This is a genomic window from Persicobacter psychrovividus (genome assembly GCF_036492425.1).
GTDB classification, from domain to species: domain Bacteria; phylum Bacteroidota; class Bacteroidia; order Cytophagales; family Cyclobacteriaceae; genus Persicobacter; species Persicobacter psychrovividus.
Genome location: NZ_AP025296.1, coordinates 115,343 through 230,685 on the forward strand (window position 1 = coordinate 115,343; position 115,343 = coordinate 230,685).

Sequence of the window (115,343 nt, forward strand, 5' to 3'; positions counted from 1 at the left end):
CCCATATTAGCCAGTATGTTGCGCGGCAAAAAATTGATGCATTTGCAGGACCGTTCCTGTTTTGATTTTATTCCGGGAGAGTCCTTAATTTTACCTGCCGACGAACCCATGTACATCGATTTTCTGGAAGCCAATCCCACAAACCCCACACAGTGTTTGGCGATGGCGATTGCCGAGCAAAAAATTAATGTCGCCGTTAATTATTTAAATGAACACAAAATGAAAGCGGATGGCGAGTGGGAATTCGCCGATGTTGGTTTTCATTTTACAAATGATAGCGCTATTCAGCAGATTATCCAGCGCATCATGTTTTTAGCCACTGAACAACATGCCTGCAAAGATACCTTCGTGGACATGATGATTCAGGAGTTGATTATAAGGATTTTACAGACGCAGACGAAAAAGGCATATATCGATTCCCCCGCCCATTTTTCCGGTCATCGGCTTTCTTATGTTATCAGCTTTATCCGTGAAAATATTGACAAACCTTTAAATGTTAAAATGCTGGCCAACGAGGTGTGCATGAGCGAGTCAAATTTTCACCGGGTTTTCAGGAATGAAATGGCGATGTCGCCAACTGCTTTTATTATGGAAGAAAGAGTCCAAAAAGCGAAGTTGCTCCTAAAAAATCCGGAAGTAAATATGAAGGATGTTTGCTTTGATTGCGGCTTCAACAGTTTGTCCTATTTCAATCGGGTATTCAAAAGAAATACGGGCTGCTCTCCCAAAAAATTTCAGCAGCAACTTCGCATCGTGCCAATGTCTTCATGAAAAAAATCTTCTACCTCCAAAATATTACAAAAGTACCCTATTGAGCCATTTTGAGCATTTTTTATCCTGATGTTTCATTTTTTCTCCAATCAATATCAGTGCTCAGTCGAGTGATGCCTTTCAGTTGTCCATTAATTTTTTCGTAAGAATTGACATACTTTATGGTATATAATGTAGGCTAAACAACTATTAATTTTGAATAATTATAGATAGTGTTGTGTACGGTATTGATCATCTTATTTTATTGGAAATTTATTGATTAATCGCGCTTTCAAAAAAAGCAGGGTAATTCATAAAATTTAACTTTTCATTGATTTTATTCTAAGGGATCATGCAAATTTCACCTACAATGAGGAGTGTATAATGTAATGAATGCCACGGTCAATATGCTGGATATTCCCTTTTGGGATATTTTTACTGCGTATTTTGATTCCTGTTGACCGAATAATCTGTGCTTTTTTGGTGTAAGGTTGTGGATTAAATTTGATATTAGAATAAACTTAGCTTTAGATTGGCAAAGTTGCTAAAAGTGTGTATTATAGATCGACTTTTATAGTAAGAATTGATTTCAAAATTTACTTTTTCGTAGATTGTCAGGTCAGTAGCGTAAGGGTTTATGGCCTTTACAAAACCGCTGGATAGAAATGTTCTTGCTCTAAGGTGTCGTTAATATCTATATCAATCAGCAAGTAATATATTAGTCAATGAGGCAACATCTACCTAAGCATTTTTTTTCACCTGTTCTGTTTTTTTTATTTACATTACTGTTCTTTACCGCAGAATTTGCCGTAGCACAGGAGAGTAATGTACATTATCTACCGCCATTTTATTATGATTTGTATAAGAATGGTACTTCAGGTGGAACATATCAGCATGATGTTAATGAGCATTTTGCGATTCTCTCAACCAATGAATCTTCGGAGGTTACGGTGGAGCTCTGCTATTTCTCCAATGGCAGTGAGGTACCTTTCAAAACCTATCAGGTCAGTAAATCAAAGCCCGTGCGGATTAAGCTGGCCGATTACAAGTCAGGAACCGATACGGATGGGGCGGGGAAAGAAATTTTCAATACCGACAATACCGATGAAACCAACTCATTGCGTGATTACATCCTGAGAAGGGCGGATGGCACAGAGATTACGGTGAATAAAAGGATCAATGAATTTTTGTTGCTTACGGAACGTAACCTGTCGGGAACGGTCTTACCTGCTGGTGGCCTGACCTTCAAGTCCTCAAATCCGGAGCAGAAATTCTTTGTCAATATCACGCACTTGGCAAGTCCGCAGGCAGGAATCTTGACCTCCAAGGGGGAATTTGCCAAAGGGACTAAATTTTTCACCGGTCATATGGTCTCCAACGGCGACAACAGGGACTCCCGTCGAAATCACTTTCTGTCGTTTATGGCCCTTGAAAATGGTACGCAGGTAGATGTCAAAAATCAGCATGGCTTTCAGTTCTTTAATCCGGCCACAAAAAGTTATGACTTGCTGGTAGACGGCAAAGAGACATATATCCTGAACAAGGGAGAATCGGTGATTTTGAGTTATCATTTTGCTGATGGCCAGAGAACGGGCATGGCGGTTAATGATGTCAATGGTACTTTGCTGGAAACGAACGGAAAGCCGATTGTTGTCAATTCCGGATCATGGAATGGCGGTGGTGGCAGTGGTTACGGGCACGACATCGGTATTGATCAATTAGTACCGATAGAATATGTTGGGCAGGAATACATTGTAGCTCGCGGACCCGGAGAATCGACCCGTAAAGAGATCGAACAGTTGATTGTTGTCGCTACTGAGGCCAATACTTCTTTGAAGGTCAATGGGTCGGATTACGTTTTGGGCGGTGGGCTGAATGCTGCCGGCGATTATGTGATTGTCACTAATGACCAATATAAGGTTGTGGATGGGCAAGGGTATATGTACCTTGAAGCCAACCACCCTGTTTATGTATTTCAAACGGTGGCTGGTGCCCGCGATGGCAGTGGGCAAAACACGCCGGGCATGTTTTTGGTGCCGAGGCTTAACTGTAATGGCGCCCGCGAGGTTTCTGTTTCTTATGCCAAAACGCTCGGAACGCCAAAGATGCAGGTTATTGCCCGTACCAATGAACTGGAATTGGTTGGCGACGGTGGTGCTGTGCAAAGCCTGACCGGTGGGGTAGAAGTGCAGGAAAAACCCGGTTGGTATTTACACGCCATCAATGCGCAGCATGATTCCTATACGGTGCGTTCTGCGGATAATATTTCTCCGGTGAACGTGGTACTGACCATCGTTAACAATGACATCGGCGCTGGCGGTTACTACTCAGGATTCGGAGAAGTTCCTGTTATTGGAATGACTCCTGAACTGGAACAATATGGCCTTTGTGCTGGCGATGCCGAATTGCAGGTGAGTGCACCGCAGGATGGCTGGATTTTCAACTGGTACAAAGACGGAAATTTATTAGCCGACGCTTCTGGAGTGGACAAAAGTAGTTACGCCGTTCAGGATGTCGGTTCCTATCGGGTAACGGCTGAAACAGGCTGCGGAGACGAAACATTCCCATCCGATCCGATCATGATTTACCCTTGTCTCGAATTGAGCACCGCTTCAATAGAGGTGGATGAAGGGGTAGGAGAAATCGCCGTCAAGGTAAAAAAATTACAGGATTTTGATGAGCCCGTTTTCTTCTCCCTGCGTCAGGAGGATATTACCACCAACCAGCGTGATGGTTTTCAGGATTATAAGATCCAGGATCCTCCAAACAGGATCGATCCCGGAGAGCGAGAGGTCAGCGTTATTATTCAGGTTACGGATGATGTTTTCGATGAATATGATGAAGTTTTTAAGCTGATTCTCTATGAGCCTTATAATGCGACCATGATCGCCGATGAGCTTGAGACCAAAGTAACGATCAAGGACAACGATGAACCGCCATTTCTGAAAATCAATGCGACCAGTATTTTACTGAAAGAGGGGCAGGATTCTGATTATACGTTTACCGTGAGCCTCTCCGATGGAACATCGAGTTTTTACGGTTCTGAAAAGGAAATTACTTTTGACTATCAGTTTGCTGATGGCTCTGCCGTGGCAGGGGAGGACTATGTCGCTTCGCCAAATTCAGGCACAATTGCATTTGCCGCGGGCGAGATCAACAAACAGATTACCGTGAGCATTATTAATGATGCCATTGATGAGCATCAGGAAAATTTCACCCTCACACTTTCCAATGCCGTGAATGCCAAAGGTTTTGAAGGTGCGGGCATCGAGGATGAAATTACCGCCACCATTACCATTGAAGACGAAGACCCTATGCCGGTGGTCAAAATTACCGCCGATCCTGTTGTGGAAGGAAAACCTGTCGTGCTTACGGCGCAGCTTCAGCAGGGGGAAGTGAATACCGTCAGTGGGAAAGACATTACTTTTGATTACAGGACAGAGGATTTGACCGCTGAAGCAGGTTTGGATTATACGAAGGTTGATGGCCTGACGGTATCTATCCCATCGGGTAAATCTTCCGTAACATTTGAAATTGAAACCCTCGAAGACGAGCTCTTTGAATCGGAAGAATTTTTTAAAGTACAGTTTTATAATTTTAAAGATGTAGCGGACGGCAATGCGGGCAGCACCACTGCGCTTGAAGCCTCGATTATTGATGCCAGTGGCGACCCTGTGATTGCGATTGCTGATCAGCAGGTAACAGAAGGGGACTTGGTCACTTTTACGGCAAACGTAACGATTCCAAGTGCTGACGATTATATCTTTTACGTTTCAACGGAAAATCTACTTGAACATACGGGCTATTACGATCCGCTGATCAAGGCCAAAATAACCATTCCTGCAGGGGAAGAGACCGTTTCGTTCACGGTACAGACCTACCAAAACTACAAGGTGGACGGTGCCCGAAAAATAAAGGTGACTGCATCATCAGATGGTCGACAGCCTGCCAACCTGAAATTTGCAAATGATGATTTCTATTTCACCATTTTGGATGATGACGTTACACCGTTGGCAAAAAATGACCAGTTTGAGTTCTCGGAATCTGATGTGGGAACGGTCTATTCAGGCAATGTGTCGCTCAATGACGAAGGGGTAAGTAATGAGCCTCAGTTTATTTTGGAGGAAACAGATATTACAGCAAATGAAGGTGTTTTCTCCTTTAATGATGATGGTACCTTTACTTTTAAACCTGAAAAAGACTACTATGGCGAATTGTACTTTTATTATACCCTGAAAACCAAAGTGGGGGAATCAAAAGCGCGCGCCAATATAAAAATCACAAATGTAAATGATTTTCCCGTGGCCAGTGGAGAAGATCTTCAACTGGATGAAGGGACATCGGTAACACGTGCATTTATCGTGTCGGGAATTGGTGATGGGGGTATTGCCTACAGGGTTGTGAGCGCACCCACCAAGGGTATGGTAACGATCGATCAAGCCAATGGCACCTATACTTATCAATCCACTCAGCCACATTATGGGCAAGACAGTTTTACTTTTGAGGTCAGTGATGTTGATGGCGATAAGGCGGAAGCTAAAATAAATATTGAAATTGATTATATTAATCACTCGGCACCGCAGGCTAAAGATGATCACTTTACAACGGATGATCTGAGTGTGATTGCGCTTGATGTGCTGGGCAATGATACCGATGCCGATGGTGATCACCTGAAGGTACCTGCTTCAAAAGTTATTTTTGTCTTTTCTGATTATCAGGGCAAGGGGAGCGTGGTGTTCGATCAAACGAAGCAACAGGTGGTGTTCACGCCTGAATTGTATCAGCACGAAACGGTTTCTTTCAAATATAAATTTTATGATCAACCCGATTATAAAGGCCAGAATTTTGTCTCTAATGAAGGGACGGTTACCATTGAAGTGAAAGCGGATAACCGTCCGCCTGTGGCCAATTGTGTTGGCGCATTGACGGTCAAACTTGATGCCTCAGGCAACGCCACATTAACCGCTGGCGAGGTGAATAATGCCAGTACTGATGTCGATGGCGATGACCTGAGCTTCGCATTAAGTCAGTCCTCTTTTTCATGTGCTGACATTGGACCCAATGAGGTTACACTGACCGTAACGGATGCCAAAGGCGCCACCGATCAGTGTATGGTATTGGTTGAGGTGAAAGATGAGCAATTGCCTTCGATCGATAATTTACCTGCAGATATGACGGTTGCTGCCGATGCGGGCAACTGTAATGCGGTGGTCAATTGGACGAAAATTATCGCCAGTGATAATTGTGGAATTTCGAACCTTGAAGTCGTACCTAACAGCGGGAGTGCTTTTGAGTTGGGCACAACCGAAGTAACCGTAACCGCAACAGACCTGTCGGGCAACACGATCAGCGAAAGCTTCACGGTAACGGTTGAAGACAAAGAAAAACCGACGATTATTAATTTACCTACGGACATTGTTTTGTCCGCCTCTTCGACTTGCGATGCGCAGGCTACATGGACATTGCCAACGGCATCGGACAATTGTTCTTCGGGTGCAGAATTGACATTAACTTCGACGCATAATTCAGGCGATGTATTTGGTTTGGGCGTAACGGAGGTTGTTTATACGGCGACGGATAAATCAGGTAACACGATCAGTGACAGCTTTACGGTAACGGTTGAAGACAACGAAAAACCTGTGATTGTTGATTTGCCTTCGGACATTGTATTGTCCGCTTCCTCGACTTGCGATGCGCAGGCTACATGGACATTGCCAACGGCGACAGACAATTGTTCTTCGGGTGCAGAATTGACTTTGACTTCGACGCACGATTCAGGCGATGTATTTGACTTGGGCGTAACGGAGGTTGTTTACACCGCGACGGACAAATCGGGTAACACGATCAGCGAAAGCTTCACGGTAACGGTAGAGGACAATGAAAAACCTGTGATTATTAATTTACCTTCGGACATTGTATTGTCCGCTTCATCGACTTGTGATGCGACAGCAACTTGGACTTTGCCAACGGCGACAGACAATTGTTCTTCAGGTGCTGAATTGACTTTGACTTCGACGCACGATTCAGGTGATGTATTTGACTTGGGCGTAACGGAGGTTGTTTACACGGCGACGGACAACTCGGGTAACACGATCAGCGAAAGCTTCACAGTAACGGTTGAAGACAAAGAGAATCCAGTCATTATTAATTTGCCTTCGGACATCGTTTTGTCCGCTTCCTCGACTTGCGATGCGCAGGCTACATGGACTTTGCCAACGGCGACAGACAACTGTTCCTCGGGTGATGATTTGACTTTGACTTCGACGCACGATTCAGGCGATGTATTTGGTTTGGGCGTAACGGAGGTTGTTTACACGGCGACGGATAAATCGGGTAACACGATCAGTGAAAGCTTTACGGTAACGGTTGAAGACAACGAAAAACCTGTGATTGTTGATTTGCCTTCGGACATTGTATTGTCCGCTTCATCGACTTGCGATGCGCAGGCTACATGGACTTTGCCGACGGCATCGGATAACTGTTCTTCGGGTGCTGATTTGACCTTAACCTCGACGCACAATTCAGGTGATGTATTTGGTTTGGGTGTAACGGAAGTTGTTTACACGGCGACGGACAAATCGGGTAATACGATCAGCGAAAGCTTCACGGTAACGGTTGAGGACACAGAAAAACCGACGATTATTAATTTACCTACGGACATTGTTTTGTCCGCTTCATCGACTTGCGATGCGACAGCAACTTGGACATTGCCAACGGCATCGGACAATTGTTCTTCAGGTGCTGAATTGACCTTAACTTCGACGCACGATTCAGGCGATGTATTTGACTTGGGTGTAACGGAGGTGATTTACACGGCGACGGACAAATCGGGTAATACGATCAGCGAAAGCTTCACGGTAACGGTTGAAGACAATGAAAATCCAGTGATTACTGACTTACCTTCGGATATTGTTTTGTCCGCTTCATCGACTTGCGATGCATCGGCAACTTGGACTTTGCCAACGGCATCGGACAACTGTTCTTCAGGTGATGATTTGACATTAACTTCGACGCATAATTCAGGTGATGTATTTGATTTGGGCGTAACGGAGGTTGTTTATACGGCGACGGATAAGTCGGGTAACACGATCAGTGAAAGCTTCACGGTAACAGTTGAAGACAAAGAAAATCCAGTCATTACTAACTTACCTTCTGACATTGTATTGTCCGCTTCATCGACTTGCGATGCGACAGCAACTTGGACATTGCCAACGGCATCGGACAACTGTTCTTCAGGCGCAGAATTGACCTTAACCTCGACGCACAATTCAGGTGATGTATTTGGTTTGGGCGTAACGGAAGTTGTTTACACTGCGACGGACAAATCGGGAAACACCATCAGCGAAAGCTTTACGGTAACGGTTGAAGACAAAGAAAATCCAGTCATTATTAATTTACCTTCGGACATTGTATTGTCCACTTCATCGACTTGTGATGCGCAGGCTACATGGACTTTGCCAACGGCATCGGACAACTGTTCTTCAGGTGCTGATTTGACCTTGACCTCGACGCATAATTCAGGCGATGTATTTGATTTGGGCGTAACGGAAGTTGTTTACACGGCGACGGACAAATCGGGTAACACGATCAGCGACAGCTTTACGGTAACGGTTGAAGACAACGAAAAACCTGTGATTGTTGATTTGCCTTCGGACATTGTTTTGTCTGCCTCTTCATCATGTGATGCGACAGCAACTTGGACATTGCCAACGGCGACAGACAATTGTTCTTCGGGCGCAGAATTGACTTTGAGTTCGACGCACAATTCAGGAGATGTATTTGGCTTGGGCGTAACGGAGGTTGTTTACACTGCGACGGATAAATCGGGTAACACCATCAGCGAAAGCTTCACGGTAACGGTTGAAGACAAAGAAAAACCTGTGATTGTTGATTTGCCTTCTGACATTGTTTTGTCAGCTTCATCGACTTGTGATGCGCAGGCTACATGGACTTTGCCAACGGCATCGGACAACTGTTCTTCAGGCGCCGATTTGACTTTGACTTCGTCGCATAATTCAGGAGATGTATTTGGTTTGGGCGTAACGGAAGTTGTTTACACCGCGACGGATAAATCGGGTAACACGATCAGCGAAAGCTTCACGGTAACGGTTGAGGACAAAGAGAATCCAGTCATTACTAACTTACCTTCGGATATTGTTTTGTCAGCTTCATCGACTTGCGATGCATCGGCAACTTGGACATTGCCATCGGCATCGGACAACTGTTCCTCGGGTGCTGATTTGACCGTCACTTCGACGCACGATTCAGGCGATGTATTTGGTTTGGGCGTAACGGAAGTTGTTTACACGGCGACGGACAACTCGGGTAACACGATCAGCGAAAGCTTCACGGTAACGGTTGAGGACAATGAAAAACCTGTGATTGTTAATTTGCCTTCAGACATTGTATTGTCCGCTTCCTCGACTTGCGATGCGCAGGCTACATGGACATTGCCAACGGCATCGGACAATTGTTCCTCGGGCGCAGAATTGACCTTGACCTCGACGCACGATTCAGGTGATGTATTTGGTTTGGGCGTAACGGAAGTTGTTTACACTGCGACGGACAACTCGGGTAACACGATCAGCGAAAGCTTTACAGTAACGGTAGAGGATAAAGAAAATCCAGTCATTATTAATTTACCTACGGACATCGTTTTGTCCGCTTCATCAACTTGCGATGCGGCAGCAACTTGGACATTGCCAACGGCATCGGACAACTGTTCCTCGGGCGCAGAATTGACATTAACTTCGACGCACAATTCAGGCGATGTATTTGGTTTAGGCGTAACGGAAGTTGTTTACACTGCGACGGATAAATCGGGTAACACGATCAGCGACAGCTTTACGGTAACGGTTGAAGACAACGAGAATCCAGTCATTATTAATTTACCTTCGGACATTGTTTTGTCCGCTTCTTCATCTTGCGATGCGCAGGCTACATGGACATTGCCAACGGCATCGGACAACTGTTCTTCAGGCGCAGAATTGACTTTGACTTCGACGCACAATTCAGGTGATGTATTTGGCTTGGGCGTAACGGAGGTTGTTTATACGGCGACGGACAAATCGGGAAACACCATCAGCGAAAGCTTTACGGTAACGGTTGAGGACAATGAAAAACCTGTGATTGTTAATTTACCTTCGGATATTGTATTGTCCGCTTCATCGACTTGCGATGCGACAGCAACTTGGACATTGCCAACGGCATCGGACAACTGTTCTTCAGGTGCTGAATTGACCTTAACTTCGACGCACAATTCAGGTGATGTATTTGGTTTGGGCGTAACGGAAGTTGTTTACACGGCGACGGACAACTCGGGTAACACGATCAGCGACAGCTTCACGGTAACGGTAGAGGACAAAGAAAACCCAACGATTGTTAATTTACCCTCGGATATTGTTGTAGCGACAACGGCAGGAAGTTGTGTGGCTGAAGTTACTTGGACACCAATTACAGGTACCGACAATTGTACATTTGACCGTATTGAATTGAGCCATCCTTCGGGCAGCCAATTTGATGTCGGCGTGCATACGGTAACCGTTACGGCCTACGATATTGCAGGAAATACAGCGGAAGCCTCCTTTATGGTGACGGTAAACCCCGGCGACGAATTGGAGATTGTTTGTGCAGATGATATAAGTCTGATGCCTGATGCAGGAGCAGATTTTGCCACTTTACCTGTATTGGAAGCACCTGAAGTACAGGCGCCATGTGGCAAAACATTTACCCTCAGTTCGGATGCCCCGGCAACCTTACCTATTGGTCAGCATCATGTTATTTGGACAGCCACAGGTGAGGATGGAAAATCAGTAACCTGTCGTCAGGGAATTACCGTGCAAAATCCTGCCGATCGGGGAATCATCAAATCATGCCCTGCAGAGGTAACGGCCTTTGCGGACGATGGCGAATGTGATGCTGCGCTGGAATTGAATACTCCTGTGGTGAACGATTGGGTGCTGGCACCAGAAATTACCAACGATGCGCCGCAGTTTTTCCCGAAAGGGGAAACCATCGTTACCTGGAGCGTCAAAGATCAGTGGGGGAATGTGGAAATCTGTCAGCAGCTGGTAAATGTTGTGATCGATCCTGATAAGGTGTTGGCATTTGAGCTGTCGGAGGAATTGATCGCCAATCCAAACTGTGTCCTTAAAATGCCTGACCTTCGGGATGATGTTGAGGTGTTGTTGCCTTGTTTGCCAAACACAACTTTGCAGCAGCAGCCGATTGCAGCCGAACTCGTGCAGCCAGAGCGTGGAAAAGTTCAGGTAACCTTCACCTTGCTGGATGAAAATAACCAGCAGGTGGGGCAATTGCTGACATCAGTGCCTGTGAATTGTATAGAGAAATTCGAAGTTCCGAATATGATTACCCCAAATGGAGATGGGGCAAACGATTACCTGGAGATTCCGACGATTGAAAGTTACAACAACACAGAGCTGCAAATTTTCAACAGGCTCGGGCAACAGGTTTATCAGCAGGTCAATTACAGTAACGATTGGGATGGCCGAAGTCAGACGGGGCAACCACTGCAAGCGGGAACTTACTTTTACATCATCAAGCTGCAGGGTGAAAAGCACCAAACAGGTTACCTCCATATCGTCCTTTAAATTCTATTGAGCATGAAATCATATATTAAATATAGCCTTCTGTTTTTTGTACTTGCAGGTAGCAATGCGTTTGGGCAAAGTGCCATGCAAATGTCTCAGTATATGGTCAACTATATTGTGATCAACCCTGCGGTGGTGGGGCTCGATGAGCACACCGCCTTCCGGCTTGCTTACCGTAACCAGTGGGCAGGGATTGATGGCGCTCCATCAACCTACTTCGGGAGTGTAAATTCGAGTATTGGGCACCAGGGTGCGAAGGGGAGCAGCAGTGCCCGCCGACGGGGTTACCGAAGGGCGCACAATTCCCAGACCGCACCGCATCATGGGGTGGGGGGCTATGTCCTCAACGACCAGATTGGTGCGATTAATCAGGTTCGGATGTATGGAAATTATGCCTATCACCTTTCCCTGAACTCTTCGATCAGGCTGGCAGCAGGTGGGGCAATTGGGCTGATCAGCAACCAGATCGACAAAGAAAAAATTCATGTGGGCGATCAGAATGACCCCATTTTAGCCAACGCACAAAACAGCCTGCACCCCGATTTACAATTGGGCTTTTGGCTGCACAGCAGTAATTGGTTTGCGGGTATTTCTGCAACGGAGTTCAATTTGAGTAATGGCTTTGGGACTGAACTGGGATCACTTCGACCAAACTATTTACTGACAGGGGGCTACCGTATTCAATTATCCCGAGAGTTGGATTTCGTTCCTTCGGTATTGATGAAAACAGTTTCCTTCGATGAATTTCAGTATGACATCAACCTGAAAATGAGGTATAAATCTGTTCTGTGGGGTGGGCTTTCCCTGCGTGGACTTGAGGATGTTTCCATGATTTTTGGCATGGACTTACTCAACGGGTTAATGTTCGCCTATTCTTACGATTATCAAATTAATGGCATCCAAACCGTCAGTTCGGGTTCTCATGAAATAACTGCAGGGTTTAACCTCAGAGGAAAAAGACAAAGGAGAGGGCTTAACCGTCGATCTTTCTGGTAACAGATTTACCGGGGCATGTTGCTGTAAAGTTGAATTTATGGCAAGGCGCCTTGTTTTTTTTAATCATTTGCAAGACCGTGAAAAGTGAAAGTTCTTCTGATATCGAAGGGGCTTTCACTTTTTTTATGGTGGCCTGATAGTCACCCCAGTTTACTTTTTCAGCAGGAAAAGAAATCTCAATTTCTCCCAATTCGGCAAATAAAAGACTTCTGATTTGCAATAGCATAGTGGTAAATACGCCTTTAAAACCCTGTATTGGGGATAAAAACAAAGTTTGTTTCATTTGGGCAAAGCAAAGGAGGGCGGAAAAAATAGTGGTTATCATCAAGTGTTAACCACAATATTTTTTAACCAAAACTCAGAGTAATGCTAAAAGACTTACTAAGATTTGCCATGGTGTTTTTTGTATTTATTGCCACCGTGGGTAATGCAAAAGCACAGGAGGCAGTTGATTACACCCTTACCCTTGAAGACCTTGTGCTTACAGGGGGTAATAATAACCAGGTTGATGGAGTTACTTATGATTTTTCTCAGAACCCAGGGGGTACTAATTTGACAATCCCAACCATTGTCAACGATGCGGGAAAAAAAGTAACGCAACTTAATGAAGGCGTTTTGGCCAATAAAAACATTCGTAAAGTAACCTTCGGAGAAGGCTGGATTAATATTGGTAAAGCGGTATTCAGTGATAATAATATTACAGAAGTTACTTTTTCTTCGACCATCACAAGGGTTCAAAATGAAGCCTTTAAGAACAATCTCATAGAGGCCGTTGAATTTCCTGACAAGGTAATGGTGATTGCGAATTATGCTTTCCAGAACAATAATATCCAAACGGTAATACTTCCAAATAATGATGCCTATACAGAATTAACGCATACGGTATTTGCAGAGAATCAATTAACCACCATCGAAATTCCTGCAACGGTTACTAAAATTAACCAGAAAGCTTTGGCGGGAAATCAAATTACGTCTTTGACGTTCCCTGATGGTTTGAGTGATGTCAATCAAAATTTCTTGGATGAGCAATTAACAGCAGAAGGGGCTGCGGTAGAAAATTGGTATTATACAGCAGATTTTTCAGGCGATCCTATTACGGAATTTACCCCTGCAACCTTGGCTGGAAAATCCATTTATGCAAAATATGCTCCTGCGGTTTTCACCATTCAATATCGCAGAGATGGCGGTTCACTTCCTGCTGAAAATCCTGAGCAATATACCGCAGGCGACCAATTCTCAATTCTTGATGGGGTAAAAAAAGGCTATGACTTTTTAGGCTGGTTCAAAAATGACCAATTCGAAGGGGATCCAATATCGGAAATTACGCCAGAAACAAGAGGGAACTTGGTGCTGCATGCAAAATACGAACTTACCAATTACAAAATCACTTACCATTTGGATAATGGCATGAACGGTGAGGGCAACCCGGAAACGTTCACTATGGAGGACGCGGACATCACGCTTGCGCCAGCAACAAAAGCAGGTTTTGAGTTCATGGGCTGGTACGGAAATGAGGAATTTACTGGAGATGAGATCACCCAAATCATGACCAACAGCCATACGGATCATGACCTGTTTGCCAAATTTGACATCATTAATTATGATATCACTTACACGCTTAATGGGGGTGAAAATGCTCAGGACAATCCTGAAAACTATACGGTGCTTTCAAATTTTACCTTTGATCCCGCAACGAAATTGGGCTACTCTTTTATGGGTTGGTATGATAATGAAGATTTTACAGGTGACATGATTACTGGCGTAACGGAGGGGAGCATGGGTAACCTGAACCTGTTTGCCAAATTTGAAAAGGACATTTATCAAATTGATTATGTATTGAATGGTGGGGAGCATGTCGCTGCAAACCCTGATTCGTATGATGTTTACAGTGCTTTTTCTTTTGAAGCAGCATCAAAAAATGGTTATACTTTTGAAGGATGGTTTGAAACGGCAGATTTTATTGGTGAGCAGGTTACTGAAATTACGGTGGGATCCACGGGCGATTTAATGTTATATGCTAAGTTTGAATTGACACGTTATGCGATCACTTATCATCTGGATGGTGGTGAAAATGCAACGACAAACCCTGCGGATTATAATATGGAAGAAGAGGTTGTTTTTGCTGATGCAAGCAAAGCGGGCTACTCTTTTATGGGTTGGTTCAAGGATGCTGAATTTACAGAATCAATCACTGGTATTGCATTGGGAAGCAGTGAGGCTGTGGACGTCTATGCTAAATTTGAAGTCATTGATTACAATATCACTTATGAATTGAATGGCGGAACAGCAGATAATCCATCGACCTACACGGTAGAAGATGCGATCACTTTGAATGACGCATCGAAGGAGAATTACACTTTCTACGGGTGGTTTGACAATGAAAATTTTGAAGGGTCAGTAATCACTGAAATCGCTCAGGGGACTACGGGAGAATTGATGCTGTATGCTAAATTTGAAATGACACAATATCAGATCACTTACCACCTCGATGGCGGTGAAAATTCAATCAACAACCCAGCGACCTTTACTGTTGCCTCAACGGTTACTTTTGAAGGCGCAAGCAAGGAAGGATACACTTTTGAAGGTTGGTATGCCAATGCCGATTTCTCTGGTGATGAGCTTACAGGTATTGAGGAAGGCTCGGCTGGAGATCGCGACCTTTATGCTAAATTTATGACGATAGCGTATGCCATTAGTTATGAGCTGGATGGGGGAACAACTGATAGCCCATTGACTTACACCATCGAAGAGGAGGTAGCACTTTTACCTGCCACCAAAGCGGGTTACGAGTTCAAAGGTTGGTATACCAATGCCGAATTTACAGGTGACGCCGTAACGGTGATTGAAAAAGGAAGCATGGGAGATCAAATGTTCTATGCCATGTTTGAAGAGGAAGTGATTGCTTCAAATGACCCTAAAAATACCCTCAAGGTTTACCCTAACCCAGCGACGGATATCATTAAAGTACAAGCGGAAGCGGGTGCAGCCATCCGTATTTTTAACTTGAATGGTCAGCAGGTATTGAAACAAGCGGCAACAGAAAATCAGCAAGTGATTAACGTTTCAGCATTGCCAACAGGCGTTTATGTTATCCACGTAAATCAACAAGTGACTAAATTTGTCAAAAAATAAAATAGGCGAAAATTAAACGCCCTTTAAAGGTGGCTTGCAAATAGCGGCATAAGAAGCGGAGGGAATACCTTCCAATTCATGCTGTATTTGTTAAGCCACTTTTTTTTGTCTACATCTTGGCGATTCACATCAATTATGTGCGATATCGTAATCAGGGGGCATATTATGATTGTGTTCAGGAAGGAAATCCTACAGGTCAGCCCACAGCCAAACCAATTTGGCCGAATTCAGTGAAAATTGAATTGGTGCAATCTTCAGATAATGCAAGTCAGATGGTATTTGTGTATCGTCGCAGGTTCGGTCAGGGCAAAAAAATAGCGTAAGCACCAGATGACAGTGCCCACGCTTCAACTTACCTATTTTTGGGATGGATTATTTTTCTCTTCTTTCTTTTCGTCCTCGCTGAGGTCGGTTTTCCTTTTTATATTTTTCGTACAACGCTTGTTGTTCCTCGGAAAGTACTGCATTTACCTGCTGATCAAGCTCATCCTTCAGCTGCTTCATTTCTGATCGTTCAGGTCGACCATTGGCCATCTTTTCCTCAACCGCTTTAAAATGCTGATCGAAAAGCTGTTGCACCTGCTGTTGCTGATCGCTACTTAGTGAAAGCTCCTGACTCATTTTGGTCATCATCGCTTCAATCTGTGCGGCATCAGGCATTGGAGGACCCTGTCGGTCGGCGGGTGGCTGCGCAATGGCCAATCCTACACTGAAAATCGCCAGCATGGCAAAAGCAAAGGTGGATTTTAATATACTCATAGTCTTGATGTGGGTTTGTAGATGAATACTGTTCTTATGTTGATTCAAATGTAAGGGGATAAAAGCAGGACCAAAAATATCTTCAATCAACAGCATAAAAAGGTCTACCAACAAGTTTTTATTGCGAATCAACGATATGGACGATCCCCAAAATTCGGCCCACTATTAACAGGTAGGCTGATGAAAATTACTGACGGCTGTTGTACAATCCATCAAATGATCTTTAAAAAACCGGCTGAATATCAAGGGGGTATTTCAAACGGCAGACACTTATTTGGACATCCTTAAAGAATAGTATATATTCAGCAAACCAAAAAATGACAGATTCTTCAGCATGCACCCGTGAGAACGGTTTGTATGAGGAATCCAATAGCCTTTACCCATGCCAACCACCTTTATTGCCCTTTCCTGTATTTTTGCAATGATGAGTTTTTTGCCCAGCCTGAGGGTCAGTCATTGGACCTTCCGTTTCTTTGATTTCGTCAGGTTGCAGGTAGTTGTTATTCAGCTTTTGCTGTTTGTGGTCAATTTTTATTTTATGAAAGATTGGGGCGCCTATGGTTTATATGCACAGCTGTTTCTTGGCGTGGCCATGTTGTTTCAGGCATACATTATTGCACCTTATTTTCCACTGAATTTATTGATCGCCAGAAAAAAACAGGGCGCACATCCTGTAACGATGATCAGTACAAATGTCCTGCAAAAAAACAAAGATTACCACCTGCTGATAGCGATGGTTAAAAAGCACCAGCCAGATATTTTGCTGACCATGGAAAGCAACCAAAGGTGGGAGGATGCCCTCTCCGTTTTGGAGCAGGAATATAGCTACTGTTATAAAATCCCCAAGGAAAATCGCTACGGGATGCACTTTTATACCAAGCTGCCAGTAAAGCATCTGAAGGAACATTATTTTATTTCCGAAGACCGTCCTGCCATTCACGTTCAGTTACAGGATCAGGGCGGACGGGACTTTTCTTTCTGGGGAATACATCCACCACCACCCAGCCCAACAGAAAAACCAACTTCGGCGCAGAAAGATGCCGAACTGATGATGATCGCCAAACAGATTCGTGAGCTCGAAACCCCTTGCCTGGTTGCAGGAGATTTCAATAATGTCTGTTGGTCCAGGAGTTCACGGCTATTTTCAGAAATATCCACACTGAATGATGCCCGCATCAAAAATGGTTTTCACAATACCTTTCCCGCAACGGTGCCGATCTTTCGTTTTCCGCTTGATCTGCTTTTCAATTCCAAAGAAATAGCAATTGAAGCGATGAAAGTAATGCCCAGCATTGGGTCTGATCATTTTCCGCTGTTTGCAAAGTTCAGCATTCAGCAACAGCAAACCGAGGAGGCAGCCCCATTGGAAAAAGAACTGGAGCATACCGCCGACGAAATTATCAAGAAAGGGGAACAAGCCCTGGACGAAGAAGGAGGCGAAGAAGATGGGGATTGATGGCCAGGGTAAAGTGCAGCCTGCTGTGTGGAGTTTGAACTGATGCAGCTCCTTTAATGACTGTTTGATATTTCATTGTCCACGGTTTAATCTGCGCACAAGTCATTGTTCAGTACTTAATGGTTCAGCAATAATAACTTTACAGGGTACAAATCAACCGTATTTTAGGATGCTGAATTACCTATTGAATAGTAACCCAATTTGAAATAATAGTAGACCTTCATGGGTTAGAAAAAGACGATTTTGTGCATAGTATTTTTCTTCTAACCTATGATTGTTCATTATGCGGATTCTTCTACTTTTTTTGTTGGGCTTGTTTAGTGCCTGCCAAACCGTAAAATTTACGGATGATACCTTCACCTTTAAACAAGAGGGCAAGGATTTTTTTATCAATGGGCCTTCAGACAGTCTGCAGGTTAATTTTTTAGCCAACGGCAACATCCGGCTTGCTTTCCTGAACCAGCCGGAAAATGATTTCAGCTTTATCGATGATAAACAATTCATCCTTCCTAAAGTAATAGAACACCAGGATCAACTTTTGCTTCAGGGAGCAACATCAGCCTTGAAAATCTCCAAAAGCCCCTGGCAAATTAGCTTGCTCGATCAGCAGGGCAAAACCCTATCCGTAATCAATGCCTATGAAAAATCGGCCAAAAAGAGCAAGGTGATTTTTTCTGCTGAAAAGGTTGAGGCCTTTTATGGAATGGGGCAAAAGACCATTCCGGTGAATCGAAAAGGCTATGCTTTTTCGACGGTCAATAACCATGTTGGCGGATACAGCAAACCTTATGAAAACCTGCAGGTAAATATCCCTTACCTTTATACTGACCGAAAATTTGGGGTATTTTTCGATAACAGCTATACCGGCAATTTTGACCTTTGCAAAACCAGCCCCAACCAGTGGTCCTATCAAACTGATGGCGGCCAAATGGTGATTTATTTTACCGTAGGGGAGCAGTTGCAGGACCTTCAAAATCAATATTTTGCCCTAACAGGGTATCCGTCCTTGCCACCAAAATGGGTCTTTGGCCTGATGCAAAGCAAATGTTCCTATCAGGACGATAAGGAAGTTTATAAGGTCGTGGAAGAATTTCAGGCCAATCAGTTGCCGCTTGATGCCATTATTCTTGATGCCAACTGGTTTGGTGGCTACAATGACAACAGCCATAATATGGGGAACTTTACCTGGGAGAAAAACCACTTCCCAAACCCTAAAGGTTTTATGCAGAAGCTCAAAGATCGCCATATTAAAACACTGATTATCAATGAGCCTCAGATTAATCAGTCATCGGAGAATTTTGAATTTCTGAAACAACAAGGCTGGCTGATGAAGGTGCAAGACAGTGCTTATGTTTTGCCTTCCTTTTGGGCGGGATCTGCCGCTTTACTTGATCTGACCAACCCTTCGGCGCAGGATTGGCTCTGGAAAAAACAAAAAGCGAATCTGGATTTGGGACTTGATGCCTTTTGGGTGGACCTGACCGAGCCGGATGTATCGACCACCGCAGGGCAGTTTTTTATGGGGGAAGAACCTAAGGTTCACAATATTTACAGTTACCTGTTTGCACAGGTGCTCGATCGGGGAATGAAGCAGGATTTCCCTGACCGCAGACTTTACAATATTACCCGCGCGGGAACGGCAGGAATGCACAAATTTGGCGCCTTTAACTGGTCGGGGGATGCTGCCAAAAACTTTGATGCCCTGGCGTTGCAGGTGCCAATGTTGATAGGCTGTTCGATGAGTGGCATGCCGCATTTTGCTTCGGATATTGGTGGGTTCACCAACGCTTGGGATCAGATAGGTGACTGGCAGGCTTATGATGGCCCCAAGGCATGCACCAGCCCGGAGCTCTATACAAGGTGGTTTCAGTTTGGCGTTTTTTCGCCTATCCTCAGGCCACATTCTGGCGAGGACCAAAGCTGCGAACCCTATGCCTTTGATCAGCAGACCCTGGAAATTTCCAGAAAGTACCTCAATCTTCGGTATCGACTGATCCCCTATATTTATTCTTATGCAGCAAAAACAACCTTTGAGGGAGAGCAGCTCATCAAACCAATGATGATGAAGTTTGATGACCCTGCGGTCAAGCAGCGCGACGATCAATACCTGTTCGGCGATTTACTGGTGGCGCCTGTAGTAAAAGAAGGTGCCGACAGCCAGCTGGTTTATCTTCCGAAGCTTGGGGATGGGCAGAAGTGGTTCGATTTTTTTGACGATCAAATCTACGAGCCCGGAGAGCAGCAGGTCGCGGCCGGAATAGATAAAATACCAGTTTTTGTCTCTTCAGGAACAATATATCCTTTGGCTGACCTGGCAATGAATACAGCATCCCAAACAGAGGACCACCTTACCGTGGTGGCCTATCGGGGAACGGGAGCATTTAACCTGTATGAAGACGATGGCACTTCTCGCGCCTACGAAACGGGGCAGTACTCCATGACGGATTTTGTGATGACGGCTGAAGAAAATACGATTCAGTTTGAAGTAAATCAGCATGGAAAATTACAAAATGAAACGCGTTCTTACACTTTCGATTTTCGTGATATTCCACAAAAGCCATTACTTAAAGTTAATGGTCAGGCCATAGCCGAGGACCGTTTTGATTATGATGAAAACACCAAAAGGCTCACTTTTAATCATCCGCAGGAAGGGCCCCAGAAATTAGTCATCAGCATGCAGATTTAATCCTGAAGCCTCCTGCAACAAAGCAAGTGGCGCTCGAATCTTCGGACTTTTGCCCATAAGCGCCATTCAATTTATTTGATCAAACCTTACCTAAGCCCTGCCAAAAAATACGGCAGGGCTTTTTTATGGGCCAATGTCGCATATGCTATATTTAGATGCTCCTTATGATGAAATGCAGAGCGTAAATCTTTGTTTTACCCGCCAATTTATATAGGATAATTTATTCACATTTGGAGGTCAATTCGTCGCTGTGCGCAAGGCTAAATTGAAAGTCCACCATCAAAAAGTGGGGGAGACTTACCTTGGGGTAAACTAATTTTTTAAGCCGATGAAAAGGACAACTTTTACATTTTTATGGTTGGTTACGCTATGTTTCTATGGACACGCACAAACCAAAGTTGAAGTCTTACCACTGACAGATCAGTTAATATCAATTTTTATTGTCGATGGGGAGGTGGAATATGATGGCACTGCAGCCAATGCTGGAAAGGTGCATAAAACGGAACTTGATTTTTCCTTATTGGATGCGGTGGAAAGTTATGGCGTTTCTTCCACTGATGATCCCGATTTTTCGGAGGTACGCAACCCCTTGGCTGTCGGGCGTAAATCTATTGGATCAGCCTTTTGCTATCAGGGTTTGGAGTGGACCGGTGGGCAGTATGCTCCTGTTGAGGAAAGTTGGGTGAGTGACCATTGGATTTACCTTGAGTTGCCTTCAGCGCTTAAGGAAGGGAAAAATTATTCTTTCGACCTTTCCGCGCTTGGTTTGGAGGGGGTGAGTGATATCAGCTGGACTTTTGATCCCCACCAATTGAGATCCGAAGCCATTCATGTCAATACGCTAGGCTATGCGCCGGCGGCCCCTAAATATGCATATATATATCATTGGGCAGGAACAATGGGCAGTGTGGACTTGTCTGATTTTGACAATAAAACTTTTTTGGTAATCGATGAAAATGGCCAAACGGCTTTCGAAGGTAAAATCGCCTTTCGCAAAGCAAAAAACAATCAGGAAACGGGGCAGCCTGATGAAACGCCAGAAAATAATTTCCTTGGTGCAGATGTTTATGAGGCAGACTTCTCCGGCTTAAGTGCGCCAGGAAATTATCGGGTAGCCATCCCTGAAATGGGCTGCTCTTTTCCTTTCAGAATTAATGAAAACCCCGTGTGGGAAGCCTATTACGCTACCGCAAGGGCCATATACCATCAGCGGAGTGGGATTCGTATTGAAGCCAATTATGAGGGCAAACCCTATATTCGACCCATCACTCAAAATCCTATGGTCCATGATCAGGAAGGTCATTCTTATGCCGATAAAGTGGTGTATTCAGATTTCCCATATATGAACTGGGACAATGCGGATAATGGTGGTAACAACACCGATCAGATTATTGGTGCGGCAGAGGGCAACGTGCTGAATGTGGCGGGTTGGTATCAGGATGCCGGCGACTGGGACAGCTATGCACATCACCAGCGCGTCCCGATGACTTTGATGATAATGTATGAATTTTTTCCCGAGCTTTTTGCGGATCAGGAATATGATATTCCGGAAAGTGGGAATGGGATTCCGGATATTGTAGATGAAGCCTCCTGGTTAATCAAGTTTAACTTCCGGCTGCGAAAAGCCTTGCAGGAAGCAGGGTACTCCAATGGTGGGGTAGGTGGTGCACGTGTATGCGCAGATCCCTACAACAATACCCTTGGGAACCCCGAGCATGAGGGCACCCCTTCGTGGCAGGATCATCGACCGACTTTGGTAACGCAGGCGGACGCCTTCATGACTTATATGTATGCCGGCGAGGCCGCGCAGTTTGCCATGATCATCAAAAAGCTGGGAAGGGATCCTGAGCAATGGCCCGTGGAGATGCTTGATGCTAAAACTTTCGATGACATGACGTACCTCAAAGCCAATTTTATCGAAGAGGCTGAGGCCGCTTTTGATTGGGCCGCGGCGCCGGAAAATCAGCCTGAATCTGGGAATAATTACCCTGAACCCCTGACGGTCTATGAAACTTATGCCGCCGTGAATTTATTCCGTCTTACGGGTAAATCCAAGTATCATGAAATTGCCATACAAGGGTTGAACAGTTTTAAAAATGCCGGAAATTTTACGACCCATCAGGCATATGCAGCATACGCTTATTTACTGATCGATCATATTGATGTAGATACAGAATTACAGCAGAGCTTGCGCGCTGCCGCGGAACGTACCGCGACGAACAGCGCCTTGAATGCCGCTGAAAAAAGAGCAGCACGTTGGGGTGGGGTGTTTGATATGCCGATGCTCGTTGGGCAAGCCACAACGCCATGGATGTTTGAAACCATGGTCGCCTATGCGCTTACAGGGAATGAGCAGTATAAAGATGTGGTGCATACCACTGCCGATTATTTTCTGGGCACCAACCCGCGGCATAGTACAAATATGACAGGAATTGGGCCAAGGCCTGTGAAAAGGGCTTTTAATCTGGATGGTCGGACAATCACAGAAAACTGGGGGGTATTTCCAGGATGGATCCCTTATGGTCCTTGGGCTTTTACCGCCAAACAGCAGGAAATGGCCTACAAGAGAACGATGGCCGATGGGATTGAACGACTTGGAGGACAGGGACCCTGGAATGAACACTGGCATAACTTTTCCATGACGCCCACAGTTCTGAACTGGCCGGGGCATGAGCGTTTTTCGCATAATGCCATCGCTCCAATGCTTACCGAAAACACCATTCACCAGAATTCTTTACATGCGGCCACCGCCTACGGTTTTGTAAATGGCCGCCAACACCGCAATGCCCAAAGTCCGCAGAAAATTGGGGAAATAACTGTTTCATCGCAAGAGATCAACGATTTTCAGTTCCTTAAAGAATCGAAGGTGGTAACGGTAAACCTCGATAATCTTGAAGCCAGCCAGTCCGCCTTAAAGTGGTCAAGTTCTGAAACCGCTGTCGCTCATGTAGATCAGTTCGGACGGATTACCGCTACCGGGGATGGGGAGGCAACAATCACCGTGGAAACCCTTGACGGCTCTGTAAAACAGGTCATAAAAGTACGCAACACCAATTTACAGGATATGCCTGTGGAAGAAGTAAAAATTAACTTTGAGGGGGGAGTGTTGGAGCTAATAGATGGCAGCACAAAAAAGCTCGTAGTGGAAGTACTCCCTGAGCAGGCTTCCAACAAAAATTTGATTTGGACTTCTTCTGATGAAGCGGTGGTTACGGTGCTCGATGGGGCATTGACCGCCGTTGGCCCTGGTGATGCTACCGTTCGGGCCACAGCAGAATCCGATGAACAAAAATTTGATGAGCTTTCAGTGCGTGTCCTTGCTGCTTCTTACACTGTTTTGGCAGATTTTGATGATCACATCCCTGTTTATGGGGAAGGTAAACAACCGGAAGCGGTGGAGATTTTCAGTAGTCACGAGGCCATCGATTTACAAGCCGACAACCCACAGAAAGCAGGCATCAATACCTCTGAAAAAGTGCTGAAAGTAAGCCGAGGTCCCGGGCAGTGGAAATTACTGGGCTTCAGTTCACCAACCTTGGCCCCCATATCTATGTGCAGCCATGTAGACTTTTCCTTTCAGTATTTATCCGAAGACCTGACCGAAATATATTATGCGATCACGACCATCTCAGGAGAAAAACTGGATGACCGCATACCGATTACCCCTTCAGCAGAATGGCAAACGGTTGTTCTTTCCATTCCCGCCAGTGGGAAGATGGAAAGCTTAACGATCTTCTCCAATCCGGAAGATGCCGCGGCAGATTATGATTTGTATTTTGATAATTTCCGGTTCAAGGAAAATCCCGATGCCGAGGATTGTGAAGAGCAGGAGCTTGAGTGGGTAATGATTGATTTTGAAACCTCTGACTTCAATTGGTTGGACGGTAATGGTTCCTTTGGGTGGAATGGTAACGGCGAATCGTTTCGCAGCGAAGTTGTTGATAATCCAACAGGGGATCAAATCAACCCTTCGGAAAGGGTTTTCTATTTTGAAAAAACAGGCAGCACCTTCGGAGCAGGTTTCGGTTTACAGCCTGCAACCGGTTTTCCTTTAGGAAATAATACCTACCTGTCCCTTTTGACTTATTCGGATGTTTTTACCAACAGCCTTTTGGTGAAGTTGATTCAGTTTGATGAGGACGGAAAAGAGGCCTGTGCGCTGGAATTACATCAGGAAAGCATCGATTTGAGCCCTTTTGCATGGAAAAAAATAAAGTTCAGTATTCAGGATATGACCTTTAGCACAAAGGACGATGCGCTGGAACGGGCAGATTTTCTGCAAATTGATCAGATCATCATTCAGCCGGATGTAGCGGTGGCAGTTCCCAATAATTTTTATGTTGATGATATTGCCCTTGGTGGTTTACAGGTGGAAAAAATCACCATCGAAGGGGAGTCCGAGCGGCAAATGCGTGTAGGGGAGCAATTGCAGCTGACAGTTAAAATACTGCCTGAAGGAGCAGAAGATCAAGAAGTAGTGTGGCAAAGTACGGACGAATCAATTGCTTCGGTGGATGAAAATGGGCAGGTAACCGCCTTATCGGAAGGACAGACGGAAATTTTGGCAATGTCGGTTAGCCGTCCTGAGGTGACCGCATCGGTGGGCATCACAATAAAGGCCGACGATCCACTAACAACGACCACTTTAGGGATGAAAATTTATCCCAATCCTGCTGAAGATCAGCTGATCATTGAACTGCAGGAAGTTGCCACTGCCGTTGATGTTTTCAATACAACGGGCCAAAAGTTTAATCCCAAAATTCAGAAATCGGGGCAGCAGCTGGTGCTGATGTTAAATGGTTTGCCTCAGGGTATTTATCATTTGAAGGTGCTTTGCAGCAACGGAAAGTTTCACCTGCAACAATTCATTAAAAAATAATTAAAATTGGAGTATAAATATCCACTCAAAAGCTAATATTGTTTATTTTTAAAAGTATTTATTGATTGGGATACAATTTTTTTTGGCGGTTTGATTGTCCAACCCTATGGATAATTCATACCCCCCATATCAATAGCTTTGTTAATATATTTAGCTATGAATCAAAACATTACATTTTTTCCTAAACCTTAACGAGGTACTATGAATCTTAATATTTTTTACAAATGGGAGTCCAGGGGACTATTGTTATTATTATTAATGGTCGTCAGCCATTGGTCCCTCGCCCAACGACAGATAAGCGGGGTGGTACAAATGGAAGATGGGTTTACAATACCCGGAGTCAATATCACGCTTAAAAGTCAACCTACCATTGGAACAGTCACGGACCTCCAGGGGACTTTCTCCATTCAGGCCGGCAAAGAGGACTATTTAGTATTTTCCTTCATTGGTTATCAAAGTCAGGAAGTCAAAGTGGGCAACCAGTCCAAAATTCAGGTAACGATGTTCCCGGATGTTAAAGAGCTGGATGCCGTGGTGGTTATAGGCTACGGAGAGCAAAAAGAAAGGGATATTACCGGTTCTATCGGTATGGTAAAACCCGAAGCACTCACCAAGATACCAACGGCCAATGCGGCTCAGGCCATGCAAGGAAGAATGGCAGGGGTGCAAGTGTCAAATTCCACCGAACCGGGTGGCGGAACAAAAGTCCGAATTCGTGGGGTAGGAACAGTCTCCGGGCAGTCCGACCCGTTGTATGTGATTGACGGGGTGCTGTCGACATCCATGATCAGCGTGGACCCTAACGATATTGAATCTCTAACGGTACTGAAAGATGCTGCCTCGGCGGCTATATATGGTAATCGTGGAGCAAATGGCGTGGTGATTATCAAGACAAAAAGTGGGGTAAAGGGGGATGCCAAATTTAGCTTCAGTGGGGAGTATGGTGTCCAGACACCCATGAACCTGTATGAGATGATGGATACAGAACAGTATAAAGCCTATGCTGATGAACTCTTTGTCGCCAACGGAACGGTGCGTCAGAACCGATGGGTGCGCAATGATGACCTGACCCATACCACCAACTGGTCTGAGGAAATGTTCAATCCCGCAGCGATACAACGCTACAATTTTTCCGCTGCCGGCGGAGGCGAGTCCGGGAACTACCGGGTATCTATGGGATATACTGATCAGCAGGGGATGTTGCTCGAAACAGGTTATCAGCGATATAATCTATCGGTGAAATCAAGCATGAAAAAGGGGCGTTTCCGCCTGGGAGAAACGGTACTCTTCAATTTCAGCAATACCAAGCGGAGACCGGAACAATCCAATCCTGGGGCGGCTATTGAAACGGCTCCTCAGATTCCAGTGTATGACCCATTAAACACTAAATCCCATGGTTATGGCGTTCCTAATGAAGACATTACCGGTACTGTAAATACAGCTAACCCTGTATATATTCATGAAAAGAAAGTGCGTGAAGCACAAACTTTTGGTACCAATGTGAGCTTATGGGCCGAGGTGGACATTGTAAATGGGCTAACGTTCAAATCCAACCTCAATGGAAGTTTCAGCTCCAATTTTCAGGAAACAAAAAACCCGGCAATGGATCAGGGGACGGCACTTTATGCAACGCTCCTTTCGAGATATAATGAAAACCATTCTTGGTACAGGGGGATTTTCTGGGACAACTACCTGACCTATAAAAAAACTTTTGCAGAGAAACACGACCTTGTTCTGACGGCCGGTGGGGTGATTCAGAATGAAAATACTGCTTATACTTTTCATACCGCCGATGGTAATCGAGATGGTCTGGAAACTATTATTGGTGGGGTGAAACAGACCTATGGAGCCGACAAATTCACCAAGAGGATGCTGTCCAGTTTTGGACGTTTTATCTATACCTATGATGGCAAATATACCATTAATGGATCCTTGAGGGCAGATGCCTCATCGCAATTCACCAAAGAAAACAGGCTGGGTTATTTCCCTTCGATTTCTGCGGGCTGGACCATCAGTGAAGAAGCGTTTATGGCCAGCAATGATAAGATTGACAACCTGAAGGTGCGTGTGGGTTATGGGGAAGTTGGCCGTGATTTGTCGCTTTCAGACCGTTATGTTGCCGCTATGTACCCGAATGTAAATTATCCGTGGGAAGGCGGTGCTGCCAATCCTAATACGAGTGGACATATTACAGCATCGCTGCCGGCACAAGACCTCCGATGGGAAACCTCAGAGCAGTTAAATTTGGGGATAGACGTGGGGATGTTTAAAAACAGGCTACGGTTGAGTGGGGAAGTTTTTCAAAAAACCTCCAGAGATATGATCCTTAGTGTGCAACAGATGGGTGATTTGGGAACGGGAATAGATGCTGATAAGGACTTTTTAGGTGTAGGGCTGAAGAACATCGGTTCTATACAAAACCAGGGCGTGGAGCTGAGTCTGAATTATGATAATTTTGAAGGAGAGCTCACTTATTCTATCGGAGGAAACTTCACCTATATTTCCAATCAGGCTACAGAGCTTGTGAAGGTAGGAGGAAAGGATACCCCGATCATGGAAGGGAATCAGCGCCTTGAAGTTGGGGAGTCGATGTGGTATTTCTTCGGATACAAGACTGACGGTTTGTATCAGCAGGATCAGGGGAGTGAGGATTTGGAGCCTTTAGCCAAAGCAGGAGATGTTCGATATGTGGATACTGATAACAGCGGCAATATTACTGATGCTGACCGGGTAAATCTTGGAAATTCGCTGCCAAAATATTTTTATGGAATGAATTTCAATATGGGCTATAAGGGTTTTGATCTTTCCGTCCTTTTGGAAGGTAAAGCAGGTTTTAAGGTTTTTAACCAAAACGCTTACCAATTGACGAACACGACACTGAAGAATAATCGCCTGGCAGAATTGGTGGGCAATACTTGGAGTGAGGAAAATACCAATGCTGAATATCCCGCTATTTTTGCAAGTACAGCATCCCAGAATTTTTCCGATCGTCACCTGCAAAATGGGGCTTACCTAAATATTCAGAATGTTCAATTAGGCTATAACCTGAAATCACTGATTAGGACGTCGCTGATCACGAAAATGCGGGTTTACGTGTCTGTAAATAACGCCTACATTTTTACTGCTTATGACGGTTACAACCCTGATGTTTGGGATACGGGGTCGTCTGCAGGAGCATCCGTAGAATACCGTAACAACGCTCTGCCTACCCCAAGGATTTTTATGGCGGGCGTACAAATGAATTTTTAAGACTTATAAATTTTTTCAAGGATGAAAAAAATCAGAATAATATTGTTCAGTTGTCTGTTCGTTTGTGCTACATTTTCGGCCTGCGACAGTTTTTTGGAGGTGCCCAACAAAACCCTGATTGCTCAGGATGATTATTTCCAAACCGATGGCGACCTTTTAAAAATGCTTTCCACCTCTTATTCCAATTTGCAGGATGTGCGCATTTATGCCAATTATTATTGGAAGCAAAGAGGGCTATTGACCAACGATGTGTTTACCATTGAAACGGATGCAGACCTTGCCGGGAATTACCGGTTTGATTTTTTGCTTTCAAGTGGTGAGTTGCAGGGGCTGTGGTCTTCGCACTATAAGGGAATCCGCCGGGCGAATATGGTGATTCGTGAGGTACCGGAAGTGGTGGAAGATGCCGAATTGGTGGCGCGCGTAAAAGCGGAAGCAAAAGCTTTGCGTGCCCTGTTTTATTTTCAGCTGATTCAACAGTGGGATTTTATTCCATTGCGAACAACAGAGAATATGGATGAGTTTGCAGTGCCTCAGGTAGATATTGATGCTATTTATGATTTCGTGATCACAGATCTACAAGAGATTATTGATGCTAACGCATTACCTGCGGCCTATGATGGCAGTGTGAATAATGAACGTGGCCGGTTAAGCATCTGGTTTGCAAAGGGATTGCTTGGCAAGATTTATCTTTTCAAAAATGAAATGGACAAAGCAGCACCCTTATTCAAAGATATTATTGATAATGGAGGCTTTCAACTTACTCCAAGCACTGAGGATATCTGGAATGTAAACAACCGATTCAGTAACGAGAATATTTTTGAAGTACTCTATGACCGAGACGTGGGTGGTGGAAATTTCTGGTTTGATGATGGCGTAGAATCCTCTGAAGGAACCCAACGAAATATCTGGCTGGAAGCAATGGGCGATATTGGTGGTTATCAAAACCTTAGGCCAACCGACGAATTTATCAGCACTTTTGAAGAAAATGACTTCCGACTAAAGGCATTTATCCGCCAAAAAGGGGATACCATCTATTACCGCAACCCAAGGGTTGTGGGCGGTGAACCTGAGGAAATGCTTTCTGACAGGGAGGATCCTGTGATTGCCAAGGGGCATACCTCGGAGCCGTTAAATGCGATTGGTAACAATGAAAGTTTCCCTATTATGCGTTTGGCAGATATCTACCTGATGTATGCAGAAACGCAAGTAGGCAAAAATGAGGTGGATGCAAAAAAATACATAGACATGGTTCGCGACCGGGCTTTTTATAACCCTTGGAGAGATGAGATCCTTCCGCATCCATCAACACAAAACCTTATGGATGGAGGCAAAACGCTGCTGCAAATTATCCAATCAGAAAGACGTAAGGAGTTGTGCTTTGAGGGCCACCGTTATAATGACCTCAGAAGATGGGGGATGCTCAATACTTTAGTGGATTATAACACGGGAAAACCTCGATTTATTGACGGCAGAGATTATTACCCTGTGCCACAGAAAGAAATAGATAAATCGGGTGGTGTGATCATGCAATCACCAAATTATACTTTATAAGATCATCAACAGGTTCATTTTTAGGTCCTCCTTTTGGAGGACTTTTTTTGTGTCCCATGCGCTGACCTACGTGCCTGCCTGAATCATGATAAATTTTGTTTAGAGACACACATAGGTGCATCCGAAATATCATGAAGTTTAGAACGTTAGCCTGTAGAGACATTATTTTTTACGTCTAACACAACGCTGATTTTATAGGTATTCCCTTAATTATATTCAAATGGTTACGTCAGGCATAATGAATGATGCCTTTACAGGCATTTCAAATTTATACCTGAGTCACCCCCAAAATCCTTAACCTAATGACATTGGGGGAATCCGTACAGCCCACGAAATAATTTTTTGCATTAAATTCATCGGACTAAGTTGCGCAACAGGCCCTGACAAATAGATCAAAATAAAGTAGCTGGTCAAAAGCGGCTGTTTTGAAATTAAGAAGGAAATGGCGGACAAAAAAAGAGGTGTTGTTTGACCGAAATTCCTGGTCAAACAACACCTCATACTTCAAGCAACAAAATTAGATGGTCAATCCTCAGTAAGGAATTAGAAAGCATCATACCTGCTTTTTTGCGCAACGGACATCAGCTATTAGATTGACCAAGGTACGATGCTACAATTGTGGTGATGGCCGTGGGTTCTTCAGGCGGAATGACCTCCGCTTTTTCCACCCACGATTTCTCCCATTGGTAGAAATTGGGGGCAGGCAGGTCGGGCTGTTTTTCTTTTTCCCAAAGCCATGCAAAATACAATTCCCATCGTTTTTTATAAAAACCATCCAGCATGCCCGACCATTCTCTGTAGGCATAGTCGTGCAGGTATTCAGCTCCCTGCTCGTTGGACCACAAGGTAATGAGCTGTTGTGCATTTCGCAGGAATATTTTGGCTTCACTACGATTGGTCGATGCTTGAATTGCCTTGTTTTGCCATTCGTAAAGGGAGTGGTGTGGGATGTGTCTGACGGTTTGATCGAGCAGGTCGAAAAGCGCCAAAAACTCAAGGCTTTTTTCCTGTGCAGATGCTATTTTTCCCTGTTCATATAGTGCACTGATTTCACGGAGTAATCGATAGCCTTCACCACTGATGTATTGCCTGAAAGTCATGGCAAGGTCAATGTGATAGGTTAAAGGTAAATCGGCTTGGCCTTGTTCAGATAACATATTTTTTAATGCAGCCTTAAGCAAGTCCTGAGAATACTTGGGTGCCCCTTCCGGTCCCCACGCGGTGGCGCGGGAGGCACTTAGATCCGGACGTGCACACATGATGTTTTCAAATCGTTCCGCACTGGAGTACACCGATTCATACAATTGCTGCCATGCTGAGGATAGTGCCACAGCGTTCCTGCCATATCTGGAAAAAGCGTATTGAGCTAACCAATCGGAGGGCTTCAACGGTTCTTCGCTCCATGCATTTTCATAAAAAAATTCATAGGGCATCGGGTCATTATAGCTGCCTTCCATCGCCAGGCCAATTCCTTGAAAATTAGGGAAATTACGATTGTTTTGTAACTGATGTGGAACAAGGCTCATGCTGTCCATTTGTGCAAACTGATAGGTATTGTTTCCGAAGTTATTGACATTACACCAAAGAAAAGGAAAGGATTGAAAAACTGCTCTCTGGCAATAGGCAGGTTCTTTTTCCCCAAAAAGATCCAACAGCAAGCTCCGCGACGGGTCGATTCCCTGCAGCAGTTCGTCAGTTGGGCTTTCCTGCCAGCATTGTAAAACCCAGGTGGCGTCGGTTTGGTGTTTTTGCATTGCAGCGGAAATGGCCGCTGCCGCTGCTGCCATATCATCAATTTTTTTTCCGCCTTCATGGAAGGGGTCACCACTATAAAAATGGGCTTTACCGAATCGTTTTTCCTGCTCCTGATAAAAAATATCAGCCACCTTCCCGAACAGGGAATCGGTGGGCATAAGGAATGCTGGCCGATTCAGGCCGCCCCACATCCCATCACGATGGAAGGCATGCGTGGGAAATTTATCGATCATGCTGTTGGGAACCATCCCGTAAAAGGCAGGTAAAATAGGTTCCATCTGAAAGGCATCTAACTGTTGGATAATCTTCTCCTGAAGCAAGGCCTGCTGATCAATATATTCCTGACTCAAGGGCCCCTGCCAACCTTCGATATTGTCCATCAGCCACCATGCGGTATAGGCTGGGCCAGGAATAAATGCATTGATTTCCTCCTCGGTAAAATTCAATTGGCGCAGGGTACTTTGCCAAACGGCTTCCGTGCCATTAATTGCCAATACCAGATTAATTCCCTGCATGGCCATCCAGTCGAGTTCCTGTTGCCAGTCTTCCCATTTCCAAAATGCCATGCTATAATTAAATGTGCAATAATTAAGATAGTAACGATGACGCATCTTACTTGCATGGAAGATGGGGGCTGCGAGCGAGGGTAACTTTTCCACGGCAGGAATTTGGCGTCCCATCCTTCCTATGTGGCCGTGCATAACATATTTTACATAATGATAAAACCCCTTTGAGGCCGCTACGGGATCCGTTGCGGAAATTAAAACCTTATTTTCAGCGGTTGTTGAGATGGTAAATTCGCCGAAGGTATCGGGATTTTCAGGCTTTACTTTTTTTAAAATAAACGCTTGTTGCCATTCCGGCAGTTGTCGCTGAATGAGTGCTTTTACCTGTGGGAAATCGGTGCTTGTATTTTCTCGTGGGCTACAGCTCAAAAGTAGCGTGCAAATCAATATAAAACTTAAATATCTCATGGAATTCTTTGGCATGGTATAAATGTTGGTCGGAAAGCATTACGGATGGTGGTTCAATGGTTGGTTACTTTTGTAGCTACAGCCCATCGACGAATATTTTGCCTTTCGATAACAGCATCAGTACTGGCTCGAAGGCGGTTGAGCCAAGGGTTGGTCTCAGCTGGGCATTTCAATTTTCCCAATAAACCCACCATAGGCATCTAATTCAATCATATTGTGCCGGGCAATTTTTACAGGTTGGGTTAGCAGTCCTTTTTTCGAGGGGTGGTCGGTACACAGATGGATGGTGCCACCCGCTGATAAAGTATTCAAATTTAGCTTCACAGCTTTGGGGAAGTTCTCTCCGTTAATGCCCGCAATATACCATACCCGACCTTTGCGTCTGGCCATCACCAAATCTTTACCGATGGACCCTTCGAGGAGTCTGCTTTCATCCCAAGCCGAAGGCATCCCCTTGAGTAATTCTTTTACCGATGGCGGAAGTTGTTCATAAACCTGTGGTTGATCTCCCATGTGCTGAATGCCTGATTCAAAAATGACCGAAAGGGCGAGTTCATGCGCTTGGGTTGTGAGGTGCGGGTGGTCGAAATTTGTGAACACGGAAGGCGTATAGTCCATGGATCCCACGATATTTCGGGTAAAGGGCAAAATACAATTGGCCACCGGTGCATTTTCCGGAAATTGTTGCCCAAAATAATACACTTCCTCGCCACGTACCGCCTCCATACTCATCAGGTTGGGGTAGGTTCGTGCCCAACCCCGTGGTATGGTGCAGCCATGAAAGTTGACCAGCAACTGATGATCCATGGCATCTTTTAAAATGGCCAGGTGTAAGGCCATAATTTCCTGTTTGTCAGACTGAAAAAAGTCTACCTTAATTCCTTTAACACCCCATTCCTGCAGCTTTTTAAATTCTTTTCTGCGGATTGCCGCATCGTTGAGTAAATTTCTTGGTGCTTCCGATACAATATTGTGCCCTCCGGCGCTGTTGTACCACAGCCAAACACCGACATTTTTTTTGTTGGCATAGGTTATAACCTCACCGACACTGCCATCTTTCATCTCTCCCCAGTTAGCGTCAATCAATGTATATGGCCATTGCATCTTTGCGCTTAAATCAATGAATGGTTTAAGCTCCTGAAAACTTTTTGGGCTGTTGTGGGCGGTAAGCCAACTCCACGATGCCAGCCCTGGTTTGATCCAGTCCGTAGCCATTTCCTTTGGAGCGGGAGCCAATAAATTCACCATGTCCGACTGAATCAACTCATCGAGATTTTTGGTGATGGTAACGCTTCTCCATGGGGTGCTGAAAGGCAACCTGCTTATCGGCTGGGAAGCATAGAGCCCATTGGCATCAAGGGAATCCGGCCATGCCATAGCGTATCGGCCATTTGTGGCGGTAGGAGAAAGGTGCATGGCGGCATACGGCTCAAATGGGCCACTTTCACTGATCAATATATAGCGATTTCCCGAATCGAAAAGAGCGGGAAAGCACCAGCCGTTGCGCGTGGGCGAGTTTTCCCCAATATTGTATTCTTTATAGATGTTTTCATATGCAGGAGCCCATTGGCTCGCCTCGTCATAGGGTTGCAGCCAGGCCATTCCACCCTGTGGGAAGAAAAACTCTGAATACTCCTGCTGCACATTGAGCTGTTTCAGCCCTTGCTCAGGAAAAGTATATCGGAAAGCAAAACCATTATTGAACATCCGAAATTCCAATTGCATTTTTTGTGATTTTTCATTGGCAAAGAGAAAGTGATACTCATTGTATTCCGCCGTAAGGTTTTGATGTTTACCGGCAATCAGGTTCATCGATTCCAGTATTGATTCCTGTTGATTATAACTGACCAGTTTCAGTTGCTTTGCAAAATTGGCTTTCTTCGCGTCTATGCCAAGCTTTCCCGGACCAATAATGATTTCCCCACGGTCGGTCATTACTTCATAAAACAGTTGCCCATATTTAATATTGAGATTGATTTGCAACTGTTTGTCGGGGCTGCTCAAATTGGTGTTGAAATCTTTATTGCTATTGACCGGCTGACAGGCAAAGTTCACCAGGCCGAACATCAGTAACAATGGATATAAAAAGTACGAATGGATTTTCAAAAGTTTATTCATGATATCTGATCGGTTTCAGTGGGTCTCTTCTTTTTTCATTTTGGTCGCAGGATATGGACCGCCAGCCTATGGTATTATTTCAATAATAATGGTTTACCGTGCCTCCGATTTTCAGTAAATTCAGGGGCAGTATTTATGGTATAGGTTACAGTGGGTTAAAAATTGACCGCTTCACTGTCTGATATGGTGAGGTCTTTTTCAGGCTTTAGCAGTTGGTGGTTAACGGTGGTCTGCTGGCTCGAGAAATTAATCACATCTTCAAGGTGCATACAGGGCCGGGGATCATCGGGTGCTGGCATAAAATTGACGTGATCAAGCCAAACATGCTTAACGTGACGGAGATACATTCCGGAAGCAGGCAAGTTGGTTTGGTACATGCCTGGATAAGGGTACCAGTTGGAATTTTCAGCAACGGGTGTCTGGAGATCTTTTTTGCTTCCCGCCACGGCATATTCAAATTTGGCGTGACTGATAGAGAGCCCTTCAACATAATGGCCCGGGTAGCCTGTAATATTGACGGGTATCGGACCCACATTGCTCGCTGTGATATTGTGGTAATGGATGTTTCGGATTGTTCCTGGGCTGATCGGTGACTTGCTGTACTCCTGATGTGTGACTTTATGCCGGTTACCGATGCGGACAAAAATAGGGGTAAGCATACCCTCCATAATAATGTTATTGAAACTGATGTTTTCAATAGCTGCACCATCCACCGACATCAGCGACAAGCCCGTAATCCCCTGGGCGTGTCCGAGAACATGAATGATTTCCTTGGCGCGGGTAGGGCGAAGCACACAATTACTGACCGCTATGCGTTTGAATGACCCAAAGGAGCCTGTTCCGAGTTTAATATATCCGGCCGTAGAACTGACAATACAATCACTGATGACCACATCATGGGTTCCCCTTGGGGCTTCACTTTTCAGGCAAATGGCATCGTCGGAGCTGTCAACGGTACAGCCGGTTATCTTTACCCGATGGCAATCTACAATATCAATGCCGTCGTTATTGGTATTGGCATGATTGAACAGGTTGATATTCTGTATGGTAACATCGTCGCATAAATAGGCTCTTAACATCCAGAAGGCGGAACTTTTCAACTCAAGATCCTTAATGGTAATGTTTTTCGAGTTTCGAAAGTATAAACCGTAGGGGCGCATGGCACCATTTTTTTCATCCATGGGAAAGGCTTCATGATGGTCGCCGGAAGGGTAAATGAGGCCTTGCCCGCAAAGGGTAACATTGCTTACTTCGTCTGCAAAAATGAAAGCTCTTCGCGACATGGTGTAGCCGCCCTCCTGTGATAAATCCGCCCCCGATCGAATTTCAGGAAACAGTTCAAGGTCGGGCGTGGCTTGCCAAATGGCCCCCTGCTCAAGTTGAATACATAGATTACTTTTCAGATGGATCATCCCGGAAAGGAAATGCCCGGTAGGAAATACAAGTGTCGTATTTTTTGCCGCCGCTTCATTAATGGCCTGTTGAATGGCCAAAGTGTTGTCTGTCTTGCCATCGCCAACGGCTCCAAAGGAGGTCACATTCAGAGGCTGTCCCTGAACCATGAATATGTTGAGCGTAAAAAATAGAAGGATCAAAAAATGTTTCATTATCAGTAGTTTCAAATTATCGGTGATTCAATATCTGTGTTTATGGCCATATCATCAGGCGTAGCATGTTTTAAAGTGGTGGATTAATATTGGTGCTTCTGTTGGCGTTGGAATAAAGGGTGCTTTGGCTAAATCAGGCATTCTATGAATGTGAGGCATGATTTTATTTGCTGAAGCTGGACTTTTAGTTATTGACTTGGATTAAAGGTGCTCCAATTATGATCCTAAATACTCCTTGTTGCTTTAAGGTAAAATGGGGGGCGGTTTGCAGCCTAATGAAGACCCATAGGCATAAAAGGTTGATCTTTAATCCGTATCTCAGCGGCAGTGGGGTAATTTGTTTCGGGCTTAATATCTTGAGTTTTAAAGCAATTTATTTAAGCGGCTACGCGCCCAAAATTTTTTGATTATGATTCGCCATATCTTCCTTTTACTGATGGGTTTCCTGTCTTTTTATCTGCCTGCTAACGCACAGATCCATAAGCAAATTGTGCCTTATCAGGGCATCACTGACCCCCATATTCGAATATTTGAAAATCGAGCCTATTTGTTTGCCGGCCATGACATGAGTTATAATGCCGAGGATTACCAGATGCCCAATTGGTGGGTGTGGAGCTCTGAGGACCTGGTGAACTGGACGAAAGAATTTGAACTTTACCCTGAGGATACTTATATGGGGCCGATGAAAAGCTGCTGGGCTACTGATGCCGCAGAGCGCAATGGAAAGTATTACTGGTACCTGAGCAAGAAAAATGAAGAGGTGGCCGTGGTGGTGGCCGACCAGCCGCAAGGCCCCTATGTGGATGTGCTCAAGCAACCGCTTTTACCCAAAGGAATGACTGATTGCCACCAGTATGACCCTGGGGTTTTTATTGACGATGATCCGGGAAAAAGCCCTTATTTACTTTTCGGTGAAACTTACCATGGGCAATACCATATCGCTAAGCTGAATGATGATATGGTTTCTCTGGCGGAAGCGCCAAGAAAAATTGAACTTATAGGGCAGTACCGGATCGAGGACAAGGGATTTATCTTTAAGCGCTTGGGGCGTTATTACCTGATCTTTGGGGAGACCTATGCGGTGGCAGAGGATATCTACGGGCCATATTTTATTGGCGGGAAGTTTTACGGAAATCATAACTCAGTATTCCGTTGGCATCAGCAGGATTATGTTGTAACGGCCAACAATAAATGCCACGGGTGTATTCATCCATTTATGCGTGGTTCTTCAATTTATTATTTACACTTTCGCGGAGATGGTGCGGTATATATTGATGAAAATGGCGGTTATGGTGTGGGGGCTTACGATGCCAACAGACCAAGGCTTGAAGCGGAAAATTATTTTATGGCTGATGGGGTTCGGAAGGTCAATGGGATTGAGAATGATTTTTACCTGAGTCCGCTTAAAGATGGAGGCTATGCCATTTTCCCAAATATGGCTCATCTGGAGCATAAATCAATGCTGAGGATGTTTGTTGCCAGCAATAGCCGAGCCGGAAATAACCAGATTGAAATTCGTGCGGACTCCCCCTCAGGGAAGCTACTGAACACCGTATCGGTTCCGTTCAGCTGGAATAAAATGACCGAAATTGAATGCAGTTTGCCGCCATTGAAAGGGGTGAACGGGCTCTGTTTTGTGTTTAGGGGAGCTTCTTATCCTGCGATCACTTTTGATGCTTTCAGCTTTTCGCCTGAAGGGCATGACATTAAAACCCCCCAGGCACATTGGGATTTCACCAATGGCCTTCAGGGGTGGCAGCATGATCGTAAGCCTTTAGTCTGGAAATCTGGGGCAATTCTGTTTAGCAAGGCTTCGGGCAGCGAGATGGTGTCTCCCTTGAATATCCGTACCGATTTAAATCAGGCCAACTTACTGACCCTCCGAATAAAAAATAACGGCGGTAGGGCACGTGCCAAAGTAGCATTCAGTACGGTGGTGGATACCCTTGGCAAGAAACAACTTCAGCATTGGGATGCAGGAGCCCATCAATACATAGATTTATCGCCTAATAGTGATTGGACCGATTATGTCATCGACTTTTCAGCGCACCCTTTATGGAAGGGGAAACTCAATCAATTGAAAATCAGTTTTGAGCCTGTTAAAAAGGGGGGCATCGCGCTGTCGGATGTGATGCTTTGGAAGAAAGAAGATTACCAGCTTGCACCCTTGTATGCCGATTTTCAGTATTGAAGCTCCTGATCTTTTTCGTTTTTGATACACACGCTAAGCGATGCGGGAAACTGTGTTGCAATTTTTAATCATTTTCAATTTTTATTGTCATGCGTTTATTCGTCACTTTATTCATCTCACTTCTATTTATTTTGCCGCCAAGTTATGCGCAAAAGCGCCCCTATCCCGACTGGCTTTCCCATGCGGTATTTTATCAGATTTATCCACAAACGTTCAAGGACAGCAATGCGGATGGTGTTGGGGACCTTCAGGGCATTATTTCTTCTTTGGATTATTTGCAGGGGCTTGGCATCAATGCAATATGGCTGTGCCCTATTTATGAATCACCCTTCTGCGATGCCGGTTACGATGTGGCCGATTATTACAAAGTGGCGCCAAGGTATGGCACTAACGAGGAGGCGGAGCAACTTTTCAGCGAAGCCCATAAGCGGGGAATCAAAGTGATTATGGATTTTGTGGTGGGGCACACTTCCGAGGAGCACCCCTGGTTTAAAGCTTCTGCGCGAAAAGAGGGGAAGTATAAAAATTGGTATATATGGACGGATGACAACTGGCGGATTCCCGCGGAATATAAAGGGCAGTTTATTGTAGGTTACGGCCCGAGAAATGGGGCCTTTATGACAAACTATTTTTTTTGTCAGCCCAAACTGAATTTTGGTTTTCCTGCCGAGGAGCTGAAATATGACTGGCAATTACCGGTGGATCACCCTGATGTGGTGGCCCTGAAAAGTGAAATGAAAAACATCCTAAAATTCTGGCTCGATAAAGGTGCTGATGGATTTCGGGTGGACATGGCCAGCAGTGCGGGGAAAGATTTCTGGACCGATGTTCGTCAGTGGTTTGATCAAAGCCATCCGCAGGCATTACTTATTTCTGAATGGGGAGAGCCGCAGGAAGCAATAGCCTCGGGATTTCATGCAGATTTTATGCATTGGTTTCGTGGCTATGAAGACCTTTACCATAAGCCGTGGTTTCACCAGAATGATACCTCACAGCATAGCTTTTTTGAAGCCTCCGGCAAAGGAAATATCACGACCTTCCTGCAGGCCTTTGAGGAGCAGTACAATGCGATTGATGGTCAGGGGTTTATTTCTATTCCGGTAGATAACCATGATATGGTTCGGGTGCGGAATTATGGCAGAAGCGAGCAGGATTTAGCCGTGATTTATGCCTTTCAGTTTACGTTCCCTAATATTCCTTTCGTTTATTATGGTGATGAAATTGGGATGTTCCAGCAACCTTTCGATGATTTACTTGCTGTGGAAGGCGCTTTCAAGACCAGGTCAGGAAACCGGACACCCATGCAGTGGAATGCGTCGGCCAACTGGGGTTTTTCCTCCGCCGAAAAATCCTCGCTTTACCTTCCCGTCCCTGATGATCCGGCTTCCCCAACCGTTGAAGAGGCCATGAAAAGGAAAGGCAGTTTGTATGAGGTGGTCAAGCGCCTGACCGAACTGAAAAAAACAGAACAGGCTTTGGGCCTTGAGGCGGATTATGAGATATTATATGCGAAAACGGATGCCTATCCCTTGATTTATACACGCACCATGGGGCAGGAGCAAATTTTGGTAGTGCTTAATCCAAGTGCGGAGGAGGTAGAAGTAACGGTTCCTGTTAATGGAAAACGGAAATGGAAAGCTTTGATGGGCTCAGGGGTAAAAATGAATTTTGATCGGGGTGCTACTGCAATAAATTGTAAGGGGCAGTCTTTTCAGATTTTCAAAAGTAGACTGCGGCCTGGGTTTATTTTGTAGTGCTATAACCTTAAATTATCGTCTTGTATTTTATCCGTAGATGATGTTATTCACTGAATACGCCCAAATTGGTTGATGACCTGCTAACTATGCGTATAGCAAATTTAAGGATGCTACCCTGAAAATACGTAGTGTATCGGTTTAATCTGTGGCCAAGAAAATCATGTGGCATGCTGGGTGCTTAAATCTATTCGCTCAGAATACTACTTGATCGTTTTTACCAGCGGTCGAATTTTTAGTATTCAACATGCTTTTCAGACCTGGAGCAAGGCAGATTCCTCTGCTGTGCAGCGCCCGTCCTTTGGTCGATATAATAAAAAAAGGTGTGCTTTGTGCCGACGGTTTCGTCAGTCCATAGCACACCTTTTTTATGTAAAGAGGGCTTGCTTTTTGGCGGTCAGCCTGCAGGCCATGCCCTCTTTTTTTCTGGCATTAATAGATGATCACTTTCTTGATACTGACCGCTTGATCGGTGGTTACTTCGAGGGTGTAGATCCCTGAGGGTAACTGCAGTTCTGTTTTCAGCTGATTCACGGTGACCGTTTTCACTACCCTCCCTGAAAGGTCCAAAATCTTGATTTGCCGTATGGCCTGTTCACTGCTGATGGTCAGCTGACCATGGCTGGGATTTGGACTTACCTGAAGCTCGTTGGTGTCGGAGGTGAATTCCCGAAGATTTTCAGGTCCGTAACCTTCAGGCTTGTAGGTTGATGAGGTGGTCAGCACAATTTTGTCGATCGGCGTTCCATCTTCGCGCATATATACGCCAAATTCTTGTACCCCCGTTTGCTCTACGTTAAAGGTCGCACTTGATTTAGTCCAGATCCAATCCGATGCATTGTCAGGCAGGTGCCAGTCAGCGATCCGCTGGCCGTTTAATGCCGTGATGATGGAATTGTCTGCGCCGTTATTCGACCGGTGACGTACCCAGAAATAATGCTTGCCAGTTTTCACAAAATCAATGTCAAACAATAAATGAGGCCCGTTTAGGGAATTACTGCTATTGGCGTTGCCATTGTCATTAACCATGACATAGGTCGATTCACTCGCGCCGGCATCATTAAAGCTGCTCCAGTACATGCCCGCATAGTTGCCATTTCCGGTGCCCTCCCGCATAAATCCTTCGGCTTCAAAAAACACCAAACCGTCATCCTGCTGTCTATAAGCCAGGTTTGAGGGTTCAACGGTAATATTGACAAAGTAATAAGGGGTGGCATTATCATTAAAGTCTTTTGCAGAAATGACCAGTTGATGTTCTCCGGCGGGAAAGTCAGCGGCGTCCCAGCTGAAAGGGCTGCTCATATCATTGCCCAAAAATATCCACTCGCCATCCGTTACCCGAAAGAAGGAAATCAAATGGATATCTCCGGTGGTAGTGGTCTGAATATTGATGTTTTCACCTTCCTCAAATACAGTATTTTCAGCTGGGGCACTGATTATGGCACTGATTGGTGATGGAGCCGATCCGGGTTGGTAATTTGGGTTTTTAGTCACCACCACCTGATCGATTTTAGTGCCGTCCTCCCGCATATAAATTCCGAGCTTTTGCGTACCTGCAGTGGCTGAAATGGTCAATTCAGACTTTCGCCAAACCCAGTTGGGGTGGTCGCCAAGGCTCCAGTCTCCGAGGTTTTGATCATTGAAAGCCAGCACCACGGAATTATCAGCCGCATTATCCGGTTGGCATTTTACCCATACATAATGCGTACCACTATGAACAAAATTGATGAGGTATTCCAGCTTTGGCCCATTGAGCGTGCCTGCGCTGTTTTTATTATTGTCATCATTAACCATCATATAAACCCCATTGCTTGCCGCGGGGTCTTCATGTTCAAGCCAGAATTTGCCATCGAAATTGCCATTCCCCTCTGCGCGATAAGAATAATGTTCCGCTTCCATTTGTGCCAGCCCGTCGGCATCTGCACTTTGCTGAAAAATGGTGCCGTCGCCCAAATGGACTGATGGGGTGTTGACGGTGAGTTCATCACTTGCCGCAGACTTATTGGCAGTTCGGTCAACAGCTACAATTTTTATTTTGTAGGTGCTCGAGGGGTCTGCATTTTCTACCTTATAGCTGGTTTGTGGTGTGGTAGCCGCAAGTGCGCCATTAATATGTATTTCATAATGCTTCAGTTTGTCGTTTTCTGATACAGGCTGCCATGCCAGCTGATAAGATAAGGCTTCAACATCGAAGGCATACAAACCTGCAGGTTTGGAAGGGGCCTGTGTGTCACCATCACTATTGATCATCACTTCGGCCTCTCCGGAAGTGGAATATTTACTCCATTGGCCGCGGTCACTGATGGCCACCGCAGTAATTTTTACGGCGGTGTTGGCCGGTAGAAACGGAGACCATTCCACCCTGTAATTATTGGATTTTTGATCACTTTCCCCAATCATTTTCCAGTCGGCATAATACCTCACATAACGGGTGTTTTCTGAAGCTGAAGCCGTAAGTACGGTCTTGTTTCCGGAAATATATTGTTGATCATTAAGTTGTAAATCCACTGTGGGCAGGGCAGGTACACGGAAACCATTCCCGACCACATTGGCAAGGGCTTTTCGGTATCCGGTATTGAAAATCATATAGCTGTTCTGTTGGTGAATGGTGAATTCCCCGCCTTGAATACTATATTGATTAAAGAATTTTTGCTCCGTTCCCGGCCATGCAGTTGGGTTTTCTATGGCACTTGGGTAGGATGCTGACCGCGACCAGTATTCCGAAGAAATTGAAATGTACCACCAGTAGTTTGTCGCCCCAAAATAGGTGGTATAACCGATGTCGGGTCTGGCAGGGTAAACCATACTGTTAATATCGGTCGTGAGCCAGCCATTGGGGTTAAAGACCCATTGGTCAGAAAATTCCCCCAATCCCGACAGGTATACCATATTCATTTGGTTGCCCCCAAGGGCATAATTCATGCTATTGTGAATTACATCGGCATATTTCTGCTCTCCAGTAAGGTGGTGGGCAATTGTTACCAGTGTGAGGCGCGGGGTACTGACCCCACCAATCTGAATAAATTGATCCCTTTCAATTCCCTGTCGGAACGCATTGGTCTGATTATGGGTTACCTTGAAATCATCAGCCTTTCTCAATACTTCAGCGGTACAGCTGGTTTTCAGACTTTGGTCTAAATTGGGGTGCCCGTCGGGAATCATGGCCATAAATGCCTGACAAACATCAATGGTGTTCTGATTCGACCACTCGCCATCATTCTTTTTGGTCTCCCAGTTGAAGTAGGCTTTAAGGTCGGTCTGATATTCGGCGATGCCGGTGAGTCGATAAATCGATGCAGCGGCGAAACCTTTGGCCCGAAGCTCCTCATTTTTGGTGTCGCTCAGGTCTGTATTCTGCGGATGTGCCTTGGCCCACGAGTAGGCGTTGATGGCCTCATTTTTCCAGCTTTCAAACTCAGGATGATTTCCGCTGCCTGTAAGCTGGTGGAATTTATTTAGACACAGGGCGTAATAAGCAGAAAGGCCCGCATAATAATAGGTCTGCCAGGCCGACTCTCCGGAAAGGTACCAGTCCCGGGTATCCTGCCAGGCGGTAATATTAATCCCCGGGACACCATCTCGGCCAACATACCCAGGTACACCACCCGTACCTCCATAATTGTTCTTAAGAATATCCTTGGAACGTTTATAATAGTTGATCAGCCAGACGGCCTCATCCAGCAAATCCGGAATGCCATTGTTACCTTCATCAATCCATTGGTCACTTTCCGATAATTTGTATCGGTTGCCCACATCGCCATCTTTAAAGGTCTCTGGGCTTAATTCATAGAGCATCAGTAAGGCCATGGGTACTTTGGCGTGATGCACATAGCCATCCCAGTCTCCGGCGTCCATATAATAGCCATATATGCCATTTACCTGCTGCGCTGTGGCGGTGTTAAACCCCTCTCCGGAATGGTCGTCGCCCGGGAGGTAATCTTTATCCCATAGCCATGTGATATCATTATAGTGATGGTCACGGGGCATTATTGTACCATCGGTTTTTTCTTTCACGATACCCTGGCGTTGCCAGAAGAGCCCTTTCATGGCATAGACGAAAGGTTCATTGATGGCATCTTGCCCAATTTCAAAAGGATAAGAGCAGCCCAAACCATCCACCACAACCACATATTCGCCGGCGGTGTTGAAGTTGGAAAAGTCACATTCCCAAACATCGGCTTTAGTATAGTTATAATCAGGGGCAAAATCGTAGTTGGAGGTTTCGGCCACATCCTTACGCATTCGTAATTGAATATTGCCAGTATAGACGGTTTGTTTGGTATTGTAATTCACCAAGCGGAAGGTCTGGCCATTGTACTGATCGAGATGAAGCCCACCATTGGTATGTGGTTCGGAATTGAAATCCCCCATCCACTGGGAAAGGTAGGCATACTTTGGGCCCGTTGCCGGAAACCCCACCATATTGACGTGGATGGTTTCTGAACGAAGCTGCTGCGGATCAAAGTAAAAAGATTTGCGGCCTTCACCACCGACTATATGGTCGAGCTGAAGCTGATAATTTTTATAGGCCTGCAAAGCGTGAGGCAATCGGATGTAGACCCAATGCCCCATCACATAGGGGACAGCAGACCATTCGTCGTTGTAATGAATGGCTTTTGATTTCCTGCCGACGTGAATAGGGCTTTTGCCATTGCTGTAATTATTGTCGTCGGGGCTCGTTATCGTATAATTTTCTAATACATATAGTTGTTGAGGGTCCGTAGGTTCATGATAGGTTTTATGGTCGGGAACATTTTCGCCAATGCCATAGGTATCAATAAATCCATCTTCAATATAGAGGAGTAGGATTTGGTCGCTGATGGGGGAAACCCGAATGATTTCTGAGGCCGTGGCGGCTAAGGCATTCAATAAAAATATGCCTAACAGGAGTAATAGTTTTGTAGGAGGTAGTTTTTGGGTATGTCTCATATTAAAAAAAGATTTAATAGTATAAATAAGGCTTCGCGAAAACCATTATCAAAGTCCATTAAATTTTTTTTATAACGGTGGATCTATATATTTAAATGGCTTAAAATTAAGTGGATAGGTAATTTTTTGTTAAATGTTGAATAGTGCAATAATTGTGATTTTTTCGACGAGAAAAATGGCCGTTTTATCCTCCTGTGAATATTTGTAGGTGGTGAAATATTGGTTATTTCTCTGGGGAAAATATTAGCCCGAATTGGGGGAATAGGGCGGCAAGCTGATTAGAGGCAAGCCTAAGGTGCCCAACAACGGAGGACAGAATTCAACATTGAGTGGATTATTCTGCTGCCCAACATTTTATCCTCATATTCAATTTAATCATGATCGTAACTTCGCTGTTCTCTCACCGATATTGGGTTTGAATTTATTGCATATCTTTTATTTAACTGGCGGAGAGATGAACAAATTGAAATATTTTTTTTATGGCTTTTTATTACTTTTTCATTTTAAGTCCATAGCGCAGCAAGGGCCAAAGCCTGCCCTGGAGGAGCACTATAGCATTGAGGCACGATCGAAAAGTGGTATTGCACTCGGCGGTTTGGGAACGGGATCGGTAGAGCTGCGGAAGGATGGGAAATTTTATAATTGGACCATTTTCAATAATTATCCGATGGGTGCCGGCCCGCTATTGGACCTGCCCACCAAACCCAATGCTGGAGACGAAAACGCCCATTTGTTTTTTGTGGTCAAATATCAACTGAAGGGTAAGCAGCCGGTCATTAAACTTCTGCAGATCAATAATGACAACAGCTATGGAGGCTTACTCAATGAAGCTCCGGAATATTACTTCCCCTGGTTGAGCTCTGTAGAACAGATTTCCTACAGCGGGCGCTTTCCTTTTGTTAACATGAAATTTTCCGATAAAAATATGCCTTTCGATGTCTTTCTCGAGGCCTATTCCCCTTTTGTACCCCATGATCCTGACGCCTCAGCTATTCCGGGCGCTTACTTTGACTTTAAAATTGTATCGAAAGTGGCTGAGCCTGTAGAAGTCTGTATCATCGGGACATTGCGGAATTTAGTGGGCTATGATATTCCCAATAAAACCCTGAACTCAACCATTAAGACGACGGATGATTATAAGTATTTTGTACACAGCGCGGGTAACTTGCCCGAAAATCACGATACGCAAGGTAACATGGCCCTTGGGGCAATTGGCGGCGACGAGGTCTCTTATTATTTAGGGTGGGCACACCGTCATCCTTATTATGAACGGTTGCTTGAAAATAACCAACTTGGTAATATTGATGATTCCAAAAACCGCCTGTTTACCAATAAAAAAGGAAAACAGATTGCGTGGGCAAATCAGTACGATAATAATCAGCTATTTAAAAGTGCCATCGGTATCACCAAAACCATCAAAAGTGACGCCCCTGCCAATGCAAGTTTTTTCCTGAACTGGTATTTCCCCAATGCCTATGGCTGGGTGCATGAGAAAAAACCAAAGGGTGATAATGGCTTGCTTAACGCTCCGAAAGGATATGTTTTGCCGGTGAAAAAGACGAAAATCGTGGGGAACTATTATGCCAATAATTTCAGTGGAATTGATGAATTAGCTGCTTATATGGTCAAGGAAAAGGCAATCCTACATAAAAAATCAGATGATTTTATTGCCCATTTGTACAGCAGTAGCATGGAACAATATATGCTCGATCAGGTGAATGCTCAGCTGAACACTTTCGTGACTTCCTCCATCTTCGATCAGAAAGGCCGGTTTGCCATTCGCGAAGGATTGACCAACAATCAATCATGGGGACCTTTTGCAACGAGTGATGTTTCTCTATATGGCGCCGTGCCCATTTTAAATTTGTTCCCAGATTTACACCACAATATGGTGAAAGCACACCGAGATAATCAGACCCCTGAAGGCGAGATTAACCATGGACTGGGAGCGGACTTGGACTTTAATCAGAATGGAACTTTCGGGGTATTTGAACGGGTGGATCTTGCCCCTAATTTTATTCAATTGACCATGCGTGATTATTTGTTCACCAAGGATGAAGCATTTTTGAAGGAAATGTGGCCTGCATTGGTGAAAGCTGCCGAGTATGTATTGCGGGAAAAAGACCTTACGGGGGATCAGGTACCGGACATGCACGGGATTATGTGTTCTTATGATAATTTCCCCATGCATGGGTTGTCTGCCTATATTGCCACCCAGTGGGTTACTGCCATGGAAATGATGACCATTGGGGCAAAAGATATGGGGGATAAAAAGCGGCAGCGGAAATATGGCCGAATTGCTGAAAATACCATTGAACTTATAGAAGAGCACCTGTGGAATGGCAGCTACTATCGGTTGTCGAATGATTATTTGGGAAAGAAGGGGAAAGATGAGGGTTGCCTGACAGATCAGCTTTTTGGGCAATGGGTGGCCTTGGAGGCCGGATTGGAGCGGCAATATCCGAAAGCTCATGTGGCGTCAGCATTAAAAACCATCCTTGATTACTCCTACATAGAAAATAACTACCTTCGAAATTGTACCTGGCCTGAGCACCTTGATTTTTTCCCGATGGCCAATACAAATTTGTGGGTAGACCAAGCCAATACACCTTGGACGGGTGTGGAATTGGCCTTTGCTTCCTTTTTAATTCGTGAAGGAATGGTGGAAGAGGGCAAGGCAGTGGTGAAATCTGTCGATGATCGCTATCGCACTTCAGGTTTGTATTGGGACCACCAGGAATTTGGAGGGCATTACTATAGACCGATGTCGGCCTGGGCAATTATCAATGCCATGAGTGGTTATCAGCTGGTGAAAAACCGATATACTTTCCGGCCAGTACTCGAAGAGGAGAATTTCTGTTACTTCTTCAGTGCGAATAGTGGCACAGGGCATTTCCTCAAGCAGGGGACTGCTATAAAATTAAGTTGCCTGACCCGACAGTTGTACTTGGAGCAATTGAAATTTCCGGTAAGCCTGACCCAAGGAGAGGGGCTGTTGAATATTTCCCTTGATGGCCTGCCGGTTGACGACTATAAGGTTCGGTCAAAAAACGATATGTGGCAGATTACTTTTACAGCTCCACTCAATTTAAAAGAAGGGCAGGAGCTGCAAATCAACTATGGCACTCTTAGCGCTAATCAATAATTTCGCGACTGTTGATGACTTTCGGATTGTGTAAATTTTGGATGATTCCGAGTATTCAATTGTTGATCTCAGCCGCTTTTCGTAATCGATAACCTCCGTGCTTACGATCAATAGATAATAAAATAAAGGCGCCTGTCAGGCGCTTTTTTTTCTGCGAATAGTGACAAAATTATTCAGGAAAGCGCGCAAACGACCCTGGGAAAACAGTAAACAGTGGAAATATATTCCGAATAAAACCGTGCTATTCAATTTTGAACAGAACGGCAAAATAATTCGAGGGAAGCAAAGCGAACAACTCAGGTGGATGATTATTCCGTGGGGGTGAAAAATCAGTCATATATTCAAAAAATCAGGATAAAACATTGATCAGTATCGGGATAGGTGGATTTTTATTTATAAATTTTGTGGAGAATAATGACCTATTTTTGTAAAGTTATCATTGCCCTTAGCAGGCAATTCAACTATTTTTTGTCAATATGAAGTACTACTACCTTATTTTTTTATGGATTTTTGGTGCTTATCAAGCCAAAGCAGATCGCACCAAATTTGAAACGATCTCCCGTGAAGATGGCCTTTCGCACTCTACCGTTAATGCCATTGTACAGGACCATTCCGGCTATATGTGGTTTGGCACTCAGGATGGTCTCGTGCGCTATGACGGGTATCAGTTTAAAATTTTTCGACCCGTAAAAGGGGATCGTCAATCTTTGCATGATTCCTGGATTAATTCAATATATGTAGATTCAAAAAATCGTTTGTGGGTTCGCTTCGATGGCGGGGGGGTAAGTGTGTATGACCCGGACGTCTCTTTCTTTAAAAATTTAGTAGCAAGTCCCGATACCCCAGGCGGTCTTTCCAATGATATGGGGCCGACCAATCGTGTGGTAGAAAATGAATATGCTACTTGTGAAACAGGCGATGGCAGTGTTTGGCTGGCCACCCGCTATGGTTTAAATCGGGTAGATGCAGATTTTCAGGCTACTCAGTATATGAAAGGGGAGGCCAGCACGGGAGGCCTGACCTCCAATTACATCAGTACCTTGTTTTATGATCAATCACTGAACCACTTGCATATTGGAACAGATCAGGGATTGAATATTATAGATTTGAACACTAATAAAATTTATCAGTATCGTGATGAGTTTTTAGGAGCCCATATTCGCATTATCAAAAAAGATCAGTTCAATACTTATTGGATTGGCTCCAAAGAAAGCGGTTTATTCAGGTTTCAGTTATCGTCAAAAATGGAGGTGATTGAGAATAAACGTATTTTGGCCCGCGACCATTTGGCATTGACGGATCGGGATTTGAACGTTTATGATATTTTGATTGCCCATAACAGTGATGTTTGGCTGGCGATGGACGATGGCCTTTACCAGTTAGATTATCGGGGTAATTTGATAAAAAACCATATGAAAGGTTATAGTGTGCCCACGGCCACGAAAGTTTTACAGGATGGGCAGGGAGATATCTGGGCTTCGAGTACTTCCCTTCAAACGGGCTTAATTCATATTGATTCGGAGTCGGGAAAATTTACCGAGTATAATCAAAAAGACTCCAAGCACCATGGCTATACGACCAACTATATTCAGTCGATGTTTTTCGATTCCTCGGGGATTTTATGGATTGGAACGACCAAGGGCGGGGTCATAAAAAACAATGTGCACCTGCCGCCTTTTGAGGCATTCAATGAAAATTATTTTGAATACAAAGGCAAAACGGATTCGGAGGTGTACAGTATTTATAAGCATGACGATAAAATTTTAGTAGGTACCAAACACCGCCTCTATCAGTTTAAGGAGGATTTTAAGATTGATAAGGTGATAGACCTCAAGCAGGAAGGAAGCCGCTTTGCGTCCAATATTGTGGGGGTGCTGACTCCTGACGAGGATAAAATTTGGGTCGGCTATTTTAGAGGGAAAATCAGCACCCTCGACCTTAAATCGAGAAAATTCACGCACTATGATCATCACGACCCGAATGACCCTGAGTGTTTTCCCGCCTGGTCACTAAGGGACATTTGCGTAGCGAAAGATGGAACGGTATATTTTGCACCGATCAGTGGTGGACTGATTTATCAGAAAAAAGGAAGCAAAATTTTCCAAAATCTGGAGGATGAATTTAGCGATATAGATTTACATTTTGGGGGTGTCCTAACAGTTGTTGAGGACCATTTAGGACAGATCCTTGTGGGGACTACCAACGACGGTTTATTTATTTATCGGCCAAATAATCATTCAATAAAACAGGTTACCAAAGAAAACAGCGGTATTTCGCATAATGAAATCCGATCTATTCACCAGGATTTTATGGGAACCACCTGGCTGGGTACTCGCTTTGGAATTACCGAATTGAATACCAATTACGAGGTGGTCAATACCTATTTTTATAAAGATGGCCTACCTTCCAATATTGTCCATGGGATACTCGAAGATCAGTTCGGTAATTTATGGATGAGCACAAATAATGGGATCAGCAGGTTTGATATCAAGGGGAAAAAATTCAGTAATTTTACCGAAAGCGATGGGCTAACCGCCAATGAGTTTAATGAATGTGCCTTTTATAAAGATGAGGATGGAATGATGTATTTTGGCGGCTTCAAGGGGGTTACCCGTTTCGATCCCAAGGCCATTCAGGTGGATATCACCGAGCCCGAAGTACATTTCACTGATCTCGTGGTTGGGCAACAGCATTTGCTCCCAAAGCAAAAGGTCGGCAGCCATCAAATTATTGAGCGATGTATTGATAAAACAGCGGAGTTACAATTGCCCAATCAGCAAAATAATTTTAAGCTTTATTTGAGTACCCTGAGTTATAATTTTCCTTCAAAAATTCAGTATCGTTACAGATTGAAGGGGTATGAAGAAAAGTGGAATTTATTGCGAAATGGGATCAATCATATTGATTATTCCTCTTTGGCTCCGGGGAGCTATTTGCTCGAGGCTCAGGCCTCCAATTCAGATGGGGTTTGGTCGCCTAAAGTGCGTCGACTCCCGATAGCCATTTTGCCGCCGTGGTATGAGACTTTTTGGTTCCGTAGCCTCAGTATTGGCATATTATTTTTAGTGGTATTCGGAGGAATATTAATCTATATCCGAAACCTAAAGCAGCGCAAGCAATTTCTGACCGCGACTGTGGCAAGCAAAACAAAAGACCTTAAAGAAGTTAATGAAGAATTGCAGGCCCAGCAAAGTATGGTGATGGAACAAAATCGGGTGCTGCAGGAGCAATCCAATGAACTTGAGCTACAAAAGAAAAATGTGGAACTTCTGGGGCAAATGGGGCGTGCCATAACGGCTGATGTCGAGTTTTCACATATTTTCAAAAATATCTTTGCTGCGATCAGTAAACTGATGCCCGTTGATGAACTCATGCTGGGGGAACGTAACAAAAAAACAGGTAGATTGGACCTCTGGGGGATAAAAACCCAAGAGCAGGATTTTTCAAGAGACGAAATTGATCCGGAGGAAAATGCGCGACTTTCCGCCTGGGTTTTGGCGCATGAAAAAAACTTGCTGAGTAATGATTTGCAGGCAACAGCGACCGAGCTGCTCAAAAATCCATCGGGAAAATATAAATTGGACGATGGCCCTAAATCAGGCATATATGTACCTATAAAGGGGGTGAAAGGGAAAATTCGAGGGGTATTGGTGGCCATAAGCAACAAAAATGGTGCTTATACAAATACCCATCTACAAATGATGGAAAACATCGCCTCTTATGTTTCTATTGCACTGAGCAATGCGCGCGCTTATGAAAAAATACGAATTCAGTCTGAACAATTGCTACAGGTAGATCAGGTAAAATCGGACTTTTTTACCAATGTTTCCCATGAATTCAGGACGCCAATTTCTTTGATTGTCGGGCCACTGGAAGAGGTGAAAAAATCCAAGAACCTGACCATGATGGAAATGCAGCATTTGGGAATCATTGAACGAAACGCACAAATGTTGTTGTCTTTGGTAGAGCAAATTATGGAGCTCTCAAGAATTGATGGTGGCGTGATGAAACTTAACTTGCAACAGCTGAATCCTGGGGAACATTTTGAAAATATCCGTCATTCTTTCAGTCACCTGGCCCTCCAAAAAAATATTCAGCTGATCGGAAGAAACCACGTACAGGGTTTATCCTGCGAATGCGATGTCAATGTGTTGAATAAAATTATTTATAATTTACTCAATAATGCGATCAAATATACACCACAGGGTGGAGAGGTTATTTTTGAGGCTAAAGTATGGGATCAGGGAATAGAATTTAAAATTTCCGATAGTGGTTTTGGTATTGAAGATCAAGAGCTTGAGCGTGTTTTTGATCGGTTCTATCGTATGTCGGGGCATGGGAACACACCAGGATTCGGTATTGGCCTGGCATTGGTGAAAGAACTGGTAGATTTATTGGACGGCAACATAAATGTGGAGAGTAAACTTATTCAGGATCATCCCGATGAGCACGGAACTACCTTTACCGTTTATATTCCATTGAAACTTGAAAAGGCTCCTCAAAAGGAATCTAAAAAAGTACAGCTACCACCTTATGAGGCGAAATTAAAGCCTTCAAAATCAGAACGTGCAGACCTGATGCTTAAAACTAAAATACTTGTTGTGGAAGACAACCCTGATTTACGCCATTTTTTGGTGTCACAGCTGCAGGAGGAATATCATACGCTATATGCTGAAAATGGACTTGAGGCCTTGTCGATCATTCAAAAGGAACATCCGCAACTGGTACTTTCAGATATCATGATGCCCAAAATGGGAGGAATTGAACTTTGTAAAAAACTTAGAGAGGACATCAATACGTCCCACATTCCGATTATTCTGATTACGGCTAAAGATGCAGACGAAGATAAAATTACCGGCCTTAAAGCGGGTGCTTCAGATTATTTGGTCAAGCCATTTAAAATTGATGAGCTCTTCCTGAAAGTGGGGAACATCCTTTCCAAACGGGTAAAATTGATTGAACAGTTCAAAAGCGATGTTTGGGTGGGTATTCAGGAAGTTGGTGATGGGTTAAGCCCTCAGGATCAGGAGTTTTTAGCAAATGTGAAGGCGATTATTGAAGAAGAGATAGAAAATCCAGATTTGGATATTGATCATTTTTGTCATCAGCTTGGAGTAAGCCGAACCTGGCTTTACAATAAAATGAAATCCTTGCTCGACATGTCAATGAATGAATTTATCCGGAGCTGCCGGATGAAACAAGGGGCAAAACTGCTCATATTTGAGCAAATGACGGTCTCCCAGGCGGCTTTTGCCGTAGGTTTCAACGACCCTAAATATTTCACAAGGTGCTTTAAGAAGGAGTTTGGCATGAGCCCGAAGGCATATATTCAGCAATCGGCGAATGCATAGGTGATCTTAAAATACCAAAAAGGACCGTAAGTAAGGTTATCATAGTGCCCCTGTTATTTAAAAATGGGGCACGATTGGCTTTTTGATCGCCTATTTTGAAAGAACCTCAAGACAATAAGTTGGTTGTGGGTTTTTCAAGCGATAATTGCTTTTTGCAATCATAATAATTGGCAGGAGTATTTTGTTAGGTATCGGGTGAGTTCCATATCAAACAAAGTGCTCCTGCTTTTTTTGAACTTCTGATAGCTGAAAGGGCCTTATTAACTTTGATCGTCGACCTGACTTCCAGGCATCAAAACCCAGCCAACACACCAAATGGGATCAGTGTTTTCTTTTGATCAGGAATATCAATGCCCATAAGCGCCTTTCTGTTTGTGACGACAATTCGGATAAAACATTGGTGTTAAGCCCTACAAACAGGTTGCTCATTAATTTCTTTTATGCAGTGGCTGTGCCCTATTTGGAGGGGATTAATCTGTGGATAAAAATAGCAGTTAAAAGTTGAGGGTTGAAGCAGTAAAGAGGTGGACCTCCTTGAAGCGTATGGCAAGAGATATTGAATAATAAATCACACACCATTCCAGTGATCTGATTTCGCCGATAGGAGGGCGTTTTTTTGTGCAACACCATTATAATTCCGTCAATTTAGATGCTTTGCCAAAGCAGCAGATCCATCATTAAGCTACTTCTGACCCAATGCCATTCAAACGATTAACAATCCTTGAGATATGGGGAGTGATGTCCTGTATTGCTGCTCGTTAACCGATTATCAACTTTCATTTTTTGCATTTTAAGCTGTTGGTTGGAAGGATATTAGCACTTGTTGGACAATTAATCACGTGCCCCTATTCAAACTCATAGTCCACCGCTAAGGTAATTTTTTAGCTCAATTTGCGATTGTAATAATCAATAACGAAGACTAAAAAATTATCAAAACCTATTTTTTTAATTCAACTACTATGAACGTTTTTAACTTGAAACTTTGGCAGTATTTAGCCATTTTAACTGCCGCTTTAACTTTTGCTGCATGTAGCGAAACCACGGATCCTATTGATGACAAGCCGGATCCAGAACCAGAGTGTGAGGTGGCCTCGCCAGAAGAATTGATGCTTTCATTCAATGGCAAAGAAGTTCCGATGAACCCAGGCAATGACCTGAGTGAATTTGATAAACGTGTGGTACTCGGTGATGAGGATGCCACTTTCTTCTTTAAAGACATGCAGGGGAATACTTGGGCTGCAGCCGATGGGAAAGAAGAGGAGTTGAAAGGTGAACTGATGCTTAAATCAGAAGATTGTGGAGAGAACACAAGCATCAAGGTAACGGATGCTGGAGAAGCGAAAGTAGCCGTGGTGAATGCGCATATTGATAAGGCAACTTATGACATTGCGATTGAGGATCAGAATTTCTGCTTTGACTTCGACTGGGATTATACGAATGTGGCAGGAGATGTGAAAAAGATTTGGTTGATTGGTGTGGTGAATACCAAAAAAGGAGAAAAGCCTGAGGAGCCTTGGAGTAAAGGTGTGGCATTGACTCAAAATGAAGATAATCCTGCACTTTGGGAAGCGGATATCTGGACTTATAACCCATGGAATGGTGATGATACCGACAAGAATACGCCTCGTGATGATAACTACCAATTTATGCTGGTGTATAATGGTGACGGACGCTGGGGAGACCAAGATGGTACGGTGAGCTTGGATTGGGGTGTTGAGAAAGGAGCGGAGCAGGACAGATCGCAGACGGCTGGTGACCTTAGAGTGAAGGCTTTTGTGAAAAATGAGGCAGGAGATGAGACAGTGAATGACTGTACCACTGCGGAGGAATTTGAAGAGGATGGTGTGATGAAGGTGGGTAGTGATGCGCTGGCTCGTGATTTCCCAGGTTCTGCGGATAAAGGCGTTCATTTTACCTTTAATGTGGAAACATTGAAATACACTTTCAAAGTGAATGAATAACGAAGCAATACGATAAATATAGTTTAAATGAAGTAAGCGCCCTGCCAAAAAATACGGCAGGGCTTTTTTATGGGCCAATGTCGCTTATGCTAATCTTTGGGGGCAATTAACGATATTATTTTTTGCCGAATTTTTTTAAAGGTACCATTACTATCGAAAAGCAGGAATGAACTTTTCATTCTCAACAGTCCATTTTTTTCTATAATTATTGATGGGTAGTTTAAGGAATATTCAAACTCAAACAATTTGAGGTTTTGGATCTTTTTTAGGTGTTGCCAGCAGTGCAACAGTTGATTAACTTACTTTGACGATGAAGAAAAAAATACTCCCTTTCGCATTAGGGGCATGTATGCTTGGGCAAGTGGCATTCGCCTAGATACAGCACCCTGCTAAAAACATTGTTGTTTCGCAAACTTTGGCGGAACAGACCGCACATAACAAAAACCTCAAAGCATGGGGGAATGATCAGGACATGAAGAAATTCGTCGATGACCTGATGGGCAAAATGACCTTGGAGGAAAAAATCGGTCAGACTGTTCTGGTGGCGAGTTATTGGAACGTTACTGGTCCTGTTTCAGGAATTGATTATGTGCAGGATGCACGAGATGGGAAAATCGGGGCCTTTCTAAATGCCCAGACTTATGATTTTATCTACCGCTTACAAAAAGCAGTGGTGGAACATTCCCGCCTGGGAATTCCGATGATGTTTGGTTTCGATGCAATTCATGGCTATAAAACAACTTTCCCGACCCCTTTGGCCATGTCCACTTCATGGGATTTGGAGGCGGTGAAAAGTGCCGCACGCATCACTGCCAAAGAGGCTGCCGCCGATGGACTGAACTGGACCTACGCGCCAATGGTGGACATTGCCCGCGACCCACGCTGGGGTAGAGTGGTTGAAGGTGCAGGAGAAGACCCTTATCTTGGCGCCAAGATTGCCAAAGCGCAAGTGGAAGGATTTCAGGGAGACGAGCTTTCTGACGTTGGAACAGTGGCTGCCTGTGTGAAACACTTTGCGGCCTATGGTGCAGTGCAGGCCGGTCGAGATTATAATACGACCGAAGTTCCTGAACGTGCTTTGCGGGACACTTATCTGCCACCTTTCAAAGCTGCCGTTGATGCCGGTGTGGCGACCATCATGACGGCCTTCAACGATCTCAACGGGGTTCCTTGTACAGGGAATAAATTTTTACTTTCCGATGTGCTGAAGAAGGAATGGGGCTTTAAGGGTTTTGTAGTAACGGATTATACGTCCATCTATGAGATGACCAAACATGGGAATGTCAAAGATAAAAAAGAAGCTGGCGAAGTGGCCATGAATGCTGGTGTGGACATGGATATGCAATCGGATATTTATAAAAACAGCCTGCTGAAATCGGTGAAAGAAGGCAAGGTGCCGGAGTCGGAAATTGATGATGCCTGCCGCCGAATTTTGAACATGAAATATCGCTTGGGCTTGTTTCAGGATCCATATCGTTATTGCTCAAAAAAACGCGCCAAGAAAGTATTGCAGAATCCTGAGCATTTCAAAACAGCAAGAAGCGTAGCAGACAAGTCGATCGTTTTGCTTAAAAATGATCAGCATATTTTGCCACTGAAAAAGGAGGTGCAGTCGGTGGCATTGATTGGCCCACTGGCAGACGATCAGCTTGACCAGTTAGGATCGTGGTACACTGCGGGACGAAAAGAAACGGTTACAACGATTTACAAAGGCCTACAAAATAAACACCTGAAGGCAACCATCAATATGGCCAAAGGTTGTGATTTTGAGAAGAATGATGAGCAGGGTTTTGCGGAAGCCATTGCGGCAGCAAAAAAATCGGACGTGGTACTGTTGGCGATGGGCGAGCGTCAGGATATGGGTGGCGAAGCAGCCAGCCGATTGAATATAGAGATTCCGGCCATTCAGCGTAAACTTATTAAAGAAGTTCTCAAACTGAATAAGCCAACGGTCTTGCTTTTACACAATTGCCGTCCGTTGGTTATCACCTGGGAGGCGGAAAATATTCCTGCCATTTTGGACGTATGGCATTTGGGAAGTGAAGCGGGAAATGCAATTGCAGATGTACTTTTTGGTGACTACAATCCTTCAGGGAAATTAACCACCACATTCCCACGCTATGCAGGGCAGGTGCCATTGTTTTATAACCATAAAAACACTGGCCGACCTTACAATCCTGAAGATCATTTCACCACCCGATATCAGGATGGAACCAATGCGCCATTATTTCCATTTGGCTATGGTTTGAGTTATACCACTTTCAAGTACAGCCATCTTAAAATTGATAAAAATACCCTGGCCGATGGGCAAACCCTCAACGTCAGTGTCGATGTTACCAATACCGGGAATTATGACGGTCATGAGGTCGTTCAGCTCTACGTTCGGGATTTGGTAGGAAGTGTTACCCGACCGGTGAAAGAACTGAAAGGTTTTCAGAAAATCTTCCTGAAAAAAGGAGAAACCAAAACGGTACACCTGAGCATTAAACCACAAGATTTGGCTTTCTGCAGACTGGATTACTCGTGGGGTTACGAAGCAGGTGATTTTAAATTATTTGTAGGGACGAATTCGCAGGATGTATTGGAAACTTCCTTCAAACTGACGGATACCAAAGCAGCTCCTTATAATTTTTAAATAAGTGTCAATAGCGGTTTCCAGAACATGGGAGCCGCTTTTTATATTCCCCAATGAAAAAATACAGAAGAAAAATCACCGCCCTGCTGCTTTGTTTTCTGTCGGCTACCGCACTCAAAGCGCAAAGTATTCAAAGCCCTGACCATCATCTGAAAATGGATTTCAGCCTCACCAAGGGGCTGCCTGCTTATGCTTTACAACTTGACGGCCACGCGATTGTTAAGCCGAGCCACATGGGTTTGGCCGTTAAAGGAATGCCCGCTTTAGCCCAGGATTTTACCGTTCAAAAAGTGGTGCTCGACAGTGCTGATAATTCCTGGAAACCAGTCTGGGGGCAGACGGCAAATATCAGAAATCACTATCAGGAAATGTTGGTTTGCCTGAAGCAAAAACAAACTGGCCGACTGCTCAATATTCGGTTCAGGCTTTTTAACGATGGACTCGGTTTTCGTTATGAGTTACCTATTCAATCCAATTTGCGGTCGTTCACAGTGAAAAAGGAGCTGACCGAGTTTGTGATGAATGGCGACCATAAAACTTTTTGGATACCCGGTGATACGGATTCTCAGGAGTACAATTATAATACGTCCAAATTGAGTGAGATTCGGGGGCTGATGCAAAACAAGGTGATCCCTACGATGGAGCGTCCGCCAAAAGACCCTGCCACGGTGCAAACGGCCCTGATGATGAAAAGTGCCGCAGGAGAATACATCAACATCCACGAAGCGGCCCTGGTGGACTATCCCGCAATGCAACTGCGATTAGACGCCTCCAACAGGGATTTTCATGTGGTCCTTGCCGACAATGCCGAGGGCTACAAGGCCAACTTACAGGCGCCTTGTGTAATTCCTTGGCGGACGATCATTGTCAGTAAGAAAGCTGGTGATATCCTGACCTCCAATATTACGCTCAACCTCAATGAGCCCTGCAAAATTAAGGATACCTCCTGGATTAAGCCGATGAAATATGTTGGTGTATGGTGGGAAATGATCACCGGGAAAAGCTCCTGGGCCTATTCAGATTCCTCCAATGTGAAAATCGGTTATACCGACTATCGCTATGTGAAACCCAATGGGAAGCACGGTGCCAACACCGCCAACGTTTGTAAATACATCGATTTTGCCGCTAAAAATGGTTTCGATGCCGTTTTGGTGGAAGGCTGGAATATCGGCTGGGAAAACTGGTATGGTGGCACTACGGATCATCCTTTCGATTTCCTGACGCCATATCCTGACTTCGACCTCCCAAAAATTGAGGCCTACGCTAAAGCACAGGGCGTGAAATTGATTATGCACCATGAAACGGCGGGCTCAATTCTGAATTATGAGTATCATATGGATCAAGCCTATCAGCTTATGAAAGCACATGGCTACGATGCCGTAAAAAGCGGATACGTTGGTAAAATCACCATTCCCGGCGAAACACACTATGGGCAGCGAATGATCAACCATTATCTATATGCGGTCAAAAAAGCGGCGGATTATAAGATTATGGTAAATGCACATGAGGCGGTTCGGCCTACAGGTCTGTGCCGAACGTATCCCAACCTTATCGGTAATGAGTCGGCCAGAGGTACCGAATTTGAAGCATTTGGAGGTTTGAGTGTCGATCATACTACCATCCTTCCTTTTACCCGTTTGATTGGTGGGCCGATGGATTTCACGCCCGGCATATTTGAAAACTATTTGTCGGCCTACAATAAAAATAACCCCGGCCGCATTCACAGCACACTCGCGCGCCAACTGGCTTTGTATGTAACCATGTACAGCCCGCTGCAAATGGCCGCTGATCTGCCGGAAACCTATCAGAAATATGCTGATGCTTTTCAGTTTATCAAGGAGGTAGCAGTAGACTGGCAGGATACCAAGGTACTGGAAGCGGAACCAGGAGATTTTATTACCATTGCAAGAGCTGCCAAAGGGCGTGCCGACTGGTTTATCGGTTCTACAAATGATGAAAATCCACGAACTTCAAAAATTAATTTTGATTTTCTGCCTAAAGGAAAGAAATATGTGGCGGAGATTTATGCTGATACGCGGAAATCTGACTTTGAATCAAACCCGATGGCCTATCAAATTTATAAGAAGATCATCACAGCGAAATCAAGCCTGAAAATACATTGTGGTGCTGGTGGCGGTTATGCCATACATGTTAAACCATTGAAATAAAGTAGAAAAGGTGATCCAATACAGGGTCACCTTTTTTTGTCTGTGCAGCAGAAAATATAGAAAAAAATTTTAATCTCATTAATATATATAGTTTCACATCTGTAAACTTAATGTTGCGAAATCAGTTTCCTTTTTTTTGTGTTATTATTTAATGACGAGTTCATTTTTTATATAATATTTAAACAAGAAAAATACTGTTCAATATCAAACAGTATCTTTTTCGGTTAAAAAAATTTACAGATTTGGGGACATCAGTAGAACTGGGGGTGATTTACTATCATATTGATGATAAATAAATTATAGGACTATTTTTGTGTGTTTATAGCTGAAATAGATGTTTTTTGTTTTTTTACCCACAGATTACCTGAGTGTTTAGTGTATTTTATGCTAAAGGATAGCGTGATATTTTAGTGTGTATTTTTATAAATATGATTGAGAAAATTAAATTTTTTACTTAAACTTAAAGGCACTTATATGTTAACTACTTTTTATGCCACAGAACTTCCCCTTTATCGGTATTCACTATAATCTTTTAGACCACCTTGCCGAAGGTTATCAGATTATTGATTTTGATTATAAATTCTTGTTTGTGAATAAATCAGCTTTAATTCAAAGCCAATTTGAAAGTAAAGAGCAGCTTTTGGGCTATTCATTGTTTGAAAAATACCCAGGTATTGAAAATCTGCCATTATTTGAAAAGATAGAACAGGCTATGGCTAATCGAACATTTGAACAGATTACCACGGAATTTAAATTTAATAACGGGACAACTTCCTGGTTTGAGCTGTTCATCAGTCCAGTACCTTCGGGGGTGGCGATCATGTCAGTAAATCTGGAAGACCAGAAACGGCTTGATTTGGAGCAACTAAAAGATCTGGAGAGCCTCGATGAAATATTATTTGTTATTTCCCATAAATTGCGGCAACCTGTTTGTAATATTGATGGATTGCTAACAATCCTTGATGGCGATATTATTGACCGAGAGGATTTTTTGCCGATCATCAAATATGTAAAGGTTGAATTAGAGCGACTTAAAGAGTACACCGAAGAGATGACTGAAATTGTCAGTTCAAAAAGGTTTATCAATGCTCAGGAACGTAGTGCTACAAGCCGCAAATAAAGCACACTTTTCTCAGCGCCTTCATCAAAAAGAATAGTAAATGGTCTTTGGATTTTCGACATCCGACTTTAGGAAATAAAAAATCTGTGGTGGCATTGGTTTTATGTAAAGGTCCTTCCTGAACTGAAGGTGCATAATATCACTTATTCGACAGCATATTACAATTACCCCTTTGGCTCTTTGGGGAAACAGGAGCCTTTTCAAACCTTATTCCTTTTCAATGGAAGCATCAATATATTGGCTCTCGTAAGGGATGTAAATAATGAAAGAGGCGCCCTGATTAAGGGTACTTTGAACTTCAATGGTGCCCTGGTGAAGCTCGACGAATTTTTTCACAAACGACAGCCCAATTCCTGTCCCTTTAATATTCTCCGATTGTTTGGAGCGGTAAAAAGGTTCAAAAAGTTTATTGATCTCCTCCTGCGCAATTCCCATACCATGGTCTTTTACCTTAATAAGGAATTCCTGATCTAAAAATGAGAGGCTAAGCTCAATCTTCGCCTCGGAATATTTTATGGCATTGCTGATCAAGTTCATCAGAATGTGTTCGATAAAATACGGATCCACCTTTACGGGGCGCGCTTCCCCTTTTATCTTTATCTGAAATTCCCGATCCGGATTCAGCGCCTGATACCTCTCAATTTGTTTTTCAATCAGCTCAACTAAAGAGGTCGGTTTGAAAAAAGGATATAATTCATCGGCTTCCATCTTTCCATAATCCAGCAAGCGTTCCATCATGCCCGTGATCGACTCTATGGATTCATAAATTTGCCCAAATTTTTTCTCCAGAATTGGCCCTTGCTCACTTTCTTTCAGCACTGAAATATATTGCTCAATAATTTGGTTGGCACTGTGAATGGTCGTCAGCGGTGTTCTGAATTGATGCGACACCATGGAGATAAACTCACTTTTGGATTTATTTAATTCCAGCTCCTTATTCAGTGCCGTGGTAAGCTGTTTTTCATGTGCCTTCTGATGGGTGATGTCCTGAACAATAATCTGATAAAATTCCCCGTCAAGGGTATTGTAATTTTTATGCTGATTAATGCGAAGATAGACCTGTTGCTGATTAATAAAAATACGCTTCTCAAAAGAGTGATTTTCTTTGTTGCGGGCAGGAAGTTCATACAGAATTGCCTCTTGCTCTTCCTTGGGCAGCATATTGAGGATCGTCTTGATGGAATCACTCTTATAGTTAATCTTGAATCGCTCGTTGTATTTGACCAGGAAAAAATCCTTTTCTATCGCCTTGATCAGCTGTTGCTGACTCTTATTAATGGCACTAATCTTTTCTTTCTGTTCATGTTCTTGCTTTTTAAATAGCAGCATACAAACCGAGGCCATCAGATTGACAGAAATAAATGGCACTGAGCGTACCGCAAGGTCGAGGGGCAATGTGGCAGAAATTTCCGGATTGATAAAATTGTACACAATGGCCAGAAACACGATAATATTGGAAATGATGAAATATTTGGTGTAGTGCTTCCGGTCGAGGATATTATAATTGAAGATATGGCAGAGGATTAACAATACGGGGGCTGCACCGGTAATTCCGCCCAGCGCCAAATAATCCGCCAGTACAATGGTAAACTCATTAATGAAAAATACCATCAGGGCTTGTTCATATTTTTTATACCGAAGGTCAAGCAGTAAAGTGAGTGCGCAGAGGAAGATCATATTGGGGAGCGCGATCTTATACACGATAGGTAATTTTTGGCCGATCAGAATAATGCCACTCAAACCACTGCATATCATCCCTGTGGCTGCAAGGTGTAAAATTCGATGTTTGAGTTCAACGTCAGCGCCTAAGCCCAGTATTTTTTTGATTTTTATCCACAATTTCATGTATCAATCATTCGGTCTGTAATATTATATTCATTTTTACACATTTTGTTGTGTGTTAAACGAAAAATGAAGGGTGCTTTTTCCTGAATTGAAGCGCAAAAAGGGAAAGTAGCAGATCAATCGGTAAAGTTTAAAGGGTATTTTTTGATCAGTAATTCAAATTTCCGACTTGGGGCAGGAATTCTTTTTAAGGATCGCTCAATATTTCTGTTACCCCATTGAAAATATAGCATGTAAGCCGATTGTGTCAATTAACCCGTTGTCGGAATTGAATTACATTTTCGTCCTAAAGTGGGTTACATTTATAAATATCGTAAAAATGACACCCTAATTTGTGCGATAATTGAATAAAATGTAGGTTTGAATCATCAAAACTACAATTATCACTTCTGTCAACAGAATTCTTTTTGTTTGCATTTTTCCTTCCACCAACCCATTTGGGTATAGCATATTTTTCAAACATAAATCATAGTTATTGATGAAGAATTTTAAACGGTTATTTTTATTGTTCACCATGACGTGCTGTTTTACGAATGCCTTTGCGCAAAGCACGATCACAGGGGTGATTCTTGATGCCGAAGATGGCAGCGAATTACCAGGCGTGAATGTGGTGATCAAAGGGACTGACGCAGGTACGGTATCTGATTTTACCGGAAGTTTTCAGCTGAATGCTGAAGCAGGACAAACACTGATTTTTTCCTTTATAGGGTATAAGCCCAAAGAGGTTTTGGTCGGTAATCAAAGTCATATTGAGGTGAAACTTGGCGCTGACCTTGTGCAGCTCGACGATGTTGTTGTTACGGCCTTCGGACTGAAGAAAGAGAAAAAAGCACTGGCCTATGCGGTTTCTGAGGTGAAGGGATCCGACCTGACCAACCAGCGAAGCGGTTCCGCAGCCACAGCCCTTTCTGGTCGAGTGGCCGGGCTTGAAGTTTCGGGTAACGCTCCCGGGCAGGCTACAAGGGTAACGATTCGGGGTAACACCTCGATTTCCGGAAACAACCAACCATTGTATGTGATTGATGGTGTACCGATGGACAACTCTATTCAGGGAGGCGCTGACCGATGGGGTGGTGTTGATATGGGGGATGGAATCTCCGGTTTGAACCAGGATGATATCGAGTCGATGAACGTATTGAAAGGACCAGCCGCTACGGCGCTTTATGGTTCTCGTGGCCAAAACGGTGTGATTTTGATCACCACAAAAGGTGGATCATCACAAAAAGGAATTGGGGTAGAGTTCAACGCCAACAATACGGTGAACCAGGCTTATGGCAGCTACGATTCCCGCCAGTCGCTTTACGGACAGGGTACGCGTGGTGTAGCACCGGGCAATGCCGCCGATGCCCGCTCAACGGGATTATCCTCTTGGGGTCCAAAAATGAACGGACAGCAGGCAACGCATTACGATGGCTCCACTTACAGCATGACGGATGCTTACGATCCGATGGATTTTTATCAAATGGGTTATACCCTCAGCAATAGTGTGGCTTTATCCGCAGGAAACGAAACGATTCAAACGCGTTTGTCCATTTCCGATGAAAGAATTCAGGGAGTTAATCCTTCAGAAATGATCAAGCGGAACTCGATTAATTTGCGGACTTCGGCCAACCTGACCGATAAATTTAGAGTGGACAGTAAGCTGACTTATATGAATCAGCAGGGACAAAACAGGATGAAGGGATCGCAGGATGGTGGTAATGCCAGAAAAACCCTCGGTAGAATTCCCGCTTCGATGCCGCTTGATTTGTTGCGTCAAAATGCTTCCAACGGATTTTTTAACAACGATATCTATTCAGCAAACCCTTTCTGGATTACAGAAAATCTTGAAAACAGTGATTCCCGAAATCGCCTTTTGGGTTATGTAAGTTTGAGCTATGACCTTACAGACTGGTTGACGGTTACGGCAAGAAGTGGTGGTGATGGTTTTGTTTTGCAGCGCCGTGATTTAATGCCAATTGGTACGCCATGGGCTGCCATTGGGGAACTTGAAGAGGAAACCTCACAGGTGGCAGAGTTGAACCACGACTTGATGTTTGTTTATAATTACGATATCAATCCTGACTGGAATATTTCCGGAACTTTCGGTGGAAACCTTCGCCAGAACAGCTCAAGGGTAGATGGTATCAAAGCGGTGCAGTTCAACTCACCAGATTTTTACCACTGGACCAACGCGCAATCAGTAGAAACGCGTCAGCAGATGTACTATAAAGAGACGCAATCGTTATTTGCCTCTACAGATATTGGTTATAAAAACATGTTGTTCATGACCATCACCGGAAGAAATGACTGGTCGTCTACTTTGCCAGCACACAACAACTCTTATTTCTATCCTTCGCTAAGTAGTAGTTTTGTATTTTCCGAAGCTTTTGATATGCCAAGCTGGGTAAGTTTTGGTAAGGTGAGAGGTTCTTGGGCAAAGGTAGGTAATGATACCGACCCATATCAGTTGCAATTGCAATATAACATGATGGGGCAGGGCTTCCCAAGCTTCGGAAGACCACCTCTTGGCGGTATTGAAGGTGCCGATATGCCGAATGCCAACCTGAAATCAGAGTCTACTTACTCTTATGAATTTGGGGTTGACATGAAATTCCTTGACAACAGACTGGGCTTTGATGTGGCTTACTATAATCAGCTGACGGTCGATCAGTTAATGCCGGTTCAGATCTCCAATACAACGGGTTATGAGCGCATGTGGACCAACGCCGGTTCGGTAAGAAACCACGGTATTGAGCTGAGTGTTTATGCGACACCAATTCAAACTTCAGACTTCTCATGGGATATTGGCATGAACTTCAATAAGAACGTCAATGTAGTGGAAGAACTTTCTGAAGGCATTGACCAGTTGATTATCGGTGATTTTGGTAACCTTCAGGTGCAGGCCCGTCCGGGTGAAAAATATGGTGCCATTGTTGGCTATGATTATGCCAGAGATGACAACGGCGCCATCATGCACAATGAAGATGGATTGCCGATGCAGGCGACTTCAAGCAGCGTACTGGGGCACGTAATTCCTGACTGGACTGCCGGTTTGAGCAATAACTTCAAGTACAAAAACTGGAATTTCGGATTCTTGATTGATATGAAATATGGTGGCTCGTTGTACTCTTCAACCAATGCCATGATGTACTCAGCAGGTACCCACAGCAACACGCTGGAAGGTCGTGAGGAGTATTACAATGCTGGCGATCAGCTGAGAGAAACGATGGTAGATCCAGAGGATTATTACAAGCAGATTGGATCCAATATTCACTCGGAGTTTGTATATGACGCTTCCTATGTACGTATGCGAGAGCTGTCTTTCGGTTACACCTTCGATAATGAAATGTTGGGCAAAACACCTTTCGAATCGGTACGATTGTCCTTCGTGATGGGGAACCCATTCTTCATCTGGCGTGCGGCGCCGAATATCGACCCAACACAGTTACTCAATGCCGACAACAGCGGCCTGGGTTACGAAATGGGAGGTGCGCCATCTATTCGCTCCTACGGTTTCAACCTGAATTTCCGTCTGTAATTTTTCTCAATCAAAAGCGAAAATCATGAAATTTATCAATAAAACAATGGCTATTTTATTAGCCGCAGGAATGGGACTGGCCTCATGTACTTCCCACTTTGAAGATTTAAATACGGACCCCAACCGCCCAACAAAGGTGGATCCGGCTCAGCAGTTTGGCTGGACCATCGCCAAAACTGCCGGTGACCGTTACGAAAACTGGCGGGGGAATTTGATTTATTCCTCCTGCATGATCCAGCATTTTGCGGGCACCACCATGGGCTGGTCTGGTGATTACTATACGCTGAACATGGCTTATAATAATGCCCAGTGGGAGCGAAATTATGGGCATCCGGTGAAAAATATTGAGCAGCTGGATTTCAATCTCCAAAAATTGGCCGAAGAAGAAGGCCGTGAGATTGAGGAAGAAATGGCTTTGGTGAATATTTGGAAAGTGTTTGTTTACCATAGGCTTACCGACCTTTATGGTCCGGTGCCATTTTCTGAGGCGGGTCGTGGCTATACTGAGGGAATCATTAACCCGAGATACGATTCAGAACAGACCATCTATCTTGGGGATGGCGAAGTGATGGGGATGCTGGAAATGCTCGACGAAGCAGCGATCACCCTTGAAGCAGCGGGCGGAAGTAACGTCTTTGGCAATGCCGATATCATGTTTCAGGGAGATGCGCAGAAGTGGGCAAAGTTTGCCAACAGCATGATTTTACGCCTTGGAATGCGAATTTCCGGTGTGGCTGAATCAGAGGCTAAGGCATTCATGCAGAAGGCTATTGAGCGCGGAGTGATGGAAAGTAATATGGATATTGCCTATATCGAGCATGAGTTTGGCAATGACCCTTACGGCCTGGGGAACAATGGGGTATCGCAGGTGTTTTTGGAAAACAGTGGTGCTTCAGGGCATGATTTCCGTTTCTCTGAAAGCTTCATGAATGTGCTCAAGCATTTCAATACGGCACAAATTGACCCTCGACTTGAATACATGACCGGGGTTTACAATGCTGGTTTTGATAACGGGCAGTATTTTGAAACCTACTATCCTTTTGATGGTTCCGCACCAACAAGTTACGATGGTTTGCCGAATGGTCTGGAGCCTGTACAGGCTCAGGCATTGGCGGAAGAAAAAGGCTTTGATGAGCTCTTCACTTCGGGCATTGGTCACCTCGGTTTCCCACAGCCCAACCGTACTTATATGACCACCCGTGAGGCGCCAACCATTTTTATGTCTTATGCTGAAACGGAATTTTTGCTGGCTGAAATTGCCGTAAGGTTCCCCGAGTTGGCGCAGGATGCCAATGGGCATTATCAGAATGGTATTGTAGCGGCCATGGAGATGCTTGATTTGTACAGTACCAGCGGTGCGTTGGTTCCTCGTGATGAGATTCAGAATTATGTCAACAGTTTGCCAGTACTGGGCGGAAATAATCGCAGTCCTTTAGAATTGGAGAGCGACCTGGATGAGATTCATACACAAAAATGGCTGGCGTTGCTGTTCAACGGATATGAGGCTTATGCCGAATGGAGAAGAACACAGTTGCCAAGTTTTGTAACGAACAATCAGGTGAGTCACCCACAGGGAATTACCAACGGTCGAATTCCTGGCCGATTGAAATATCCAGATATTGAGCAGGGAACAAATGGTGCCTCGTGGGCCAAGGCCGTGGATATGCTTTCCAATGGTGAAGATACTTTCCTCAATGACCTTTGGTGGGCGAAAAAGAACTTCTAAGATTTTTGTATAACCGTTTGGAAGGGTTTGATTTTATATCAAGCCCTTTTTTTGGCTTAAATTTAAACTATCATAAAATAGTCATAAATATCCCAAAACGATTTAATTTGATTTTTATCCCGAAGAGTGTAATTTTTGGTAAGGTAATTGGATTGTAATTTTAGAAGTAACCTACCAATGACTCTCAATAGTGTTTAATCAAATATAGTACTATGAGCAGTCGATTTGTACCCTTAGTTATTGCTGTAATTTTTCTTTCCTTCCGGGCTTTCGGGCAAGGAAATGTAGGCGGACTTGATTTTATGAGTTCAGAAAAAGCGCTGGAAAATACCGCGACGCTGACATTGCCGCAGGAAGGGTTCCTTCCTTTCAAAGAGGATTTTCAGCTTAATTTTGAGATTGATATTCACGATTGTACGACTTTTGGTAACATCCTCAGGATTGTCAGTGAAAATGGCCATACCCTCGATATTTTTTATCGACCAGGCGGGGCATCAAGTCAGCCTTACCTGAAACTGGTCACCGACAAATCCGCCGGGAACATCATCATACCCATCCCTTCACAGTACTTGCTTGAAAACCAATGGACAGATTTTTCAATTGTAATCAGTAAAGATTCAGGATTATTGACGGCGCATTGTTTTGGGGAAGAATTTGAACAGGATTTGGGGGCTGTTGATGCCGATGAAATTAAAATGTTCTTTGGTATGTGCAATTACAAAGGCTATGCAACAAAAGATATTCCTTCTTTTTCGGTACGAAACATCGGTTACAAATCAAATACATTGGAATACCTGTGGCCCCTGCAACAAGCCGAAGGGGAAATCGCTTATGAGGAAAATCATCATCGACATGGACAGGCTCTTAACCCCAACTGGTCGGCGCAAAATCACCACCACTGGCGGCCGGTTATTAGTACGGAAACCAATTTTCACCCTGCCCTAATTTATCAGCAAAAACAAAATTTACTCAACATAGTCGGCGGATCGAATTATCAGGTGCTTGACCTCGACGGCAAAGCGATCATTAAACAAACGGACAATCCCAAAAATAATGCGCCGGTATTTTTGGCGGGGCTGAAATCCAATATTGGTGAGGCGCAGTATATGGTCGATATTCGGGGCTCTAAACTGTCCAAGCCGAGTCCGTGGTTCAGTGCCAAACAAATGAATGCCAAAGAGAAGATTGACTTTTGGCATACCACCCTGATGGAGGATACAGACCGACAGGAGCTGATTAGTTTTGGTGGCTATGGCTGGTATCAGTATAACAACAGCTTCCGAAGGTTTAATGCTTCTGGCGTTGATACGGTCCAGTTTTCAGGTGATAAGATCAGTCCAAGATATTTTGCTTCCGCAGGATTTTTGAAGAATAATGAGTACCTGATTTATGGCGGTATGGGGAACCATTCCGGAGATCAGGCGATGGGCACCAATGTATTTCACGATTTATATAAAGTGAACCTGCAAACGCAGTCGGTAGAAAAACTGTGGGATCTTCCTGAGTTAAAAGCGGACCTGTTGAATTCCGGTAATTTGGTGATTGCCGCCGACAGTGCCTCGTTCTATACACTGGTTTTTGAGGCCAATGCCTATGAGGTCAATATTCAGCTGGCCAATATTGACATCGCCACCGGAGCAGTGAAGATCGTCAGTGATGCCATAAAAACGAAATTCAAAGATACTGAAAGTGATATTGAGCTGTTTTACCAGCCGCAGAGTCATAAATTTTATGCCGTGATTGTCCATAGCGATTACAATGATAATACGGCGGAGATTGAAGTTTATCAGTTGCATGGCGATCCGATAGGTCTTGCGGACTTGAAAAAGCTGAGTCCGGGTGGATTTTTGGCCACATCAAAAACGGTACCCACCAAACCACTGACCCTTCTTGGAGCCGTCATTTTTCTGGTAACGGGCGTATCCTTTGGGGTTTATCGTAAAAAATCACAAACCAGTGAGCAGCCGGTAAAGAAAGTCAGTTCACCTTTTTTGGTGAAGATGCCAGAGGAATATGAGGCATTTAAAATGCCGGCCATTGATCGGCCCCAAAAAAATGCCATCTATCTTTTCGGAGGGATGAAGGTGTTCAGCCGCGAAGGAGAGGAGATCAGTGCGCAGATGACCGAAAAGTTAAGACAGTTGTTCTTGACCATCCTATTCTTTCCCTATGCCCATGGGCGATATATTAATTCACAGGAACTCGCCGAGGTCATGTGGCCCATGGCACCAAAAAACAAGTCGAAGAACAATCGCTCTATCAGCATTCGCCGTTTGCGGTTGATTCTTGAAGCCTGCGACGGCATAGAAGTGATTTACAAAAGCAATGAATGGAAGATCAGTTTTACCGATGGCGCCTATTGTGATTTTGAAGTGTTTACCACATTGAAATCTCAGCTGAAACAGTGTGAATCACCGAAAGATAAAATTGAATTATTCCAGCAATTGTATCAGGTGGTGAGTCAGGGCGAAGTGGTCGGGTCCATTCGTAGTGAGTGGCTCGAAGATCATATGGCACATATTCGTTCGCATATTATTGAGCAGTTGATTTCCTTTGCAGAAGAGTGCAATAACCCCGTGTGGGTTTGTGAAATCAGTGATATGATTTTTAAATTCGACAACCTTGAAGAGCAGGCCCTGGACCTGAAAGTTCGGGCATTGATGCACCTGAATAAACTGGTGCAGGCTCGTAATGAATTCGATCGGTTTTCAAAAAATTATGCGAAACTATTTGGGGAGGCTTACAATAAATCATTCAACAGCATCGAGGTATAACGAGGTTCAAAGCTCGAATTGAAGGCGCTCAAAAATGATTGATCAGCCACTGACCCAATAGTGTAATCTGCCGCGAGACTCTGTCTCGTGGCAATTTGCGTAATATTTTAACTGGCCAAAATTCACATCTAAACCTTTAGGGACACCATAGGTGAAGAGGCTTTATCAGCCACTGACCCAAAAGTGTCACCTGTCGCGAGACTCCGTCTCGTGGCAATTTGCTTTTGAAATTCAGCGCTTGCGAGGGAAGGAGGTAGCCCAGTTATGGTTTTGCATCCATTTGAAGTTCATCACTTTTTCGATATTCGAGATATAATCGGTTCAAATCCTTTCAGCAGTTGAGCGCCATCAAGGATTTAATGATCGGTTTTGCAGACCCTTTTGTCCCTTAATTGTTTTCCGCAGTTTCTTCAGAAAATATACCCTTCGTTTAGGGCTGAAATCAGGTCCTAAAATTTCCTTTTGATATTCCTCGAACACCAATGTAAGACCCTTCGACTGACTTTCTTGTACCATTTTTTCACCTGTCGCGAGACTCCGTCTCGTGACAACTTGCGTAATATTTTAACTGGCCAAAATTCACATCTAAACCTTTAGGAACACCATAGGTGAAGAGGTTTTATCAGCCACTGACCCAATAGTGTCACCTGTCGCGAGACTCCGTCTCGTGGCAATTTGCTTTTGAAATCCAGTGCTTGCGAGGGAAGGAGGTAGCCCAGTTATGGTTTTGCATCCATTTGAAGTTCATCACTTTTTCGATATTCGAGTTATAATCGGCTAAACTCCTTTCAGCGGAGAGCGCCATCAAGGATTTAATGATCGGTTTTGCAGACCCTTTTGTCCCTTAATTGTTTTCCGCAGTTTCTTCAGAAAATATACCCTTCGTTTAGGACTGAAATCAAGTCCTAAAATTTCCTTTTGATATTCCTCGAACACCAATGTAAGACCCTTCGACTGACTTTCTTGTACCATTTTTTCAAGATTATTTGCTGCTGAAATAAATTTTATCCATCGATACAAACAGGCATAAAATCGGGTGTTATCTCCAGCGGCCAGACAGGTTTTTTTAAAGGCGTAATATTCTGATGCTTGGTACACTTGCCAGTTCGTTTTGAAAGTTTTAATCGCCCACCTCAAAATGTTTCTGAAGATTCCCCCCCCGATCACGGCAGCTATCAGGAAACCGATCAGCAGCCAGCGATTCAGCTTTTCCCAGCCGTCAGAAAGTGCAGGAGTTGGCGGTGGTGATTCCGCAGCAGCCCAATTTTCTTCCAGCGATTTTTTTTGTGTAGCCAACAGTGCAGGATCATCATTGGGCAAAACCATCACTTTAATTGCCGGCAAAGATTGGTCGATCCAGCGGTGTTGTTTTACACTCCAATAGCCAAGGGGCACAGCAGGCAGCTCATGGGCTCCTTCCTTTTCAAAAAGATAAGCAACCGTTTGTTCTTGTTGTGCATAAATGGCCTCGCTGCGGTCGGGGGTCTGTGTCGTCCGCTTGGGGCTTTGCGGGTAGGTGCTGATACCGTCGGTGGTTTCCCAAAGCAGGGCGGGCAGAAATGCAGCCATTGTTCCCATGGCCTTTACATTCACCTTGCGCTCAATGACTTCCCCTACCTTGAGGTGCTTTACAGGGCGGGACCACGTCTCTTTCCTGCTGATATTTTGCGCGACAAGCCACTGATCACTGCTGACATTCGGCGGGTTATTCATCACCGTCAAAGCAGTGCCGGCGACTCTTTGTCTGATCGGCTCCCCTTTGAATTGGCCAGGCGCAGGACTGAAAACCACCACTTTTTGTGGGGGAATCTGTAAGGTTCCTGCGGAGAAAGGATAGATCCAGTAATGATAGGCGACGTAGCTGTAGGTTTTCCCATTTCGGCGCTCACTGCCTACCTGATTTTGTGCAGGTACCACAAAGGCATTGCTTAAGGTAAGGGGTTCAAATTTGGCGCCATCAGTAAACCAGGTGTCTGTAAAAATTTTTACGGTGTAACGGCAGGGTTGTCCAGTATATACATGATTTGGCCTGATGTTTACCTGACTGTATACATGTTGAGCCTGCCCCTTAATGGGGGAGCATAGCCCTATCAGCAGAAATATTCCTAAATTAATGGCTTGTCGCATGTGCTCTTTTCAGTTGATATTCAAATTTGCGTTTTAAAAATTGGCGAGGATCTTCCTGCACATCTCGAATCATAATCATTCGGGCATCGATGTGCTCCTCCTGCGTGGAATCTTCCAAAAACTCATCATTTTCCTCAGCAGCGTGCACCTCTGATTCCGCCTCCTCTGCGAGTCGCTCCTCCTGCATTTGGGCATCGGTGGCTTCCTGCCCCCCTCCGCTCAAATCCTCCTCTGCGTTATTATTCTGCTTCATCTTTTCAAAAAGAGGAACTTCAGTAGTGTCCGACAATTGCGACAGTTCAAGATTTTGGGCGATGAACCATTGTTGTATTTTTTGGAGTGCTCCGCGGTTTCCGGCATAAGTGCTGTCCATCAAATGAGATTGACAGAATGCGTTGTAGGCAGCATTAAAATTATGATTCCGCAGGTAGCTTACCCCCATATTGTAGTAGCCCGAGGCGGAAGAATCTGCGGCAAAAGCGGTAATGGCTTCCTTATAGGCACCCGCCCTAAAATAGGCCACACCTTTGTGCAGTGGTTTATCAAACAAGGCTGCCGCTGTATGATATTGTCCTTGGTCAAAAGCCTGTTGCCCCTGATAATCACGACTGAACAGAAGGTCTTGCATATGGGGTTCAGCATCACATGCCGTGAGGGAAAAACAGACCACCATAAGGGGGGTAAAGCCTTTACGGAACCACAGCAAGGTAAAAAAAGTAATGGCCCACATGAGATAATAGCCATGTTCCACCCAAGTGGCTTCCAGTTGCTGATCATCAAGCTGATATGTTTTTTGCACTTTCAGTGCTTTGGCCAGTTGCTCAACATCGCTATGGTCAAGGGTTGGTATTTGTACTTGGATATTTTTAGCATCCTGCAGTTTTTTGGCCTGCTGTTGCAGGTGTCCGTCGGCCCTTCTTATCGGCATGATGGTCAGTTGATCTTTACGGTTTTTCATGAAACCTTGCAGGTGGAGCACCAATTCGTCCTCAAGGTGATCGGTCATCAGGAGGTAGTGAACAGGTGCCTGATTTTTATGGCTCAGCTGTGTGGCCAGCTGCATTGCTTCTGTCAGGTTATTCCCTTCTGAGGGCATTATTGAAGGATGCAGGGATTCCAGGTGAATGGATAAGGTTTGGTAATCGATGGTGGGGGGCATGAGCAGGTGGGCACTGCCGGCATAGGCAATCAGTCCAATCCTTACCCCTGGATCGGCATGCAACAGGTCTTTGATTTTATATTTGGCTCGCTCCAGCCGGTTGGGTTCCAGGTCGTTATTGAGCATGGAATTGTTGACCTGCAAAAGTATTAAGCAGGTGGTTTCAATTTTTGCGCCGGGTTTATCTACCTGCTGAAAACTTGGCCCACTTAGCGATAAAACGGCCACCACCCAACCGAGAATTAAAAGAATTCGGGCACCAAAAAGCCCCCTTAAATTGCCTGCATCTGTCACGTACATCCGTAGGTGTGGCGCTATATACTTCAGCCAATGGTCATTTTTTTCTGACTTGATCAGGTAAAGCATCGGGAAGAGTAAAACGGGGATCAAAAGCCAAAGGGCTTCCGGCCGGATAAAATGCAGCTGATGGCTTAAAAGTTGAAGATTATTCATGGCTGTCGGATCGTTTGAAGTAATGTTCCAAGTGGATGATGAGGGATGCGAAAAAGGAGCATGCCAGCAGTAGTGCAAGGGGAAAGAAGTACAGTTCCTGAACAGGGACAAAAGTTTCTTGCTCATATTCAACAGGTGCTATTTCATCAAGAAGGGCGAAAACTTGCGCCATTTCTTCGGTGTCTTTTGCCAGGAAATATTGCCCATTCGTCAGGTTGGCAATTTGCTGAAGGGCTGCCTCATCCAGGTCGGCATGTGGCTTGTCGGGATCACCAATACCGATGGTATGAACCGTTATGCTGTCGGAGTTGGCAAGCGATGCGGCATCGAAAGGGGAAATCCCAATTCCGCTGTCCGCACCATCGGTGAGTAAGAGCATGACTTTATGGGGCAGGGTATCATTGGCAAAAAGGGAAATTCCTTTTCCAATCGCTCGGCCAATATTGGTTTGCTGCCCTGCCATGCCGACTTCGGTATCGTCCAGCAATTGCAATAAGGCATCGTTGTCGGAAGTAAAAGGTGCGAGGGTGTAGGCATTGCTGCCAAAGAGCATGACGCCCATCCTGTCCCCCTGCCGTTGGTGGATAAAATTGCCCATCAGTGATTTTACAGCCGCCCATCGGGAGGATTTTTCGCCCTCAATCTCCCAGTCTTTTTGAGCCATGCTATGGGAAATGTCCGCCACCATGAGAAAATTCCGTGACTCCTTGACGATCAGGTCAGGTTCACCGACCAATTGCGGACGGGCAAGGGCTGTTAAGGCCATAAACCAGTAAATCCAAATGATGACCTGCTGAAACCATCGACGGCCAGCTTGTGGCACTCCTTTTTGTGCCTGAACACCACTTATGCAGGTGGCATAACCGAAAAAGGGGACCTTCAGCGACTTTTTTTGCAGCCGAACTGTGGGCATTAAAATAATCAGCAGGGGTAATGGCAGCAGCAGGAATACCCACGGACAGGCCAACTCAAAATGTTCAGGCATGGTGTTGAATCCAATAGATGACACTATACTGCAAATTCTTTCGTTGTGCAGCCGTTAAATTTTTCAGCACCCCAATATTATAGGTGCTTTGCAGGAGCAGGCTTAACGGTTGAGCATCCGTCTTTGGGCACTTTTTCGATAGAAATTCAAGCCATGCATCTCCACTTAGTGCAGCGACCTGTGGCCTTCCGTAGGTGGTGATGGCAACGCATTTAATATTGATGGACAGATGATTGACCCATGCTTCCATATCGTGGTCCTTAAACTGTAAAATCGAGCGAATGGCTTCGCGTCGGTATTGGTGCCTGAAATATTGCAATAGCCTTCGGCTAATAAAATAGGCGAGGGCGACCAGTGTTATAGCCGTCATTATTTTCCAGCCAACGGCTTGAAAAGCAAAAGTAATGGCTTCGGGCTCATGCAATTTTATTGATGAAAAATTCGGATTGTCCATGACGATACTTTTAGATTTTATAATAGAAGAATCAAGTCGTCAGTAGGTGCTGAAGTCAATAATTGAAGAGGGTTACGTTCCGAAATACTGCTTCAGCTGTTGTGCAGCAGAAGTCAGGCTGTTGAATTTAAGCACCGGAATTGCTTGCTTTTGCAATTCATCCACAAACTGTTTGCAGCGTCTTTCGGTATCTTGAGCATAGCGGGCGGCAAGGTTTTTTCTGCCAGTGTCGAAGGGAATTTGCAACCCTTTATTTGAGAGTACCCATCGCTCCTGTGGTATTTTGAATTCCAGGGGGTCATTGACTTTACACACCACCAGATCATTGTGGCGGGATAGTGCCATTAGGGTAGTTTTTACCTCCGGCATATAATGAATAATATCACTGATGAAAATGATCAGGTGATTCACGGGTTTCAGCCGCTTGATTTTGGCCATGGTATGCGCCAAAATATATTCATTGCGCTGTTCATTTTTTTGTTGCAACAGCGCCTGATTTGCCTCGGAAATTTGCTGTAATACCTGCATCAAATTTTTTGTTCCCCCCTTCGGGCGAATTAAAGCTGAGCTTTCGTCCCCAACGATGATCGCCCCGATCTGGTCTTTTGCTTTTACCACATGGTGGGCAACAATAGCAGCGAGTTGTGCAGCAACCACGGATTTCATATATGCTGTTGAACCAAAAAACATGGAGTGCCCTTGATTGAGGATCAGTAATACTGGTCGCTCCCGTTCTTCTGAAAACTGTTTCAAATGAGGCTGTTGTGTTCGGGCAGTAACTTTCCAGTCAATATGCCGGACATCATCGCCACGAACATATTGGCGAACCTGTTTAAAGTCCAGTCCTCGGCCATGAATCAGGGAGGCGTGCCGACCAAAAAGCGGGCTTTTCTGGGGTTGCCTGCTGCTTAAATTGATTTTGTGCGCGTGTTCTGAAAGAGCCTGTAAATCCGAAATATTGACGGCCACAGTTGAGGGGATAGGTTTTTGCATCATCGATTATTTAAGCGGGCACACCAACGAGTTCAATAATTTTATCGATGACCTGATGGGCGCTGATCCCTGCAGCTTCTGTGCGGTAGGCCAAAATCATCCGGTGGCGCAGCACATCATGAACCACCGCCCGTACATCATCGGGAGAAACAAAGTCGCGGCCGTTCAGCCATGCATATACCCGCGAGCAACATTCAAGGGCAATGGTCCCCCTCGGCGATGCGCCAACCTCAATCCATTCCGCCAAAGCTTCATCGTACTGCTCTGGATATCGCGTTGCAAAAATCAGGTCTATAATATATTGTTTGATCGCCTCACTGACCGCCACATCAAGGGCTTCCTCACGCGCCTGAAATATCATTTTTTCCGTAACCGCCGCCTCTTTGGGTATTGGGGCCGATGTTCCCTCATCACGCATCAGATCAAGGATGGCTTTCTCCGCTGCTTTATCTGGGTAGCCCACTTCAACTTTCATCAGGAAACGGTCCATTTGTGCTTCAGGTAAAGGGTAAGTGCCCTCCTGCTCAATGGGGTTTTGCGTGGCCATTACCATGAATAATTTTTTCATTGGGTAACATTTTCCGCCGGCAGTCACTTGCCGTTCTTCCATGGCCTCGAGCAATGCCGACTGAACTTTTGCAGGCGCACGGTTAATTTCATCTGCTAAAATTAGGTTGCTGAAAATGGGACCACTTTCAAACACGAATTTGGTATTGGCCTCGGGCTGGTAAACCGTTGTGCCGGTAATGTCTGAGGGCAATAAATCGGGGGTAAATTGAATTCTGCTGAAACCGCATTTGACTTGGGCTGCAAGGCTTTTGATCGCGCGGGTTTTAGCGAGGCCGGGCAAACCTTCGAGTAACAGATTACCATCTGCCAGTAATACAATCAGCAGGCGTTCGACCAAATGTGCTTGTCCGAAAATCTGCTGATTTAAATTCTTCTGAAGTTCTTTAATATGATTTATCATGGGAATGATTTTTCTAAATTTGTATAAACCCGAAATTAATTTGGGGCTTAATGATTTAGTGAAGGTATTGTTTTTACCTGTTTTTAATTTGCGGAAATGCGACATAAATTAGCTGTGAAGTGACATAAAGAATAGTTACTTTGTACAGGCATTGTATTCCCTGCGGAATTGGCAAATCCGTATATGGATAAAAAGTAAATTTTTTGTACAAATAGGCGTTGATGTTACATTTAAAAATTACCAAGACTGAAAATTTACTACAGGAGCTTGCCGATCAGGTAGGCGGAGAAATTTTAGAAGGCACCTTTAAAATACCATCGCAATTAGGCACCGGGAGTATACAGTTGAGCTCCTTGGTCGAAGGGGTTATTCTACATTATGGGGACTTCTGTATAAATGATGACTTGATGATCAGTAGAAAAATTGAGGAAGATATTAATAAAAAGTTTTTCTCAATTATATATAGCTTTGAATCTCATGATATCACTGAATCTATTGAAAATAAAAGTCAGGAAGGGATACAAAACCATATATTATTTCTCAACAGGTATTTCAGTTACAGTACTTTTGCCCCTGCTTATCGTAGAAACCGGCACGTGCAATTTTTTATCAGCATAGAAAAAATGCAAAAAATAGTGCAATATTACGATCTGCCATTAGCGTTAAATGAGTTGCTAAATAGCACAGCACCATGGTGTTATAAGTATCCGTTTTCCATGGAAGTTCAAAAGGTACTCTTCCAAATGAATAACTATAAAATCAATAATCAGTTTACCAAAGGTTATGTGATCAATAAATGTGAGGAACTGATTATGCTGATGCTTGAAAATCTATACCTTGATCAAATGGCGAAAGATCAGCACAGTCATTTTATTCATCAGGATGATTTAAAACTGATCATTGAAGCGGAGCAACGATTAATGGATATGGCATTTGAGGATATTTCAATAAAAAATTTGGCGGAGGATTTATCTGTAGGAATACGAAAACTGCAAAGATTATTCAAGGCATACCATGGTGTCGATATGACGACTTATCGAAAACATATCCGGATGGAACAGTCGAGACAAATGATTGCTCAACAATCGTTATCTATTACAGAGATATGTTATAAGATGGGGTATTCTTCGGTGAGTCATTTTTCAAAAATTTTCAAGGATCATTTTGGGGTCTCTCCCTCAAGCCTGATCAAGAAGTAATGGCCGTTATTCACTTGACGCAACCGCAATAGTATTGGACGCTTGAGTGCAATAAATCTCCTTATAAACTGCATAGATTTGTATCATATTAATTATTAATCTGATACTATAATTATTCTAATGCAGATCCTTATGCGGAATTTTTTATTATTAATCCTTGTTGCTGTACTGGGGCTTTCAACAGCTTTTGCACAAAAGAAGAGCAAAAAAAATGATCGACCAAATATTCTGGTGATATGGGGGGATGATGTCGGTTGGCTAAATTTAAGTGCTTATCACAATGGGCTGATGGGCGCGCAAACGCCTAACATTGACCGAATTGGGAATGAGGGGATTCGTTTCACAGATACCTATGGAGAGCAAAGCTGTACCGCTGGCCGCTCGGCTTTTATCACGGGGCAGCATCCTATGCGAACTGGCTTGTCGAAAGTGGGAATGCCTGGAGCCCCTCAGGGAATTTCAGAACTGGACCCCACCATTGCCGAAGCCCTGAAAGAACAAGGTTACCGCACAGGACAGTTTGGTAAAAACCATCTTGGGGACCGCGATGAATACCTTCCAACGAACCACGGATTCGATGAGTTTTTCGGAAACTTATACCACCTCAATGCGGAGGAAGAGCCTGAATCACCGACCTATCCGAAAGGAGAGGACTTCAGAAAGAAATTTGGCCCTCGTGGGGTGTTGCATGCTACTGCCGACGGTGCCATTAAGGACACTGGCCCATTGACGAAAAAGCGGATGGAAACCGTGGATGAAGAATTTATTGAGGCTTCAAAAGCATTTATGAAAGCTTCGGTAGAGGAGGAAGAGCCTTTCTTTGTGTGGTTGAATGCCTCGCGTATGCACGTTTGGACCCACCTGAAAGAAGAATCGAAGCGTACGGGACTGACCTATCAGGATGGCTTGGTGGAGCATGATGGCATGATTGGCGGGGTGCTTGATTATCTCGAAGAACTGGGTATTGATGAGCATACGATCGTCGTATACTCTACCGATAATGGTGCCATGAAAAGCACTTTTCCCGATGGAGGGGCAACCCCTTTCCGTGGAGAAAAAGCAACAACCTGGGAAGGGGGCATGCGTATTCCGCTATTGGTACGCTGGCCCGCACAGATAAAAGCAGGGCAGGTTTCCAATGAAATTATAGCACATAACGACTGGTTTCCTACCCTATTGGCGGCGGCAGGAAATAGCCAAATTACGGAGCAACTGAAAGCGGGAACGCAGCTGAACGGTAAAGATTTCAAAGTGCATTTGGATGGCTTTAATTTCCTTCCTTACATGACTGGACAAACAACCGAAGGCCCACGAAATGTGTTCGTATTTTCGAATGATAATGGGGAACTGACGGCCATCCGTGTAGGAGATTGGAAAACGCATTTTCAGATTCAGGAAGGCATTGGCTTTGAGGTTTGGCGTAAGCCGTGGATCAAGCTCAATGCACCATTGATCTACAATTTGCGAGCTGATCCTTTTGAAACGGCTGATGTTGATGCCGCCGGAAGATACACCGATTTTTATAACGAAAGCATTCCAAATGCTTATCAGGCCATGGATGAGGTGATGAAATTTATGGGAACTTTTAAAGCATTTCCACGAAGGATGAAGCCTGGAACCTTCACCTTTTAAAATCAATGACCTGTATTGCTGTTGAGAATAGTATAGGCTCACATAATTTCCACGATGTGAGGTTTATGCTATTCTTTTATAATACTGAATTTTCGTTTGCCTTTGTTAGCATGTGTTATTTATTTTCCTTTTACAGCAATCGATAATCGGATGCAATAAACTGCTGACTACCCGATTGGATAAACTTAACCTCATATGATGAACAATTTTTATCACAGGTCATAAAGGTGATTATTACGGTCGCCAATATGCCAAAAATTTATTTACAATCTTATGAATAAGATTTCAATATATACTATCCTATTACTTTTATGTAGTTTCAGTGTAAACGCATTTGATCATCAGGAGGAAAAAGAAGAAATTGAAGCGCATACTTCGGGGCCGAAAGTTGGTAAATTGTACCTTTCGCCTATCCCTGTTATTGCCTCCAATCCTGCATTTGGTTTTGTTTATGGGGTGGCTGCTTCTGGAGGTATGTTTATGGGCGATCCCAATAGCACGCGTATTTCATCGGCTTTACTGACCGTTACCAACACAACGAATAATCAGCTGATGTTTACTTTCAAGCCGATTGTATATACGGCCAACGATACCTGGAATTTGATGGGCGATTACCGTTTGTTATTCTCTTCTCAGAATACTTATGGTTTGGGGTCTGACAAGGTGGTGACACCAACGGGAAATTTGCTTGGCGAACAGCCGATGGAGTTTGACATGATCCGCCTTTATCAGACGGCATTAAGAAAAGTCAAGACCAACCTGTATGTGGGGGTGGGTTACCATTTGGATATCCTTTCCAATATCAATGATGAATTATTGGATTTGGATAATGAAATTTACACCGATCACTATCGATATAGTATAGACAAAGGGTTTGATCCCGAAGAATATAACCTGTCTGGTTTTTCTACCAATATCATTTATGACAGCCGCGATAATGTCGCCAATCCATATCATGGTCGATACGCTTATGCCTCTTTCAAGTATAACCCAACCTGGCTGGGAAGTACCAAGAATTCTTCCTCGCTGTGGCTTGAGTACCGCGATTATTTCAGTGTGTCAAAAAACAGAGAACGGGATCTTATCGCCATCTGGTCTTATGCCAATTTTGTTACCAGTGGCGATGTTCCCTATATGCTGCTTCCTGCCCTTGGCTGGGATCAGATGGGGCGTTCAGGACGGGCATTTCCACAGGGAAGGTTCCGAGGAGAGAACATTTTCTATTTTGAAGGGGAATACCGCTTTGGGCTTCCATTGCTGAACAGTAAGCCGGATCTTTTTGGAGGGGTGCTCTTTGCCAATGCGACTACGGTATCTTCAGAGATGGATCAAGTGAAATTGTTCGATGCAATTCAGGTGGCTGCAGGGGCAGGATTAAGGATTATGCTCAATAAAAAGACGCGAACCAATATTTCATTGGATTACGGAATGTCCTTGAATGGAGAGAGTGCCTTTTATATTGGCTTGACAGAATATTTTTAATAGGGAGATGTTTGTGGCTCATTGAGCCTATTTAGTGATTGTGATGCGGCTCCTAAATTTTGCATGGTTTTTATGGTATCGTCGAGAGTTTGCTTGATGAATTGTTAGGGCGCCTTATGTACTATTGAGGACGATTTCAGTGAAAAACAAAACCTAAGAAAAAATTTAAGATGATAATGAAGGGTTGCGGCAACAGGTGCTCTTTAATTTTACCTTTAAAGAACCCTTTCTTAATTATCGCAAATTGGGTAAAGGCTTGACCACTTATGAGGATCAGTCCAACGAGTCGTTTGGACCAAGATTGAAGCATTAAAGAGGGCTCGCGATATTGCGAAGCCCTTTTTTAAGGTTCATTTTTCTGTCTAAAATATAAAAAGTAAATGTGGCTGAGGGTAGGCATTCCCTGGCCAAAATAACGTTTATCTGATGCATCACTTCAGGCTGTTGAACATTTGTTGTATCGCTTATTTTGACAACCGACGAATAAAATCAACGGACAATTTCGCCCACTGATCAACTCCTTGGTATTGTTTGCCTAAGCCAAAACCATGTCCGCCAATGGGGAACAAATGAAGCTCGGTCATAACTTCTTCGGTTCGACAAGCATTGAAATACAGCTCGCTATTCTGATAATCCACCACATCATCATCCATTGAATGAATTAAAAAAGTCGGTGGGGTATTGGCGTTAACATATCGCTCGGGGCTGAATTTTTCCCTCAATTTCTGATCCTGTTCCTCTGTACCCAATAGTGCTTTGCGCGTTCCCTCATTGGTGAAATCTTCGGTGAAGGTGATCACCGGATAAATCAACAGGCTGAAATCGGGTCGGCAGGAATAATGTTCCGTTTGGTCTTTATCATCCGGTTTTCCTTGATCATAATTCACTGAAGCCATCGCCGCCAAATGTCCACCGGCAGAGAAGCCAATGATCCCTATTTTTTCCGAATGAATATGCCATTCTTCCGCATGCTGACGCGTCAGGCGAATGGCCCGCTGAGCATCCATCAGGGACGATTCATGGCGCACCTTGGCCGGATGGCTGGTCGGTAGCCGGTATTTGAGAATTATTGCGGCAATGCCCTGTGTGTTATAATATTCCGCAATGTCTGTTCCCTCCAAATCATAGGCCAATATCCAATACCCACCACCGGGGCAGATCACCACCGCTTCGCCCGTAGCTTTTTCCTTCGGGGGTAAATACACGCTGATACTTGGCGTTTGAATATTAGATATTTTCATGATGCCGTCAGAGTGATTGACGATTTCTTTCCCCTCCATCGCTATTGAATTTGGGGGGAGACCATCATAAAGGGGTATGGTTATTTCTTCCTTGTTTTGCGCAAATACAATCATAGGCAGTATAATTAAAATGAATAAAAACTTCAATGAAACCTTCATCCTTATAAATTATTTACCTTGATGTTTTTTTCTACAAATGCTTTAATCGATGCTGCATCCTGAGGCATATTGGAAGGGTACTTATACATATACCAATCTACCGTCCAGGTAGAGGTTTGTTCAGGAGCAACTGTTTGGTAAGCTCCGTGCTCTTCGAGTTCGATAAAATCTAAGTCAGGGTTGACAAATAGCTCAACTTCGCCTTGCGTTGGTGCCAATCGATCAATCTCCGTATTTTCAAAACTCTTGACCAATAATATCCCATCATTGAGGTATGCAGCCCAGCCATCCTGACCATCCGCCAAAAGCTTTGTTTTGTCAGTATGCGGAATAGTACCACAGCCTTTTTTGATCGGAATGTCAAAACAATCAACCGAAGGATTGATGAGTTTTTCTGTGTTTTTATCCTTTTTGAAATACAATAAACCCGGGAAAGTGGCAAATTCAGCATCGCCAAAAGCACTTCCGGCAGGGAAAATAACACGTCCCCCTTTTGCCAAGCGGGTGATTTCCCAATGCCCGAAGGTTTTGTTCTCTTTACCGATATTCTCAGCTTCATAAGTAAAACGGACCTTATGGTCATTGATGATCTCGATGCCTTTGGTGAGCCTCAAGTCACTTGTTTTAAGGGGACTGCTCGTCATTTTGGCTGAAGTAGCAGACTGTTTGTAGTGGTAGGCACCCTCATCGATTGATTTTGGCGGTGGCCAGTGCCAGTCACGTTGCGGACTTGGCCACCAGGTGGAACCGTAATATTCTTCCTGTTCTTTATCAGAAACCAAAAGCGGAATATTATCAAAATATAATTGGTTTAACCTCGCACCAACGTTTGCTTTCACTTCTATACGGATTTTTCCGTGTTCAATTACTTTATCTTCCACTTTTTTATGATTTGAAAAGGCCAGGAAACTTAATAAAATATATAAATTAATCATTTTAAATCACTTCAATGGTTACATTATCAACAGCCACCAGATTGTCTGCCATCTTAGGCAATGTTTTTAGTTCAATGAAAAGGTGTTCAGTTCCCGCAGGAACGAAATATTCCGAGTAACATCTTTTCGATTTTCCAACAGGGGCAGACAAGCCCATCGGCATCCAGTTTGGGCTTGGATCACCGTAAATTACTTTACCATTCTTATTGTCCCCTTCATGCACATCCAATAAAAAGCCATGCCACGAGAAGCCGTTGCCATTAAGCGTAAGGAAGCTGACCTCTGCCGATACACGAATGCGTTTTCCTGCCAGCGAAGTAGCATCAATCGCCTGTCCGACAGACGCTGTTGCTCCTTCTGTTACCTGCGGAGACAAAACAATCGCTCGGGTTTTATTGCCTTCGATGTCAAGTTTACGCAGTGAGGAAGCATCGAAAACTGCACCTTCGGTTGTAGATTGCCAATGGGAAATACCCGATTCAAAATCGTTGTTTTTGATCAAGTTCGTCACCATCGATGGGTTGGGCTTTGTAAAAGATGCCTCCAATTTGTTGGAAGGCGCAGGGCTCAGTTCCAAATTATCAATCCATGCATCGGCACCACTTCCGTTATAACAGCTGACCAGCAACTCTCCGGATTTTGGACCAGGGTAAGGGTGGCTGACTTTAAAGGTTACACGGTAAGGGTGCCATTGTCCGTCACCTACTAAAGAAACAGCATGATCCTCAGTATGCTTTTTATGCTCTTCATCCTGAAAAACAGGCTTAATCAGTACGTCCACCGGCTTGATGGATTTTGCCATAAAGCTGACTGTCCATTCGCCCTTATCGGTGGTCAGGATTTCAAGGTGCTGATATTTTCCGGGCAGTAGGTGCCATGCCTTGTTTCCGTTTTGAGTAAAATTATCGGTATCATCCAGTACCACATTCAGCGCACGGCTGAAATTCCCGCCATAAACCGCCTGCTCAAAGTTGCCGGGCCAATATAGATTTGAGTCATTCGAGCTTTGTTGTTCTACGGTGTTGCAAGCACAAAAAAAACTTGACCCCAATATTATAGCGGTTCCTAAAAAAGTCTTTTTAATTTTCATGATTTAAAAAATAGTGTCAGAAATAGCGTAAGCATCTGACTAAAGCATACTTTAGTGCTTCAGTCAGATGGTATTGATAAGGTTGCAGTCTATTCGCTTATCCGGTGCAGCTTGTAAGGGAAGGTTTTTCCCGACAGCCATTGCGGAACATAGATATTCCCATCATCATCAACAGCCACATCGTGCGGATTCAGAAAGGTCTTATAATCACTTTCGATATAAAAATTTTCTTTATCTAAACGGCTTTTTTCCATGTTCATGCCCGGTGCACTGATGACTTGATTTTCTTTGTCCAAAACAACCAACCCACCGTCGTAAACAAACCAATCCTTCGTTACGATGACCGCAAAATATAGCAGATCTCCCTTGATGACCGGACGACAAATCCAACAGTCAGGTAAATGGATTTTTTGCTTGATTTCACCAAACATATTACAAACGAAAAATGACTGTTCACCCCTTGAGGTGACGATCAGTCGAGGTTCTTCAAAGCGATCATCCACCGCTATGCCGTGGGGAGAGTCAAAAACACCCTTGCCACCAAAGACTTGAAGGATTTGACCTTCAGCATTATACTGCGTCACATAGCCTTCGCCATAGCCGTCGGCAACGTAGAGGTCGCCGTTGGGCGCAACGGCGGTTTCGGTAGGCTTCCATTGTTCCAGGTTTTGGTAGGTTCCCCAACCGATCGGCGCTTCAAACTCTTGCACAATATTTCCTGAAAGATCAGCCTTGATGACCCGGTGGCCCTGTTCGGCATCAGTAACATAAATGAACTCTTGCCCATTTTCTTCGGAAATCGTCAGCCCGTGGGCGGTTTTCATTCCAAAAGTAAAAGAGCGAGCAATCTGTCCGTCGGGCTCAAAGATGACGATGTTATTTTTGGGCTCGGTATTGACCAGGATAATCTGTCCTTTTCGGTTAAAAACCATCTCGTGACAATGATGGACATTCAGGCTCGGGTGGTGTTTGTCCGCCCAGTCTTTTTCCACATAATAGGAAAAAGCTCCAGAAGTAATCACGTTCGACTGCTTCATGATTATACGCCGGAGAAGGACGAGAAACCTCCGTCAATCGGAATGATGGTTCCTGTGATGAAAGAGGATGCTTCGGCACAAAGGAAATGAATGGCTCCGCACAATTCTTCAGGCTTTCCAAAACGGTTCATCGGTGTTTTTTGCATTACCAATTCCGATCGCTCGGTCAGGCTGCCGTCTTCATTGATCAAAATTGCCCGATTTTGGTGGGTAACAAAAAATCCCGGTGCTACGGCATTCACGCGGATCTGATCTCCAAATTTGGAGGCCAACTCCTGGGCCATCCATTTGGTGAAATTATCAACGGCTGCTTTGGCAGCACTGTAGCCCATCACGCGGCTGATTGATTGCACCGTGGCCATGGAGGAGAAATTGATGATGGAACCTTTGCCATTCTTGGCCATCGCTTCGCCAAATACCAGGGTAGGGTAAACCGTGCCCAAAAAGTTCAGGTCATTGACCATTTTGAAATCCTGACGATCCATTTTGAAGATGTTCGAGTCAGGGGAAATGTTGGCGCCTTTTCTGTTGCCACCCGCAGCATTGATCAAAATATCTATCTGCCCCACCTGTTCCAAAATGGCATCTTTTGTTTTCATCAAGTCTGCCTCTTCCAAAACATTACAAACAAAGCCCTGTACTTCACCGAAAGCTTCGAGCTTGCCGATCGCTTCGGTAAGCAGGATTTCGTTATAATCCAGGATAAAAACTTTTACCCCTTCTTTCAGTAAATAGCCGGCAATTTCCAAGCCCAAAACGCCCGCACCGCCAGAGATAACAGCGGTCTTGTTGTCAATATTAAACAGTTGATTCATGAGATTTTCTTTTTTGATCAATGTTCAAATCCACAGATTAAAAAAGGGTTATAATTCCGCCTTTTTGTAGGACAAATCTACATTTTTGATTTTAGGCCATCTTACTGTCAATTGTAAAATAGGTCCTTTATTTTGTCTGAAGTGTGATATGGGTCTTGATTAGCCTATTCACACCTTCCGTTTCACTATCGTAGAGGCGTTTCAAAACTCGAAATTTTCATTTTATCGCAAGAGATTATTTTGTGAGCTGTATGGAGGTACCTATGTGTGTATCCAAACCCCACAAAATTTATGATGATTCGAGCAGACGCGCAGGTCAGCCAGTAATATCATTAATTTAAGGATTTTGAGGGACACAGGTCTAAATTTGAAATGCTCGTAGAGGCGTTATTCTTAACGAATCACGTAACAATTTGAATAAATCTAAGAGGAAGCCTATAAAATCACCATAGAATTAGACGTTAAAAATAACGTCTCTACAGGATAATGCGCTTAATTTAATGACATTGGGTCAGCCCATACAGTGACCCAATAAAATTTCGTGGAACAAGATCAATTTATGGTTATACAACAACCTCATACCGATAGATGCAAAAAAATTAAACCACTTAGTTATGAACCATGATTGGTTCACAGATGACATGGATTTACACAGATTATTTTGAGAAGACCTATTAAATATATTGAGCAAAATAAAAATCATGATAATCAAGAAAATCATGGTCTCTAAGCCTGCGCACTGTTATGTATTGCTTAAAGCCGCTGGGGCATAATTTTTTTGAAAAGCCTGACGGAACTCCAGTGGGCTTAGGCCTTTTATCTTCTTAAAAACCCGATTGAAATAGCTCAAATTCTGAAATCCTACTTCATAGCAAATACTGCTGATGGATTGTTGGCCGTATTGCAGCATTTCGCAGGCCACTGCAATGCGTGATTCATTAATAAAAGAAGAGAAAGTGAAGCCTGTATTTTTTTTAAAGAAGTGTGCAAAAGCGGAGGCCGACATACAAAGGTGGTCGGCGACATCATTGAGGCAGATGTCGTTTTTGAAGTTTTCGTGAATGTATCGGTAGGCGGATTTTATGCGTTGTTCGTTACGTTCATTGCCACCAACGAAGGAAGCGGTGGACAACTGCCGATAGTGATCTGCATCGGCCAGGGTGTGGAGCATTTGCAGGAAAGCAAGGTAGCCCTCCATGGTATCAGTTGATTTCATTTTTTGCAATAGAACCAAGATTTGATCAACAATAATTTTATCAAAAGCGATACCTTTTTGACTATCCTCTAATAGTTTTTTGATTTTTTGGCCTGCCGGCTGTTCCAGTATTTGGGTAAGGCCTTGTTCTGTAAAATGAACAACAGTCAGTAATATTTTTTCATGTTTACTATTGATATATACCTCATCATTTTGCCACTGATGTGGGAGGTTTGGGCCAATTAAAGCGAGGTCATTTTCATGAAAAGGATCAATAGAATTGCCTATAAGGCGGGTTCCGTAGCTGTTCTGTGTGAAGGTAAGTTCGTAGGCATCATGCTGATGCAGGGGGTAATCGACATATGGAATCTCAAAATAACGGATCATATAGGCCTGATGTTCTGCGAAAGGTACCTTGTCAAAAATCATAATATACGCAAAAGTAAAAAATTCAATATAGTATCATAAATATAGCGATTCTGTGGGAGACCTGAAGGGCTTTTATGCTCAATTTTGAATCATCAAACAAAATAAACCAATAGACCTCATGGAACAATTACTGACCAACCTATCAACAGTAGAAGTAAAGAATTATCAGGACAACGGTTATGTATTGCATAATCGCCCATTATTTTCTGCGGAGGAGTTTGACCGCTTACACGGAATTATGGAAGAGCATTTGGCTGATCGTGGCAACAAACGCCCCGATGAGTTGGATACCCCACATTTTCACGACCCGCGCCTGTTGGAATTTCTATTGTCTGATACCGTCCTTGATAAAGTGGAACAATTGATCGGCCCAAATATTGGCTTGTGGTCAAGTCATTTTATCTGTAAAGAACCAAAAACGGGACGCCGTACGCCGTGGCACGAAGATTCTGCTTATTGGGAAGGCCGATTCGATAATTTTGATGGTATCGTAACGGTATGGCTCGCACTCGATCGTTCCTTTCAGGGCAATGGTTGTATGGGCGTAATTCCCGGGACACACGCGAATGGCTTTTCAGAATATGAAAAAGTGGATAATACAACGAATGTGTTTGAAGAAGAAATTCCGCTATCAGAGCAGGAACTTGAAAAGGTCGTTTGGTTCGAATTAGGACAAAACGAATGCTCGTTCCACGACAGTCGAATTATACATGGTGCCAATCCAAATACCTCGGAGTACAGACGTTGCGGTTACACCATGCGCTATTTTAGCTTGGATTTAGCTTATAATCATGATCACCCAAAAGCGGAGGGTCATAAAATGTGGCATTGTAGAGGCGAAAACAAAGGAAACAATCCACTGATATACAAATAATTTTTTAGAGAGATGATGAAGAATGCAAAGGAAAAATTAAGCCTGATGGAAGCGATGACCGAACGTCATCAGGCTTTGTTCAATACCGATAGATACCAGTTAGAAATTGAATATTTGAAGCTTCAGTTTCCGGCGATTTTTCTGGACCCTGAGGCTGAGGATCTGATATGGGGACGGGTGAAACTGTTGCCGATAGGATTTTTCCCACAGGAGGGTGGGCTTGGCTACCATTGTATGGAAGAAATGTGGGAGGAGTTTGAACAGGAGCATGACCTTGATTTTGAGGACCTGAAGCGCATTGCGCAATTAAAGGCTTACTGGAAAGACAAAACCACTACCTATAATACCCGTCAGGCTTACCCTGCGGATGTTGCCGAGGTGTTGCCATCAGACAACTGGTTTCATGAGTCGGGTGTTGGTTTTCCTTTGTACCGTATGGGGGGCGCTCAGCAAAACTATGATGCACTGACAAGCAAGGGGCTTTCTGGATTGAAAGATGAGGTGCTCGACCGGATGAACGAATATGCAGGAGATCCGGAGAAGGTTGCCTTTTTGAAGGGAATGCTTTCGATGTTGAATGTGGTGTCGGAAACGGCGGAAAAGTATGCCGATCACATTGACCGACTGAATCACCCTGCGGGGGAAAAGATCAGTGCTGCCTTGCGAAGCATTGCCCACCAAAAACCACAGTCTTTTTACGAGGGGATTCAGTTGGTGCAGCTTTGGAGCATGATGTCCGGGGCTTTCAACTACTCTCGCATGGACATCTATCTTGGAGATTTGCTGGCAGCAGATTTGGACAATGGCGTTATCTCGGAGCAGGAAGCGATCAGCTATATTGAAAGTCTTTGGCGCCTGATTATCTTCCGCAATACCATTTTTGATGGGCGGGTAATCATTGGCGGACGTGGTCGCCGTAACCCGGAAAATGCTGACCGTTTTGCTAAATTGGCGATTCAGGCTTCAAGAAATGTGGCAGGTGTTTTGCCGCAATTGACGCTACGATTTGATGTAGGGCAAGATCCGACTTTGTATGAGGATGCGCTGGAGGCCATCGGCGAGGGCTGTTCGTTCCCGATGTTGTACAATGACCAGGTGAACATCCCCGCCGTCTCAAAAGCTTTCGGGGTTTCGATGGAAGAAGCCGAACATTATTTGCCTTATGGGTGCGGTGAATATGTATTGAACCATCGCAGTTTCGGTACGCCAAATGGGGTGATTAATTTGGCCAAAGCGGTGGAAGTCTGTCTGTATGGCGGTTATGATTTGCGCCTGAAAAATATCATGGGCGTGGAGTGCAAAACGCTGGCCGAAGTAGAAACATTCGAAGAGTTTGAGCAAAACTACAAGGCGGTTGTTGAACGGTATGTTACCGCATTGGCGAAGCAGCAGAAAATAGAGTATGATGTGGTCGGGCAGGAAGCAGGATTTTTGATGTACTCCGCTTTGTTCGATGATTGTATTGGTCGTGCGAAGCCGATTTTTGCCGGCGGGCTTCGTCATTTGGGCGGAACGATCGAAACCTATGGCAATACCAATGCGGCCGACAGCCTTTTGGCGATCAAACAACTGGTATTTGAGCAGAAAAAATTCACGGGTAAGCAGGTGATGGAGTTGATGGCATCGAACTATGAGCAGAATCCCTCGGCGCAAAAAGCCTTTTTGAATGTTCCTAAATATGGAAATGACATCGAGGAAGCCGATGAAATGCTGATCAATGTGCACAACCATGTCTGTAACTTTGTTCGTGAGCAAGGACCAAAAGTAGGCCTGGATTCCTATTTGGTGGTAAATATTAACAACCACGCCAATACCATCTTGGGGCGTCATACCGGAGCGACACCCGATGGTAGAAAGGATGGAGAACATATGGCCAATGCCAATAATCCGCAAAGTGGGCAAGATAAAAACGGCATCACGGCGGTTTTGAATTCCTTGATCAAGCCAGCGATTGATATTCATGCGGGCTCGGTACAAAATATGAAGTTCTCCAAGGAGATGTTTAATGAGCGTCGTTTGGTGACCAAAGCACTGTTGAATACCTATTTCGAAAATGGCGGATCGCAGGCAATGATTTCTGTCTTGGGTAAGGAAGATTTGCAGGGAGCGATCGAACGCCCACAGGATTACCCGAACCTGATTGTGCGTGTGGGCGGATTCAGTTCAAGGTTCATTGACCTGGCGCCTGACGTTCAGCAGGAGATCCTTCACCGTACTTTGTATTGATAAAATGGAGGCGGTCGTTTTTGATATTCAGCGTTTCTCGCTCACCAATGGGCCCGGCATCAGAACCACCGTGTTTCTGAAAGGATGCCCCTTATCGTGCAAATGGTGCCATAATCCCGAATCCCAAAAGATGGGGCAGGGCATCAGTATTGCCTTTGACAAATGCGTCAGTTGCGGAGCCTGTGCTTCGGCCTGCGAGCGACAGGCGCATAGCATTGTCGAGGGGAAGCATGAATTTGATTTGTCGAGTTGCCAACTTGATGGCCATTGTGTTGAGGCCTGCCCCAAGGATGTGATCAAAATTTGGGGTAACCATCAGCCGATAGAGGAAGTAATGGAGGTATTACTGAAGGATGTCGATTATTATAAAAACTCCGATGGTGGTGTTACTTTTTCTGGCGGTGAACCCATGAGTCAGTTTCCATTTTTATTGGAAGCCTGCCAACGCTTGAACGCCTTGGGCATTGCAGTTTGTTTGGACACAAGTGGGCAGTCATCTTTGGGGAATTTCAAGAAGATTCTCCCTTATATTTCCCTGATTCATTTTGATATTAAATCACTGGATGCGTCAAAACACAAAGAGGCGACAGGTGTTTCCAACGAAACGATTTTGTCGAACCTTCAGTGGCTTGGTCAGCAGGATTGCCCGATCGTTTTGCGTTGCCCGACGATTCCAGATTTCAATGATTCGGATCAGGACTTCAAGGCCCTTTCTGATTTGGCCAACTCCCTGCCGGCGGTCAAAACGGTCGATATTTTGCCCTATCATGCCATGGGCATTAACAAGGCCGAACAGCTGTTGGAAGCAGTGCCGGGGCAGGAGCATTATCGGGTGCCCACTGAAGAGGATAAGCAAAGGTACGCTCATTTATTAAATAGGTATTGCCAGAAGGATTTTACGATCGGTAAGTAGGACAGAGCAACTATTTATACATTTTTAAAGGTATTTTATCCCCTAAATCACGGGGGTAGGATGCCTTTTTTTGGTCGACGCTTTTTACACTATCGGCTATGGTGTAATTGTTGAATGCATTTTATCTTTTTTAAATCAAATTTCAGCCTTTATCTGTTGGCTGATGATCAATTTTGAATTCAATTATTTTTTATGGATATGAGCGCAAATAAATTACTTTTTTTACTGACGTTGTTGTGTTTCCAAACCTCACTCACCTTTGCCCAGGAGCAAATCGAGATCGGGGACAGTCAATGGCGATTGTGGCCTGATAAGACCGCAGCATGGGAAAATGATGACTTGTTTTTACCCAACACTTTCAACATTGATGAGCTGCCCGTAAATGCGCCAACTTGCGGTTGGGCAGCGCTGAATCAACAAAAGGAAGCAGTGGAAGTGAGTCTGCCAACAACCGTTGAACAGCATTTCTGGGGGACCAATGGGCTCAAAGCCTACGAGGATGCCTATGGTTTTGAGACCGAAGACAAGCAGGTAAAAGACGGTCGTTATCTGGGCGTTTCCTGGTGGTCAAAATCCGTATTTATCCCTAAAAGTGCCAAAGGCAAAAAACTGATCCTGAATATCCGTGGTGCCCGTTTGCGTGCTGAAGTATATTTAAATCATCAGTTGGTGGGATATAATATCATCAGTGAGACTTCCTTTCAGTGTGATTTGAGCAAAGCATTTATCGCCGGACAAAATAATGAATTGGACATTCGGATCACCAACCCTGGTGGTCAGATGGATTGGATCGACCCAATCTTCTTGCAGTGGGGGAAATATTCTTTCCACCGTTCGCATGGATTTGGAGGAATTGACCGGGGAATGAGCATCGAAGTGCAGGACAAAAACATCCAAATGCAGGACCTTTATGTGCTGAATACTTCCGATTTGGATCAGGTAGATGTTTATGCTGTTTTACATAATGATACGGACAAAGCGATAAAGGGAGCAATAGAATATACCGTTTTTGATCAGGACGGGAAAGCCGTAAAAGCTTTCAAGAGTGATAAAATTACCATAGATCCGCAGCAAACGACAACGATCAAAGAGGCTTGTCAATTGGAAGGAGCTAAAATGTGGACCCTTGAAGATCCCAACCTGTATCAGGTGAAAGCGCAATTCAAGGCTAAAAAATCCAAACTCGCATACCGCACACAGACATTCGGTTTCCGTTGGTTCAATGCCGAAGGAATTGGTAAAGATGCTTATTTAAGCCTGAACCATCAGCGCATTCGTTTACTGAGTGCGATTTCTTGGGGCTACTGGGGATTGAATGGGCTGTTCCCATCGCATGAGTTGGCGAAAAAGGAAGTAATGGCAGCAAAAAATTTGGGGATGAACTGTCTACATTTCCACCGAAATATTGGACGCAAAGAAGTTTTTGATTTACAGGATTCACTCGGACTGCTTCGCATGATGGAGCCCGGAGGTGGACGTACGGCTTTGCAAAATGATTATAAACTGGACTGGGAGGGCGTAATTCCTGCATCACATGCCATCGATGTTTGGGGTAAAGACGGAGAAGCGGAAACCTTTGCCCAAAAATACATGGAGGCCAAAATCATTCAGATGATCCGTGATGCAAGAAGTCATCCGTCTTTGGTTGCTTACAACCTGCAAAATGAGGTCACTTTTGATTTGGCAAATCCTCGCATCTGGCATGTATTGCGAAGAATGCAACAAGAGGATCCAAGCCGGGTGATTACCCTGAAATCGGGCGTAAACCCTGAAGGACAGGTGACCTTCTTACCTTATACTGAAGCACCGATTTATGACAAGGGAGATGGTTTTGGAGGCTGGATTGATGAGCATACGGTTGGTGGCCCTGGTGTTTGGAAAGACGAACTTTATAAGTCAGACAAAGAATTTACACACCGAACAGAAATCAAAGATCAGATCGTCGTTTGGGGTGAAATGTTGGGTGCAGCGACGCCGGACAACGCCAAGATGATGATTGAATACATCAATGCGCATGGCGGAAAAAGTTATGATTTGATTGATCAGCAGGAGATGAACAAGGCTTATGGTGACTTCATCAAAAAGTGGGGATTTGAAGGCGCTTATGCCGATGCCGGAGAATTGTTCAAAGCCATTGGTCGCAAAAGCTATGAGTTCTGGGGTAAGGTTATCGAGACGGCAAAACTGTCGGATGAGAACGATGGATTTATCATGAACGGCTGGGAAAGTACAGCGATTGAAAACCACTCTGGCTTGGTGGACAATCAGCGCCGTCATAAATCGGATCCGGCTTTGGTAGCCAATCGGGTACAGGCTTTGCGTTCGACCATCCGCCTGAATCATCAGGCAGTGCAGGCTGGTGAGCAGTTCTTGGCTGATTTGTATTTGGTCAATGAATCACATCAGGCACACGCCAAGCAGGCGAAACTTGTTTTGCGCAAATCCAACAAGGTGGTATGGAGTAAGGATTTTTCTGTACCAACCTTCAAAAAGAATAAATTTGTCTATCCGATTGCCAAGCAAGTGGCATTGCCTGCAACCTTGGCGGAAGGAAAATATGAGCTTTCACTGGAAATCAGCGGATTGCCAACAACCGCTGTTGCGAATGAAAAGCTGACGGTTCTTGACTCAAAAATTAACTTCAATCCTGAGCACTACCGGGTAGGGATTGTGGGAAATAACCCAAGTCTGAAGGCATATATCCACGATCAATTCGGAATGGATGCTGAATATTATCAGCCAAAAAATCAGTATGACCTATTGATTTTGAGTGATGAAATTTTGATCGGTGGAGAAGCAAGAGGGGTGAAAGTACCCACGCCAATCGAAGGAACAGGAGATGATTATTTGTATCAGACAGAGGTCTATGGCGACACGCTCGATATGACCTTCACCGTTGAGGGATTGGCGAATGGACAGGCTGAGGTGACGCTGAAATATGCCGAGGTATATTGTAATGCACCAAAAACAAGAATGTTTGATGTAGCATTAAACGGCAAGGTGGTCGAGCATGATTTTGATCTTTTCACCGAAGGTGGATTTGCCCAGGCAATCGACCGTGAATACAAAGCCAATATTGTTGATGGAAAATTGGTGATTAATATCCCACGCATCAGCTGTAATATGGCGAAAATGTGTGCTTTCAAAGTGGTTGATGCTAATGGAAAAACACAGGCATTCAACCTTGGAGGCGAAGCATACACGGATGTGAAAGGTTTGAAATGGCAGCAGTATGTTGAGCAGACGGCTTTTGTTCCTTCTTTGGATTTCAGTGTGGAAGGTGTTGAACATTCTATTGATATTCCTTCGCTGTTTGCCAAAATAAAAGCAGGAACGCAAATGCTGATGATGCCTCTGAATGCCGGTGCAGTAGTGACCTACGGACAAATTTTGGAAGATGAGCAGGCGTTGACGTTCGACGGTCAGGTCGGAAATGCTTTGCAGGCGTGGATGGGATCATGGATCTTCACCAAGTCATCCGACTTGTTTAAGGATTTACCACAAAACACTGCCTTTGCCGGAGACTATCAAATCGGGGCAGTAGATGCCAACGGGATGATCATCAGTGGAAAAAATATTGCCGTCGATGCAGGTTATGCCAGAGATCATAACCGAAACATTGGAGCGGCATCCTTCTCCGTAAAAGTTGGAGATGGAACCATTGTCGTTCACAATTTCTACGGTTTGGGCAATATCGCCAAGCCAGAAGATGAGCGGATCAGTAAAGCATTTGCCAAGCAAATATTAGTAAATGCACTGAATTTACTATACAAGAATTATCCTAAAACAATAAGTGAAATATCTCAAGATTAAAATGTAATTAAATATCTATTTTCCAGCCCTTAAAGTTTGTTCTTTAAGGGCTGTTTTTGTGATAAAAGAAAAATATGTATATCTTTAAATGTTATATTTTTCTTTACATTTTTTATGAAAACACCTTTTCTCTGGCTCATATTAATTTTTAACTTGAGTTATGCTACAGCCTTTGCACAATGGCAATCCATTCCCTCCATTCATGGCGTTCAATCTACTGGCGAATTTCATTGGCCTGAAAAGCCTACTTATCAAAGTACACTTCCTTTTGATATTTCCCCTTTAATTATACCAGTATCTCCAAGTGCAGGGAAAAAGCCCACTATTCTTTATACCTATAAAGCTGATATCAAGGGTCAAGGATATGAAATTGAAATAAAAAATGCGACGATTGAAGTGTATTGTGCTGATCCTTCAGGGGCTTTCTATGCATTTCAAAGTATTCAACAACTTCAGCGACAGCCAGTAATATCATGTGGGAAGCTTGTCGATCATCCTTTTTACCAATGGAGAGGCCTTCATTTGGATGTTGCGCGTCATTTTTTTCCAGTTTCTTTTATTAAAGAATACATTGACTTAATGTCGCAATATAAATTGAACAAGTTACATCTTCATCTTACCGATGACCAAGCATGGCGACTTGAAATTAAAAAGTACCCTCTATTAACGGAAAAAGCAGCATTTCGAGAAAATACGGATCAATGGACTTTCTTTCCAAATGCGGTATCAGCCAGTACTCCTGAAACGGATGTTTATGGGGGATATTATTCTCAAGAGGATATCAAAGCACTTGTGGCATATGGACTTGAACGTGAGGTTGAAATTATTCCTGAGATTGAAATGCCAGGCCATTGTGCTTCGGTATTTTGGGCTTTCCCTTCGTTTTCATGTAAGGGGAAATCTTTTGAAAAAGACCCTTATAAATCTTTTGAATTTTCGGACCCTTTCTGCGCAGGAAATCCTGAGGTACAGGATTTTATCGCAGATGTAATTGAGGAGGTAAGTGCGCTTTTTCCTTCAAAATATATTCATATTGGCGGTGATGAAACCAAGCATTCATCATGGGATGATTGCCCTAAATGCCAAACATTCATGCATGATCATAATATAAATGATAGTGATGATTTGTATACCTATTTTATGGAAAATGCAGGCCGAAAAGTAAATGAAATGGGAAAACAGCCTTTGGCTTGGGATGAGGTAACAAATGGTGGTAAAATGAAAGACTTTCTAATTACCGCTTGGCAGGATAGCAGTGCTGTAAAACAAGTTATCGACAATGATTATAAAGCAGTTATTTGTAATAGTGATCTATTCTATTTTAATAAATATCAATTTAATGCAGCAGTAGAGGAGCAATCCGAAAAAGGTATCATTACTTTGAAAGATCTATTTGCTTTTACACAACCGGAAGGGTCGGAGAATATTTTAGGCTTAGAAGCCTGCCTATGGACAGAGTACGTTCGAACACCAGAAAAAGCTTATAAAATGTTGTTCCCTCGTTTATTGCCTTTTGCCGAAAAATGCTGGAATGGCGCAAAAGGTCGCTTAAGTTATTCCTTCATGAATAATATCGCCAATGAATTGCCCTATTTACAACAAAAAGGAATTCAGCCATTTATAGCACCTCCAACAGTACGAGGACGAGGGAATGATTTATCGCCCATATATTTCCAGAATACTATAGCGGTAGCTCTGCAAAATATTTATCCTGGCGCAGAAATTTTCTATCGAATTGGTGGGAAAAAGTCATTTTCCCGCTATCGTACACCAATTAATTTAAAGACTACAAACAATATACAGGTATTTGCTAAACTAAAGGGTAATCCCTCAATGTATAGTGACACATTGAATTATGAATTCCATAAGCTCAAGTATTTTTCGCGCCCTGTTTCGGTGGCGCAATATAGTCTAAAGCCAGGTCTTGAATGTAGTTACTATACGGATTCGATTAGTTCTCTTAAAGACTATGAGCCCAAAAACCGAAAATGGGTAACTACAAGCAGTAAAATCGAGATTCCTAATATTGTTCGTAAAGATGCATTTGTATTACGATACGAAGGGTACATTAAAGTGAATGCTACTGGAATACATAAATTTTTGCTGACCTCTGATGATGGGTCGATGCTTTATATCAATGATCAATTAGTGATTGATAATGATGGGGTGCATGCGCCAATACATAAGGAGAAATCACTATTGCTAAAAAAGGGGCTATATAAAATCAGAATCGATTATTTCGATTTAGCCTATGGAGAGCAGTTAGGACTTTCAATTTTCCCTAACGTTTCTTTTCATGTTTCTAATGAAAATTCATATTTATAATGTGGTAATTTACACATCATATAGATGTTAATAAATGATTATCATTTTATAAATTATAAAAATATGTGCAAGCGTTATTCCTTGAAATAATTTTCAATTTTATGAGTGGTGTTCGCACTTCTATTCGATTATCGTTATTGATCGAATAGAAGTGTTTTTTTTGGGGTAGGCTGTCGAAAATATGCAATCACCCCGATCAAAAATATTCGATAGCCTATTTTCAGGGAATTATATTATACTAAACCTTGGTTAATGAGCGGTGAATGTACGCTGCGCCTATTTGGACTAATAAGCCAAAGATTTAATCTGTGATATTCTACGTGATCATTGGTTAAAATTACAAGTCAGTTATTGAAAGTTGTTGCGTAGCGATGTGCCACAACATATAAAGTAAAGAAAAAAGGCCTGAGTATTTTGCTCAGGCCTTTCCTTTCAATCTCACCATGATCCACCCCAATAATCTACTTTTAAGGAGGGCGTGGGGTATATTTTTCAGCTCCGTTGGCTTAGCTCATAATTTAATTTATGCTAATTTATTGTCGCTTCGAGTTTCGCTGATAAATATTGTTTCGGACCAACACCAAATTCTTTCTTGAAACAACGGGCAAAATATTTCGGATCGTTGAAACCCACCGAATAGGCGACCTGAGCGGTTGAAAGCTTTTGACTCACCAGAATTTTTGCGGCTAAATTTAATCGACATTGGCGAACGAACTCATTCATCGATACGCCTAAGAGGGATTTCATTTTGCTGTACAACCACGACCTGCTTACTCCCAAATTCTCACAGAAAAAATCAATGCCCAAAGCGGAGTTTTCAATATTATCTTCGATTAACGCTTTTATATTATTAATAAATTCCTGATCCTTAGGATTGGCGTCGTTTAATGGCGTAATCCCTTCTTCAAAAATACTTTTATTTGAATGATCAATCATGCTCAACCGTTGATTGAGATAATTTTTGGCTTTCAGAAATAGCTCTTCTGCTTTAAAAGGTTTAGTGATATAATCTGAAGCGCCAGCTTCTAATCCAACAATTTTATCTTGCTCCGCATCTTTTGCCGTGATTAATATGATAGGGATATGGCAAGTTTTCTCATTTTCCTTCACCCTTCGACATAAGCTGATACCATCCATTTCAGGCATCATAATATCAGAAATGATCAAATGAGGGGGCTCTTTTTCAATCAATTTCAGGGCCTCTACGCCATTTTTTGCCTCAACAACAAAATAGAATTTTTCTAACTGGCTGTAAAGGAAATACCTCAGATCGGCATTGTCTTCAACGATCATTACTTTAGGTTTGGTGATGTTGTCTGCCATTTTCAAAACCTCATTATTGGCAATGACTGGTGTTAGCTGACTGTTGGCTTCTGGTGTATCAACAACTTCCTCATCAGACAGTAACACTGGAATATTGACTGTGAAAGTCGTTCCGTGATCATCAAATTGATCTTTGTATTTACTTTCAACACTAATATCTCCCCCCATTTTTTCAATCAGCTGTTTAACAATCGACAGCCCAATACCAGAACCAATGGCGTCTTCATCATTCTCAGATAAGCGGTAAAAACGGTTGAATATCTGATCAATTTTTTGCTCTGGAATACCATCTCCATTATCTGAGATAGAGACCTCGAGACCATCATTGGCCATTTTAGCAGTGAAAATAATGAGCCCACCTTCTTTAGTGTATTTAATGCTGTTATTCAGTAAGTTATAGATGATTTTGTTCACTACATCTAAATCATATTTGGCAGTTAACCCTTCCAATGTTGAATTGAAAATAATCTCGATTCTTTTCTGTAAAGCTAAATGTTTGAATGAATCATAAATCGTTTCAAAATGGTGACCAAGGTTATTTTTCTTTTCCTTAAAGGCAATTGCACCTCCATCAATTCTGGAAAGTTCCATAATCTGCTCTACCAAACTTAACAGCAACTTTGAATTTCGAGAGATAATCTTTAACAGGTTTCGATCAGGTACGGCGATAGCTTCCGAGTGTAACAATTCCTCAACAGGCCCCTGAATTAATGTGAGTGGCGTCCGAAATTCATGAGATACATTGGTGTAAAAGTCAGTCTTTATTTTATCAATATTTTTAAGTTGCTCCGACTGAAAATAAAGTTTCTCATAGGCGCTCGCATTGGTGATGGCAATCGAGGCATAAGAGGCTAAGTTGGAGAGCAGACTTAAATCTGTCTGTGTAAAGGCATTGAGTTTATTTGAAATCGCCACTAAAACCCCTAATGGTTTATCATTCCGGAAATTCAATGGCAAATAAACCCCGGAGGATTCTTTTTGCTCATATTTTCTGTCCGGATATCGGAGTAAATTCTGCGTATCGACACGCAGGTCATTACTGAAAATATACTGGTTACTGCGAACGACATAAGCAGACAATCGCGCCTCGGATTTAAGGTCAATTTGATCTTTAATCAACTCGTTAACATCTCCACGAACCCCCCAAAGTTCCAGCTGACCAGTTTTTTCGTTCACCTGACCAATCATCATTTCGTCGATGTCCACCAATTCAGAAATATTGCTGTAAATTTCCCCAAATACTCGATTTAGCTCTACGCTTGAAGTGATCTTCCGCCCCATTTTGGCCATCAGTTCAATGTTTCGTTTTTGCTGACGGAGTTCCTGTTGGCGATTTTGGAGTTCTGTATTCTGATTAATAACCACCTCTTGCTGGGTCTGCAATTCTTCATTAACTGCTAAAAGTTCAGAGTTCACCTCTTTGAGTTCCGCCGTTCTTTCCTTCACTGTTTTCTCTAAGTGGCGTTTACTCTTTTTAATCAGGTGAATATAGATGATGATAAAGGCGGCCATGGTTCCGAAAGCAATCAAAGTCAACAAAGTTTTGAACCAGGCCGACTGATACCAAGGAGGGGAGATGATCACCCGGTTTTCTTTGATCTTTCCCGACCAAATACCATCAGGGTTGGAGGCTTCCATCTGCAGGGTGTAGTCACCGGGTTCCAAAAAAGGATATTTGATGGTGTTTTCTCCATGGGCAGTATAATTCCAATGTTTATCCAGACCTTTGAGGCGATAGCGGTAGCGGATTTTTTGCGGCGCACGAAAATCAAGGGTAGATACACTTACGGCAAAGTTGTTGAAATTATAAGGCAGGTCGATCTCCTGATTTGCGTTCAGTTTATTATTTAATTCAGATCTTGAAATTGTACTTTGCCCATTATTGTCTTCTCCATTGATCTCGAAACCACTGATATAAGTCCGTGGGCTTGAAGTGTCTATTGATATGCTATTGGGGTTAAATTTAACAATGCCCATTCTATCACCAAAATAGAACATTCCATCCTGATCTTTGAAAAAAGCCCGTTCGTTGAACTCATTGGAAAGCAGTCCATCTTCCTCGTAGAAATTAACAAATCGGTTACTGTTTACATCTAATCGGCTGATGCCATTGTTGGTACTGACCCAAATATTCCCTTTGCGGTCTTCAAGGATGCCATGAAGAATATTGGAGGGCAATCCATCTTTCACCAAATAACTTTTTATCGTTTGGTTCAACGGACTATAGCGATTCAAGCCATAACGTGTAGCAATCCATATTTCCCCGTTTTGAGCCTCGTACATTTCTTTGATTTCATGGCTCGACAACCCTTGATCATTATATACAAAAGGAGTGATTCTGTATTCTTTCGGATCATAAATATAGATGCCCTCCTTCACCGATCCAATCCATATTTTACCATCCGAAGCCTCCATAAATGCATAATTCGAGGATTTAACATGGTCTGGGTTTTTGACCAATGCCTTTAGATTTTGAAAATAATTTTGGCCATTTTTCTTCACCATGATCCCACCAGTGATCGAAGCAAAGTAAGTGTCGCCGGCAGAGGTTGTCAGAATTGATCGCGGAGACCAGGGGCTGAATTTGGATGAGTCTTCGGGTAAGTGGATATTGTAATGGTGGAATTTGCCTGTTTTTATATTGAACTCAGAGACTTTCCCCTCAAAATATCCTACCCATAGTTTATCGTTTTTTACAGGGGTTCCAAAAACCCCCACCACGCTTGCTGGCACCGCATCGGCACCTTTTCCGCGCTTATACCTTTTGATGAGTTTAAAATTGGTATCGAAAATATCAAAAGATAGCTGCGTTCCTACATAAATCCGGTTGTCCTGTTTGTAAATGGCATGTACCATATGGTCGAAGTCAGGGAAATGACTCGGCCCATAACGCAAAAATGCGCGGCCATGCAGGTTGCATTTCATCAACCCTCCCTTGGAGGTACCAATCCACAGTACGCCACCTTTACTTTGATAAATAGAGGTGATTTTATTGGAGGAAAAACCATTAGACTGCAATTGGTTTTCATCAAATTCCATCAACTGATCATTATGGGGCTCATATTTATAAATACCCACATGATCCGTAGACCCTCCGGCCCAAATATTTCCCTGCTGGTCCTGAATCATTCGTCCGATCGTGGGCATACTGTATCCTTCGGTAATATTTTTGATTACCTTTCCCTGCTGATCAAGCTGAAACAAACCTTGATGCATTCCGAGGTAAATATCGCCATCATTAGCGATGATCAAACTCAATACCCCTTGATTACGGATGTGCTCTACCTGATTTTTGCCTGTAAGAATTCCCTTGAAAGAGGTGAAATTGAGCGACTGGTCCATCGTAAATCGATACAAGCCATTGGCTTTCGTCCCGGCCCAATATGTATTTTGGCTATCTTTTAATAGTACAGTAATTTGTTTACTGTGCAGGTGCTCTTTTATTTGGGTGATTTTGTTTGTCTTTAGGTCAAGTAGATTGAGTCCCTTTGTGGTACCAATCCATAATTTATCCTTTCCTTCCAAAAACAAACAGGTGGTAATTTGATCACTCAATCCATTGGCACTTTTATAATATCGAGTAACTTTCAGACTATTGATGTCAATCTTATTCAGCCCATTCATGGTACACATCCATACATTACCATCCGGTGTTTCCTGCATGGATTTTTGCTCCGTGTAGGTCTGATAAGGAGAGAGATCATTACTGATTGTGGTCGAGTCGTCGGGATCGTGGTTGAAGTTCATGAAATCCTCGGAAGTAGGATTGTACATGCTGATTCCCCCGTTTCTGAAGCGCACCCAAAGTTGATTCTTTCTGTCGACTAACAGTTCAGTTACCCATGAACTCTGAATGCTCTTTGGATCTTCTTTGTTGGGTTTAAAGACTTTGAACTTGTATCCGTCATAGCGTAAGAGACCATCCTGAGTACCGTACCACATATAACCGGTGTGGTCCTGAATGATATTGGTGATCAAAGAATGAGAGAGCCCGTCTTTTCTGGTGAGGGTCTCAAAGTTGATATTTTCTGCCTGAGCTGCGCCTATGGTTAATAAAAAAACGAGCGCGAAAAGGTGTAAAAATCTTCTCATATAATAGTGTCAAAAAAGTGTGAAGAGTAAAAAAAATTATTGGGGATCCTGCTTCATTACAATAATAGGCATGAAAATGAAGATTTTTACCATTTCCATGGTGGATTGTTGATTTTTCACCCTTTTCAAGAGATCTGTCACAGTTTTTGGAATTATTTTTCCTCCTCCAAGAGCGAAGCAAAACGAAATTTTTAAGCCTGAAAGATTATCAACCGTAAAAAGATTTTTTATGCTCCATGCTCTGATTTTTACCGCATTACTTCGCAATGTACTACAATGATGATGCAATGGGTATGTTTAATTTTTCAGTTTTATTTTTTTTAGCAGGTTTGGCCGCGCCAGAAAAAGTGCCGCAAAGAGCAGCCGAACAGCTCCCTAATATTTTATGGTTTGTCAGTGAAGACAACAGTCCTTTTTTGGGGTGTCATGGAGATTCACTCGCCGTAACGCCGAACCTTGACCGACTCGCCGAGCAGGGCATCACTTTTCAGAATGCTTTTGCGAATGCACCGGTTTGTGCCCCTTCGCGATCTTCGATCATCACCGGAGTGTTGCCCACATCGATCGGTACGGAGCATATGCGATGCAAGGTGGAAATGGATTCGTCTATTGTTTACTTTCCTGCACTTTTAAAGGAAAACGGCTATTTCACTACGCTAAGATTTAAGAAAGATTATAATGCTTCCTGCCCAAAAAATGTCTGGGATAAGGATGATTTTTGGGACATTAATGAGTCTTTGGAAGGACGTAAGGGAAAACAACCCTTCTTTATATTTTACAATACTTGGATCAGCCATGAGACGCGTCTTCATCCACAAAAAGACCGCTATAAATATTTCAGAGACAGCTTTGAATATATTGATAGCACCGAGGTGGATCAGTGGATTTCCAAGCTGACACACGTCAAGCCATCGCAGGTTCGTGTTCCTGCGTATTTACCGGACATTCCCGAAGTCCGTAAGGATTTTGCCTCCTATTATGAGTTCATGGAAATGATGGATTTGGAGTACAAATATGTGGTGGACTATCTTGAAAAAATCGGTGAGCTCGACAATACGATCATCATTTATTCGAGTGATCACGGTGGCGTGCAGGGAAGAAGCAAGCGATTTACTTTTGAGTCCGGGCTTAAGATTCCGTTGATCATTTATATTCCACCAAAATATCAGGGCAAAGAACGAAAATACATTGAAAATAAAATTGTCAGCCTGATTGATTTGCCAGCGACAATTCTTGCGATGGGTGATGTAAAGGCACCAAAATCATATCAGGGGCATGACATCTTTGGAGCACACAAAGCGCGTTACAGCTATGGATTCCGTGGACGAATGGATGAAAGCCTTGATTTGGTACGAAGCCTAAGAGATAAGCAATTCCGTTATGTGCGTAATTTTTATCCTGAACATCCTCATGGTATTCACATCAACTTTCTTTGGAAAGCAGAAGGAATTAAAGCCTGGGAAAGAGCCTATAAAGCAGGGAAAACGGATGCTTATTCATCTGCATACTTCGAGCCACGGGCGATAGAAGAATTGTATGACTGTAAAGCAGATCCTGATAATGTTCATAATCTTGCGGCAGATCAACAATACGCCAAGGTATTGAAGCGGTTCCGTAAAGCCTTAAAATCAGAAATGGAAAGCACCAACGATATAGGTTTTATTCCTGAAAGTGATTTTTATGCCAACTGCCAAAAAGCAAAAATCCCTTATACATTATATGCCAAAAATCAGCCGATGAAAGCCATACGCAAGGCGGCATGGGAAGCAACATCGACAAATGATGAAGGTAAATTGATGCAGCTGCTCAATGATCAAGTTTCGGCAATTCGTTTTTGGGGAGTGAATGGCTGTATTCAGCAAAAAACGCTCAGCCCATCGCTACTGACCAAGCTTAAACTAATGTTGAACGATTCCAATTTGACGGTACAGGCAGCGAGCTCAGAGGCGTTGTATGTTCATGGTCACCAGGCTGAGGCACTGAAAAAAATGGAGCAACTGCTTCATTCCGAAAATCCATTCGTTGCCCTTCGGATCATGAACTGTATCGAAGTAAATCATATTAACGATAGAGATTTGCAACGAACATTGCAGCAGATCAGCCTTTATGAGCAACAGGAGTACGGCGGGGAATACATCAACAACAAGATCAATTTTTTGAGAAAGAAATCTTATCTGAGCAAGTAATTCCCTGATAATTTCTCGGGAATAGCCTTGTTAAGATTAAAAATAGAAGTGGGTTTGATGATTCATTTTACAGATATAAAAACCCTCTTTTTTAGAATATTTTTTATCCAAAACCAGCTCAATAATGAATTAATTGAGCAAAAATAAATTTACGACTATGAGCAATGTGCAAGAATTAGCATCAATGATCGATCATACGATCCTTCACCCACAACTAACCGACAAAGATTTGGAAATCGGCTGTCAGGTAGCCGCCAAATACAATGTCGCTTCAGTTTGTGTGAAGCCTTTCGCAGTGGACCAAGCCAAAAAATTGTTGGCAGGAACAGCCGTTAAAGTAGGTTGTGTGGTAGGTTTCCCTGGCGGAATTTCATCCATCGATGTAAAAGTTTACGAGACCGTTCAGGCGATCAAGGATGGTGCACAGGAGATTGATATGGTCATCAACATCGGTAAGGCGATCCAAAAAGACTGGGCTTATTTGAAAGAAGAGATCAAGGCTTTGGCGGACGCTTGTCATGAGCGTGGCGCATCATTGAAAGTGATTTTCGAGACTGATTATATCACTGAAGAAGCCTCTATCGTTAAGTTGTGTCAGATCTGTACAGAGGTAGAAGCGGACTATGTGAAGACTTCAACCGGTTTTGGTTTTGTCAAGGGCGAAGATGGCCGTTTCAGCTACGAAGGTGCTACTGACGATGTGCTTAAATTGATGAAAGCGAGTGTGGGACCGAACGTGAAAATTAAAGCTTCAGGTGGTATCCGCAGCCTGAAAAGACTATTGGAAGTCAAAGAGATTGGTTGCCACCGCGCAGGAGCGACCGCAACAATCGATATGTTAGAAGAAGCGATGGCGCAGTTAGCTGACTAAGCCATCAGACCTATTTTTTATCAGCCACACATCATTTTTAACTATGAAGAATATATTGGTTATTGGCTCATCCAACGTGGATTTGGTGATGAAAATGCCACGATTACCTCAACTCGGTGAGACCGTTACGAATGCGAAATTCCATCAGTATTTTGGGGGAAAGGGAGCAAATCAGGCCGTTGCTGCTGCCCGTTCGGGTGGGGAGGTTACGTTCATCACGGCAGTTGGGAAGCAGGATAATTATACGGCAGAGATGATCGGCAATTTTGAGCAGGATCAAATCAATTGCGAGTTTGTCGAGTATATCGATGGAGTAAACAGCGGATGCGCCTTTGTGATGGTTGGTGAAGAAGGGCATAATTATTTGACAGTGGATTCGGGCGCCAACCAAAAGTTGGCCCCCACTGCTGTTTCAAAAAATGAGGCACTGATTCATGATGCCTCAGTGGTGGTTTTGCAAAATGAAATCCCTGAGCAAACCAACGAGCTGATCATCTCGGAAGCGGTGGCACACAAGACGCCTATTGTCTGGAATTATGCGCCGGCGATCCCGATGGACAAAAAGATCTTTCAGGGTATTGACTATCTGATTGTCAATGAAGTGGAAGCGGCATTTATCACCGGAATCTCTGAGATCTCACCACAGAATGCCGATGAGGCGATGGCTGCTTTGCTGAAGCTGGGCGTTAAATGTGCGATCATCACCATGGGTGGCGATGGCGTTGCTTATACTAATGGCGAAGAGTCTGGTTTTGTGCCTGCCAACAAAGTTAAAGTTGAGGACACCACCGCTGCCGGGGATACCTTCTGCGGATGTTTCGCCAAGGCGATTGTTGATGGTACCTCCATTCCGGAGGCGATTGTTTTTGCCAATGCGGCCGCCGGGATAACGGTTCAGAAACTCGGTGCGCAAAGTTCTATTCCGACACAACAAGAGATTGAAGATTTTTTACACAAACCTGCATAGTTTTGAAGAGTAGCCTATATCAGTACATTAATAAATTAGCAGCATCGGCAACCTCAGAAGAGGAGGTGTTTGGATTGCTATTCTCACAGATTGGTTATCATCCTGACCGACCCATCAAAGTTATTTTACGATTGCCCGAGACTCACGCTTTTGAAGAGGGAAGTTGTCATTTGATCAGTGAGCAGTCGGATGCAGTTTATGATCAAAATTGGATTAAATGGGGAAATGTATGGGGTGCGCAGTGGTGGATCGCTACTTTTGAAGGCGTTGCTGAAGGGCATTACCATGTGGAGCACCGTGTGGGCGCAGAGGTGATGATCCGCGATGGCCGATGCACGGTAAAAAAAGACATTTTGTGGGACGACACTTATAACTACTGTTCGGTAGATATGCTTCAGCGTCGTTTTCACTTTACAGGATTGCAAATGGGCTGGCAGGATGCAGGGACCAAATGGGCAGAGTCTCCGGCGCAGTCCTCTATGTTGATGGGCTTGCTAAACATGTACCTCAACGGCAGTGAACTTTATGATGAAGAGTTCAAAAAAGCACTGGCTGAGCAAATCATCGTTGGGGCTGACTATATGGTCGCCACCGCTGATTATGCCGCAGAAAAAGGGTATGCCGAAGGCAGTTTTGTCCATGATTTGTTGGAAAACAAAGAGGTCGTATTGCCCAATGATGCCTCCAAAGCGGTGCTTTCATTGATTCAGACCTATCAGGCATTGCCCGACTATGCGGAGAAGAAAAATCTCAAATCTTATATTCTGAAAGGATGGGAATATTTGCGCAGCACCACTTCGCCACAGTTTGGATTCAGTACGGTTCAAAGGGGAATTGATGCAGATATTCTTCCGCCAGAAGGGGAGTGGCCAACACGGGAATTGTTCAATTTTGTGGCGATTATTGTTGAGGGAGATAAGAACAAACTGATCTCCAAGCAGGGCGTCAGTACTTATCTGAAACAATTGCGTGACCGACAGCTCAAAGCGGAAAATGCGGTGCAGGGAATTTATGGGGTCTTTAAAGAATTTGACTCTACCGACCACCTTGAAAGCATGTGGGTGCATTCGATCCTTGATCATGTTTATGGCGTGGATTCTGGCGGATTGATTCCACCACGAATTTTGGACTTGCTGCAGATTGTCAATGGCGATTTCAGTGAAGAAGATAAGCAATTGGCGGAAGAGATTATCCATGATTTTGCTTATGGATTCCTGATTCCTGCGGCACGACAAAATCCATTTTCATTATTGCCCAATACGGTGAAACTAAATGGCGATTGCGTGTGGTTCGCAGGCCCGTTCCATGGCATGAACAGCATTTACGGGTATTTGGCAGAGACCTGTTTTGCTTTGAGCAAACACTATCGAGAAGAAGAATTTGAGCAGATTGCCTATGGTAATTTGCAGTGGATTGCAGGACTGAACTCCGGCTTGACACAAGAGGCGCAAGACGTGGGTTGTGTGGTTTGCAGCGCCAATCAACCAAGAAATACTGCTATTCCAGTAGGGATGATATGCGGCATTGGTAACCGTACTTTCGGCACCTGGTTCCAGTCGAGAGGCGTGATCACCAGTGGTTTTTCAGTAGGAGCTCCTTTCGTTTTGGATGTAATGGCAACCAAAGAAAACGACCGTCCGCAGTCATTTACCGACGAAGAATGGATCCCTCATTCGGCAGGTTGGCTACATGGTGCTATGAAGCTGAAGCAGCTGAGCAACAGCTAATTATTTTTTTTATTCAATCTTTTATCATATTATGAAATATAATATTATCACATTTTTTGCACTGCTTTTTTGTAGCGGTGTTGCCTTTGGGCAGAAAGTGATCACCTTGGAGAATAATTTGGTCAAGTACGATGTCGTTTACAATAATGACAGCCTGTATCTTTCTAATTTCAACCTGAAAAGTGACACACTCAACTATGTAAAATCAAAGAGTAAAGGTTTTTCTTTTGTTCTTAATGATACAGAATACAGTGGTTTCAGTAAATGGAACCTGGATAAGGTAAAGCGTGTAAAAACCGACAAAACTACGCAGCGCGTGATTTTGACGCTTAAGCCAAAAGGTGAAAAAACCTTTAAGATTTTTGTCAACTATGAAATGTATGACAATCACCCTTTTATCAGAAAATGGATCACTTTTGAGAATACTGGTAAAGAGGATTTCAAAATTGAGTCTTTGAATGTTCAGGATATCTATACGAGCATGAACAACACCTGGGCGATGGTTTTGAACAACTATGGCCGAATGAAACACCTGATGAAATATGAAGGTGACTGGGATGATCCCGTAGTGGTGATCGAACAGGCGAATTCTAAGCAGGGAATGGCTTTGGGTAACGAAGCAATGGGTATTCTGAAAAGAACAGCCTTCCAGTCAGAAGGAATGCACGACAACGTTCAGGTGGGACTGACGCACCCAAATCAGGATTTTCCTTTCAGGAAATGGTTCAAGCCTAAGCAATCATGGACCAGCCCCAAAACGTTTATTGGGCTATATCATGGCTACCGCGATGGTTTCCAAATGATCAACAACGAAGTAAACAAGTTCGTCAAAACCGCTTTGAAACCAAGAATTTATGACTTGAAAGAGAAGCCTACTTTTGTTTACAATACCTGGTATCCATTCCGCACGCACATCAGTGATACTTTGATCCGTCGCGTGGCAAAAGCTGCTGCTGAGTGTGGCGTTAAGGAATTCATTATCGATGATGGCTGGCAGGTAAACGCTCACGGAAAGAGCTCGATTCGTGGTTGGGGTGAAAATTATGGCGACTGGCATGTGGATCAAAATAAATTCCCTGGTGGTTTGAAGCCTACCTTTGATTATATCAAATCTTTAGGCATGAAACCAGGTTTGTGGATTTCTATCGGCTCTGCTACCAAAGATTCTAAAGTATATCAAGAGCATCCTGAATGGTTTGTTCAGAAGCCTGACGGAAGTACGGGGAACTTGCATTTCCAATCTCCAGTTGATAATGGTTTCTATTCAGCCTCTTTCGGAACAGGGTGGAAGGATTACATGAAAGAAACTATTCTTCGATTGGTAAAAGATTATGGTTTGGCTTATGCAAAGATGGACCTTGCTGTTGTAACCTCTCCTTATGTTAATGACACTAAGCAGTCTGGTTCTTATGCCAAAGATCATCCGGATTACCGAGACCATAACGAGTCGTTTACTGTTTTGTATGAAAACATGCTGAAGATGTTCGACGAGTTGCACGAAGAAGCACCAGAACTATTCATCGACTGTACCTATGAAACAACGGGTAAAGTCCACCTGATGGATTACGCCACGGCTGAACATGCTGAAGGTAACTGGTTGTCAAATATCGAAGATCCAGCACCTGTTGGTCCGATGAGAGTTCGACAGTTGGCATGGTGGCGTTCACCAGCCGTACCCGCTTCTTCTTTGGTGATCGGTAACTTACCAATGGACACTGATGATATTGACCTGACGATGAAATCATTGATTGGTACATTGCCGATCGTTTTGGGTGACCCTGACAAATTGCCTGTTGAAAAGCGCCAAGAGATGAGAAGCTGGGCAGACTGGATGGATCAGATGCAGGAACGTTTTGATTATATGTCATATCGCAAGGATTTGGAAGGTTTCGGCGAACCACGTGAAGGTTACTGGGATGGATGGCAGCGCATTAATTATGATACACAGGAAGGTGGAATTTTGGGTGTGTTCCGTCAAGGAGCTAAGGAGTCTGCCCGTATGGTGTACCCAAGTGAACTTAATGAGAACGCCACTTACGAAATCAATTTGGCACCATCAGGAAAGCACGTCATTACGGCAACCGGTAAAGAATTGATGGAACGAGGATTCCAGGTGGTGATCAATAAAAAATATGGTGGAGAACTATTCGAAGTATCGAAAGTGATCATTCCATAATCATCAACCTAAGAGCGTGTTTAACACCTAAAATTCGAAGTAGAATGGTAAGTTTTTAAACACGCACTATAAAGACCGTTTCTTTAATTGGGCTGTTGCATCATTGATTTTTCTTCCATTAGGTACCAAAATTTGTTTTGTTGTAAATTTTCATTGGCTAAAATTCACAGCTTTTAATCAGCAAGAATTATAGCGCGTGTGAATAAAGAATTTGAATTATTCTGAAAGATCGGGGTATTCGTTTGAGGTGAATTTTCACTTCAATAATCCGTTGAATTTTCGTTATGATTTATTTTTAACACGCACTAATGCCATAAATATTGAGCAGCGAATATCATTTGATGGAACCTTAAATGTGAAAATCACTGACGTAACAGCCCTATTTTTTTGGCTGACCGGTCAATAAAGTCCGAACTATTTGCCGCGACCTTATAAAATAATTTTTTGTCCTCCTTTTATGGTGGAGAGCCGTCAGTGAAATCTTTGATATTCATTAAATAGCATAGCGTAATTTATAATCTATCTTATATGCAATCACTTGTAAATTTTTTTTCCGTCCGCGCTATTTTTATGCTATGCTTAGGAAGCCTATTTTATGGCTGCAGCGGTAATGCATCAGTTACTGATAAACGAATTCAGATTGATAATCCTGATAAAAGTTTGTCATTCATCCTTCATATAAAAAGTGGTGAGCTTGCCTATGAAGTACTTGCTCAGGATCAAATCATCCTTGGGAAATCACGATTAGGAATTAATCGAAGTGATGGTAATTTCGCGAAAAAACTGTCCCTTTCTGAATTCTCGAAAGACGATCAATTGGCAGCACATATTGAATTCCTTTCGGGAAAGCAATCTCAGGTTTCCCATCAATATTCTCAGGGCAATTTCACCTTTAAAAATGAAAAGGATCAGCTGGTGAAACTCCAGGTTAAAGTTTTTGAACAAGGGGTCGCTTTCCGATATCTTTTCCCTGAAAGTTCAGACAATAAGGTTACCATCCTTGAAGAGCAGAGTGAATTTTATTTTCCGCAGGGTGGGGAGGCTTGGTTGCAACCTTATCAGGATGCGACTCAATGGTCACCGGCTTATGAGGCAGTGTATAAACCTTATGCGCTCGGAAGTTCATCACCAATGAAAAATGGCTGGTGTTTCCCGGCATTGTTCAACACGGCTAATCATTATGTTTTACTTTCTGAAGCAGGACCCTTTGATGGTAACTATGCAGCAATGCACCTTAAAAAAGATGCTCCAAATGGCCGATATGCTTTGGCCTGGCCAGATAAAGACGAAGCCAATGGTTACTATGATCAAAAGCCGTCGAGTAAATTACCTTGGCAAACACCGTGGAGAGTGATCAGCATCCATGAAAATTTGGCAAGTTTGGTTACTTGCGATTTGGTCAAAAGTTTAGCGCCAGCATCGAAAATCAAAAACACCGATTGGATCAAGCCTGGACCTGCCTCATGGAGTTGGCTGACCGATAACGACAGCCCGCAAGACTACCAGAAATTGGTGCCTTACATTGATCTTGCCGCTGAAATGGGTTGGTCTTATTCGTTGATTGATGCCAATTGGGACAATATGGCCAATGGTAATATTGAAAAGCTGGTTGAATATGCTAAAAGCAAGAATGTGAACCTTTTACTATGGTACAATTCGGGAGGAAAGCACAATATCATCACTGAAGCACCACGCGACTTAATGGACAACCGTCAGGCCCGACGAAAAGAATTTGAGCGCATTCATAAGATGGGCATCAAAGGGGTTAAAATCGATTTTTTCCAATCTGATAAACAGGAAATCATGCAGCTTTACCCGCAGATTCTTGAAGATGCTGCAGACTTTGAAATC

General features: G+C 43.7%; 54 protein-coding genes (2 of these 54 running past the window's edge). 34 read left to right on the forward strand and 20 right to left on the reverse strand.

Annotated features, from left to right (window positions below; genetic code table 11):
- The 3 genes from AABK40_RS20750 to AABK40_RS20760 form a co-directional block, all read left to right on the forward strand.
- A protein-coding gene (locus AABK40_RS20750) for an AraC family transcriptional regulator (protein ID WP_338399184.1) crosses the window boundary here: on the forward strand, positions 1–771 show its 3' portion. 150 nt of this gene lie to the left of the window's left edge; only the last 771 of its 921 coding nucleotides appear in the window; its start codon lies beyond the left edge, outside the window; its stop codon occupies positions 769–771.
- 704 nt (positions 772–1,475) lie between these two features.
- Positions 1,476–11,360, forward strand: coding sequence for an HYR domain-containing protein (locus AABK40_RS20755; RefSeq protein ID WP_338399185.1), 9,885 nt, complete (start codon positions 1,476–1,478; stop codon positions 11,358–11,360).
- 12 nt (positions 11,361–11,372) lie between these two features.
- Positions 11,373–12,356: a PorP/SprF family type IX secretion system membrane protein gene (locus tag AABK40_RS20760; RefSeq protein WP_338399085.1), complete on the forward strand. Its 984-nt coding sequence runs from the start codon at positions 11,373–11,375 to the stop codon at positions 12,354–12,356.
- Here the strand turns inward: AABK40_RS20760 and AABK40_RS20765 are convergent.
- A complete protein-coding gene (locus AABK40_RS20765) occupies positions 12,334–12,639 on the reverse strand; it encodes a hypothetical protein (protein WP_338399086.1) in 306 nt (101 codons plus the stop codon). The two genes, AABK40_RS20760 and AABK40_RS20765, sit on opposite strands and share 23 nt — an antisense overlap.
- An 83-nt stretch (positions 12,640–12,722) precedes the next feature.
- On the opposite strand from AABK40_RS20765, the gene AABK40_RS20770 reads away from it, so the two are divergent.
- Positions 12,723–15,488, forward strand: a complete 2,766-nt coding sequence (locus tag AABK40_RS20770) for an InlB B-repeat-containing protein (protein ID WP_338399087.1) — start codon at positions 12,723–12,725, stop codon at positions 15,486–15,488.
- A 372-nt stretch (positions 15,489–15,860) separates the two neighbouring features.
- Here AABK40_RS20770 and AABK40_RS20775 read toward each other — a convergent pair whose 3' ends face one another.
- Positions 15,861–16,247 carry a periplasmic heavy metal sensor gene (locus AABK40_RS20775; protein ID WP_332920968.1) on the reverse strand — a complete coding sequence of 129 codons (387 nt, stop codon included), beginning with the start codon at positions 16,245–16,247 and terminating at the stop codon, positions 15,861–15,863.
- A 382-nt stretch (positions 16,248–16,629) separates the two neighbouring features.
- Here AABK40_RS20775 and AABK40_RS20780 point away from each other — a divergent pair, with 382 nt between their 5' ends.
- The 5 genes from AABK40_RS20780 to AABK40_RS20800 all read left to right on the forward strand — a co-directional run bounded on the left by AABK40_RS20780 (position 16,630) and on the right by AABK40_RS20800 (position 30,071).
- Entirely contained in the window at positions 16,630–17,703 is a 1,074-nt protein-coding gene (locus AABK40_RS20780; RefSeq protein WP_338399088.1) for an endonuclease/exonuclease/phosphatase family protein, read from the forward strand.
- Positions 17,704–17,986: 283 nt separating this feature from the next.
- Positions 17,987–20,389, forward strand: coding sequence for a glycoside hydrolase family 31 protein (locus AABK40_RS20785; protein WP_338399089.1), 2,403 nt, complete (start codon positions 17,987–17,989; stop codon positions 20,387–20,389).
- A gap of 328 nt (positions 20,390–20,717) precedes the next feature.
- Positions 20,718–25,268, forward strand: coding sequence for an Ig-like domain-containing protein (locus tag AABK40_RS20790; RefSeq protein WP_338399090.1), 4,551 nt, complete (start codon positions 20,718–20,720; stop codon positions 25,266–25,268).
- Positions 25,269–25,469: 201 nt separating this feature from the next.
- Entirely contained in the window at positions 25,470–28,517 is a 3,048-nt protein-coding gene (locus AABK40_RS20795; RefSeq protein ID WP_338399091.1) for a SusC/RagA family TonB-linked outer membrane protein, read from the forward strand.
- 21 nt (positions 28,518–28,538) lie between these two features.
- Complete coding sequence (locus AABK40_RS20800) at positions 28,539–30,071, forward strand: RagB/SusD family nutrient uptake outer membrane protein (RefSeq protein ID WP_338399092.1); 1,533 nt, start codon at positions 28,539–28,541, stop codon at positions 30,069–30,071.
- A 581-nt stretch (positions 30,072–30,652) separates the two neighbouring features.
- Here the strand turns inward: AABK40_RS20800 and AABK40_RS20805 are convergent.
- The 3 genes from AABK40_RS20805 to AABK40_RS20815 all read right to left on the reverse strand — a co-directional run bounded on the left by AABK40_RS20805 (position 30,653) and on the right by AABK40_RS20815 (position 36,525).
- Positions 30,653–32,800, reverse strand: a complete 2,148-nt coding sequence (locus AABK40_RS20805) for an alpha-N-acetylglucosaminidase (RefSeq protein WP_338399093.1) — start codon at positions 32,798–32,800, stop codon at positions 30,653–30,655.
- Positions 32,801–32,956: 156 nt separating this feature from the next.
- Entirely contained in the window at positions 32,957–34,918 is a 1,962-nt protein-coding gene (locus tag AABK40_RS20810; RefSeq protein ID WP_338399094.1) for a glycoside hydrolase family 97 protein, read from the reverse strand.
- 155 nt (positions 34,919–35,073) lie between these two features.
- Entirely contained in the window at positions 35,074–36,525 is a 1,452-nt protein-coding gene (locus tag AABK40_RS20815; RefSeq protein ID WP_338399095.1) for a glycoside hydrolase family 28 protein, read from the reverse strand.
- 409 nt (positions 36,526–36,934) lie between these two features.
- Between AABK40_RS20815 and AABK40_RS20820 the strand changes: the two genes are divergently transcribed.
- Together AABK40_RS20820 and AABK40_RS20825 are read left to right on the forward strand one after the other, a co-directional pair.
- Complete coding sequence (locus tag AABK40_RS20820) at positions 36,935–38,716, forward strand: family 43 glycosylhydrolase (protein WP_338399096.1); 1,782 nt, start codon at positions 36,935–36,937, stop codon at positions 38,714–38,716.
- Between the two features lie 89 nt (positions 38,717–38,805).
- Entirely contained in the window at positions 38,806–40,470 is a 1,665-nt protein-coding gene (locus AABK40_RS20825) for an alpha-amylase family glycosyl hydrolase (protein WP_338399097.1), read from the forward strand.
- A gap of 432 nt (positions 40,471–40,902) precedes the next feature.
- Here AABK40_RS20825 and AABK40_RS20830 read toward each other — a convergent pair whose 3' ends face one another.
- Positions 40,903–45,399: a cellulase N-terminal Ig-like domain-containing protein gene (locus tag AABK40_RS20830; RefSeq protein WP_338399098.1), complete on the reverse strand. Its 4,497-nt coding sequence runs from the start codon at positions 45,397–45,399 to the stop codon at positions 40,903–40,905.
- 454 nt (positions 45,400–45,853) lie between these two features.
- On the opposite strand from AABK40_RS20830, the gene AABK40_RS20835 reads away from it, so the two are divergent.
- The 6 genes from AABK40_RS20835 to AABK40_RS20860 all read left to right on the forward strand — a co-directional run bounded on the left by AABK40_RS20835 (position 45,854) and on the right by AABK40_RS20860 (position 61,779).
- On the forward strand, positions 45,854–48,544 hold the full coding sequence (locus tag AABK40_RS20835; protein ID WP_338399099.1) for a GH116 family glycosyl hydrolase: 2,691 nt from the start codon (positions 45,854–45,856) through the stop codon (positions 48,542–48,544).
- A gap of 476 nt (positions 48,545–49,020) precedes the next feature.
- Complete coding sequence (locus AABK40_RS20840) at positions 49,021–53,895, forward strand: two-component regulator propeller domain-containing protein (RefSeq protein ID WP_338399100.1); 4,875 nt, start codon at positions 49,021–49,023, stop codon at positions 53,893–53,895.
- A gap of 959 nt (positions 53,896–54,854) precedes the next feature.
- On the forward strand, positions 54,855–55,856 hold the full coding sequence (locus AABK40_RS20845; RefSeq protein WP_332920954.1) for a hypothetical protein: 1,002 nt from the start codon (positions 54,855–54,857) through the stop codon (positions 55,854–55,856).
- Between the two features lie 397 nt (positions 55,857–56,253).
- Positions 56,254–58,491: a glycoside hydrolase family 3 N-terminal domain-containing protein gene (locus AABK40_RS20850; RefSeq protein WP_338399186.1), complete on the forward strand. Its 2,238-nt coding sequence runs from the start codon at positions 56,254–56,256 to the stop codon at positions 58,489–58,491.
- Between the two features lie 53 nt (positions 58,492–58,544).
- Entirely contained in the window at positions 58,545–60,659 is a 2,115-nt protein-coding gene (locus AABK40_RS20855; protein WP_332920905.1) for a glycoside hydrolase family 97 protein, read from the forward strand.
- A 490-nt stretch (positions 60,660–61,149) separates the two neighbouring features.
- Positions 61,150–61,779 carry a PAS domain-containing protein gene (locus AABK40_RS20860; RefSeq protein WP_338399101.1) on the forward strand — a complete coding sequence of 210 codons (630 nt, stop codon included), beginning with the start codon at positions 61,150–61,152 and terminating at the stop codon, positions 61,777–61,779.
- A 207-nt stretch (positions 61,780–61,986) separates the two neighbouring features.
- Here AABK40_RS20860 and AABK40_RS20865 read toward each other — a convergent pair whose 3' ends face one another.
- The gene (locus AABK40_RS20865; protein WP_338399102.1) at positions 61,987–63,624 is read right to left on the reverse strand and encodes a sensor histidine kinase; all 1,638 of its coding nucleotides are present in this window, start codon (positions 63,622–63,624) and stop codon (positions 61,987–61,989) included.
- A 478-nt stretch (positions 63,625–64,102) separates the two neighbouring features.
- On the opposite strand from AABK40_RS20865, the gene AABK40_RS20870 reads away from it, so the two are divergent.
- The 3 genes from AABK40_RS20870 to AABK40_RS20880 all read left to right on the forward strand — a co-directional run bounded on the left by AABK40_RS20870 (position 64,103) and on the right by AABK40_RS20880 (position 71,644).
- Entirely contained in the window at positions 64,103–67,144 is a 3,042-nt protein-coding gene (locus AABK40_RS20870) for a SusC/RagA family TonB-linked outer membrane protein (RefSeq protein ID WP_338399103.1), read from the forward strand.
- Between the two features lie 46 nt (positions 67,145–67,190).
- Positions 67,191–68,870: a SusD/RagB family nutrient-binding outer membrane lipoprotein gene (locus AABK40_RS20875; RefSeq protein ID WP_338399104.1), complete on the forward strand. Its 1,680-nt coding sequence runs from the start codon at positions 67,191–67,193 to the stop codon at positions 68,868–68,870.
- Between the two features lie 212 nt (positions 68,871–69,082).
- Positions 69,083–71,644, forward strand: a complete 2,562-nt coding sequence (locus AABK40_RS20880) for a hypothetical protein (protein WP_338399105.1) — start codon at positions 69,083–69,085, stop codon at positions 71,642–71,644.
- An 804-nt stretch (positions 71,645–72,448) separates the two neighbouring features.
- On the opposite strand, the gene AABK40_RS20885 is transcribed toward AABK40_RS20880, so the two are convergent.
- The 6 genes from AABK40_RS20885 to AABK40_RS20910 all read right to left on the reverse strand — a co-directional run bounded on the left by AABK40_RS20885 (position 72,449) and on the right by AABK40_RS20910 (position 78,890).
- Positions 72,449–73,771 (reverse strand): BatD family protein, encoded by a 1,323-nt coding sequence (locus AABK40_RS20885; protein WP_338399106.1) that lies wholly within the window; start codon positions 73,769–73,771, stop codon positions 72,449–72,451.
- Positions 73,755–75,383, reverse strand: coding sequence for a VWA domain-containing protein (locus tag AABK40_RS20890; protein WP_338399107.1), 1,629 nt, complete (start codon positions 75,381–75,383; stop codon positions 73,755–73,757). The genes AABK40_RS20885 and AABK40_RS20890 overlap by 17 nt, the downstream gene beginning before the upstream one ends.
- Positions 75,376–76,368, reverse strand: a complete 993-nt coding sequence (locus tag AABK40_RS20895; RefSeq protein ID WP_338399108.1) for a VWA domain-containing protein — start codon at positions 76,366–76,368, stop codon at positions 75,376–75,378. Before AABK40_RS20895 ends, AABK40_RS20890 begins: the two co-directional genes overlap by 8 nt.
- Positions 76,361–76,822, reverse strand: a complete 462-nt coding sequence (locus AABK40_RS20900) for a DUF4381 domain-containing protein (protein ID WP_338399109.1) — start codon at positions 76,820–76,822, stop codon at positions 76,361–76,363. The genes AABK40_RS20895 and AABK40_RS20900 overlap by 8 nt, the downstream gene beginning before the upstream one ends.
- Positions 76,823–76,894: 72 nt before the next feature.
- Positions 76,895–77,818, reverse strand: a complete 924-nt coding sequence (locus AABK40_RS20905; RefSeq protein ID WP_338399110.1) for a DUF58 domain-containing protein — start codon at positions 77,816–77,818, stop codon at positions 76,895–76,897.
- A 7-nt stretch (positions 77,819–77,825) separates the two neighbouring features.
- Positions 77,826–78,890: an AAA family ATPase gene (locus AABK40_RS20910; RefSeq protein ID WP_338399111.1), complete on the reverse strand. Its 1,065-nt coding sequence runs from the start codon at positions 78,888–78,890 to the stop codon at positions 77,826–77,828.
- 116 nt (positions 78,891–79,006) lie between these two features.
- Here AABK40_RS20910 and AABK40_RS20915 point away from each other — a divergent pair, with 116 nt between their 5' ends.
- From AABK40_RS20915 to AABK40_RS20925, 3 genes are all read left to right on the forward strand, one after another.
- Positions 79,007–79,984: a helix-turn-helix domain-containing protein gene (locus tag AABK40_RS20915; RefSeq protein WP_338399112.1), complete on the forward strand. Its 978-nt coding sequence runs from the start codon at positions 79,007–79,009 to the stop codon at positions 79,982–79,984.
- A 132-nt stretch (positions 79,985–80,116) separates the two neighbouring features.
- A complete protein-coding gene (locus AABK40_RS20920; protein WP_332920892.1) occupies positions 80,117–81,616 on the forward strand; it encodes an arylsulfatase in 1,500 nt (499 codons plus the stop codon).
- Between the two features lie 273 nt (positions 81,617–81,889).
- On the forward strand, positions 81,890–83,098 hold the full coding sequence (locus AABK40_RS20925) for a BamA/TamA family outer membrane protein (protein ID WP_338399113.1): 1,209 nt from the start codon (positions 81,890–81,892) through the stop codon (positions 83,096–83,098).
- Between the two features lie 464 nt (positions 83,099–83,562).
- Here the strand turns inward: AABK40_RS20925 and AABK40_RS20930 are convergent, their stop codons facing one another.
- The 6 genes from AABK40_RS20930 to AABK40_RS20955 form a co-directional block, all read right to left on the reverse strand.
- Positions 83,563–84,453 (reverse strand): alpha/beta hydrolase, encoded by an 891-nt coding sequence (locus AABK40_RS20930; RefSeq protein ID WP_338399114.1) that lies wholly within the window; start codon positions 84,451–84,453, stop codon positions 83,563–83,565.
- 47 nt (positions 84,454–84,500) lie between these two features.
- A complete protein-coding gene (locus AABK40_RS20935) occupies positions 84,501–85,379 on the reverse strand; it encodes a DUF4380 domain-containing protein (RefSeq protein ID WP_338399115.1) in 879 nt (292 codons plus the stop codon).
- A gap of 55 nt (positions 85,380–85,434) precedes the next feature.
- Positions 85,435–86,523, reverse strand: coding sequence for a hypothetical protein (locus tag AABK40_RS20940; RefSeq protein WP_338399116.1), 1,089 nt, complete (start codon positions 86,521–86,523; stop codon positions 85,435–85,437).
- A gap of 89 nt (positions 86,524–86,612) precedes the next feature.
- Positions 86,613–87,560, reverse strand: coding sequence for an NHL repeat-containing protein (locus AABK40_RS20945; protein ID WP_338399117.1), 948 nt, complete (start codon positions 87,558–87,560; stop codon positions 86,613–86,615).
- Between the two features lie 2 nt (positions 87,561–87,562).
- Complete coding sequence (locus AABK40_RS20950; RefSeq protein ID WP_338399118.1) at positions 87,563–88,375, reverse strand: SDR family oxidoreductase; 813 nt, start codon at positions 88,373–88,375, stop codon at positions 87,563–87,565.
- A 742-nt stretch (positions 88,376–89,117) separates the two neighbouring features.
- A complete protein-coding gene (locus AABK40_RS20955; RefSeq protein ID WP_338399119.1) occupies positions 89,118–89,999 on the reverse strand; it encodes an AraC family transcriptional regulator in 882 nt (293 codons plus the stop codon).
- 118 nt (positions 90,000–90,117) lie between these two features.
- On the opposite strand from AABK40_RS20955, the gene AABK40_RS20960 reads away from it, so the two are divergent.
- The 5 genes from AABK40_RS20960 (at position 90,118) to AABK40_RS20980 (ending at position 100,150) form a co-directional block, all read left to right on the forward strand.
- On the forward strand, positions 90,118–90,873 hold the full coding sequence (locus AABK40_RS20960; RefSeq protein ID WP_338399120.1) for a phytanoyl-CoA dioxygenase family protein: 756 nt from the start codon (positions 90,118–90,120) through the stop codon (positions 90,871–90,873).
- Positions 90,874–90,885: 12 nt separating this feature from the next.
- Positions 90,886–93,099 (forward strand): pyruvate formate lyase family protein, encoded by a 2,214-nt coding sequence (locus tag AABK40_RS20965; protein WP_338399121.1) that lies wholly within the window; start codon positions 90,886–90,888, stop codon positions 93,097–93,099.
- A gap of 4 nt (positions 93,100–93,103) precedes the next feature.
- Positions 93,104–94,012, forward strand: coding sequence for a glycyl-radical enzyme activating protein (locus AABK40_RS20970; protein ID WP_338399122.1), 909 nt, complete (start codon positions 93,104–93,106; stop codon positions 94,010–94,012).
- A gap of 198 nt (positions 94,013–94,210) precedes the next feature.
- Complete coding sequence (locus AABK40_RS20975; RefSeq protein ID WP_338399123.1) at positions 94,211–97,825, forward strand: malectin domain-containing carbohydrate-binding protein; 3,615 nt, start codon at positions 94,211–94,213, stop codon at positions 97,823–97,825.
- Positions 97,826–97,939: 114 nt separating this feature from the next.
- A complete protein-coding gene (locus AABK40_RS20980) occupies positions 97,940–100,150 on the forward strand; it encodes a family 20 glycosylhydrolase (RefSeq protein ID WP_338399124.1) in 2,211 nt (736 codons plus the stop codon).
- A gap of 528 nt (positions 100,151–100,678) precedes the next feature.
- Here the strand turns inward: AABK40_RS20980 and AABK40_RS20985 are convergent.
- On the reverse strand, positions 100,679–105,565 hold the full coding sequence (locus AABK40_RS20985; RefSeq protein ID WP_338399125.1) for a hybrid sensor histidine kinase/response regulator transcription factor: 4,887 nt from the start codon (positions 105,563–105,565) through the stop codon (positions 100,679–100,681).
- Positions 105,566–105,858: 293 nt separating this feature from the next.
- Here AABK40_RS20985 and AABK40_RS20990 point away from each other — a divergent pair, with 293 nt between their 5' ends.
- The 6 genes from AABK40_RS20990 to AABK40_RS21015 all read left to right on the forward strand — a co-directional run.
- Entirely contained in the window at positions 105,859–107,751 is a 1,893-nt protein-coding gene (locus AABK40_RS20990; protein ID WP_338399126.1) for a sulfatase-like hydrolase/transferase, read from the forward strand.
- Between the two features lie 157 nt (positions 107,752–107,908).
- Positions 107,909–108,622, forward strand: coding sequence for a deoxyribose-phosphate aldolase (gene deoC, locus AABK40_RS20995; protein ID WP_338399127.1), 714 nt, complete (start codon positions 107,909–107,911; stop codon positions 108,620–108,622).
- Positions 108,623–108,665: 43 nt separating this feature from the next.
- On the forward strand, positions 108,666–109,589 hold the full coding sequence (gene rbsK, locus AABK40_RS21000) for a ribokinase (protein ID WP_338399128.1): 924 nt from the start codon (positions 108,666–108,668) through the stop codon (positions 109,587–109,589).
- A 2-nt stretch (positions 109,590–109,591) separates the two neighbouring features.
- Entirely contained in the window at positions 109,592–111,316 is a 1,725-nt protein-coding gene (locus AABK40_RS21005; RefSeq protein ID WP_338399129.1) for an early set domain-containing protein, read from the forward strand.
- 31 nt (positions 111,317–111,347) lie between these two features.
- The gene (locus AABK40_RS21010; protein ID WP_338399130.1) at positions 111,348–113,492 is read left to right on the forward strand and encodes a glycoside hydrolase family 36 protein; all 2,145 of its coding nucleotides are present in this window, start codon (positions 111,348–111,350) and stop codon (positions 113,490–113,492) included.
- 528 nt (positions 113,493–114,020) lie between these two features.
- Positions 114,021–115,343, forward strand: partial view of a glycoside hydrolase family 97 protein gene (locus tag AABK40_RS21015; protein ID WP_338399131.1) — the 5' portion only. 642 nt of this gene lie beyond the right edge of the window; only the first 1,323 of its 1,965 coding nucleotides appear in the window; the start codon lies at positions 114,021–114,023; its stop codon lies beyond the right edge, outside the window.

Coding starts and splice junctions, on each gene's coding strand:
- AABK40_RS20755 (WP_338399185.1), top strand. CDS start 1,476: ATGAGGCAACATCTACCTAAGCATTTTTTTTCACCTGTTCTGTTTTTT.
- AABK40_RS20760 (WP_338399085.1), top strand. CDS start 11,373: ATGAAATCATATATTAAATATAGCCTTCTGTTTTTTGTACTTGCAGGT.
- AABK40_RS20765 (WP_338399086.1), bottom strand. CDS start 12,639: ATGAAACAAACTTTGTTTTTATCCCCAATACAGGGTTTTAAAGGCGTA.
- AABK40_RS20770 (WP_338399087.1), top strand. CDS start 12,723: ATGCTAAAAGACTTACTAAGATTTGCCATGGTGTTTTTTGTATTTATT.
- AABK40_RS20775 (WP_332920968.1), bottom strand. CDS start 16,247: ATGAGTATATTAAAATCCACCTTTGCTTTTGCCATGCTGGCGATTTTC.
- AABK40_RS20780 (WP_338399088.1), top strand. CDS start 16,630: ATGCCAACCACCTTTATTGCCCTTTCCTGTATTTTTGCAATGATGAGT.
- AABK40_RS20785 (WP_338399089.1), top strand. CDS start 17,987: ATGCGGATTCTTCTACTTTTTTTGTTGGGCTTGTTTAGTGCCTGCCAA.
- AABK40_RS20790 (WP_338399090.1), top strand. CDS start 20,718: ATGAAAAGGACAACTTTTACATTTTTATGGTTGGTTACGCTATGTTTC.
- AABK40_RS20795 (WP_338399091.1), top strand. CDS start 25,470: ATGAATCTTAATATTTTTTACAAATGGGAGTCCAGGGGACTATTGTTA.
- AABK40_RS20800 (WP_338399092.1), top strand. CDS start 28,539: ATGAAAAAAATCAGAATAATATTGTTCAGTTGTCTGTTCGTTTGTGCT.
- AABK40_RS20805 (WP_338399093.1), bottom strand. CDS start 32,800: ATGAGATATTTAAGTTTTATATTGATTTGCACGCTACTTTTGAGCTGT.
- AABK40_RS20810 (WP_338399094.1), bottom strand. CDS start 34,918: ATGAATAAACTTTTGAAAATCCATTCGTACTTTTTATATCCATTGTTA.
- AABK40_RS20815 (WP_338399095.1), bottom strand. CDS start 36,525: ATGAAACATTTTTTGATCCTTCTATTTTTTACGCTCAACATATTCATG.
- AABK40_RS20820 (WP_338399096.1), top strand. CDS start 36,935: ATGATTCGCCATATCTTCCTTTTACTGATGGGTTTCCTGTCTTTTTAT.
- AABK40_RS20825 (WP_338399097.1), top strand. CDS start 38,806: ATGCGTTTATTCGTCACTTTATTCATCTCACTTCTATTTATTTTGCCG.
- AABK40_RS20830 (WP_338399098.1), bottom strand. CDS start 45,399: ATGAGACATACCCAAAAACTACCTCCTACAAAACTATTACTCCTGTTA.
- AABK40_RS20835 (WP_338399099.1), top strand. CDS start 45,854: ATGAACAAATTGAAATATTTTTTTTATGGCTTTTTATTACTTTTTCAT.
- AABK40_RS20840 (WP_338399100.1), top strand. CDS start 49,021: ATGAAGTACTACTACCTTATTTTTTTATGGATTTTTGGTGCTTATCAA.
- AABK40_RS20845 (WP_332920954.1), top strand. CDS start 54,855: ATGAACGTTTTTAACTTGAAACTTTGGCAGTATTTAGCCATTTTAACT.
- AABK40_RS20855 (WP_332920905.1), top strand. CDS start 58,545: ATGAAAAAATACAGAAGAAAAATCACCGCCCTGCTGCTTTGTTTTCTG.
- AABK40_RS20860 (WP_338399101.1), top strand. CDS start 61,150: ATGCCACAGAACTTCCCCTTTATCGGTATTCACTATAATCTTTTAGAC.
- AABK40_RS20865 (WP_338399102.1), bottom strand. CDS start 63,624: ATGAAATTGTGGATAAAAATCAAAAAAATACTGGGCTTAGGCGCTGAC.
- AABK40_RS20870 (WP_338399103.1), top strand. CDS start 64,103: ATGAAGAATTTTAAACGGTTATTTTTATTGTTCACCATGACGTGCTGT.
- AABK40_RS20875 (WP_338399104.1), top strand. CDS start 67,191: ATGGCTATTTTATTAGCCGCAGGAATGGGACTGGCCTCATGTACTTCC.
- AABK40_RS20880 (WP_338399105.1), top strand. CDS start 69,083: ATGAGCAGTCGATTTGTACCCTTAGTTATTGCTGTAATTTTTCTTTCC.
- AABK40_RS20885 (WP_338399106.1), bottom strand. CDS start 73,771: ATGCGACAAGCCATTAATTTAGGAATATTTCTGCTGATAGGGCTATGC.
- AABK40_RS20890 (WP_338399107.1), bottom strand. CDS start 75,383: ATGAATAATCTTCAACTTTTAAGCCATCAGCTGCATTTTATCCGGCCG.
- AABK40_RS20895 (WP_338399108.1), bottom strand. CDS start 76,368: ATGCCTGAACATTTTGAGTTGGCCTGTCCGTGGGTATTCCTGCTGCTG.
- AABK40_RS20900 (WP_338399109.1), bottom strand. CDS start 76,822: ATGGACAATCCGAATTTTTCATCAATAAAATTGCATGAGCCCGAAGCC.
- AABK40_RS20905 (WP_338399110.1), bottom strand. CDS start 77,818: ATGATGCAAAAACCTATCCCCTCAACTGTGGCCGTCAATATTTCGGAT.
- AABK40_RS20910 (WP_338399111.1), bottom strand. CDS start 78,890: ATGTCGCATTTCCGCAAATTAAAAACAGGTAAAAACAATACCTTCACT.
- AABK40_RS20915 (WP_338399112.1), top strand. CDS start 79,007: ATGTTACATTTAAAAATTACCAAGACTGAAAATTTACTACAGGAGCTT.
- AABK40_RS20920 (WP_332920892.1), top strand. CDS start 80,117: ATGCGGAATTTTTTATTATTAATCCTTGTTGCTGTACTGGGGCTTTCA.
- AABK40_RS20925 (WP_338399113.1), top strand. CDS start 81,890: ATGAATAAGATTTCAATATATACTATCCTATTACTTTTATGTAGTTTC.
- AABK40_RS20930 (WP_338399114.1), bottom strand. CDS start 84,453: ATGATTGTATTTGCGCAAAACAAGGAAGAAATAACCATACCCCTTTAT.
- AABK40_RS20940 (WP_338399116.1), bottom strand. CDS start 86,523: ATGAAAATTAAAAAGACTTTTTTAGGAACCGCTATAATATTGGGGTCA.
- AABK40_RS20945 (WP_338399117.1), bottom strand. CDS start 87,560: ATGAAGCAGTCGAACGTGATTACTTCTGGAGCTTTTTCCTATTATGTG.
- AABK40_RS20950 (WP_338399118.1), bottom strand. CDS start 88,375: ATGAATCAACTGTTTAATATTGACAACAAGACCGCTGTTATCTCTGGC.
- AABK40_RS20955 (WP_338399119.1), bottom strand. CDS start 89,999: ATGATTTTTGACAAGGTACCTTTCGCAGAACATCAGGCCTATATGATC.
- AABK40_RS20960 (WP_338399120.1), top strand. CDS start 90,118: ATGGAACAATTACTGACCAACCTATCAACAGTAGAAGTAAAGAATTAT.
- AABK40_RS20965 (WP_338399121.1), top strand. CDS start 90,886: ATGATGAAGAATGCAAAGGAAAAATTAAGCCTGATGGAAGCGATGACC.
- AABK40_RS20970 (WP_338399122.1), top strand. CDS start 93,104: ATGGAGGCGGTCGTTTTTGATATTCAGCGTTTCTCGCTCACCAATGGG.
- AABK40_RS20975 (WP_338399123.1), top strand. CDS start 94,211: ATGAGCGCAAATAAATTACTTTTTTTACTGACGTTGTTGTGTTTCCAA.
- AABK40_RS20980 (WP_338399124.1), top strand. CDS start 97,940: ATGAAAACACCTTTTCTCTGGCTCATATTAATTTTTAACTTGAGTTAT.
- AABK40_RS20985 (WP_338399125.1), bottom strand. CDS start 105,565: ATGAGAAGATTTTTACACCTTTTCGCGCTCGTTTTTTTATTAACCATA.
- AABK40_RS20990 (WP_338399126.1), top strand. CDS start 105,859: ATGTTTAATTTTTCAGTTTTATTTTTTTTAGCAGGTTTGGCCGCGCCA.
- deoC (WP_338399127.1), top strand. CDS start 107,909: ATGAGCAATGTGCAAGAATTAGCATCAATGATCGATCATACGATCCTT.
- rbsK (WP_338399128.1), top strand. CDS start 108,666: ATGAAGAATATATTGGTTATTGGCTCATCCAACGTGGATTTGGTGATG.
- AABK40_RS21010 (WP_338399130.1), top strand. CDS start 111,348: ATGAAATATAATATTATCACATTTTTTGCACTGCTTTTTTGTAGCGGT.